The following is a 115,343-nucleotide window of genomic DNA, read 5'->3' on the forward strand; positions in this document are numbered from 1 at the left end:
ATCTTTTAACTTGGTATTCTCCCAAACAATTATTCCAGGCAATTATGAGAAAATTCCTGATACCTTATATTTTAAAGATCGATTGTATAAATCAATAATACCAAATGAAAAGTACAAATACTGGAAATTTATAAAAAAAGATGCTTTAACAGAAAAATTAATTTATGAAAATAAAAAAAAGGAAAATATATCTAATAAAGAAAAACATTCAATTGAAGATGGCTTTTTTTGGGAGTGTTTACCCGACGGATGCTTTACATATATAATTGCATATAAAAGTAAACAGCCGGAGTATTTTATTAATGAAAAAGAATTAATAAAATTTATAGGATATGTTGATAATCTCTCGGAGGCATTACTTATTGCAAGAACTCATGATTTATGGTTTGATCGTAAAAATCTAATTGGTGGTTCTTTTAAAATAGAAAAAGATTTTATATACCTATATCTTGCAAAATCTGAAAGTTGTCCAGTGAATCGTACAGCGTTCTTTGTGAAAATTAATAGAAAAACAGGAGAGCTTGAAAAAGAAAATAAAGGTGTTTATTATAAAAGTGAGGATTGCTATACTTCATAATCAATTGTTTAAAATATATAGGGTGTTTTGTAGTGTTAGCCTTGGAAAATGAGCTTTAGGTTCCCCCCTTGTTTTTTTAAATTTATTATACCCTAATTGATAAATTATGAAAAAAATAATTTTACTACCATTTTGCTTTCTATTTATTTTTTGTTTTAACCAAATGAAGATCAATAAAGGGAAAGATATTGATATTATTTTTCCACAAAAATACATTTCAACTCAAGAAACCGAGACTATTATAAAAGAAATTATTAAAAACAATACAAATAACACTTATATTATTGACCCTTATGGCTTTTCTGGAGAGTCTTATACACTGGAAAATGGGAAGGTTTTAGTACCTTATATGTATTTTAAAGATGGTTATATATCTAGAAATGATAGACTTTGTAAAGAATTGTTAATTATTTTAAAACCATTTCAAACAATACATCATTCTATAGTTTTTGATAAAAACAATAAAGCTCTTTATAAATACTCAAAATCTAATAAATATGAAGAAGTTGTAAAATCACTCCATAATAGATATAATGTCACAAGTTTAGGATGTGATCAGTATGTAGAAAGCTTAGAAAAGAAAGGCTACAAGGTATTAGAAGATAGTATTGTTGCAAAAATACCTTTAGTTCCCTAATAAGTAATTTTAAACATAGTATAATAGCTTCTTTTTCAAAATATGCTATTTCAAAAAATTAGAAAATCAGAAAGGATTGGTATTCCGATGAATAAATAAAGTACTAGAATCGAAGAGTTGAGTTAAGAAATATAAATTAGCAAAAGAAAATTCAGTATATTTATTATAGGATAAAGTGGGTGAAGAATTCATTAAAAGAGAGAAAGAAAATATCCTATTTCTAAACTATTATACCATGAAACCCATTATACTTTCTTTTTTTATTCTGTCATCTATTACCTGCTTGGGTCAGGAGAAGCAAACTGAATATACCCATACATTTCATCTTGATCATATAAATAAAGGTGAGATAATTCTTGAAATCAAAAATCCTAACAAAACCCGTTTTAAGGTTCCTGAAAAGATTGATAACAATGCTTTGATAGTAACCGCATTTCAAAAAAGCGATGCTGAAACAGGAGTATATGAAGGTATTGATTTTCCCAAAAAACATTTTGATTGTTTTATAGAGCCGTGTTTCCCCTACAAGTTTTTACTAAAACCAGATAGAACAAAACAATATAAGTTCAATATATTAAGTCCTTCTTCTTTAGAAAAAAATAAATGGTATCGTTTTAAAGTTGCTTTAGAAACGAATGTCTGCAAAGGTTGTGATCATATAAGCAGTGGCTGGATTTACTTTAAAAGATCATTAAATTGATTCTGAAAGAAAATGTTTTAAACGATAGTTCTGAAATGATAATAAAAATATTGAACAACGAAGTATGAAACAAGTCGTATTACTGATAGTCTTTATAATGTGTTTGAGCTGCACTCGAAAAGAAGTGAACCTAAGCTTTTGTGATACAGTGTATCATACCAATCAAAATTCCTGTTTTATACTCGAAAATAATACCGATGTAAAATATATTTTTTATCCACCTTCATTTGTTCAAGATAGTGAATGGGGCTATTTGGGAGGAAGAGCATTGATAACTGATGAGGAAGGCAATGAACCACCTGTCAATACCGTTTATATTAATAAGGGCACACCAACAGGAAAAGCGATGGATCAGTTTATACTCAATAAGCACAAAGATTCTTTACTATGGAAAAAATTATTGGCTCAGGGTGTTCGTGTTGATTACTGGGGAGCAAAGCAACATAAGGTAATGACAAAAACAAAATTTGTTTTGAATCCTGGTGAGGAAAAGGAAATATCAAAGAAAATTTCCATTTTTCAAAAGGACTTGGAGTCTTCAGGTTCTTATTATAGTTTTGATAAAAAGGAGAAGTATAGTATTCAGATTGAGTTAGACTTTGATAGTTCTGAGGTAAAAAAGTACTTGCCAGCAGAACAATTAGACTCTTTGAAAAAAAACAATATTAAAATATTTCATGGTGTTTTAAAAACAAAGAAAATCCCATTCGTATTAGACTGAGAATGAAAATCGTTTATTTCAATCTATCCGGATTCTGCTTCAAAAAACTATCCCAACCAGAATATGACTTTGTATCTGTAATCGTTCCGGAGTTAAAGTGATGACATACTGCTACAGCAAGACCATCGGAGGCATCTAAATATTTTGTTGGGAATTCCTTTAGATTAAGTAGGTTTTGAAGCATTCCTGCTACCTGTTCTTTGCTGGCATTACCATTTCCTGTAATCGCCATTTTGATCTTCTTAGGAGAATACTCTGTAATAGGAATATTTCTGTAAAGGCTAGCCGCCATAGCTACACCTTGTGCACGTCCCAGCTTCAGCATACTCTGTACATTTTTTCCAAAGAAAGGAGCTTCCAATGCTACTTCATCAGGATGATATTCATCAATAAGCGCTAAAGTCTTTTCAAAAATATATTTTAGTTTGGTCTCGTGATTGGGATACTTTTTCAGAATAAGTTCGTGAATAGAAACCATCTCCATTTTACCTTTTTTAATGGAAATAAGACCAAATCCCATAATAGCGGTTCCGGGATCAATACCTAAAATTATCTTCTCTGCAATCATTGGGTCAAAGATAGGACTTTATAAAATAATAATGGAGGTAGAGACGGAGAGATGATAGACAAATAGATAGTAGAAGAGAACTTCTGCATGTAAGATTGCAAAGAATAGAAATGTGTTTTTTACAGCGTGTCTGTGATATGTTTTTCTGCAATCGGAACCCAATTTCCATCATGGCGTAACAATAGAATTTTATTAACTAGAAAATTAGTTTTGTATTCTTTGTGTTCATATTGTTCCCAGGCTTTAAGGTAATTTTCCCAGGTCAGATCTCTGTAACCTACCGTCATATGAGGAGTAAATGAATATTTTGCAAAGTTAAACTGCTGTTTTACCCTGTAGTGAAGATCTGTTAGATGAACATTGTCTTCAGGATGCACAAAGATCACCGGATTTTTGGGATTGGCAAAACTTCCAAAGCCATTCAGCTCGACTTCAAATGGTGAAAGCTGTGTATTAATTTTTTGAAATGCAATATGAATGTCTTCTTCCCATTCCAGTTCTCTGGAGAAGGGTGGAAAAAGAGTGATATGAGCTTCATTTTTCAACGCCTTGGAATTACCATATGAAATAGCAAGATCTTTTTTAAAAACCTTTATCTCTTCAATGATTTCTTCAGGTGGATAAATTGCTATGAAGTACATCTTTTTCATACAGCAAATTAAAAAAAATAGAATAAATTTCAATACATAAGAAAATTATGCATAGATTTGCGATGTATTTAAACGACACCATGAAAAAAAACAGTCTTTATAAAGGAACCTTACAGAACATTATTTTGAAGCTGCTTTCAAAAGAAGTTAAAATGTATGGCTATCAAATTACCCAAAGAGCTAAAGACCTTACTCAGGGAGAACTTGAAATGACAGAGGGTGCACTTTATCCATTATTGCATAAACTGGAGGGTGATGGCATGATTACTTCTGAAATACAGAAAATAAACGGAAGAGACCGTAAATATTATCTGCTTACTGAAAAAGGGAAGAAACAGCAGGTAGAGCAGGAGAGTGAAATGAAAAGCTATCTGGTCAATCTTCAATCTATTTTTAGCATATAATGAATACCATGTAGGAAGACAAAATTACAGATCATCTTTTGTGCCCCTAATGCTGATTATCAATAGACATATCTACTCAAAAAAAATAAAAACTAATACCCTTTTTATATGATTACACTTACACAAGAAGAAGAAATACAGCAGTACCTTTTATCAAAGCATTTGAATCAAAAATTATTTCTAGAAATTAAAGACCATTTTATTCAACAGATTTCCACTCTTATGGAAGAGCAGAAATCAAATTTTGAAGAAGCTTTTCAGGATACAAAACAAAGCTGGAAGCAAGAATTAGACGTTGTAAAAGCAGATCTATTCTCCTTTCGAAAAATTACAAAAATTGAAAAAGAAATACTTCAGAGAAAATTCAGGAATATTATGTTGTATGCCGCTATTTTCACATTGCTTTTATCTCAATTTATACTTACGGTATCAAATGTTTTTATGTATTCTGAAATGATATTGATAGGAACTATGGTCTCACTCTTAATTTATAATGTTAGTTTTCAAAAGATGAGGTTATATCATTACCTGCAACTCAGTTTCCATCCTTTGATCTTAAAGAATGCTCTTGCTGGTCTTGTACTTTTCACTTCCGCATATCTTTTGTATGATCATCTGGCAGTGCAGGGAAGCGGAATGATGAAGCTTTTCTTTTTATATGCTATGGCCGTTAAAATTCAGATCCTATATTACAAAGCACGAAAGATTAATGTCCTGATCTAAGTTGATTAAGGGTGTTTTCAAGATGATCTGTAATCTTTTTAACTTCAATATGTGGTTTGAAGACAAACCCCTTTCCTTTTTCTTCATCAGCAATATTAGAAAGAATAATGACGGATGTTTTGGTCTCGGGATAATAAATATTCAGAGAGGGAGAACCTTTTACATAACCACTGTGAAAATAAGAATTGGGCTTGCCAATGTTCAACATGATTCCATAGGCATAGCCCATTTTTCCAAAGATAGCATGTCGTCTTTCTGCACTTTTTGCCATGAAAAGCTTAAGCGTTTCAGGTTTTAGAATTTTTCCGTTATAAAGTGAGTTGTTCCATGTATGAAGATCCTCAATAGTAGAAAGAATTCCTCCTGCAGGAGTACCAATTTCTTTTCCGCCTAATCTTTTGGGCATATTCGGAACTTCAGAAGATGTACCTGCATTTCCAAGATAAGCGGATGCAAAGTTGCTTCCTTTAAAAATATCTCCAATGGAAGACTGAGTCATCCCCGCTTTTTTGAAAAGTTCCATCGCATTATCATCATATGATTTTCCGGATACTTTTTCCACAATTTTTCCCAAGGCATTAAACCCATCATTCGAATAGAAGAAATCTGTTCCACTTTTAAACATCAGTTTTCCACCCATCAGATTCAGACCTGATGAATGATTCAGAAGCTGATGAATAGTAATATTTTCGTATTCCTTGATCTGGAACTCTTTTAAATATTGAGATACTTTATCCGTAACATTTAATTTTCCTTGCTCCATCTGAAGTAAAATCATAACGGCTGTGAATTGTTTACTTACAGATCCGATGGCAAAAATGGTATTGCTGTTGATTTTTGTTTTTTTCTTAAAATCCGAATATCCGTTTTCCTTTCTGTAAAGAGGAAGAGAATCTTTAAATACGGCTATACTTCCATTGAAACGATATTTTTTGAATACAGAATCAATCTGTTGTTCCAGAAGTGTTTTCTGAAAAGCTGTTATAGTAGAGTCAACAATAGCTTTTTTATCAACGGGTGGAGTAGGCGTTTCTGTTTTACATGATAATAAAAAACAAAAAGGAAGCAGGAACATTAAATTTTTGATCACGGGTGTTTATTTTTTAAGATTAAAATTGATATTCTTAAAGATGTTGAAATTTTTAAGAGCTGTATAGGAAGCAAAATGCGTGCTAAGAAGGGATATGTAGGGTATTTAATATGTATTTAATGGTTCTTTCACGACTATTCAATACATTTGAATAGATTATTTGTAATCTCAGTATTATGAAAGAACATTTGGAAAATGACTCAGTAGGGATTAGCCACCTATTGGATATTGTAAAAAAACAAGGTGCTGAATACCTGAATTCTCTTGCAGACAGACCTACATCAATAAATAATGCCCTTATACCGAAACCAATAGATCTTCCGGAACAGGGGTATGGGACAGAGGAAGTCATAAAGATATTCAACACCAGGTTTGAGCCTATCATGGTAGGATCGGCTGGCCCAAGATATCTTGGATTTGTAACGGGTGGTTCAACCCCAGCTTCTGTGGTTGGGGATTGGCTGACCACTATTTATGATCAAATACTCAATCAACAAAAGGACAAGGAGATATTTCTGCGAATGTGGAATTGGAGACTATTAAGTTCATTCTGGAACTTCTGGAACTTCCGAATCATTTTCTGGGTGGCTTTGTTACAGGAGCAACAATGTCTAATTTTACTTGTCTGGCGGTTGCCCGCCAATGGATAGGTAAAGAAAAAGGGAGAGATATTGCTAAAGAAGGAGTTTCTGATGCTATTAAAGTTTTGACAGCAACCCCTCATTCCTCCTCTATAAAGGCACTGTCTCTTTTGGGAATGGGAAGCAATAATATCATTAAAATTAAAACAGATGGAAGTGATCGCGAATCTATTTCCATCACAGATCTGGAAGAGCATATTATAAAGTTGAATCATGAACCATTTATATTAATTTCTAGTGGAGGAACTGTAAATACCGTTGATTTCGATGATTTCACGGAGATCCAAAAACTGAAAGAAAAATATAACTTTTGGTGGCACATTGATGCGGCGTTCGGAGGTTTTGCCGCATGTTCAGAACATTATAAACATTTGGTTAAAGGTTGGGAGTATGCAGATAGCATTACTGTTGATTGTCATAAATGGCTGAATGTCCCTTATGAAAGTGCTGTATTTTTTGTAAAAGAAGAATACAATATTTTGCAGGTAGAAACCTTTCAGAACTCCAATGCCCCTTATTTGGGAGATCCTTTGGAAAATTTCGGCTACCTCAATTTCCTGCCTGAGAATTCAAGACGATTAAAGGCACTTCCGGCATGGTTTTCTTTGATGGCCTATGGAAAAGAAGGGTATAAGTATATTGTAGAAAATAATGTTTCATTAGCTAGAAATTTTGGAAAATTGATTGAAAGTAGCAATGATTTTAAGCTCTTAGCACCGGTACGTCTTAATACCGTATGTTTTACCCTGAAAGATGATGGAAAACAAGATGAGGTAGCGAAATTCCTTGAAAGGCTTAATGATACTGGAAAAGTCTTTATGACCCCTACTTTTTATAATCAGCATAAAGGGATCAGAGCAGCTTTTGTGAATTGGAAGACCAATGAAACAGATGTTCAGCTGATCTTTGAAACCATGAACAGTATCATTACACAGCTAAAATAAATTTTTAATGCCACGAATACACGAATTTTTTAATTGTGTTTTCATTGCTAAGGTATCCTGCTGAGCTATTTAATGATTATTCTCCATTGGTAATAATCAAAGTATTCTAAGCATTTTTATTCGTGCATTCGTGGCAAAAATATTGCTGATTTATTTTGAAATCAGATCACAGAACCAGAAAACATATTCTTCATCCTTATCTTCCGGAGCAGATTTCGGTTTGGGATAAGTCTTTTTTACCGTTTCTCCAATTTCGAATTGAACCTGGCTTTTAAAAATAGGCCCATCAAAAGTAAATGTATGAAACTCCCCATTTTCTCCACATGGATCTACATTTTCAGGAAGATCATCTAGAAATTGCTGATCAATAATTCTTCCCGCAAAACTTTTATCCAGATAGGTACCATTTACACAAGTAACAATCGTTTTAAATCCTAATTTTAAAAACTCTTGAATAAGGTCGGAAGTGCTTTGTTTCCAAAGAGGAAAGACGGCCTGCATACCAATGCTATTCAATTGTTTTTCTCTGTATTGCCGAAGGTCTTCCAGAAAAATATCTCCGAAAATGGAATGAGTAATACCCTGAGCTTGTATTTCAGCCATGGTTGTGTTCATGATTTCCTGATATTCTTCCATTGATGGTTCTTTGGGAAGCTCCATTTTTTTCAGGGGAATACCAAGAAGAGAAGCCTGCTGTTCCAAAAGAGATACATGAACCCCGTGCATAGAAATTCTCTGAAATTCTTTGTTGATACTTGTTAATAGAGTTGTGATCTCATACTGATCTTCTTGTGTTATTTTGTAAAGAGCCAATGCAGAATCTTTTCCGCTGCTCCAGTTGAATAAGGCTTTAGGCTTCATTAGCTATTTTAAAAAATGTAATTTTATTCAAATTTACAATACTTATGATGAAAACAAGCATAAGATAAACCCAGAGCTATTTGTACCTTTTTCTTTTAAATGAATATCTATTTTTTATTCTCAATTTCTCTGACAGGAATAAAATTACCATTGAAATAATCGATTTTCTGTTCATAAGGAATAAGAGGATTAACTGTGAAGGAAACTCCAATACTGCTATAAGAGTATGAAGGGGCAATCATGACACCGGAAACATTTTGATTTTGCTTTATTTTCCCCACAAAATAATAGTCGTTGTCTCTTTTTTCAGCTTTTGTTAATAAATTTTCTATAGAAAGATAGACATAAAGTTCCCCTTTATAGATAATGGCATACATATCATCTTTTTTAATTTCTTTTTCTTCACCGTTTACCGTTTCATATACCCTGACGATTTTGGGAGCATTGCCATAAAATTTTACCCGACTAATTTCTTTGCTGGGTTGCTGATTCTTTAAGGATGCATAATCATTGTATACTCCGTCTTTCAATTCAGAAGATTGGAAAAAAGTGATAGATTCTTTTGCAACTTCCTCAAAGTTTTTAACTTGCTGATAGGTATAGTGATTTCCCGTCTCCGGCTTTTTAGAAATGTTTGCAGCAATAAAATCAACAAGAAATTCACTTCCTTTCTGTAACATTTCTCTAGTGACATTGGATTTTGCCTTATGATCTATAACATGATTGGCTTGGTCTATCAGTGAATACGTGTCGTCTTCATTTTTTGAAAATAAAAAAGCCTGGAAAAAACAATAACCGTGAACGGTAACTTCCATGAAATTTAATTGCCTAAGATATAAAACTAAAGTGCCGTTTTCTGCATTCTCTCCATTAAGACTATTTAAAACACTTTGAAATTGATCAGAAAGAGGAGTGGCTGCCAGCAGATTTGTAGGAGTATTTAAAAGTCCTGTTCGCACAGTTCCTAATGAAGTTGTGTCGATCCGGCGGTCGATGAGTTTAATCGTTTTGTAATAGCTCTTATCCAGCTTTTTTGTAGGAAGGTTAATCGCAAATTGTTCAGGAGACTTTTGAGCAGATAATAATACAGCGAAGCATGCTGCACAAAATACCAAAAGATTCTTTAAATAGTTTTTCATAATGATTGTTTTGTAGTGGCTAGAGGAGAAGCTTATTTCCGATAGGATACAATAGCTCCGTTTTCAAAGTAATAATCATCACCCAAAAGTTCTTCTGCATAGATCTCCGGTAGAAAGTAAGAATCTATCTTGTTTTCTTTTTGGTATTGTTCAAATTCTTTTTTCGTAATTTCTACACCATCCAGAAAATAAATAAAGTCTTTATTCTTAGAATTCGGAGGATAGCTCTTTACCAGATCCAGATTAATATTTATTGTTTCATCGTCCTTAATTTGCTGTTTATTGACGAAAAGAAAATATTTGTTGTCATTTGGTGTTCCGTTTTTAGAATCAGTTCCTTCAAAAACGAATATATTACTTCTCTTGACATGATCTGCCGGAATAGTAATATAGTTTTTAGAAGCTTGACTGGATCTGAATCTTTTGATAGGGGTAAGAATTGTAATAGACTGATATTGGATGAGGTTTTTCGGATCTCCCGAGGGCTTAATTTCCAGATTTTTGCTTACTACAGGCTCAGGATAATCATAGTCATCATTGTCTGGTCTGTGAGCAATCATAACCATTCCCTGAATCTCACGTGCTTCTAGAGTATCAAGCTTTTGTTTTTGTGCGTTGAGGTTTGAGGTAAATAAAATAGACAGAAAAATTCCACCAGCTATTTTTCTAAAAGGAAACTGGAAAAGGTTGTATTGGGGGAATGATTTTTCGTCAGAAGCATATAGTCGATCCGTCTGAATTCTTCCACAAACAGAAGGATTAGACTGTAATAAGGTTTTAATTTCATCATCTGTTTTATGGGCAAGATCATACACTTTTTTTGTACAATGATCGCAAAAGCTTCCACCGGGGATTTCCTTCATATTTTCCCGGGCAACAGAGCAAGGCTCCTTAATTTGAAACTCCTTTTTCATGAGGATTAGTTTTGTGAGATTAAAAATACGAAAAAACCTCAAAGAAAATTCCTTGAGGTTTTAATTTATGATTCTTATAATCAGTATGGTAATTACATATTTCTTCTGTACTTACCACCTACTTCAAATAAAGCATTGGTGATTTGTCCTAAAGAACAGAATTTAACGGCATCAATCATGACTTCAAATAAGTTTGCTGATTGATTGCAGCGTGCTGAAGTTTACTCAAAGCGTCCTCAGATTTTCCTTCATTAGCTTTCTGGAAGTTGTGAAGAGATTCAATCTGTGCTTGTTTTTCTTCTTCAGTAGAACGGATAACCTCTCCCGGAAGTACCGTTGGGGAACCATCTTTTCCTAGGAAAGTATTCACCCCAATGATTGGATATTCTCCGGTGTGCTTTAGCCATTCGTAATGCATAGATTCTTCTTGGATCTTAGAACGCTGATACATAGTTTCCATTGCTCCCAATACACCACCTCTTTCAGTGATTCTGTCAAATTCTGCATATACAGCTTCTTCCACAAGATCAGTAAGCTCTTCGATAATGAATGATCCCTGAAGTGGGTTTTCATTTTTAGCCAGTCCTAACTCTTTGTTGATAATAAGCTGGATGGCCATTGCTCTTCTTACAGATTGTTCCGTAGGAGTGGTGATCGCTTCATCATAAGCATTTGTGTGAAGTGAATTACAGTTATCATAGATCGCATAAAGCGCCTGTAGTGTAGTTCTGATATCGTTGAAATCAATTTCCTGCGCGTGAAGAGAACGTCCTGAAGTCTGGATATGGTATTTCAGCATCTGGCTTCTTTCGTCTGCTCCATATTTCAGTTTCATGGCTTTTGCCCAGATTCTTCTTGCCACACGTCCGATCACTGAATATTCAGGGTCGATACCGTTAGAGAAGAAGAAAGATAGGTTAGGAGCAAAATCATTGATATCCATTCCTCTTGATAAATAGTATTCTACATACGTGAAACCGTTTGCCAGAGTAAATGCAAGCTGAGAAACCGGATTAGCTCCTGCTTCAGCAATGTGATATCCCGAAATGGAAACAGAGTAGAAGTTTCTTACTTTTTCTTTGATGAAATACTCCTGTACGTCACCCATTAATCTCAAAGCAAATTCAGTAGAGAAAATACAGGTATTCTGAGCCTGATCCTCTTTTAAAATGTCAGCCTGAACAGTACCACGAACCGTAGCAATTGTTTTAGCTTTGATTTCAGCATACACATCAGCAGGAATAATTTCATCACCTGTTAATCCTAAAAGCTGTAATCCTAATCCATTGTTGGATGGAGGAAGCTCACCTTTATATTTTGGTCTTTCTAAGCCTTTGTCATCAAATTTTTCTTTAAGTTTGGCCTCAACTTTAGCTTCTAATCCATTTTCTTTAATGTATTTTTCAACATTCTGGTCGATGGCAGCATTCATAAAGAAAGCCAGCAGCATTGGAGCAGGGCCATTGATGGTCATGGAAACAGAAGTCAATGCATTGACCAAATCAAATCCTGAATATAGTTTTTTGGCATCGTCCAATGTAGCGATAGAAACTCCGGCGTTACCAATCTTACCATAAATATCTGGTGGTAATGCAGGATCCTGTCCATACAACGTTACGGAGTCAAAAGCTGTAGACAAACGTTTTGCAGGCATTTCTGCAGATACATAGTGGAATCTTCTGTTGGTTCTTTCCGGGCCACCTTCTCCTGCAAACATTCTTGTAGGATCTTCACCTGTTCTCTTGAACGGATAAATTCCGGCAGTATAAGGGAAGCTTCCCGGAAGGTTTTCCTGACCTTTCCACTGGATCAGATCACCCCAGTCATTGTATTTCGGTAAAGCAATTTTTGGAATTCTTAAGTGTGATAAAGACTCTGTAGAAGTTTCTACTTTAATCTCTTTTCCTCTTACGAAATAAGAATAGAATTCTGCCTGGAAAGCTTTCTTCGTATCATCCCAAGTTCTAAGGAAGTCGATATTTTCCTGTTGAAGCTCTTTTTCCGCTTTTTGATATTCGGTGTCTAAAACTTCATTGGAAATTAGGGCTTTTACCCCTTCAATATGATACAATTTTCTTGCTAGCTCAGCCTGTTTTTCAACATTGGCGTCATATTGTTTATTGTTTTCAACAATTTCAGAAAGGTAACGTACTCTTTTAGGAGGAATGATCGTTACTTCATCTGTAATTTCTTGCTCAACGAAAGTTTTAAGATCCAAATCAGCAAACTTTTCATTCACTTTTGAAACCAATCTGTTATAAAGTTCTGTAGTTCCATGGTCATTGAACTGAGATGCCTTTGTGGCATATACAGGCATGTTCTCTAATGGACTTTCCCACAACAAGTGGTTTCTCTGAAACTGTTTTCTTACTGCCTGAAGCGCATCAAGAGCCCCACGTTTGTCAGATTTGTTTAAAGCTACCAAATCTGCATAATCTAACATGTCGATTTTTTCCAGCTGAGTAGAAGCTCCATATTCAGGAGTCATTACATACATGGAAACATCTGCAAAGTCAGAAACTTCAGATCCCGACTGTCCAATTCCTGAAGTTTCAAGAATGATCACATCCGGATGAGCCAGCTTCAAACATTTAATGCAGAATGGATAAATGGAGAAACAGAAACATTGTTTTCTCTTGTAGCCATTGAACGCATATACACTCTTGGATCATTAATCGCGTTCATACGGATTCTGTCTCCAAGAAGAGCACCTCCGGTTTTCTTTTTAGAAGGGTCAATAGAAATAATGGCAATTTTTTTATCAGTGTTGGAACGTAGGAAACGTCTTACCAACTCATCCGTTAAAGATGATTTTCCGGCACCTCCGGTTCCTGTAATACCGATAATAGGAATATTTAAGTCTTTTGACTGCTCATCAATCGCTTGTACCAATTCAGGCTTTTCTTCTGAAAAGTTTTCAACTGCAGAGATGATTCTGGCAATGCTGGTTGAGTTCTCAAAGCTAATGGCATTCAAGTCTTCTGCTGTAACATCTTTCCGGTAGCGAAATCTGATCTGTGTACCAAATCATCAATCATTCCCTGAAGGCCAAGTTCACGGCCGTCATCCGGAGAATAAATTCTGTCTATTCCATAAGACATCAGATCTTTAATCTCTTCAGGAAGGATTACACCACCACCACCACCAAAAATTTTGATTTGTGGTGAATTTTTTTCTCTTAAAAGATCATAGATATATTTAAAATATTCATTGTGACCTCCTTGATATGAAGTTAATGCAATGGCATTGGCATCTTCCTGGATCGCTGTATTTACAACTTCCTCTGCAGATTTATCATGTCCTAAGTGAATCACTTCACATCCAGTTCCCTGAATGACACGACGCATAATATTGATCGCAGCATCATGTCCGTCAAATAATGAGGCAGCTGTTACGATTCTTACCTTGTTGGTTGGAGTATATTTTTGGGTTTCCATAAAAATTCTAGAAAGTTTCTAAGTTTTCAAATATAATAATAAAAAAACAACCCTGTGTTTGATTTTATGGACTTGATTATCATTTATTTGAGTAGGGTTATTTAATAAAATAACTCCAGTTTTAGGTTTGAGAATTTAAAAGTATTCAGGTTCGGTAGTTACAGAATTAAAAATGACTTCCGGGTTTTGTTTAGAAATTGATAGATTCTTACTTACTCAAATTAAAATCTCTACTTTTGCACCATATTTTACAGACATGCAAAAAGCGTTGATATATTTCGCATTGGGAACAGTAGTAAGCTTCCTTATCAATTATTTCTTTTTAAGCTCAGATAATATCGGCCTGGAACTTTATTATGCAGTTGCCTTTGGAGCTGCCTGGGGCATTGCTTATTATTTGGATACACCGGATTTTACATTACCTAAAAAACTAGGTTTGTCATTTGTAGTGATGGGTATTCTGGTTTTGATAGGAACTTTGATCTTTAAACTTGAACTGGCAATTCCATCCATTCTAAAGTTTTCCATGGTTTTTGTAGCCTATTATGTAATCGCAAGTTTTAGAGCAACGAAGTCATTAAGAAAATAAAGAAAAGAGGCTGTCCAATACGACAGCCTCTTTTTTATTTAATGGAGCATCAGAAAACTTACTAATGCCAATCCTGTAGCTAAGAATATGAATGCAAACAGATTGAGAAAGAATATAATTCCACCAATCATAATACTTACAATACCATGTGATTTGTAGACCCGACGATGGGCAATGAAGAAATAAATGAGTCCGTATGCCGAAATTACAAATATAATCAGTGATAGTAAAGAAGGGAAAAATGTATATTCTGATAATAAGGCTGCCGCTTTAATGAGCAGTGCTAATATCAAAATACTTACAAGTAAAAATGAAAAATAATGCAGCGTAAAAATACCATGGTCGAAATACCACCATTTCCTTTTGTTGTGGAATATCCATAAAAAGAATGCAAAAATTGGGAGATAAATGAAAAGGGCTTTTGGAAGATTATGGAAAGATGTTTCTACCAGATTTCTCAGAATATCTCCTTTTTTAACGCCTTCTTCTTTTAGACTGAAGAATTTACGGGCAAAAGGATCATTGATAAAACTAAAAATATTTTTTTTATTGGCTGTTCCTTTATCATATTCCTCCTGAGTCTTGTATCCCCGATAACTGGTTTCATCAGCTATTTTATTATCGGTATCCAATGTGCTTATAAGGCCTTCTTGGAAGCTGCCTTTCTTCAAAGAATCTTGTATGTAGGTCTGTGCTTGATTAAGCTGTTCTATTTTCGAAGAATCTTTTACTTTCGACTTTTCTGTTTCAATCCCTTCGACAATGTTTTGCACGACCTGGTTTTTGACTGGGGCAGTTTGAGCAACATCATGTCCCTTTTTTTCTGTATGTCCATAATCGAGTTTGAATGGAGGAAATAGGGCAAATAGGAAGAAGGTAATAAAGCTGACAAAAATATAAAGCTTTACAGGAGGAACAAATATTTGCCTCTTTCCTTCAAGATAAGTATTGGTCAGTTTACCAGGTTTAAATAACAGATTTTTTACAGTTCCCCAGAATTGACCATCATAATGAGTGAAGTCTTCAATGAAATGGGTGAAAAGAAAATAGAAAGGCTGTCGTCGTTCAGCATTTTCCTGCCCGCAATGAGGGCAGAATCTTTCTTCTACTTGATGCCCGCAGTTCAGGCAGGTTTTATCTTCTCGGATCTTTCCGTGGCTCATGGTACTTGTTTGTGTGACAAAGATAATTATTTCAGGAAATAAATAATGAGATCAATAAGCTTTTGGGGAAATCTTTAAAGAAAAAATAAAATTGGCTTAATGTTTAGATGTACAATAGTGTTTAATCATCTTGATGTTGTGTTTTTAATGAAAAATATTTAACAAACATTTGATGTATTCTTGCTTGGGTCGTACAAGGATATTCATATAAGTAATAAAGTTGATATAACTTTAAGGTTGAAAGAAAATAAGAAGATAGAATTTTAGAAGAAAAGTAATAAAGAAAGAGTTGAGGGAATAAACTCTTGCTTTATCATAATTTGTGTTTTTAGAACCTTCTAAACGTTTTTTTTCATCGCCACAACATTTTACAAGTTTTATGCCAAAAGTATAAATAGTGTTAAAATCTATTGCTATAAGGCTGGATTGCAGATATTATACAGATTAAATGAAATATGTTTTTGGGTTACAAAAATAATTTGTACCTTTGCACACCCTTTTAGGGGTAAATTATGTTTAATCTTTAACTAAAACGTGTGAATACATTAAGTTACAAAACTGTTTCAGCGAACAAAGCTACTGCTAATAAAGAATGGGTTGTGGTAGACGCTGAAGGACAGCCGTTAGGAAGACTAGCTTCTACGGTTGCAAAGATTTTGAGAGGTAAGCACAAAACGAATTTTACACCTCACGTAGATTGTGGTGATAACGTAATCGTTTTGAATGCTGGGAAAATTACGCTTTCCGGAAACAAGTGGGCTGATAAGACTTATATCTGGCATACAGGATATCCTGGTGGACAGAAGTCTATGACTGCGGCTGAACTTCAAAAGAAAGATTCTTTAAAGGTATTAGAGAAGTCTGTAAAAGGGATGTTACCTAAAAACAGATTAGGATCTGCTATCCTTAAGAACCTTTATTTGTATGAAGGAACTGAGCACAAACATGAAGCTCAACAGCCAAAAACAATTAATGTTAACGAATTTAAATAATTAATTATGTCTATAGTTCACAAAATCGGAAGAAGAAAGACTTCTGTAGCAAGAGTTTATGTAAAGCCAGGTTCTGGTGTTATTACAGTAAACGGTAAAGATGCTGCAACTTATTTCTCTACAGACGTGATGGTTTACAAATTAAACCAACCGTTTATCCTTTCTGAGACTGTTGGTCAGTATGACGTTACCGTAAATGTTTTCGGTGGTGGTAATACAGGTCAGGCAGAAGCTATCAGATTAGGTATTTCAAGAGCTTTATGCGAAATCAACGCTGAGTTCAGATTAGCATTAAAGCCAGCTGGTTTACTTACAAGAGACGCAAGAATGGTGGAAAGAAAGAAGCCAGGTCAGAAAAAAGCAAGAAAGAGATTCCAATTCTCAAAACGTTAATTTTTTTTCAGACATCAGATTGGAGATTTCAGATTTCAGACCTTTTTTTGTCTGGTATCTTATATCTAAAATCTATTAATCTAAATTTAAAATTGCCCGTTACGTTTAGCATCCAAACGCTTCTCCCATCTAAAGAAGTTGTTGATTGTTTAAAAGACGGAAAGTAAACTAACAAAAACAGAAAACATGGCAAAAGCAAATGTAAAAGACCTTTTAGAGGCTGGCGTACACTTCGGTCACATGACTAGAAAGTGGAATCCAAATATGGCTCCATACATTTTTATGGAGAAGAACGGTATTCACATTGTAGACTTACATAAAACAGCAGTTAAATTGGATGAAGCGTGCAGCGCTTTAGAAAAATTAACTTCTGCAGGTAAAAAAGTTCTTTTCGTAGCTACTAAGAAGCAAGCGAAAGAAGTGGTTGCAAAACACGCTTCTGAACTTAATATGCCTTATATTACAGAAAGATGGCCTGGAGGTATGTTAACGAACTTCGTTACAATCAGAAAGGCGGTAAAGAAGATGAACTCTATCGACAAAATGAAAAAAGACGGTACGTTCGAAACTTTATCTAAAAAAGAAAGATTACAAGTTGACAGACAAAGAGCTAACTTAGAGAAAAACTTAGGTTCTATCTCTGACATGGTTAGACTTCCTTCTGCAATCTTTGTAGTTGATATCTTAAGAGAACACATCGCGGTAACTGAAGCTAAGAAACTTGGTATTCCAGTTTTCGGTATCGTTGATACAAACTCTGACCCTAGAAAAGTTGACTTCGTTATCCCAGGAAACGATGATGCTTCTAAATCTATTGATATGATCTTGAGCATTGTTTCTGATTCTATCAAAGAAGGTCAGTCTCAAAGAAAAGCTGATAAAGAAAAATCTAAAGAAGAAGGAGAAAAAGTATCTGCTGATACAGATGCTGATTTCGATGCAGAATAATTAAAGATTTTCTTTAATATAGGAAAAACGCTGGATTTCGATCCAGCGTTTTTTGTTTTTATAGTTTTTCTTGATGATGTAGATTAAGGCTAAGATAAGGGATGGCAGCTTTATGATAATTCCCATATAAGCCCCATTATGACCTTAAATAGGATAAACTAATGAGAGGTGGAGCGAATCAAATGCTTTGAGAACACAGAAATCAATTGCTTGTGGAATATTGATAAATATCCATAAAAATAGACCCCACAAATTACTGTGGGGTCTATTTTTAGTTTCTAAGTGTTATCGAATAAGAGGTGGTTATAAATTTATTAGACTGGTATCGTGAGTTACAAACCATACCGGACAAGCTGTAGCTTTGATTCTTCGCAACCATTGTATAGCCAATCTTTCCTGCACCTATAGGAATCTTTTTAAAGAAATTATTACCGCTTATCGTTAATACCATATTACACGGAGAGCTATTATTAACAGAGATAGAAGTTTTGGGGTTACCAGGATCATCATTGTTAAGAAGATCACTAAGCACTTCAGCTGTTTCAGGTTTATGAGTTTTCATCAGTTCATTATATTCCCTTTCTGTATTAGCTGCACTACCACCACCAGTATTGGTAGGGTAGGGATTTCTAATTGGATAACCACCGTAGTTAACGCTACAACTGGTAAGGATCATTGAAATCCCGGTAAGAACTAATAGTTTTTTCATACCCGTTTATTTTTTTGCTTTTCTTTTTTTTAATGGTTTTTCAGGTAAAGCCTCTATTTTTGAGACTTGCTGATCTGGGTTATCTATGGTTACAAAGATACTTCTTTTTATATCCTTTTGAGAGAAGTACTTCATATCACAGACGTTGCTGTTCAGTGTATATAAGCCTTTATTTACAATAATAAAGTTTTCTCCATGAGCGGGAACTGCAAGGTTATAGTAGTCTTTCCCTTCTATTCGGAGAACAATATTACAGTCTGAATTATTCTTAAATAGAAGAATGGATTCTTTTTTGGTAATATCTTCATTAAGCATGGTATTCAGAAGTTGCTCTGTTTTCTCCTTATGTTCAGCAGATGTTTCAGCAATTAAACGTTTAAATTCTTCCGCTTCATTAGAATTGGGATCTTTCATTGCATTTTTAGGGATATCTGCGATAACAGGTCTTGCTTCCATAGGTTTAGCAGTACTTGCTCCTTTCGTCCACTCAGAGTTTTTTAGAGCAATGAGCTTAGGTTTCAGCACACTTCTTTTAGGATCGTCAGGGTGTGCGTTCTTTAGATATTCTTCAATTTCCTTGATATTTGTGCTTTTTAAGATGTCTTTACTAGCTTTTTGTGCATAAGTAAAGGCTGGGGTAAGGAAAGTGAAAAATAAAATCGTTAAAATTTTTTTTATCATCAATAGTGTTTCGTTTATTTCATCAGTTAATCCGGAATTTTATATAAGTTATTGTTTTTCCTTTTGCTGAGAATAGCCCTTCATAGTACGTTTGAATATCTCTTAAATGTTCCGTATTCGGGTCATATTCCGGTGCTCCGTAGATATCGTGGTGAGCGCTGATAATTTCATGTCCTGCTCCTTGTAAATATCCGAGTGTATAACCATGAAGGAATTCAGAATCAGTCTTCAAATGAACAATTCCGCCTGGTTTTAGGAATTTCTTATAACGGGCTAAAAAGTCCGGGTGTGTTAGTCTATGTTTTGTTCTTTTGTATTTAATCTGAGGATCTGGGAAAGTAATCCAGATTTCATCCACTTCATTTTCAGCAAAGAAATGATCCACGAGTTCAATCTGTGATCTTAAAAAGGCGACATTAGTCATCCCGTTTTCCACTGCTTCTTTAGCGCCAAACCAGAATCTTGCTCCTTTAATATCAATTCCGATGAAGTTCTTTTCAGGAAACGTTTTAGCCAGCCCTACAGAGTATTCTCCTTTTCCACAGCCCAGCTCCAGAACAATCGGATTATCATTTTTAAAGAAGTTTTCTCTCCATTTTCCCTTAAGTTCAAAGCCATTTAAAGCATCTTCTCTTGTAGGTTGAATTACATTTGGTAATATCTTGTTTTCTGCAAATCTTGCTAATTTGTTCTTGCCCATTGAGTCATTTATAAAATGAGTGCAAAAGTACTAAAATTTACACAGAATTAAGGTCTTTTAAAGTGAAAAGACCTATGCCGAAATGATTATATTACTTTGATTATTTTGATGTTGCGCTCCCTAAAGCAACCATGATGGGTCTTTGAATCGTTTTTTGTGAAGCATATTGTGCGCCACAGACTAAGCTTGTGAAAAGATACTGCCCTTTTTCTATCACAATTGAGTTATCACTATGAGCAGGAATAGCAAGTCTGTATTTTGTAGTACCTGTACTTTCCATCCTTACAATAATGTTGCAGTCAGATTGATTTTGAATAAGGACAATACACTCTCGGGTATTAGGATCGTTATCAAATAAGGAATTAAGAATTTTCACTGTTTTGTTTTGATGTTCAATAGGAGAGATGTTCATGAGCATATTGAATTCTTCTGCTTCTGCATTAGGAATGGCTGCATTACTGGCTGTATTGACAACAAAGGTATTCTGAGCATTACTGGGAGTATAGGTTTCAGTAGGTTTTTAGCGGCAAGCTCAGCTTTATATTTGGCTATTTGTTTCTGTTTAATAATGGCATTCATCTCATCAAATGTGATCTTTGTAGAAGGTCGTCTTCTTAATAAAGCCAGCATTTCCTGCATGTCTTTTACCTTTTGATCTTCAGGATGAGCATTTTTGATGTATTCCTTCATCATTTCCATTACCCGGGGTTTTAATACAGATCTTCGTGGATCATCGGGATGGGCATCTCTTAAGAAAGCGTTGATTTCATAGATGTTATTGCTTTTCAAAATTTGGCTGTAGTCTTTACCCTTTTTTTGGGCAGAGATGCTGAAAAACAAGACCGAAGCAAGAAGTAAAAGTATTTTTTTCATTAATATAGTATTAAGTTAAAAATTGGGTACTTTTTCTTAATTTGTGTTTGGGCCGATTAGCTTTTAATAGGATAACGTAATAGTATTGTTTTTATTCTAAACACATTATTGTGATATAAATTTAAATATATTTTCGAATATAAATGAAATGTATTCGGGAAAAAATGAATGATCGATAAAAGTATATTCCCTTGTTTTTTATAAGTTTTATCCCTTACTTTTTCCATCCAATAACTTTTAATCTTTCCAAAAACCAACAGGGCTACTCTTACACTAGGATTTTTATCCCTATTAAATGCTATTACATATTCCAAAAATATCAATCTTTGTGAAAAATATAGAGTAATCATCATTCTTAGTATTAAATTTTTAATCATCAATGTGTTTAATAGTCATATTTATCTTTAAAATTAATTTTTATTGATTATTTGATATTAGTTTATTGTGTTTTATGATATATTTGTAAAAAACGAAACACAATTTTGATGAAAAAGAATGACTATGCTTCTATTGCTTTATTTTTAGCAAAGACACCTTTTATTTATTATATGTCTTTTTTAAAGCTTTTTCTGAGCCCTCATCCATTTATTTTATTGATAAAAAAGCATCAGGTTCTATATTCCATATTTCATGGTAAGAGAAGTCATTGTTTTTCTAATGTATTCAAGCAATTACTATTGGAGAAGACCAGCATTTTTTTAGTCAAAGAAAATGACATTGCCATAACAAGCTTTCCCATTAAACTGCAACTCTGAGTTGCAGTTTTTTATTTAAAAAAATATAAAAATTATTCTCAAAAAAACATAAAAATATGTCAAAAACATTATTTTCTCGAAAAAAACAAGTTTTTCTTACACCGTTTCAGAAGATACTTCTCTTTCTGTTTGTCATTTTTATATTTGGAATAGTAGATGCTCAAAGAGATACAGAGCATTGGTTTGCCCCAATGTCTCAAAGAGGAGTGGAAAACAAAACACTACACGAAGGACTATACTTTTCTACTGATTCCGTAACTCCTTTCCCGGTAGAAATCTATAGTAATAATGTGCTGATTGGTACGGTGACAATCAGTAAAGGGAATCCACAGGTTTTCAGTACTCTTTCCCAATCTCCACCTTATATGGTTGCCCCATATACTTCTCCCGGACTTATATTTAAGCCGGTCGCCATGGGATTGTATACCAAAGGAGCGAAGCCTTATTTTGTCACCTTCAGGTTTTCGACATATTATCATGCCGAAATAGTAACATCTAAGGGAAAAGCTGGTATTGGCAGACTATTTTACGCGTCTCCTCCGCCTCTATCATTTCTTGACGGTGCCTATAATTTCACGGTGGGAATATTAGCAACAGAAGACAATACAAAGGTGACAGTCTCGGGATATTCCCCTAACGTAAAGTTCTCTAACAATATGGTAACCCCTTCTTCTCTCAACTTTACTCTTAATAAAGGCCAATCGTACATTATTGAAGGGAATGGGGCATACCCTGAAAATAGTAAAGGCTTTATCGGAGCTAAAATTGTCGCCAATAAGCCTATTTCTGTTACCAATGGGAATTTCACTGGAGAATTTTCTTTTGCTCCCAGTAATTTAGGAGGAGATATTATGATGGATCAGGTGGTTCCAATAGATAGATTAGGCAATGAATTCGTTTTAGTAAAAGGAAATGCTAGTATTGACCGGCGTATGGAGGATGCTTTTATTGTTGCTACAGAAAATAATACTCAGGTATTCATTAATAATGCTGCGACTCCTATAGTCACGCTTAATGAAGGAGAAAGCTACAGGGTTAATGAAATAAGCAATACCAACTATATCCATCAAGGAAATATACATTATAATATGTATATCAGAACTACCAAAAATGTGTATGTTTACCAATTATTGGCAGGAGGAGATAATGTTGTATCAGGAGGCTTCAATAGTATTCCGCCCCTCAATTGCTATTTACCGAAAAAAATAGATGAAATAGGGAGTATCAATATTCTTCCACCCAGATCTATGATCACTAATTTAAATATTGTAACGGAGACAGGTGCTGCTGTTGCAGTAAACGGAGTTACTCCCACTTCAGCGCAAGGGCCTTATCCGGTAAGCGGTACCAGCAACTGGGTTTCTTACACAGTTCCTGATGTAAGCGGAAATATTACCATTACTTCTACCAGAGCAGTCACCGCTGGTATTTTGGGGGGAAGTGGCCCCGCAGGATACGGTGGTTATTTTGCTGGATTTTCTTCAATTCCTGCTATTTCAAAAAGAGATGGAGACTGTATTCCCGGAATTGTACTGGAAGTTGAGGGTGAATATCAGAATTATCAATGGTACAGAGAGAATGTACTGATTCCTGGGGCGGTTAATTCCACATTCACTCCGACACAATCAGGAAGTTATACCGTAAGAGTCTCTTCGGGAACCTGTGCACCGATTATGACTACAGCGTATAAGGTCTACACCTGTCTTGTCAAAACAATGGTCAGCGAAGTTTTATGTGGCAGCAGCAAAGAGATTACTCCTGTCTTTACAAATTCCACACAGTCTGTTGTTCCTGGTTCTGTAGCCATTGTCACTCCTCCAACAAACGGTACTGCAGCAATCAATCCAACAACAGGAATAATAACCTATAATCCAAATTCAGGGTATCAAGGTAATGAGACTATCGTGTATCGTTTCTGTGGGGATAATCAGGATTTTACAGATTGTGAAGAAGTCACATTGAATCTGGCGGTGTCTCAAACACCCATAGTAAATAATGCTATCTTGAGATCATGTTTTATTGAAAAGAATCCCGCAACAGCCTTATTTAACCTTACAACAGCCAGCGTTTCAGATCCGGGATTCCAAAAAAAATATTATCCCTCCATGACCGATGCTCAGAACCAAACCAATGAAATCCTTAATCCTACGGTTTATATTGCCCCAAACGGAGTTGTATACGTAAGGGTAACCAATAAGGGATGTTATAATATTGCTGTCGTTACGCTTATTGTTCTTCCTCCTGTACAATCTAATATTCTTAAAGATAAGATCATTTGTGTTGAGGATAAGACTATTTTGGATGCAGGTCCTGGTTTTACAGGGTACGAATGGAGCACAGGAGCGACTACTCAATCCATTTCAAATGCAGGAGTAGGAATGTATTGGGTGAAATTAAAAACAGGAATATGCGTTACGAAACAAACCGTAAAAGTATATGCTTCAGAAAGTCCGGTCATAACCGATATTGAAATTTCAAACAGCACTGTAACAGTTATGGTAATCGGAGGCACTCCGCCCTATCGATATTCCCTTGACAATATCCTATGGCAGGACTCTAATGTATTTACGAATGTCACCAGAGGAAATGTTACGGTATATGTAAAGACAGTTATAATTGTTCTCCAATGGCACTAAAAATTACGGTTCCCAATCTGATCAACGTTATCACGCCCAATGGTGATGGTGTGAATGATAGTGTTGATTATTCTTTATTAGCAGGTAAAAATAACCTGAGCTTTAGTATTTTTGACCGATATGGCGCTAAAATGTTCCAGGGTGATCATACCAGAGGTTATCGATGGAATGGAACATTAGGAGGAAATCGAAATGTCCCGACCGGAACTTATTGGTATAAAATAGAATGGAATGAACCAGGTAATAAACAAACCGCTATAAAGTATACCGGATGGATTTTGGTGAAAAATAGGGAATAGCTATTGAAAACCAGTTTTTTTAGAGCCGTCTCATTCCTGAGTCGGCTTTTTTGTAAACGTTAAAAAAAATCAATTGTTTTTCATTACTTGTTCTTGTAAATAATAAAAAACCGTCCCATAAGAATGAGACGGTTTCTTTTATATAGATTTTATTTGCTATTTTCAGTTTGTTGAGGACTTATAACCTCTTGAAGATGAGAGTTTTTAAGCCTTTTCTGATAAATAGGGATATATTTTTCAATAGGAATTTTTACGGCTTCAAAGTTTCCTGCCGATACATAAGGCTGAATATTTTCTGAAGTGTAGACAAATTGTAAAAAGTTATCAATCAGGTTTTCAGGAATTTTAAATTTTGCAAAATAATCTTTTCCTAAATAATTTTTAACTTGAGTAATAGAACCATTCATCCTCTCGTAAGCTTGATAACGCTGCTTTTTCTTCCTTTCCCCGGAAAGCATATCATAAATGCTTTCAATACTAAAGGTAAGTCCACCATCTCTTAATCCGGCCACCGGTAGTTCTGGTGGTGTTCCGTCTCCCTTAGGCTCCGGAAGTCCAATTACTTTTTTAATGGCCAATGCTTTATCCTCTTTTCTGAGTGAGTTTACATCATATCTAAGATTACCTGTAGGTTTAAACCTGCTCAGTACAATTTCCTGGATTTCATAATAGGCTATTTTCAGCTCCACCAGGTTTTTCTGACCCAATAACTGTGGAGTCATTTTAATATCTTTCCTTTCCGTCACAATTGAGGTAAAACGAATAACGTCTCCGGAATTAGCGGGAACATTAAAATTACCATTATAGTCAGCAAGTACAGTCTTTTGAGTGTTTAGATTGGTAACATATACCTGATTGAGATAAAGGATGGAGTTATCCTTTAGAAATACTTCTCCGGAATATATTTGAGCATTGATTTTTGCCAGAAAGATCAATAGCAACAGAGTAATCAGTTTCTTCATATAATTGGCAAAATTACATAGAAATACAGCAATTTCTATGGGATTAGATAAAGAATGGTGGTTAAAATTATATTAAACTTTAGTATTGAATTGTTAATGAATGTTATAAACATATTTCGAATCTGAATCTAAACTTGGATTTATGATAAAAGGTTGAAAGAATATTGCTTTCTTTCAACCTTTTATGTGTATTTATCTGTGTCTTACCAATAGCCAGCTTGAATATTTTATGGAAACGGTAGAGCCATATTCTGTCCAGCTGATAAAATACCAATAGGTAGCTGTGGGAACATATCTGCCTCCAACCCGGCCATCCCAGGTATATCGATTTTCACGAGTTCCCCGAAAAAGCTCGGCTCCATATCGGTCGAAAATTCTGAATACCAGATTATCATTAGACATTAAAGCAGAATAATCGATGGCTTCATTAATTCCATCGCCATTGGGTGTAATGGTATTGATGAGATTAATAATGGCAAAATCCTTTTTAGCTTCACCACACATTTTAGAATCCTTTACCTTTACGGTATGTGCTCCTCTTGGTACGTCATAGAAAATATTTGACGTTTGCCAGATTACTCCATCCAGAGAATATTGATAAGGTGGTATACCGCCACTGGCTCCCACTTTTACTGTTGTTCCGTCAATTTCAATAGAAGTGATGATAGGAACCTGGTATTCTGTGACATTTACAGATTGTTTGTAAACGCAGCCATTAGAAGTTAGTTCTACCCAATAGCTTCCAGCCGGTACGTTGGTAATTGAAGGAGTTGCTGCTCCTGTACTCCATAGATATTTATCAAATCCAGGACCCGCATCCAGTGTTGTAGTCATTTTAGGGCAGATCATTTGATCTATAAGAAGAGCCGAGGCTTTAGGAATTTTAATAGTGATTTTAATGGAAGCAACTTCCGGACATACTCCATTTTTTTCAAAACGGATATAAAAGGTTTGTGGAGCTGTAATATTTACTGTAGCTGCTATTGGGCTCACATTGTTCTGTGCATCAGCTAAGCTTCCATGAAAAGTAAAAGTAACATTTGGATCTAAAGTGAACTGAGGAATAAACTGAGCGAGGTTTACTGTTTTAATTCCATCCAGGTCATCATCACACACACTTTCTGCCACTACCTGACTTGCCAATGGTATTTTGGCTCCAATACTAAACTTTAAAGGTTTAATGACAGAAGCACATCCGTCAGGAGAATCTACTCTTATATAAATCGTAGTGGTTGTAGTATAGCTCCAGTTATTAGGGAGTGTGTTGGCATTTCCTGTATTGGCATCCGCTAAATTGGAATAATATCTTACGGTAAAATAAGTAGGGTTATTAAGTACAAGAGCTGTTATATTAGAGAGGGTGATATTTACAGTTCCATCAAAATTATCATCACAGAAAGTACCATTATAATTATCTGGAACGATCGCTTTATTGTAAAGAGATAGTGTTATTTCAGCAATGCTTTTACAGCCGAGGGCATTTTTAACTACAACATAGATAATCGTACCATTTGCCGCTGAATAGTTGTTCGGGGTGGTAATCTGAGCTGCCGGGTTTTCCACTTGTGCATCTGCAAGAGTCGGATAATAGGTTTTCGTAACAGGATTATTTGTTGTGACACTGGCGGTTGTAAGATCAAATGTTCCTTTTCCATTTACATCACAAGAAAATAATATTGAATTGGTTACAGTGATCGCTTTAATATTGATCGTTACTGTTACTGTTTCACAATCAGGAAAGTCCGGATCATTTCCACAGAAGGTATAGGTGAATGTGTCATTTCCTGTTGAGCCTGGATTATTGACTGTATAAGTAATGACTCCTGTAGCAGGATTTACAACGGCTGTACCCAGGGCAGGTGGAGTCGTCACAGTTACAGTAGATGGTACCGGAGTTTGTGTTGAAGTACTGAAGGTCGGGGTGATGGCTTGTGAAGAACATACATCATAGGATTTCGCCGTCAGCTTCATGCAGTTTGTAACTTTGTATTGCTCTGTCACCAAAGGTGCGCAGCTTCCCATTGTTACTTGGCAGGTATAATATCCGGATTGAGAAGGGGTGATGGAAGAGCTGTTGGCACCTGAAATAGCAATACCGTTTCTATACCATTGATAAGAATCATAAATGATAGGATCTACAGTAAGTACAAGCCCTGGAATGCAGGTTCCTCCTGATTTTAAAATAACAGGCTGTGTAGGAAATCCGGCAAAAAAACCTCCATACCCTACAGCATTACTTCCTGCGGTAATTCCTGCTGTAATGGCCTTACTTGAAACTATGGTTATTGTCCCCGTGACATTAGGGATTCCATAGGTAACCCAATTGTTGGTACCTGACATATTGTAAGGGCCGGTAGAGGCTGGTGGAGTTCCCCCATTTACTGTAACTACAGCTCCTTTCTCCGTAATAAGATTCAGTTTTGTGGGAATATTGAGAATCCCCAATGGGTTTACATTAGAATGAACAAAATTTTCATCAATAAGCCCTAGTTCATTGATTTGTTTAGGAAGATAACAATTTAAGGCAGGAATAAAATTGAAGCCTCCGGTGGCAACCTCACTTGATGTACTCCCATCTCCAGCGAGCATTTGGTACACATAAGCATTTTTAGAGGTTTTGATATATAGATTGTAATGACCATTCCCTTGAAGGACATATTTTGTATCGGGAATCACAAAATATTTTCCTGTATTGAGCGTGGCAATTGGAGTTAATTCGTTATTGACATAAATTTCAGTATTGTCTTGGGTAGCAATGATCAATGCTCTTTCCATATTGGCTCCAATACTTCCATTACCTTTTACGAGAGCAAATTCACTTCCGAGTTTGTCTGCTGGTACAGCCTGATCCATTAAAATATCGGAACTGGTAGGGAAATTTCCTGCATATTGGCCATTGAAATTTCCGTTTGTAACATTGATAGGTTTGTTTGAAGTGATTTTAGCTCCAATAAATCCATCGAAATTTCCGGAATTACTTCCAATTCCGTCTATAATATAAGATTGTCCTTTGTTTAAAGTAATATTTATGATAGGGTTGGTAGTTCCTGTTGTTCCATTAGAGAACTGTACAAGCGGGCTGTAGTTGGTAATACTAATATTGGTATTGTCTTCAGTTGCCAGAATACTGGTCATAAAGTTCAGAATATCATTATTTACACTAATAGGAGCGTAAGCAGTAAAGAAACTTTTTCCGGTAGATGGAATTCCTTTTGAAGTAATAATTTCGGCATGGTTAAATACAGAAAACCTTAAGTTCGCGTAAAACGGAAATTCTGCCTTTAGATAAAGTCCTTTGGTAGTAGGAGTAAATAAGTCGGTCTGTTGGGTGGTGATAATAAAATCTCTTAAGATATCGAACTTCTGAGGATTATTTTTACTGATATTCACCGTTCCAATCAAAACATTATTGTTATAGATGCTCACAGGGAATGGTGTTGTTCTGCTGGTAGATAAATAGAGTTTCTGGTAGGGGGAAGGAGCTCCTGAGCGGTCTATCATTGGAGCAAACCAGTGTTCTCTGTCTAATTGGGCAAACGCAGAGGTGAATATATAAAATATAAATAAAAAAGATAGAATTTTCTTCATTCAGGAGTCGTATTTATCACAAATTTAATAATAAAAAGTATTAAAGTGTTGGAAATGAAATAAAAAAACCACGATTTTGAAATCGTGGTTTGAAAATTTTAGATCCGGATGGTTATTCTCTGTTTTTAACCATAATCCAGCCTGTATATTTTATTTCAGTTTTATCCTTATTAGGCTCATTCCATGTAACATGATACCAGTATGTACCTGTTACAAGTCTTTTGTCAAAATGTCTTCCATCCCACTTGTAATTGTTGAATCTATCTCCGGTAAATATCAGATTTCCATATCTGTCATATACTACAAATTTTAGATTATCCTTATAAGCCAGGTCACTGTAATCGATATAATCATTGATGTTATCTCCATTAGGTGTAATAGCATTCAATAAATTAGGAACTGTAACTTCAGCTGAAATAGGTGTACAGTTGTATGCATCTTTTACATAGAATCTATGTTGACCTCTGCTTAATCCTGTGAAGGAATTTGAATCTTGCCAGTTTGTAGTTCCATCAACAGCAAATTTGTAAGGTGCTTTACCTCCAGCTACAACGACTGTAGCAGTTGTATTGTTAATTTCAATTTGTTGGATAACAGGATCAGTTGCTTTTTTCACTCTTACCAGCTGAGTGATGAAACATCCATTTTTCTCAAGAATTACAGTATATTCTCCTACTCCTACACCTCTGATTCCAGAGGTAGTTGCTCCTGTGCTCCATTGGTAAGAATCATATCCAGATCCTGCATCAAGATCCGTTTTATCATCAATACAGATAAACTTGTCTACAAGAATTGGCGATTTTTTGATTGGAAGTGTAATCAGGTCAATTTTTGCATTAGCAGTACATCCTTGTTCTGTAGTCACTTTTACATACACAGATCCTCCAGTTGCAGGAAAGTTTTCAGGTGTTGTTATTTCATTGATTCCGGCAGTAAGATCTTTTAATGTACGGTAATATTTTTTTATTGACATTCCATAGTCGGTAACGTTAGCTTTTGTTAAATCAAAATATGCATATGGCGCTACGTCATACCAGCAAGCTTTAATAGAAGTATCCTTCACAATGAAAGGTACAACCTTAAGGTTTAGGGTTACTTCTTCACAGTCCATAAAGTCTGGGGAGTCACCACAGAATGTATAAACGATTTTATCTATTCCTTCGAAATTTGGCTTCGGTGTATAAGTTATTGTTCCATTTGCATTAATCACAGCCGTTCCATTGGTAGGAGCGGTAAGGATTTTTAAAGTACTTGACACCGGAGTCTGAGTTGAAGAGCTGAATGCCGGGGTAATAATCTTAGTAGCACAAGAAGGTTCTTCTTTAGTAGTCTGTATTAAACAGTTAACAACTTTATAAATAGGCGTAGTCAGCGATTGACATGCCCCCATTGTTACCTTTACCGTGTAATAACCAGGTTGTGTAGGTGCATAAGTAAAAGTATTTGCACCAGAAATGGCTACATCGTTAAGGAACCATTGATAGGTATCATAAGTATCTTCTACTTGTAAAACAATTCCAGGAACACAGATTCCTGATTTTTTAGCAATTACAGGAACTGATGAGAATCCTGCAAAATATCCACCATATCCGGCTGAACTATATCCACCATTAATCCCTGCTGTTACTGCTTTTGTAGAGGTAATGGTAAGGTTAGGAGGGAAATTTTCCAATGAATAAGTTACCCATAGAGAATTTCCTGTTAAAGGATATGGTCCTTCAGCAGGAGTAGGTGGTACTCCGTTGACAAGTACAGTTGCTCCTACTTCAGTTAATATGTTAAGTTTTAGATTAATACTCGTGGTCGCAATGCCTGGCATTTCATTAATTTTACCAATTTCCTCAATTCTTCTTGGTAAGAAACAGTTCAATGGTGGGATATAATTAAATCCATTGGTTGCTTCACTAGCACCCACTCCCACAAATTGGTAAAGGTATACATTCTTGGATGTGGAAATAAACATATTGGAATGAGCTCCGCCACCCTGGGCAGCATAGTTGTTTCATCAATTCTATACCAGCCTCCTTCATTCAGAGTAGTGATAGGAGTACCCGATCCGTTGATGTATACTTCAGTATTGTCTTCCGTAGCAATGATAAGACCTCCTTCCATATTTGCCGCTGGCTTTGTGGATTTGGTTTTTACCATCGCAAATGTATTTCCTAATCTATCTACAGGTACAGACTGGTCAAGAATAGGGTCAGAACCACTTGGCCCGGTAGAGAAGTTACCATTACAGCTACCATTGGTAAGAGTTACAGGTTTATTGGTAACAATCTTAGCACCAATGAATCCTTTAGCGTTGGCATCTGTATCATCTAGATTTCCGGCAAGAATAAAGGATTGTCCTTTATTAAGCACAAATGAATAGTTGTTTATGCTGGCAGCAAGACCATTGATGAATTTTAAGTCGGGAGTTGTCCAGCTTACAGTAACTGTAGTATTGTCTTCAGTAGCTAGAATCCCTGCTGTAAAATTATCTGTTCCATATTTATCTTTTGCCTTTCTTGTATTGGGGCTGGTAGCAACATAAAATTTGGTACCAATACCCGCCTTTCCTTTACTGGTAATAATTTCACCATGGGAAAACTCTGCAAGTCTTAAGCTGCAATAGAAAGGTCTTTCAGCTTTTAAATAAAGTCCTTTTGTACCTACAACAAAAGCATCAGTAGTACCGCTTGCAGAGATAAGGCTTGGGTCTACATCAAATGTTTTAGGGTCTCCTTTAGAGATAGTAACAGTGCCAAGCAAGGTATTGGCACTGAATATTTGTACGGGAAAAGGGGTAGTAGAATCAGTGGATAGATACACCTTATTTTCGTAGTCACCTGTGGTTACATAATAGGGTGCAATCCAGTGTTCAGTATCCCTTTGCGCAAAGAGGGTATTAATTGTAAAAAAAATTAATACCAAACTGAGTAGAAATCTTTTCATGTGTATGGAATTAGGATTTCTACAAAATTAAAATAAAAAATCAAATACTTTTAATAAAATGTAAATAAAAGTTAAAAATTATTCCCGATTTTTAATTAAAAGCCATCCTGAGTGTGAAACTTGTAATTGAGTATCTGGTTCGATCCATTTAATTACATACCAATAAGTTCCAGTAGGAAGATTTCTGCCATTGGATTTTCCGTCCCAGATATAATTTTTATCAGAAGATTTATAGACTGAGTTTCCATATCGATCCGAAACTTCAATTGATACATTCTGTTTTATTCTTAATTCAGAATAGTTCAGGATATCATTAATTCCATCACCGTTAGGAGTGATTGTATTGATAAGATTAATAACCAGAAATTCTTTGGTTACATGTCTACATCCGTCAGAGGCTAGTACATATACAGTATGAGTACCTCTTGATAAACCTGTAAAGACATTAGAGGATTGGTAATCAATACCATTTAATGAATATCTATAAGGAGGGGTTCCACCTGTTACATAAACAGTAGCTGTAGTACCAGAAACATCTATTTTTGAAATAATAGGAGCCTGTGCTGTAGCAACCTTTACATGCTGGCGGTATACACATCCGTTAAATCCAAGGTCTACATAATAGTTTCCAACAGAAGCCGTAATAGTTTGGGTTGTTGCTCCATTACTCCATAGATAAGATGTAAATCCGGTTCCTGCATCCAAAAGAATCTTGTCATTCGAACAAACGATCTGATCATGAAGAGTGTTAGATTTTTTAGGTGTTTTTAAAGTAAGAGTTAAAATTCCTGTATTGGCACATGCTGTAGTGCTTTGGAACCTTACATGATAAACTCCTCCAGAAGAAGTCAAGATCTGCGTTGCTGAGATAGGGTTGTTTCCTGTCTGAGCATCAGTAGCAGAAGTATGGAATGATAAGATAACATTGGGATCAACAGTGAATAAACCTTTGTAATCATTTAGATTTACATTTTCTGAACCATTCAAATCATTATCACAGACATCAGCGTTAGCATTATTTGTAATCAAAGAAACCTTATTTCCTACTGTAAAGTTGATTTGCCCAAGAACTGCAGGGCAACCTCCTACATTACCTGTCGCTCTTACATACACTATTGTATTCGCAGAATAAGACCAGTTTGAAGGAAGCGTATTACTATTTCCGTTGATGGCGTCAGCCTGATTAAGATAATATGTTACGGTAAAAAGAGCTGAATTAGCAACAATCTGTGGAGTAACATTGTTAAAGTCTATATGTACATTTCCGTCCGATTCATTACTGCAACTATTAGCATTAAAATTAGTAGTGTTGATAACAGGAGTAGGGAATGTGTTTAAAGTAATAGTTCCTATTTTGGAACAGCCGTAAGATGTTACGTTTGCGTATACAACTCCTGCTGGACCTGTATAGTTTGCCGGATTGGCAATAGGGCCTGTTAGATTGGCATTGGTAAAGTAAGTTACTGTTGCTCCTGGGGTTGAAGTTACATTGGCTACCTTCAAGTTGTAAGTACCATCTCCATTGGCTGCCGGACAGGAAGACATAACATCATTCGTTACTACAAGGATGTGGGTATTTACTACAATTGTAAAATATTCAAATGCAGCCGGATTTCCATTTCCCTGAATATAATAGGTGAAAGTATCTATAGTGTCTGCAGTCATACCCGGATTAGGTGTATACGTGATTTGCCCTGTAGTAGGATGAATGGCAACAGTTCCTTTCGTTGGTTGTACAATAATATTTGTATGAGCAGGGTCTATAGTTTGTGCAGAGCTTGTAAATGCAGGAGTAATGACTTGAGTATTACATGAACCAATATCATAAGTTGTTGTTGTAATAGGCGGACATACTGTATAATCGTATTCTGCAGTAAGTCTGGTCTCACAATTGTTTAGTGATTTTACAGGTATAGATTCCAGAACCTGTTGGATTAGGATTGAGCGTGAAGGTTGTGGCTCCTGGGATTTCGACCCCATTATGATACCATTTATAATCATCATAGCCCGATTCTACCTGTAAAAGAACTCCATTGTAACAATCTCCGGTTTTTGTAATTACCGGAACGGAAGAGAATCCTGCAAAATACCCTCCGTATCCTACAGCTCCGTTTCCTGCAGCAATACCTGCTGTAACAGGTTTGTTTGAATTAACTGTAATATTTCCCGATACTCCCAGTATAGAATAGGTTTCCCAATCTGGATTTCCGGCTACTGGGTAAGGTCCGTTTCCTGCAGCAATAGAATTTCCACCTACGGTTACAGTGGCTCCTTTTTGTGTAATGATGTTCAATCTGGTAGTGAAAGTATCATTTCCGATTTTATTGATAAAACCGATCTCTTCTATTTTTGTGGGCATGAAGCAGCTTACAGGAGGTATAAAGTTCATTCCTCCAGACGCAAATTCATTTCCGCTTGTAGCGCCTGATAATAATTGATATACATATACATTCTTGGTGGCAGAAATATTCATATTATAATGGCCATTTCCCTGATGTATATATTTATTACTGGGTACAAGATAGTATTTTCCTGCATTAAGTACGACAGGAGTTCCGGTTCCATTAAAGGTTATCTGGGTATTATTTTCTGTGGCAACAATGACTGCACTTTCCATCTGTGATGTAAGTCCTCCGTTACCTTTTACCATTACAAAATTCTTTCCTAGTCTATCTACCGGAACCGATTGATCCATCAACACGTCATTATTGGTTACATTGACGTATGCTCCATTGAAATTTCCGTTCGTGACCGTAATAGGATTGGAGGCAGTAATCTTAGCTCCGATTAATCCCGTTTTATTGATCGTCTTTTGAGAACTTACAACATCCAGAATATAAGATTGCCCTTTATTAAGAGTGAATTTTTTTGTTAGAGAAGTAGTCCCATTTGAAAAAAGAAGTGTAGGATCATATCCTGAGATTTCTACAGTTGTATTGTTGGCTGTTGCTGTAACTCCAATTGTAGAATTCATATAAGTTGCAGAACCTGCAATAGGAGCCATACCTGCATAGAAAGTAGTTCCTAAACCTGCAGCTCCTTTGGAAGTAAGGATCTCTGCTTGGTTCTTAAGTGAAAATCTGTAATTAGCGAAAAATTTCTTCGTTCCTTTTACATTAAGCCCCATTGAATTTGGGGTAAATAATTGTGACTGAGTAGTTGCAATTAGAAAGTTGTTAGGGATTGATACCTCTATAGGGTTGTTTTTACTTACCTGTACTGTCGTATAGAGTGTATTGTTATTAAAAACCTGTACAGGAAATGGGGTTGCTTCATCTGTAGACAGGTAGAGAAAGCCCTGAAGCTGGTTAACATCAGCTTTTGCTGCCATAGGAGCAAACCAATGTTCGGTATCCAATTGGGCATTAGCTAATAAGTAAAAAAATGTGCAAAAAGCGAGTAGATATTTTTTCATGCGTTACTATAAGGGCCGCAAATTTAAGTATTAATAATCACAATTTTATATTAAAGAAAGCTTGGAATTCCCGTTTATTACATAATTGTTGAATATTTAAAATTTACGTCATTTTGTGTTCATATTGATTGATATTTAGGCATAAAAAAATCCCGATGAAAAAAATCATCGGGATTATATATTTTTAAAAGCCGGATTATAAGCTTACTCTAATAAATCCTGTTACTTTTAGATCTGCATTTACAGATTTTACAAAATCAGCAACTGAGATACTAGAATCTTTAATGAAGTCCTGGTGTACCAAAGTGTTGTCTTTGTAGAATCTCTGCATTTTACCTTTCAAGATATTGTCGATGATGTTTGCAGGCTTACCTTCTTCAGTAAGTTTGTGTCTTTCAATCTCTAATTCTTTGTCGATAGTTTCCTGAGAAACTTTAGTTTCGTCAAGAGCGATTGGGTTCATCGCAGCAGCTTGCATAGAAACAGATTTAGCAACTTCGTCAGCTCCGTCTACTTTTGCAGAAAGAGAAGTGATTGCAGCAATTTTGTTTCCAGCGTGGATGTAAGCGCCTAGGAATGGCCCTTCAATTCTTTCGAATGTACCGATTTCGATTTTTTCACCGATAACACCTGTCTGCTCAATTAATTTATCAGCAACAGTCATTCCGTGGAAATCTGTAGCTAATAATTCTTCTTTAGTAGCAGCAAAGATTGCCATTTCAGCTAATTCGTAAGCTAGCTCGATGAAAGCTTCGTTTTTACCAACGAAGTCAGTCTCACAGTTTAACGAGATAATAGCACCTAAAGTGTTATCTTCGTTTACTCTTGCGATTACAGCACCTTCAGTAGATTCTCTGTCAGCTCTGTTAGCAGCAACTTTTTGTCCTTTTTTCCTAAGGATATCTACCGCTTTTTCGAAGTCTCCTTCAGCTTCAACTAGAGCTTTTTTGCAGTCCATCATACCTGCACCTGTTTGGTTTCTTAATTTAGCTACGTCTGCAGCAACTGGTGTATAAGACATAATATCTATTATTTTTTATTTAAGATTAGTATTAATTTTTAGCTTAATTTTAGAGCAGTGCAAAGATAATGATTTTAATGATAAACTAAAAAATGACTTTTCACGTTATTAATATATTTAATACTATTTTAAAGATTTGATTAATGAAAAAAATCTTCTTTCTCCTGTTTATATGCGTTTTCTCCCTTGGTTTTTCTCAAAAAAAGAAAAAAACAAAATCTAAGGCCGTTGTAGAAAAAGAAACGGTGATTATTTATACAGAGCAGGAAGCTGAAACTTCTAAGGAAACAAGAGTGATTGCTGGTTTCATTAAGCAAAATCCAGGACATGCAAGAACCGATTATTTTAAAAAAAGGCTGATGGATATTATCATGGCAGATAATTCACCTGAAGCAAAACCTACGATCAGACCGATCAGTAAAGAGAAAATTGAAAATATTGTTAAAAATAATGAGCTGAACAGTGGAAAAGTAATAGCAGCCAACAAACCGTCCACTACAAATAATACAAAGAATACCGATAAAGTAAATAATGCCATCACTGCTCTGAAAGAAGAAAGGCTGGCCACTTATGCTTCTGCAGGTTCTGCCGGTACTGTAAAAAGCGCAGGTTCTTCAGCTAAATCCGAACCTAGTGAAGCCAATAAGAAAACAGCAGCCATGCTTACCCATCTTTTTAATAATGATATCAACAAAAATGAAGCATATATAAATATTAAAAACAGATCAAGCTGCAATCTGATTGTGAAAATAAATGGTAAAAAATATTATAATTTAAGTGTACCTGCGAAAGGGGAAAACTTTATTCTGATTGATAAAGGAGAATATATATTGACCACAATGGTGTGTGATGCGAAATATTCTTCTCTGAAGAAAATTACTCAGGATGTTGAGATTGCTCTCAATATTGCTGATTGATAAAGAAGAAAACTAAAGTAAAAAAGGTTAAGAAATTTTCTTAACCTTTTTATTTTTTTATCCTTTAAACTGACCCATCGCAATGAATTTATCTTGTCTTTGGGTTTCAAGCTCCTGTCCTGTAAATTTGGAGAAAGCTTTGATATTTTGTAAAATAGAATTTTTCAAGTTCAAATAAGTGGTCTCTTGATCATAATGAGCGCCTCCAAGGGGTTCTTCAATAATTCCATCTATGAACTTTTCTCTTAAAGCATCTTTTGGAGTAAGATTTAATGCATTGGCAGCATCTTCTTTGTGATCCCAGTTTCTCCATAAGATAGAAGAGCAGCTTTCTGGTGCAATTACCGTATACCATGTATTTTCCAACATATATACTTTATTACCTACACCTATTCCTAATGCTCCACCGCTGGCTCCTTCTCCGATGATGTAAGTGAAGATTGGCGTTTTCAGCTGAACCATTTCAAAAATATTTCTTGCAATAGCTTCACCTTGTCCTCTTTCTTCAGCTTCCAATCCTGGGTAAGCTCCCGGTGTATCTACTAAAGTTACTACAGGGATATTGAACTTTTCAGCAAGCTTCATTAATCGTAAAGCTTTTCTATATCCTTCAGGATTTGGCATTCCAAATCTTCTGTGTTGTCTTTCCTTAGTTGTTCTTCCTTTTTGAGTCCCTATGATCATTACTCTCTGACCATCCAGGGTAATCAATCCTCCAATCATTGCCGGATCATCAGCGAAATTTCTGTCTCCATGAAGTTCTAAGAAACTGCCTTTGTCTGCCATTCCGTGGATATAGTCCAATGTATAAGGACGATCCGGGTGACGGGACAGTTGTACTCTTTGCCAAGGTGTAAGACTGCTGTAGATTTCTTTTTTCTTTCTAAAATCTTGTCCTCAATTTGGCTGCATGCTAATTTTACATCAACACCACTTTCTTCTCCTACTAAAGAACACGTCTGGTATTGATCCATCAATTCTTTGATAGGAAGTTCGAAACTTAAATATTCCATTTCTTGAAGTAAATTAAATCTTTCAAATGTATGAAAAATTATGGTAATTCTATTTAAAATTATTTATAGCATTGCTTATTCTAGAGGTACTTTCCTCTTTTCCAATGATTTCCAGAATGTCCGGAACGTCTGGGCCTTTCAATTCTCCTACTAAGGCTAAACGAAGTGGCATCATGACTTTACCCATCCCCAAACCTTTATTTTCCGCGAAATCATGCATTGCCTGCTTTAATGTTTCTGCCGTAAAGTCTGTAGATTCAAATGTGGTAGCTAATTCTCCTAAAATAGCAGATGTTTCGTCATTCCATGCTTTTTTTGATGCTTTTTCGTCGTAAGAGATAGGTGCTTCAAAGAAGAATTTTCCGTTTTCATAAATATCTTTCGGGAAAGTAGCTCTTTCTTTCATCAGAGGAATTACTTTTAATAGCTTTTCATCAGAAGCACTGGATAGATCAAGGTCTGAATTTTTAAGCATCTCAAGAAGTTCTTTATCCGATTTCATCTGAATATACTGATGGTTAAACCATTCCGATTTCTCTTTACTGAATCTTGCTCCTGCCTTGTGTACTTTATGAAGGTCAAATTCTTTAGCCATTTCCTCCAAAGGAAGAACTTCTTTATCATCTGCCGGAGACCATCCTAATAATGCTACCATATTGATGAATGCATCTGGAAGGTATCCGTTTCTTTGTATCCTTTAGAAACAGCACCTGTTGCAGGATCTTTGAAATCAAGTGGAAATACCGGGAATCCGAATTTATCACCATCTCTTTTGCTTAATTTTCCTGAAAGTCCTTTCTTTAAAAATTGCTTTACAGCAGCCGTTAATGGATTATCTTTATCATTTTCGCCCAGCATAGATTTGAATCTAGGGCTTTTTACTTCCGCAAAGAAGGATTTGATCATAGGAGCAGACTCTTCGAAAGAGAACTGGCTATTTTTTGCCACAAATTCATCTGTAAAAGATTTTGTGATCCCGTCGATATTATCTTTATTGATTAATGCCGAAACATCAGGCTTTAGAATCAAAGAAAGGTGTGCAAATTGTGGCGCTTCCCAACCCATTGCTTCATATAATAAAGTATGCAATCCTAAAGATGGCAGCCATTCTTCTCCACGGATAACATGAGAGATCTCCATTTCGTGGTCATCGATGATGTTGGCGAAGTGATACGTTGGCATTCCGTCATTTTTTACCAAAACTTTATCATCTAACGTATTGGTATTAACCGCAGATTTTCCACGGATGATATCTTCAAGATTCAATACTCTGTCTACAGGCATTTTGAATCTTACCACATAAGGCGTTTTCTCATCCAATAATTTCTGAACTTCTTCCTCAGAAAGAGCAAGACTGTTTTTTAAACGGTTTCTCGTTTTATTATCATAAGAGAAAACCTCTCCGTTTGCTTCGAATTCTGCACGTACTGCATCTAATTCTTCCGGAGTATCAAATGCCATATAAGCATAATCTGTTTTCAAGATCTGCTCAGTATATCTGTCATAGATATCTCTTCTTTCAGATTGTCTGTAAGGGGCAAATTTTCCTCCTTTCTTAGGACTTTCATCAGGGATGATTCCACACCATTCTAAAGCTTCTTCAATGTATTCTTCAGCTCCTTCTACATATCTTGCGGTATCTGTATCTTCAATTCTTAATACAAATTCTCCCCCTTGATTTTTAGCAAAAAGATAATCATATAATGCGGTTCTTACGCCTCCCAAATGTAAAGGTCCGGTAGGACTTGGAGCAAAACGTACTCTTACTTTCTCCATTTCAATTAAAATTTTTGCAAATTTACTTAAAATTATACGGTTGTGATACAATTATAACGGATAGTTGTTCTTGAATCTTAAATTTTTCCATTGTATTGATGGAAGAGATGTATAAGCAATGAACATTTCAGAAAAACCTATCGTGGATGGTAAAAAAATACATTAAATCCCCACATGAAATGAAAGAGATTTAATGTACTGTAAGGTATGTAAATATTTTTCTAGAAAAGAGATCTTATCGCACGCTCAAGCTTATATATTGTTTTATACGTAAGAGTCTTCTTTATTGTTTTAAATGTTTGTCTGGTTTGAAATACATTTTGAATCTCAGCCAGAGAAAGATCAGAATCTAGAATTTTGGAATAAAGATCACGATGTTTATTGAAAATATAGCCTTCCATTTGATTCTGTCTGGCTTTACTTTCTTGCAGAGATTTTAACATAGAGTTTTCTCTTTGCCTGTAAAAAAACTGCACAGAGTCTAATTGTACAACATCATCACCTTTCTTTAAAAGTTGAATCCAGAATTCCCAATCTTCATATCCAAATTTCATATGAGTATCATAACCTGAGGTTTTCAGATAATCTTCTTTCTTGAAAATTCCGGAACAGAAAATATGATTAGCAAATAATAAGGCTTCATAATCGTACTTTCTAAGATCCCAAGGTTCATTTTTAGCATCAAAAAACTCAGCTTTACAGTATACTAAGGTAAGCTTTGGATTTTTTTCAAACTCTTTTTTAGCAAGTTCTATATATTGAGTTCCTATTTTATCATCACCATCCAAAGGAAGAATGTATTTTCCTTTTGCCGCTTTTATTCCATTATTTCTGCTGGCAGCAAGTCCTTGGTTTTCCTGATTAAGTTTGATGAAACGAGAATCTTTATTACAATAATTATCGATGATCGCTTCTGAATTATCCGTTGAACCATCATTTACGATGATGCATTCCCAGGCATCTGAGGTCTGAGCTATAACAGAATCTAAAGTTTCAGCAAGATATTTCTCCTGATTGTAGCAGGGAACAATAATAGATACGATTTCATTCATAATTTTCCTGTTTTTCCGATTAATCCATGAATAATTCCTTTGAAGATATTCTTGGAAAATGACATGTTTTCTTTAAAGCTTCCTTTGGAAGAGAAGAATTTTTTGCGGGCAACAATCATACGTTCCCGGATGACAAAAAATAAACTCCCGGAATATTTTTTAGTGAGCCAGATTCTATTTCTGGTCATATAGTATTCATATACTTTTCCTCTGGAACTGTCAGATTGATACGCAACAAGTTCTGTATCAACCGCAATCTTCCATCGGTTACTCTTTTTGATCCTGTAGCACCATTCCGATTCTTCATAATACATGAATAAACCAGCTTCCATATATCCCATATCATCCAGAACTTCCTTTTTAAACATCATAGCACTTCCATTAATATATGCCATGTCGTAAGTCATTCCTTGGGGCTCTGCATCTTTTACATTTTTTAGGAAATTGATATGATTTCCTTCAAATCCTTTTTTAGGATATAACAGGCCACCATCAGAAAAGATTAAATCAGGATTGCTATGATACAGTAATCTTGGCCCTAATACTCCCAGTGAAGGGTCTGATTTTAACTTTAAATAAAGCTGTTCAATCGTATAGGCATCTATATGGATATCCGGATTAAGAATGAAAAAATATTTTTTCCCCCATTCGATAGCCTGCTTAATGGCCCAGTTATTGGCATATGCATATCCAAGGTTATTTCCCATCTGATGAAAGAAAAATTGATGGGTATTACAATAGGCTTCTAACTCTTTTCCATCGTTGGAGTTATTATCAAGAATAATAAAAGAATCATTGCTGATTTCTCCTTTATTGGTAAGTGTTGAGAGCTGTCTGATGATCTCTTTAGAAGAGTTATAATTTAATATTATTATAATTAATTCTTTTATATCTCTCATTAAATAGTCATATTTGTAGCCGCAAAAATAATAAATATAATGAAAAAGAAAGTGCTTTATTTTATGCCTGATAATCCGATGTCTGGAAAGGCCGGAAATACAACCAGGCTTAATTATATGCTTTCTTATTTCAATGAAAACAAGGATCTGGATGTTACTTTTGTCTCGTTAAGGGATTGGGGGATGTGGAGAAAAGAAGAAGAGATCCTGTTTCATAAAAAATTTCCGAATATTCAGTTGCATCTTTTGGATAAAAAATACAAAAAGAGTTTTTTGAAATATCTTTTTCTGTATAAAATACCTTATCTATTTAAAAGAAATTCTATCGATACAACGAGCTATATTCTTAGGAGAGAATTTTCAGATATTATTAAGAACTCAGCTTTTGAGGTGGTACTAATAAGTTATGCTACTTGGGGAAGATTGATCAATGAAGTTCCTTCCGGTGTCTATAAAATTATAGATACCCATGATTTTATTACCGCACAAAGCCGTCATAAGCGTACCATTGGAAAATTATTTCAGGATGAGATTTCCATTTTAAAGCAATATGATAATATATGGACTTATTCAGTAGAGGAAGAATATATATTTGATCAGTTTACCGATAAAAAGGTTACTTTGATGCCCGTTTCATTCCCTGAAAATATTGATGGACAGAAATCTGAGCTTAAATATGATATTATTTACGTGGCCAGTGATAATCCACACAATATAAAAGGAATTCAGTGGTTTTTAAAAGAAGTGTTACCTTTGCTGAAGAATGTTAAAATTCATATCATCGGTAAAATTGGTAAGGCAATTGCAGAAGATTATCCAAATGTCATTAAATATGGGATGGTAGATGATTTACAAGAGTTCTACAATCATGCAAAAATTGCCATTTGTCCGATGTTGAGCGGAACTGGTGTGAAAATTAAAGTACTGGAAGCCTTATCTTATGGGTTGCCGGTAGTAACGAACAGAAGAGGAGTAGATGGGCTCATTAATAAAAAAAATAACGGATGCTTAGTAAGCCAGGATCCTGTAGAATTTTCAAAAGCAATTCATCAGTTAATGAGTGATGATGTCTTTTATGAAAAGATAAAAACGCAGGGTATTTGTTATTTTAAAGAAAACCACAACTCAAAAATAGAAAAAGAAATTCTTGATTCTATTTTTTTATAAAATTTATGAAGAAAAAAATCTTAATTGATCTCGAACGTCTAAGATACCCCAATTCAGGAATAGCTAATGTATTTAGAAACCTCGCAAAAGGATTACAAGAGGGGAATTCTAAGTTTGAAATGTTTTTTTTCGGTAAAAAAGAACAGCTTGAAAAAATCGAGCCTACACCGAATTGTGTTTACTGGAACAAAACACATCGTTTTTTTGAGCGTTTCAGTGGAGAATTTGACCTTATCCATGTGAGCCACCAGCTATCCTCTTATTTTCATAGAAATTATAAAGATACGGTAAAGATTGTTACTCTTCATGACCTGAATTTTTTATACGAAAATCTTACCGACTTCAAAAAAAGAAAGATGTTGGGGAAAGTGAGAAGTAATGTGAAAAATGCTGATTACATTGTCTGTATTTCAGAATACGCAAAACAGGATTTTATTCAGAATAAGAAACTTTTTACTTTTACTAAGCTTAAAGATGTCGTTGTCATTCACAATGGTATTCATCTTCCAGAGCATAGAGAATATCAGCTAGGAAAATACAATTATTTAAAAGACAAAAAATATATTTTAAATATCGGAGTACTTTTCAATAAAAAAAATCAGCTGACTTTGGTTGAAATGCTTCCTTATATTGAAGAAGATCTAGTACTTATCGCCTCAGATGAAAAGTCATCTTATGCGGATGAAGTAAGAAAAAGAATCAAAGAATTACATCTGGAACAAAGAGTTCATTTTCTTAAAAACCTTTCAGAGGAAGAAAAATATGCCGTGATTCAGCATTCGGAAGCGATGTGTCATCCTTCTATTGCTGAAGGTTTTGGAATTCCGCCTATTGAAGCCATGGCTTTTGGTAAGCCTGTTTTCCTTTCGAAATACACGAGCCTTCCGGAAATTGGTGGTGATGCCGCTTTTTATTTTGACAGTTTTGAACCGAAATCAATGGCTAAGCTATTTCATGATAAAATAAATCTTTATCGCAGCCATGAAAAAGAAATGAGTCAGGAAATAAAAAATTGGACAGAGCAATATAGTTATACCGCAATGTCCAATAATTATCTTAAGTTTTATGAATCTGTTCTGAAGAAAAATTAAGCTTTATATTCCAGAATAGTTTTCTCAATAATTTTTACACAATCCATTAATTGCTCTTCAGTAATTACCAATGGTGGTGCTAATCTGATGATGTTCCCATGTGTTGGTTTTGCCAGTAATCCGTTTTCTTTTAATTGTAAACAAAGATTCCATGCTGTAGAGCTTTCCGGAGTATCATTAATTAGAATTGCATTCAGAAGTCCTTTTCCTCTTACCTTTGTAATAAGACCTGTTTTTTCTATCAGCTTATTGATCTCGGCTCTGAAAAGCTGTCCAAGTTCTTCTGCTCTTTCCGATAATTTTTCATCAGCTACTACATCTAATGCGGCTACAGCTACTGCACAGGCAATCGGGTTTCCACCAAATGTAGAACCGTGTTGACCTGGTTTAATAACATTCATGATCTCATCATTAGCCAAAACTGCGGATACTGGATACATACCTCCTGAAAGTGCTTTTCCAAGGATTAGAATATCCGGCTGTACATTTTCGTGATGACAAGCGATCAGTTTTCCTGTTCTTGCAATCCCTGTCTGTACTTCATCGGCAATGAAAAGAACATTGTGTTTCTTACACAATTCGGATGCATTTTTAAGGAAGTTTTCATCCGGAACATACACACCAGCTTCACCCTGAATAGGCTCTACAAGGAAGGCAGCAATGTTTCCTGCTTCTCTGGTAAGTATTTCTTCCAATGCGGTAAGATCATTGTAAGGAATTTTGATAAATCCTGGAGTAAAAGGGCCATAGTTTTGGTTAGCATCCGGATCATTAGAGAAAGAAACGATGGTAGTGGTTCTTCCGTGAAAGTTATTTTCACAAACGATAATTTTTGCAGCATTTTCCGCAATACCTTTTACTTCATAGCTCCATTTTCTGGCAAGCTTTACCGCTGTTTCTACAGCTTCAGCTCCAGAATTCATAGGTAATACTTTATCAAATCCGAAAAGAGTAGTGATCTTCTGCTCATATTCTCCCAACTTAGAGTTGTAGAATGCTCTTGACGTTAAAGCTAATTTTTTTGCCTGCTCTACTAGTGCTTCTACAATTTTAGGGTGTGAATGCCCTTGGTTGACAGCAGAATATGCTGAAAGAAAATCATAATACCTTTTTCCCTCTACGTCCCAAACGAAAACACCTTCTCCGCGATCCAGAACTACTGGTAGAGGGTGATAGTTATGCGCTCCATGTTTGTCTTCAAGGTCAATAAAGTACTGTGAGTTTTTTGTTGTTTCTGCTGTTGACATATTGTTGGTTTTTGACAAATTTACATAATATTAATGAGATCATTCAACAAAAATAGACTCCAGTATATGGCTGTAATTGAAGTGTATTTTAGGGGCAAAACAGCTTGTATTGGAAAATATTTTCTTAGCGGATAAACTGTTGTAGGTATTCTATCTTTAATCATGGTAAACTTATTATTATGCGCTTTATTCAACTAAATGAGGTAATTGTTTTTTCTTTGCTAAAAGGATTTTTTGAAAGTATTATTCTTAAAATAATCTAAATCATATGATCATTTTGAATGCTATTCCCATTGGCCATGATAAAAATAAAAAGGATAAAAGATATAGTGTTGAAAACAGATAAATGATTTAAAAATCAATACGTTATATATAATAAGCGAAAAACTCTCTGAAAACCGAATAGAAGTCTCTTATTTCAAAATAGACAGGACTTGAACTTTCAATATTTTTGAAACCATGTTCTTTGAACAATTTTTTAATTCGGGTCTGATGATAAAACTGTGATACGGAAATTATCCTGTTATATTTTAGACTATCAGTGATTTTAATGGTGTTGATAACTGTCTTTTCTGTGTTATCCCCAAAGTTATCCCCAATGATCTTTTCTGTTGGAACATTGTTTTTAACCAGATAGTGTTTCATTTCTGTGCCTTCCCAATAGCCTTCTTTACCCAAACCACCACTTACCAAGATCTCTTTGATTTGTTTTTTCTGATAGAGTTCAATGCTTTTATCTAATCTTGCTTTTAATCGTGGAGAAAGTGTTCCGTCCTCGTTTACTTTATTCCCGAAGACCACTGCAAGATCTGCTTTCTGTTTGGAATTTGTAAATCCATCATAAGTAATATACAAAGAATGAATAATAAACCAGGAAAGCCCTGCAATGAGAATATATTTGATGATAATTTTCAACATATTATTTATTTTAAAATCAGAGAGGTACTTTTGTATTTATCCGGCCCAAAATCTATTTTTACTATATTAATTCATAGCTATTATTCAACGATTACATTATAAGTTGTGTCTAGTACGAAATATCAAACACTTTTTCCATTTGCTTTTCGTTGATGGAATTAGGCGTTGCTTTTAATAAAGTATTTCGAAGCCAAATTACCAACCTGTTTTCATAATGAGACACTTTACCAATGGTTGAACTCGTGTTAACGATATAATGCGCTTTTTTCATACGCAGCTTTTCGTATTGTATGAAAACTTCATCCACATTCATTCCTTCACCAAAAAGCTTTCCGAGAATGTAGGCATCTTCAATGGCCTGGCAAGCACCTTGCCCCATATTAGGAGTGGTTGCATGCGCGGCATCACCAATCAAACAAACGCGATCTTTTTGCCATTGAAAAATCGGTTCCAAATCGATAATGTCGCTAACAAATATTTTTTCTTTAGGAGTCTCGGAAATCATTTTGGGGACTTCTGGATTAAACTCGGCAAAAAGTTCTGTAAGAGTATTCGGATTTTTAACCAAGTTCTCGTTCACCACAGCGTACCAATATACTTTTTGGTCATTAATTCTCACGAAACCGAAGCGTTTGCCTTTTCCCCAAGCTTCATAGGCTTGATGATCGTATTTTGCTGTCCAATCGAATTCGTCAACACCACGCCAGCATTTTTGTTGGGAAGATCTTGTTTTTCCCATGTTTAAAATCTGATGCCGAACTACCGATTTAATTCCATCTGCACCAATGACAACGTCTGCATTAGTGATAGTTCCATCTTCAAAAGTGAGTTTGTAGCCATTTTCCTGTTCGATTTTGGATAAGCGCTTAGAAAGTTCAATATTTTCAAAACCAATTTCCTCAGCCAGAATCATCTGCAAATCGCCACGATGAATGGCAATGTTATATACTCCATATTTATGTTCGAATTTGCTCAGTTGTACATTCGATAAGGTTTTGAGCTGGGGATCAGTAATGTTAATCGTTGAAATTTTGTGACCTGCTTTTTCGATTTTGTGGCGAATGCCAAGTTTGTCAAAAACCTGCATTGCATTATTGGCCATGATAATTCCAGCACCGACAGGTTTTATCTCGGGTGCACTTTCGTAAATGGTAATGTCCAGATTATTTTTTTGCAGGGCCAAAGCTGTTGTCAAGCCACCAATTCCACCACCGATAATTGCTATTTTCATTGTGATTACATTTATATAATGAGGCAAAATTAAAAGTCAGAAAAGCCAAAAACGTTCACTTAAGGTAATTTCTTGAATTAGTAAATTCTTTTCCGGATTCTGCTCAGTGATTGTGGCGTAATTCCTAAATAAGACGAAATATATTTCTGTGGAATTTTGTTCAGAATCTCGGGTGATTTTTTCAAGAGATTGAGATAACGTTCTTCAGGGGTATAAAAAAACAATTCATCTAGCCTTTGCTTCGCATCCAAAAACGCTAAATCAGATATATGTTTTGCTAATCCAAGCCAAAAGATATCTTTCTGAATTAATGTCTCAACATCTTTTTTATCAAAATATAAAACTTCTGTTTTTAAAAGAGTTTGTATCACTGCCGAAGACTTTTTTCCAGTGATGTAGCTTGCATAATCGCCAATAACATCATCATTCACTTGTAAAAGATAGCTGATATCTTCGCCTTTTTCATTGATGTAATAAATCCGGACGGCGCCGTTCAAAATGAACCCCAAACGGTCAAAACCCCCATTTTTAGGTTCTATCATTTTGCTTTTATCATAATTCACGATGTAACAAATTTCTAAAAATTCCTCCACACGCTCCACTGAAATTTGAAGTGTTTTTGCTAATTTCTCTTTTATTGCTTGTGTCATCGCTTCTATTTTAGTTGATATACGACAAACTTTATCTTTTGTAACTGCAAAAATAACTTTTCCTGCTGTTATTAAGAGGAGACATAGTATAAAACTAAATAAGGCGCCTAAAAAGGCGCCTTATTTTTATATGAATGATAATTATTTTAATGATTATCATATTTTCTGTCCATTACAAAATCCTCCATGAATTTTGTAGTATAGTTTCCTGCAAGATAATCTTCATTATCCATCAGTTGTCTGTGGAAAGGAATGGTTGTTTTTACTCCTTCAATATAGAATTCCTCTAGAGCACGTCTCATTTTTGCAATAGCTTCCTCACGGGTTTGAGCCGTAGTGATGATTTTCGCAATCATTGAATCGTAGTTAGAAGGGATTGTATATCCGGAATAAACGTGAGTATCTACTCTGATTCCGTGTCCACCAGGGATGTTTAATCCTGTGATTTTTCCTGGAGATGGTCTGAAGTCTGCGTAAGGATCTTCAGCGTTGATTCTACACTCGATAGAATGTAATTTAGGATAATAGTTCACCCCTGAAATAGGAGTTCCTGCAGCCAAAAGAATTTGTTCTCTGATCAGGTCATAATCAATTACCTGTTCAGTAATAGGGTGCTCTACCTGGATTCTTGTATTCATTTCCATGAAATAGAAATTTCTGTGCTTGTCTACAAGGAATTCGATAGTTCCTACCCCTTCATATCCAATGAATTCAGCAGCTTTACAGCAGCATCACCCATTTTCTCACGAAGTTCGTCTGTCATGAATGGAGAAGGTGTTTCTTCAGTTAATTTCTGATTTCTTCTCTGTACAGAACAATCTCTTTCAGAAAGGTGACAAGCTTTACCAAATTGGTCACCAGCTACCTGAATTTCGATGTGTCTAGGCTCTTCAATCAGTTTTTCCATATACATTCCTCCGTTTCCAAAGGCAGCTACAGCTTCCTGAATGGCAGATTCCCAGTGTTCTTTAAGATCTTCAGCTTTCCAAACCGCTCTCATCCCTTTACCACCACCACCTGCAGTTGCTTTGATCATGACAGGGTAACCTGTTTCTTCAGCAACTTTTACAGCATGTTCGTATGATTCGATCAATCCGTCAGAACCAGGCACACAAGGTACCCCAGCCGCTTTCATGGTAGCCTTAGCATTAGCTTTGTCTCCCATTTTTTCGATCTGCTCAGGAGATGCTCCAATGAACTTGATTCCGTTCTTCTGGCAAATTCTTGAGAAGTTTGCATTTTCAGATAAGAATCCGTAACCTGGGTGAATTGCGTCTGCATTTGTAATTTCTGCAGCAGCAATAATGTTAGGGATTTTAAGATATGAGTCTTTGCTCATCGCAGGACCGATACAAACCGCTTCATCAGCAAATCTTACGTGAAGACTATCTTTATCGGCAGTAGAGTATACTGCTACGGTTTTGATTCCCATTTCTTTACAAGTACGTAAAATACGCATTGCAATTTCGCCACGATTGGCTATTAATATTTTTTTGAACATCTTCTTCAATTTGAAAATTAGATAATTTGAAAATTAGATAATGTTATTTTAATGTAGAATTTAATCTAACACCTAATGTCTAACATCTAACTTCTAAATTAAGATGGATCTACTAAGAATAATGGTTGGTCGTATTCTACAGGAGTAGCATCGTCAACTAAGATTTTAACGATTTTCCCGCTGATTTCAGATTCAATCTGGTTGAATAACTTCATTGCTTCAATTACGCAAACTACTTTACCCACAGAAACTTCATCACCTACATTTGCGAATACGTCTTTATCTGGAGATGGTTTTCTGTAGAATGTTCCAATCATTGGAGATTTAATCGTTACATATTTGCTATCATCAGATGCAGCCTCAGCTTTTTCTGCAGGTGCAGCAGCAGGAGTTGCAACAGGTGCCGGAGCAGCTACTGCTTGTGGAGCAGTGTGGTATACTGCAGGTTGTGCGTAAACAGCTTCGCTTCCAGCTAATGGAGTTTTAATAGTGATTTCGAAATCCTTAGTCTTGTATTTTACTTCTGAAACTTCAGCTTTAGATACAAATTTAATAAGATTCTGTATGTCTTTAATGTCCATAAATTTGATATTTGATTTTGGGGTCAAAGATACCAAAAAAACGCAAAAAACAACAAAAAACCGCCAAATTTTATCAAAATTGGGCGGTTTTTGTATTAAAATGAGGCTTTTTCAGCGAAAAGCGACTCTTAGTTTTCTTCAGTAGTAGCTACTTCTTTTTCCAATACTACTTTACCTCTGTAGTAAAGTTTTCCTTCATGCCAGTGAGCTCTGTGGTATAGGTGAAGCTCTCCTGTTGTTGCATCTTTAGCTAATTGAGGAACTACAGCTTTGTAGTGAGTTCTTCTCTTATCTCTTCTTGTGGACGACTGTCTTCTCTTTGGATGTGCCATTTTCTAATAACTTTTTTAATTGATGAGCGATGAGATTCATCATCTCATCATATTTAAATTATTCTATTTAATTATTGTCTCTTAATTTTCTTAAAGCATCCCATCTCGGGTCACTTTCATGTTCTTCCTCTTCAGTTTCTTCAATATCTTTCGGACTGAACTGGTCAAGAATTTTGATGTCTTCATCACTTACATTCGGTGAAATCTTTTTCATCGGGATAGAAAGCATAACGTTTTCGTAGATCAAATGAGCTACGTTGAAAGCATGCTCTGCGGTAGGAATTGTAATGACATCTTCATTGCTGTCATCATATTCTTCCCCGAAATTCACCAGAATTTTGATTTCATTCTCAATAGGATAGTCAAAATCTTCATTTGTGATATCACAAACCAACTCAACTAAACCATTTATTTTAATCTCAAACTCCAGAAATGTAGTGTGTTTGTCTAAAAAGACATGTACTCCTATTCTTGGATTTGTAAATTCCTGCTCAGTGTCAAATAATTGAAAGAACGTTTTATCTATCTCAAACTTGAACTCGTGTTTTCCGTTTTTAAGTCCGGAAAAGCTTACGTCATAGTTTCTTAACTTGTCCATAAAATGAGTGTGCAAAAATATGCATTTTTTTTATAATAACAAATAAAATCTAAAACAAATTAATTTAAAATCTGTTTTAACGGATTATGCTTCAGTTTCCTCAGGTAAATCTTCGTCAATTCCAGTGTCTACAACCATTTTTCTCGGCTGGAGACGGTTGTTCATCAGTTCGTTGTATTCACTTCTGTTATTGAAAACCTTAATTGCTGTGAAAATAGATTCCATAAAGCTCTGTTCATCGGCAATATTTTTCCCCGCAATATCATAGGCAACTCCATGATCCGGAGAAGTTCTGATAAATGGAAGTCCTGCCGTGTAGTTTACTCCTTCTTCATAAGCCAGTGTTTTGAACGGAGCCAATCCTTGATCATGATACATGGCTAGCACGGCATCAAAGTTTTTGTACTTGTTCGGTTGGAAGAAACTATCTGCCGGGAATGGTCCAAATGCTAGAATCCCATTATCTGAAAGTTCTTGAATGGCAGGGCTGATGATTTCAATTTCTTCATTTCCGATTACTCCTCCGTCTCCGGCATGTGGATTCAATCCTAATACTGCAATTCTGGGCTTTGAATACAAAAGTCTTCAATAAGTGTTTGATTCAATACCCTGATTTGTTTTTTGATCTTTTCCTTGGAAATGTTCTCCGCTACTTTAGCAATAGGAATGTGGTGAGTAGAAACGGCTACTTTAAGGTCTTCAGTTACCAGGAACATCAATCCTTTTTTACTGAATTTTTCTTCAAAATATCCAGTGTGTCCTGCATGTTTAAAGCCCATTTTTACCATTTCATCTTTGTTGATAGGAGCTGTTACTAAAACATCAATATCTCCTCTCATTAAAGCTTCAGTGGCTGCTTCCAGAGAATCAATAGCCATTTTAGTAGATTCCTCAGTAGGAACACCTAGCTCAACATTCACATTTTCCTTGGTCAGATTCACCATATTCAACTTGCCGGCTTGTGCCTGAGAAGCTTCATTAACGTAGTTGAAATTCAGATTCAGCTTGAAAATGTTTTTCTGATAAGTGAATAATTTTCCCGAACCAAAAATTACAGGTGTGAAAAAATCTGTAATGGTTTTGTCTTTCAGAGACTTCATAATGATCTCCGGACCGATGCCGTTGAAATCACCGATTGAAATTCCTACTCGTACTATATGGTTTTTTGGGCTCATTTTGATTATCTTTGAAGATTATAATTTACAAATTTAGCAAAAAATAATATGTTCACAGGAATTATTGAAGCAGTTGGTGTTATTGAAAGGATTGAAGAGAAAGGAAGCAACATAGATTTCACCCTGACATGCCCTTTTACAAACGAACTTAAAATTGATCAAAGTCTTGCACACAACGGATGTTGTTTGACCGTGGTTGAGATTAAAGACAATCAATATGTAGTAACAGCAATCAACGAGACACTGGAAAAAACCAACCTTGGAAAATGGGAAGTGGGAAGTGTTGTGAATCTTGAACGTTGTATGAAAATGGACGGAAGGCTGGATGGTCACATTGTTCAGGGACATGTTGATAAAACAGGAGAGGTAGTAGGAATCGAAAATAAAGACGGAAGCTATTTTATTACAATGAAATATGAAGCCGACGGGAATTTTGTAACTGTACCTCAGGGCTCTATTACTGTAAACGGGATCAGTTTAACCGTAGCAAAAAGCGAGGATGCTCAATTCTCGGTAGCTATTATTCCTTACACTTGGGAATTTACCAATATGAACCACTTAAAAATTGGGGATAAAGTAAATCTGGAATTTGACATCATTGGTAAGTATATTGCTAGGTTAATTAAAAAGTAGGATGTCGTTAAATAAATATAAAGGATATAGTTTAAGGAACCGTGTGTTTTTCGGTTTCTTATTGGTATGCTTTTTAAGTGTTGTAGCAACATCACTGGTTCCTTATTTTGTGTTGAGGAATAATTCCCTGCAGCAGAGTAATATCGATATGCAGGAGAAAACCAATGCTGTAATGAGGTATCTGGATTATGCTGTAAGCCGTACATTGGTAGAAACGAAAGATCTACCGAAGGTTTTAGGTAATAAGATCTTTGAGATTGCAGATATTAACCAGCATGATATTGTTATTTATGATCTAAGAGGAACTATGTGCTTTCCAATAAAGATGAAAGTCTGATTGATCAGAAAACGCTTTCGATGGAAATTATCAACAAGATTCTGTCTACAGATGCCAGGGTTGATATGACCAGATATGATGCAGCCAAAGATGCTAAGCTTACCTCTTCATATCTTTTGTTGAAAAATAATGAATTGGAACCTATAGGTATCGTTTATATTCCTTTATACCATAATGAATCTGCTTACCTGGAGGTACTGCATCAGTATATAAAATATATTCTTTTAGTTGATATATTTCTTATTCTGTTTAGTATCTGGATTAGCTGGGTAACATCCAATAGCCTGGCAAAAACCATTACGAAATTCTCTGATATGATTACGCGTATTACATTATTTGAAAATGAAATGCGTCCTATCAGATATTATAAAAATGATGAATTGAATGCTTTAGCAAGAGCTTACAACAGAATGATTCTGCAAATTCAGGATCAAAAAGAAAGGCTAAGGTTTAAAGCATCAGAGGAAGCATGGAGGGAAATGGCAAAACAGGTTGCCCATGAGGTGAAAAATCCATTGACCCCAATGAAGCTGACTATTCAGAATTTTGAAAGAAAATTTGATCCGGATGATCCGAATATCAAAGAAAGAGTAAAGCAGATGAGCAAAACAATGGTGGATCAGATTGATCTGATTGCTACTGTGGCTTCTGCATTCTCAGAATTTGCCAAGCTTCCTGAAAAGAATAATAAAGTCATCAATCTGAATACGGAAGTGGAAGATATTCTCCGTGTATTTAATGATGATAGTATTTTCATGCATGCTAACAAGAGTAATATTATGATCAATATGGATAGAATTTATCTTTCCAGAATCATTACAAATCTTGTGACCAATGCTAAGCAGGCAGAAAGTGATGAAAGAAAATTGATTATCAATGTAGATGTAGAACAACATCAACGAAGGGTAATTGTTTCTGTTCAGGATAATGGGGTCGGAATTCCTGAAAATATGTATGAAAGGATTTTTGAACCTAACTTTACTTCCAAAACCAGTGGAATGGGACTTGGATTATCTATGGTGAGAAAAATGATCGAAGATTATAAAGGAGAGATCTCAGTGAAATCAGAAGTAGGGAAGGGATCTACATTCATTATTACATTACCTACCAACTTATAGTGAAATCTTTTAAGTTTAAACAATTTGAGATCCAACAATCCAAAGATGTCTTCCGTGTAGGGACAGATGGCGTTTTGCTTGGAGTCTTAGCGAGTGTTGAATCAGCTTTCCATGTTTTGGAAGTTGGTACAGGAACAGGATTAATTTCATTAATGCTGGCTCAGAGGAATTTGCGGGCAGGTTTCTTGGGATTGGATATTAATGAAGATGCTGCTATGTTGACCAAACTTAATTTTGAAAATGCTCCTTTTCATGCAAGGCTCAAAAATATCCGTCAGGATTTTAAAGTTTTTGAAACAAAAGAAAAATTTGATCTGATTGTTTCAAATCCCCCTTACTTTGAAGAATCCGGATCGGATAAAGATAAAATTGCACGTCAAATGGTAGAGCTGAATTTCAGACAGCTTATTGCTCAATCTGTGAAGTTTTTATCTGGAAATGGTCGTCTTTCAGTGATTATTCCAGCGGAAGCAGGAGAACCTTTTATTTTAATGGCTAAGGAAAATAATCTTTTTCTGGTCAGGAAAATTAATGTCAAAGGCATTGAAAATTCTCCAACAAAAAGATTGGTCTTAGAGTTTTCTCCAACAAAAATAGACTTTCTGGAATCTGAGTTTATTATAGAAAAAAGTCCGAGAAAATACTCGGACCAATATCTTGAACTCACTAAAGAGTTTCATGTTTTTAAAGAGGGTGGGAATTAGAAGAGAAAAGTTATTCTGTATTTTCTAACCCTTTTTATTCTTATTCAAATAGTTCTGCCGTATCTAATACTGATACTTTTCCATCTTCGCATCTGATAGCTTCACCAGGGAAGTTTTGAATCATATGGTAATCGTGTGTGGCCATTACTACAGCAGCACCGTTTTCAAGGGCAACTTGCTTTAATAAGGTCATGATTTCGTTGGAAGTTTCAGGGTCAAGATTTCCTGTTGGTTCATCCGCTAAGATAAGATCCGGGTGGTTAAGCAAGGCTCTGGCGATCGCGATACGTTGTTGTTCACCTCCAGAAAGCTCATGTGGCATTTTGTGCTTTTTGCTCTTCATGTTCACACTGCCTAATACTTCATTGATTCGGTCTTCTATTTTTGTTTTATCATTCCATCCTGTGGCTTCCAAAACGAATTTAAGGTTCTTTTCAACAGTTCTGTCGGAAAGTAACTGGAAATCCTGAAATACAATTCCTAATTTTCTTCTTAGATTAGGAATGTCAGATGGTTTTAGTTTAGCAATATCAAATCCTACCACAGATCCGTGTCCTGAAGCTAATGGAATGTGTCCATAAAGTGTTTTCAGAAGGGAGCTTTTTCCGGAACCTGTTTTTCCAATAAGGTAGCAGAATCTACCTTTTTTAATGTTAAGATTTACATCAGAAAGAACAGTGAAGTTTTTTTGAGCAATTTTAGCGTGCTGTAAACTTATAATATTGTCTCCGGAGATATTTGTATGTGGCATAATTTAATTTTAAAGGCTATTTCTAACAAAAAATTTTCAATCTTTAAAAATAGAAAAAAGATGTCTATTGGGCTCTAATTTTAATAAATTTTAACAACAAAAAATGCCTGAAAAGAAACTCTTCAAGCATGTTTTGTATATGATAATAAAAAGATTATCTCTTAGCGCGTGCAGCACTTACAGTTAAACTCTTTCTGCCTTTAGCTCTTCTAGCAGCCAAAACTCTTCTTCCATTTGGCGTAGACATTCTTTCTCTGAAACCGTGTTTGTTTCTCTTTTTTCTTTCTGATGGCTGGAATGTTCTTTTACTCATTACTATATGTTTAAATCGTAATTAATCTATTAATTTTCAGGTTGCAAAGATATATAAATTTTTATAAGTTACAAACTTTAATTATCTTTTTTTAAAATTATCTATAGTGTTTTTTACTCCAAGATTTACAAACCCTTATAGAAACCTGAATTTCTCCGTGCAAAAATAATATTTAAATGATTTATATAAAAGCTCTATCTTTGAAAACTTAAATTTTAACGAAAATAAACACAAGATGTTTACACCAGCAGAACTTTTAGAAATTAATACATTACTAACACCTGAAAATAAAATAGTTATTCTTACCCACTATAATCCGGATGGTGATGCTATTGGTTCCAGCCTGGGATTGAAACATTATTTAAAGGCAAAAGGAATCTATGCGGAAGTAATTGTGCCAAACGATTTCCCGAAATTTCTGAAATGGATGCCTGAATCTAAAAAAGTAATTATTGCAGAATATAAAAGAAAGCTGGCGGCTGATATGATTGCGGCTGCAGATGTTATTTTCTGTCTGGATTTTAACTCTCCTTCAAGAATCGGGCTATTGGGCGATTGGCTGGTAAAGGCTCAGGGAAAGAAAATTCTTATTGACCACCACCAACAGCCGGAGCCTTTCGATTTTGTATATTCAGATACCGTTATTCCTGCCACTTCACAGATGATTTATCATTTCATTGAAGCAATGGGAGATGAAAAACTGGTTAATCAGGATATGGCAGAATGTATGTATACAGGTATTATGACTGATACAGGAGGTTTCCGTTTTCGTTCAACAAGTGCTACTACTCACAGGATCATTGCCAACTTAATTGAAAAAGGAGCAGATCCGGCAATGATTACTTCTAATACCTGGGATACCAATACCGTTTCCCGTCTTCATTTGCTTGCTCTAGTTTTAGGAAGGATAGAAGTGGTGAATGAAGGGAGAGTCGCTATCCTTAGCCTTACAAGAAACGAACTTAAAGAATTTGGTTTCCAGAAAGGGGATACCGAAGGTTTTGTAAACTATGGTTTAAGTATCGCAGGAGTGAAGATGTCTGCATTCTTTATGGAAGATCTGTATGAAGATTTTATTAAAATTTCATTCAGAAGTAAAGATGATATGGATGTAAACCAGTTCTCCAGAAAATATTTTAACGGCGGCGGGCATATTAATGCGGCAGGAGGAAAATCTGATGATTCTTTACCTGGAACTATTGAGATATTCAAAACGAGATTAATTGAAGAGAATTTGTAGTTTAAAAGGGAGAATTCTTACAATTTGGAGTGTCCTTTTTCTTCAAGCTCCATGCAGGTGTATTCGTATACCTGCTGAAACATTTCATCCATATATTTCTTGTTGAAAAGACTGTATTTTGTCATTTTAGGAGGATCTAAAAATATATTACAGTACTTCACCTTGGAATACACTGATTTTGCAATGGCTAAGTGGAGAATTCGGTCAAATTCTTTCATCAGGCTCATCTTATTGAGTTCGTCATAGCTTATTGAGTTGACATGAGAGGCGATGAGAAAGTCACATTTATCCATGATGGGCTCAATGGGGAGATTATCAAGAACACCGCCATCTACATAGATTTTCTCTCCGATTCTTACGGGAGGCAGGATGAACGGAACGCTTGAAGAAGCAAGAAGCGGAGTGAAAAGTTCTCCTTCAGAAAAGAAATCAACAATCCCATGAGTCATTTCTGTGGTAGCCACATACACTGGGATCTTTAATATATTAAAATTATCTTCAGGGAAATAATCTTTAAATAGTTTTAAAATAAAATTGGAACTAAAGATGCCGTTTTTTGATAATTTCAAGGCAGATCGTGAAAAAAAAGAAGTCTGTCGTACAATATCCATCATTTCATCCGGTGTTTTTCCAAATGAATAAAAAGCAGCAATAATAGATCCTGCACTGGTTCCTGATATAATGTGTGGTTTAAGGTTATACTCTTCCAGCGCTTTCAAAACGGCAATATGGGCAATTCCACGCATTCCTCCGCCTGAAAGTGTAAGTCCGATAACCGGAGGTTTCGGGAGTGTCTTTTTTTTGAACGAGAATAAGCCCATTTCGAAAATTATACCTTACTAATATACAGGAATTTTATCAATGTTTAAGGCTCGTCACATTCGGAATCGATCTTGATAAATAAAGCATTGAATTCATCATTTATTTTTTCATCATGAGAAACTCTCTGTATTTTATCATTCACACAATTACCCCAGCCAAAAGTCATCAGGTCAATGATGGCATAGTCTTTATTGTCTGATGAATTAAGTTGCTCATTGTACTCATCCATTACACGTTGCGGATTCCCATTTCTTTTACTCATTTCTTCTCTGAGTTTTTTCCATTCTGCAAACATTTGATCATCAGTTGAATTCAAAGCTTTAGAAAAGTTTTGGCATTTATCATTTTTGAGTAAAACGGAGGGGTTAGAATAAGCGACAATTTGAATTTTCCATTTTTCATAGGTCTGAACAAGCTCTTCATAGGTTTTCTTTTTGATGTCCTGCCAGTAAGGCGTGTTTACAACCTTCAGGTTCTGGATCTGAGCTTTTCTTTTAGCAAAATCTTTATCCAGCTTTGCGAGAACTTTATCTTGATTATTTCTTACTTCTGTAAGATCTTTAAGGTTGTGTACAAATGGTGTATTTAATAAAGAGCCACTTAGTTCAAACCAAAGTTTATAAGTGCCTTCAATTTCTTCTCTGGAGTATTTATTACTATCAAAATACCCCTTGTTATTGCATAGTTCCGTTACAAACTGAACATTTCCTGTTGAGGAGGCTTGGCTGTTAAAGTATCCGTTTTAGGTGTTGATACTTGTGCGGTATCGACCGGAACAGTATTGCTATTGGACTGCTTGTCTTTTTTACAGCTTAGAAATGAAAGCAGAAGGGTAGAAATGATGGCAATTCTCATATTTTTACAATACTAATTTTTTAGGAAGGTTATGTAAAAGTTCGGTATTAATAATTTCTGCACAGATACCAGGTTTTTCCCAATGACCGTTGTGACCGCAATCTAATACATAGGATTTGATATTCGTTCTGTCCGGAAGATTTTTAATGGTAATATCTGTTTTTACAGCATTGTCATGTTTGCCGGCCAATACAAGGATTTTGGCTTCCAGATTTTGCATGATATGTTTTTTATCGGTTCTTTCCACCATGCCTTTTACGCAGGCAAGAGCTCCCATATTATTCGTGGAAAGTGCAGTTTCCAGCGCAGTTTCAATTTTCCCTTCCAAAATATCTCTTTCATTAGGATTGAACAGGTTTGGGATTCCGGCTCTGACATAATGAGGAAAGGCATCTTTAATAATTCTGTAGCTTTTGATGCGCTGTTGTTGTTTTTCTTCATCATCAGCAAAATAGGTGGAAAAGAATAGTGTTAAGCTCTTCAGGTAGTCTGGATGTTTTTCAGCAAAAGCCAACGATACATATCCACCCATGGAATGTCCCAGTACATGGGCTTTTTTAATATTTTGGTTATCCAATACCTTTTTGACTTCATCGGCCATCAATTCCATAGTGTGGATCTCTCCCAGAATTTCAGATTGTCCATGACCTGGAAGGTCAATTTTTAACAATGAGAAATCTTTGGAAAGATGAGGCTCCATATCATTCCAAATGGATAGATTTTCCATAAAGCCGTGAAGGAGTACTAACGTTTCTTTTCCATTTCCTTTTCTTTCAAAGTTGAGCATGATTCCAAAAATTATAGAGTTAAAATAGTACAGCATTGAGTTTGCTGTAATCTTGTTGTTCTTTCAAATGTAAACAAAAAAGAGCATTTTAAAAATGCTCTTCCTTTTTTATTGAGTTAATTGTTGGTAAATTTTTGTTTCCCAAGGTTTAATATCAGCTACTCCATAACGTTCTTTTTTAGCGATAGCCAGATTATCCAGGATGTCTACAAAGTTTTTGTAGTTGGCATCATCGGTAGGTTTGATAATTACTGTGAAAATTCCTGGATTAGGAGCGTTTTTGTAGGCTTCAGAAATGATTTTTGAAACTTTTACTCCACTGAAATCAGTTTCCTGAAGGTTGGTGATATTTAAATCAGCTGCATTGCTTTGGTGATAAAATACTCTGTTATCTTTCCCAAGAATAAATGTGACCTGGTTTTTTTGATCCACTACGGGGGTGGTGGTTGGTGGAGTTCCTTTTGCAGGAAGCCCAAGATCCATCACGTTGGGTTTCGTAAAGTTTGTGGTAAACATGAAAAACATCAATAGTAAAAAGTTGAGATCTACCATTGGGGTCATGTCAATTTTAATTAATTTCTTTTTTTGCTTTCCGCCTTGTTGCTCTTGTGCGATTACTTCAGCCATAATTAATATTTTAAAATGTTAAACGGTATTTGGTGAAAACTTTGAAAATCCGATCGTGATTTTGATGAATTGATGCAAAGTTCATACCTAATATTCAAAATATGTAATAATTTAAAAGATTTATTAAATAGGCAGGCTTAAATAGTGTTAAAGTTATTTGGATTGACTATTTATTTTCTAATAATGATTTTTTCAGAGAAGATAAGCTCATCCTTAATTTTTACTTGTATAACGTAAGCTGCTTGTGGAAAAGCTGCAGTATTTATTCTTATTTTTTCTTCCTGATATTTTTGTGAGAAAATTTTTCTACCAGCCATATCTGTTATTGTAATTTCAGTAGGGACATCTGTTGGCAGACGTTCTACATAGATGAAATCCCTTGCTGGATTAGGGTATAAGATGGGGGTAAGTTTGATTTTTATCACATTTGAGGCCTCTCGTTGTTCAGGAGCTAATTTTACAATCCAGTAATCTCTATCTCCATGGTTTTTAGTAATATCCCCATTGTTTGATGAAGTATGGCCTGAAATAATAAACCCGCCATCAGAAGTTTTTTGAATGTTAGAGGCCATATCATCGCCTGTTCCTCCTAAGGATTTTTGCCATTGAATCGTTCCCGTATTGTTTATTTTTACAATCCAATAATCAAATTTACCATGATTCATGATAACTTGCCCATCTGATGAACTGGATGTACCTAGAATAGTGTATCCACCATCATTGGTTTCTTGAATGTCTATTGCCCCTTCGTTAAGACTGCCGCCATATCTTTTCTGCCACTGCATTTCTCCCATATTACTGTATTTTACAATCCAGTAATTGGGTATTTGAGGATAAGTCAATATGGTGTCTGTTATAGACTGAGTAGATCCTCCTGCAGTAATATATCCGCCATCAGAAGTCTGCCTGATAGATTGAACATGATCATCTCCAACCCCGCCCATAGTTTTTGCCATTGGATGTTTCCATTCGAATTCAACTTTACAATCCAAGAATCTCTTTTCCCGTAAGATTCAGTAATATCTCCATCCACAGCATCTTCAGTACTTCCGGCGACAATATATCCACCATCGGAAGTTTGTTGTATAGAGTGTGGAATATCACTTTTACTCCCACCTAGAGATTTTTGCCATTGTATATTTCCATTAGAATCTGTTTTAATAATCCAGAAATCGTTATTTCCATGATTTGTAGTGAGATCACCATCATTAGAGTTGGATAATGCTGCGATGATATATCCGTCATCTGAAGTTTGCTTGATATCCATTGCCCCTTCACCTTTGCTTCCACCCATCGATTTTTGCCATTGTATATCACCCATTTCATTCAATTTTACAATCCAGCAGTCACTAATTCCATGGTTTAAAGTTACATCGCCATCCTTTGAATAAGTATAGCCGGCAATAATATATCCATTATCAGAGGTTTGTTGAATGGAATTGGCTACATCTCCACTGCTTCCACCCAATGATTTTTTCCAGCTGATATCTCCATTAGAGTTTAGTTTAACCACCCAATAATCAATTAACCCATGGTTTAAAGCGACATCCCCATCAGAGGACCAGGTTTGCCCTGCGACAATGTATCCACCATCAGACGTTTGTTGAATAGATCGGGCAACATCTTCCTGGCTTCCACCTAATGTTTTTTGCCATTGAATAGAAGGAGCTGTCTGAGCAGTTAGGATGAACGGAATGAAGAATGAAAGAATAAAGTAGAATTTTCTCATAAATATTTGGTTTTGGTATTAGTTATTCAAATATAATTAATTTTATGTATTTGATAATTTATTGTTAAATATTTTAATTTGATAATAGAAAAACTCACACTTTTCAGTGTGAGTTTAAAATTTTATATAAAATAATTTATTTGTTTTTTTTGAAGAAGTTGACTCCGCATTCCAGGAACTTCTTGAAGTCTTCCTTCGGCATATATCCGGAAACAGGCGTGTTGATCACTTTTCCGTCTGGAGTAATTAAAACATAGTGTGGTTGAGAGTTGTTGTTGAAGTTAACCTGTTGGAATAAGCTCCATCTATCCCCAATCGTTTCACTTTTTTGATTTGTCCGTCCCCAAGATCAATCTTTGTTTTTTGATCTTCAGGAAGCTCTTCTTTATCATCTACATATAAAGAAGCTAAGACAACATCATTTTGAAGGATCGGTAAAATATCCGGTTCGCTCCATACAAATTCTTCCATTTTTCTACAGTTTTCACAACCGTAACCTGTGAAGTCAATTAAGATAGGTTTGTTTTCTTTTTTTGCTACTTCTATTGCTTTAAAGAAATCGTGTTCAGGATGCATTCCTAAAATACCTTCTTTTTCATCATGGAAATAACTTACGTTCAATGGAGGCAGAATACCACTTAATAATTGAAGTTTTGGTCTGTCAGAAGGAATTAATCCTTGAATCAGATAGATCACGAAACCGATACCTAATGCACCTAATATTTTTCTGGTGATTGAAATTTTAGGCTTTTTATCATCATGTGGGAACTTGATCAACCCGAATAAATATAGAGCTAACCCTAAAGCAACAATGATCCATATAGCGATGAAAAGTTCTCTTTTTAAGAAGAAAGTCTTAGATACAAGATCTGCTTTTGATAAGAATTTTAATGCCAAAGCCAATTCTACAAACCCTAAAACAACTTTTACGGTATTCATCCAGCCTCCTGATTTTGGAAGGCTTTGTAATGCCTGTGGGAATAATGCCAATAGTCCGAAAATGATAGCCCATGCTAAACCAAATCCAGCCAGTGCAAACGTTAACAACATCGGAACATTTGAAGAACCTGTTACAGCACTTCCTAATAAACTTCCCAAAATTGGGCCTGTACAAGAGAAAGAAACGATTACCAGTGTCAATGCCATAAAGAAGATACCGATGATTCCTCCTGCTTCCTCAGCTTTAGAAGACTTATTGGCAATAGAACTAGGTAATGTAATATCGTAATACCCGAAGAAACTTCCGGCAAAGAAAATGAATATGATAAAGAAGGCAATATTCAGCCAAACACTTGTAGAGATCTCATTGAAAATATTTCCTGCAATTCCATCAATAATATGGAAAGGAATACTCAATAAAACGAAAATAAGCAGGATGAAAAATCCATAGATCAAAGCATCTCTTTTCCCCTTTGCTTTATCCTTACTTCCTTTCGTAAAGAAAGATACCGTTAAAGGAATCATAGGGAAAACACATGGCGTCAATAATGCAATTAGACCTCCAATGAAACCTAAGAATAAATAAGTCCAGTAGTTTTCATCTACCTTAGTAGAAGCTGTCCCGCAATCAGTTAATGGATTTTTAAAGTCTATTGTTTCAATTTTCAGCTTCTTAGGATCCAGAGTTGACATTTCTGTAACAGTCATCTTTGTCTTTGTAAGGTCTTCAGTGACTGTTTCCACTGCTTTTACAGAATCTTTTGAAGGTTCTTTAGTTTCTTCTGCAGCTTCTTCTGTAGCTCCTTTTGGAGTAATCTTTTGATTGAATTCTAACGTATTGGGTGCTAGACAAACCCTGTCATCACAAGTCTGGTAAGTAATTTCGGAAATAACATCAGCCGGTTTTGTAGGATCCTTTAGTTTGAATTTTTGTTTAAATCCAGCCGTATTGGAATAAAAAACAATAGTTCCTCCAAAAGCTTCAGAGAATTCTTCATGTTTTTTACCTACTTCGGTAAACTTTCCGATAAGTTCAATATTCTTCCCTGAAACTTTATACTCTGTAGGAATTCCTGTATCTTCAGGAAGATCTTTTGAATAGATATGCCAGCCACTTTCCATGGTCGCATTCAAAACCGCTTCATACTGGTTGTTGCCAAGATCGTTAACGGTGAATTTAAATTTTACAGGATTTTTTATCTGCGCATTAATCCCTGTTGCTAAAAACAGCAGAATTAATAAAAACCAATTTCTAAATTTCATTGTTCATTTCATTAAAAATTTTAAGACTTCATTGAGCCTTCTCATTCTTTATATATCTTCTATCCTGTCTGAAAGGAATGGTCCCAAGTATGAAATCATTGCTGCCAGCCATTATCCAGATTTTTTGCCTCGCTAAAATAGATAATTTTTCGTCCCTAAAAAACTTAGAAACTTTCTTTTTAGTCCAGATGGGTAAAATATTGAGCCTTCAACTGGAATTGTAACAAAAGCATCGCTTCTTCTCTTATTTCTAAACCATTATTGATTTTGTTAATAAAGAACACTGTTTCAGGATGTAATGCTTGCAAAGAATTAATTTAAGTTTATTAAAATATCCTCTATAGAAGCTCTTTTTTTATAGTCTGGGTCAAAATGTCTCCATGTGATTTCTTTAGCCTCATTAAGTATAAATGTTGCAGAAACAGGAAGCCTTCCCGAATTATCTGATCTGCTTTTAGTGAAGTCATCTTTCAGCTTTGAGCTATAGAAATTTAGGGTTTTACTATCAGGGGTATAAAGAACGTCAAAGGCTTCTGCAATTTTATAACCTTCATCATATAAAACAGTATACCCGGTTTTTGTTTTGTTCATTGTTTTTTCTATGAACTCCGGTTTTTCAGGGGATATAATAACGAGTTGAGCGTTTTTCGATTTTAAGTCAGGTGCGATATTTTGTAATGTTTCGATGTATTTATTACAAAATGGACACCACTGCCCTCTGATAAAAACAACAACCATTTTTTTGTTTTCTTTCGCTGAAGAAAATGTATTACCCAAGTGATCTTTAGCATTGAAATTATCAATCTTATCTCCAATCATTTTTCCTTTTACCTGATCAAGAGTTTTACTGGATGGAGACATTTTTTTTCTTAAAACAGATGCTCCGACTTCTAAAAACTGTTCTGGATTATAATATCCAAAATCATATTGAACCAGTTTACCCTTTGGATCCAGGAATAAAAAAGAAGGATAGTTTACAATTTTAAACTCTTTTACCAATTCTACACCTTCTTTCTCAGCGTCTATAGCAATATTTACAAAATTTTTGTTGAACATTTCTCCAATTCGGGGATCGGTGAAGGTATTCTTTGCCATGAGCTTACAAGGTCCACACCAGGTAGTATACAAATCAATGAAAATAAGCTTATTTTCTTTAGCTGCGATTTTTTTCGCTGCCTCTAAATCAATTTTTTGAAAATTGATACCAGTGTTTTGTGCATTAAATAAAACTCCTGCTAATATGAGGAGACTCAATACTATTTTTTTGAACATAATGTTTCTTTTTTTATATGTTCCATTTAAAATGAAAAATCACCCGTTATTTTGATTATTTTATGTAATGTATTGATTTTTAGGCTAAAAAAATGCTATTGTTTTTTATTTTTTTGATTTGTTCAACACATTTATATTTTTGGTTCTGAGCATTATGCTTGGTGGAATATTTGTATTTGTTCTGGATTTCTTCAATACTCTTATTTTCAATAAAAATATCATGAATCAGATTCTGACAATGCAGAGAGATAGAGTTAACATAACCAACCAGTTTTTCCCAATAATACTTTTCATTTTCGATAGCAGAATTTATTTCCTGATAATTTTCTGTGAAATAGTTTTCAGGAGATTCTATATAAAAATTTCTATTTCTCAATCTTTTTAACCACAAATTTTTAGAAATTCCAATGAGATAATTTCCCAGGCAGGTTTGGACTTTGAAATTGTCAGCATGCAATTTTTCATAGAGGATCAGCAATGCATCTTGGAAGATATCTTCTGCGTCTTCCACATTGCCTTTGTTTTTAAGGATAAATTTTTTTGTATACCCGAAATACTGTTGGTATAAAACACCAAAAGCTATATTGCTGTCTTTTTTAAAGTCATCTACAGCTAACGAGTTAGTTGTTCTTCTGTCCATACTACAGTTATCTTTTTTTGAGTATTTCTATCTGTCTGATATCTGCCGTCCTGTCTCAGAGGAATTATTCCCAGAATATGGTTTCTTGAATCACACAATAACCAACTTTTTTCTCTTCTCAGAACAGATAGTTTCTCGTCTCTAAAAAATTTAGAAACTTTCTTTTTACCCGAAAAACCTATTGGATAAAACTCATCTCCATCCTGTTGTTTTCTCAAATAGAGTGGAAAGTGAAGCTTTTCAGCATCAAAATCCCATTCAAATCTTTTATTGAATTCATTAACGTTTTCAATATGATTTACGAGATTGATGATGGTTTGGTTTTCGGAAAAATCAAAATGATTGATCAGTATTATTTCTTCTTCGATTTCCGATACATTATTTTTTTCCATAAAAATCAGTTCATCACGATTGATGATCAACTGATATTCTTTTGAAAAGAAAGAACGGTTATTTTCGGCTTTAAAAATTTTGGGAATTTCTTCCTCTTGGTTGAACCCGTATTTTTTTAAAATTTCAAATTTCACGAAATCGCTTTCCTGATCCAGCTTTTCCTTTGATAAGATTTTATGGTCTGGGTTAAATATCGTTAGACGATTTTCTATTTCCTGAATTTGTTTCTGGACAAAATCTTTGGTTTGGTTTAGGTATAAAGAACTTTTTTTAAAATTTTCCAAAAAGTGATTATTGGTTTCCTGTAATTTGGGAACAATTTCATTTCTGATCTTGTTTCTTAGGTAGTCACTCTTTTTATTGGAAAGATCTTCCCGAAACTCAATATTATTTTCTTCAGCAAATTGGTAGATTTCCTGTTTTGAAAAGGATAACAGCGGACGAAGGATATGATTATCATTGGCAGGAATACCGCTTAGCCCATTAATTCCGGCAGCTTTGGAAAGATTAATGATAAAAGTCTCCAGCTGATCATTAAGGTGATGGGCAGTAACAAGAAATTCCAGTTCCTCTTTTTCCTGAATTTCCTTAAAAAAGGCATATCGGAGTTCTCTGGCCCAAAGCTGAATAGAATTTTCAGGTTTTTTATCCTTTTCCGAAACTTCATACAAGTGAAACTTAATATGATTTTTCTCACAAAAATCCTGCACTACTTTTTGATCCTGATTTGAATCTTCTCCACGAAGTTTATAATTAATATGAGCGATCTGAAATGAACATTCGGGATTCTGTTTTTCATCTCTTAAATCCTTAAACAAAGAGGCTAGAACCATAGAGTCTGCACCTCCGCTCACCGCTAAAAGATAGTGGTGATTTTCAGGCTGCTGAATAAGATTTTCTAATTGTTTTCTGAAGCTTAATTTTTTCAACATAGATGTTGAGAATTTCTTTTATGCAAAGATAATCCATATAATTCAATTGAATTTCCCTAACTTTGAGTAGTCTAAAAATGATTACTTATGAAGATTTTAAAAATTTTAGCGGTTTCTGCAATGGCGTTGGGGATGACATCTTGTGTGAGCAAGAAGCAGTATGATGCCTTAAGCACAAACTATAAGCAATGTATTGAAAATATCGGAGAGAGACAGAGAGAAATTCAGGATTTGAAATCTCAAAACTCTGCATTATCAGGTGAAAATAATTTATTAAAAAGCCAGCATGATGCTTTAAAATCGTCATTGGATGCATGTCTTTCCAATACAGGAAAAAGTTCTGCTAATATTGACAAGCTTGTAGGAGAAATTAATGCTTCCAACTCATATATTAAGCAGTTAATTTCAAACAATGCTAAAAACGATAGTTTAAATCTTGCTTTATCTAACAAGCTGAAGAGATCTTTAGATAACATATCAGATGAAGACGTACAGGTGAAAGTATTGAAAGGAGTAGTAATGATCTCTCTTTCTGATAAAATGTTATACAAAACAGGAGATTACAATATTTTACCGGCGGCTCAGGAAGTGCTAGGTAAGGTAGCGAAAGTAATCAATGATTATGATAAATATTCAGTATTAATTGAAGGTAATACAGATAATGCTCCATTAAATTCTGCAAACTTGCCAAGAGATAACTGGGATCTTTCCGCATTAAGAGGTACTTCTGTCGCTAAGGTTCTTCAGACTCAGTTTGGTGTAGATCCTGCAAGAATTACAGCAGGCGGTCGTTCTGAATATAACCCGAAAGCAACCAATATGAGTGTTTCTGGAAGATCTGAAAACAGAAGAACAGAAATTATCATTATGCCTAAGCTGGATGAGTTTATGAAGCTTATGGATATTGCCCCGAAAAAATAACTACTAAACAATAGAGTAAAAAAAGATCCTGATTTTTCAGGATCTTTTTTTTATCCAATAAATTGTACTCTTTTGGATGTAACGTTTAAAGTAATAGTCCTACTTATTTAAAATAAATTTGATACAGCCTTTGGGAATCAATGAGATGCATTGATGTTGAGGATGCCTATTACCACCGCTTATCAGCAATTCACCAATGAAAATAATAATCACATGAAAAGAATTATTCTATCGGTAAGCTTATTAGGTTTCTTTTTGCCCGGAACAGCTTTTGCACAAACGGAGACTTCGGGAAGAGAAAAAATATATAAAGCAACCCACACAAAAAGTACAGAACTGAAGCACACCAAGCTGAAGGTGAATTTTGATTACCAAAAGGAACAGATGAATGGAGAAGAATGGCTCACAGCATCACCTTATTTTTATCCTTCAGACTCATTGGTACTGGATGCTAAAGGAATGCTGATTCATGAAGTGGCAATGGATAGGAATGGCAATAAAATTCCGTTGCAATATCGTTATAGTGACAATATTCTGAAAATCAATCTTGATAAAACATATGACCGAAGCCAGGACTATACAGTTTATATCAAATATACTTCCCGGCCGAATGTAGTAGAAAAGCAAGGAAGCCCAGCGAAGGGATTGTATTTTATTAATTCTGATGGAAAAGATCCGGATAAACCTACTCAAATCTGGACAGATGGAGAATCTGAATTTTCATCAGTTTGGTTTCCTACCATAGATAAGCCCAATCAAAAGACTACCGAGGAAATTTATATGACCGTTCCAGATAAATACATAACTCTTTCTAATGGTATTTTAAAAGAATCCCAGAAAGAATCCGGGAATATGAGAACGGATCATTGGGTAATGGATAAAAGACATTCGGTTTATCTTTTCTTTATGGGCGTAGGAGAATATAGTGTGGTAAAGGATAAATGGAGAAATATTCCGATAGATTATTACGTGGAAAAGGAATATGAACCTTATGCAAGGCAGATCTATGGAAATACGCCTGAAATGATGGACTTTTTCTCCAAGAAGTTAAATTATGACTATCCCTGGCCAAAATATTCACAAATTTCCGGAAGAGATTATCCAAGCGTAGCTATGGAAAATACAACTGCTACTCTTCATAATATGGGAGTAATGCAGAAACCAGGGCAACTAATAGATGAAAATAAATGGGAAGAATATATTGCGCATGAGCTGTTTCATCATTGGTTTGGAGATCTGATAACGGCTGAGAGCTGGAGTAATCTTACGCTAAATGAATCATTTGCTAACTATTCTCAATATCTCTGGAACGAATACAAATACGGGAAAGATCAGGCAGATTATCATTTGTTGTCTAATGCCAATAAGTATTTCAACAGCCCTTCAGATTTAAGAAAGATCTTGTAAGGTTTAGTTATGATTCTCCTGAAGATGTTTTTGATGTGGTTTCCTACGAGAAAGGAGGTGGAATTCTTCATATGCTGAGAAACTATTTGGGTGATGATGCTTTTTTTGCAGGGGCAAGTGATTTTCTAAAAACTTACGAATATAAAAATGCAGAGGCTCAGCAATTAAGATTGTCATTTGAAAAAATATCCGGAAAAGACCTGAATTGGTTTTTTAACCAATGGTATTACGGAAGCGGAAATCCCAAATTAGATTATTCATATACTTTTGAACCTGTTAAAAAACAAGTGGAAGTAGTAATTAATCAATTGCAAGAAAAACCTTTCGAATTTCCTTTGGCAATAGATGTATATGATAAAGGAAAGCCAATGCGGTATAATGTGTGGGTGAATGCTCAGACAAAAAATACTTTTAGTTTTAGTGCTTCCCAGAAACCGGATTTGATCAATATCAATGCAGATGGAATATTACTTTCCGAAATTATAGATAAAAAAACTACAGAACAGAATCTGATGCAGTATACCAATTCCAAAGAGTTTTTAAGTCGATATAAAGCATTGGCTAGGGTTAAAGAAGATTTGAATAATCCTACATCGGTGAAACTATTATCTGCTGCTTTAAAAGATCCTTTCTTCAGGCTAAGAATAAGGGCATTGGAAATAGCAGATCTTAATAATGAACTCCAAAATAAAAACCTGGCAGCTGATGTAGAGAAATTAGCGGGTAATGATCCAAAAACATTGGTACAAGCGGCGGCTATTTCTGCTCTGGCAAAGACAAAAAATAAAAAATATCTGCCATTGTTTGAAAAAGGAATAAATGCAGTATCCAATGCCGTAAAAGGAAACTCACTACTTGCGATCATTGCTACAGATCCTTCAAAAATTAAGACACTGAGTAATAAGGTAGATCTCTCGGAGGCTTCCAGAAGCATGATTATCAAAATGCTTCCTATTGTTGTAGAAAATAAAATAGATTCCCAAATGAAATATATTGTTTCTATTGTCGCTTTTTATCCACTGGTAAAACCTCGTGATCCGGAATTAGGAAAATATGCAGAAGAAGGCTTTAACAGGATTATGGAATCAGATAATTTTGCTGCTACAAATGGAGTTGTTAGGATATTAAATCAGGCAAAGCCTGAAATGACAAAAAGTGCCGAAACTAAAAAAGCGATTTATACAATGCTGGAAACCGGACTGAATAAAAAGAATGAGCTTTTGAGAAATACGACGCAAAACAAAGAAAGTGTCAGCAAGCAGATTGATCTGTTGAAAGAGATAATGGAGGAGTATAAATAATATTTGTAGATGAGTTCCTCCAAAAATAAATCCCGAATTTCTTCGGGATTTGTTTTTTTAATCAAATTAATTCTTCTTTTTTCAGAAGGGAAATAATTCGTTTCAAAAAAGAATTGGATATTTCAGTCTTGTTTTTGTTTGCAGAAGGCTTTGTACTGCTTTTCAGAAGTACGTGTTTTTGATTCTCATGGTTAGTTTGTGGTTGATCTTCTGCAATCATGTAGTTTTCTAGTGTTTTTACCCTTTGTTCTCTTTGCAAACTTATAACTAATACCAGATAAAAAACATCCGTATTTTCACGGTAATTTGTATGGGATTTTTCCCGAGTATTAGATTATCAAATTCTATAAAATGTTTTATTTTTAATATAATTATCTGATTAATAAAAGAATGTGTATATTTAAGTCTCTATAATGAGAGATAAATAAAACAGAGGTATCCGAAAATCTTAAAGAGTAGGAAATTAATACTAAACAAAATAATATGAAAAATTCAAAAAAACTTTCAAGAGGAGAAATGAAAACTGTAAAAGGTGCTATTAATGGGTGTAATCCACAGATATTTTGTAGTAGCCCACAGACAAAATGTTGCCCAGGTTGGGTTTGTGCTGGTATAAGACAATATTGTATAGCTGTATAATAATTTTACATAAAATTTAGATACGCCTAAGAAAAAAGAGAAGAATTAATTCTTCTCTTTTTTGTATCTTATCCTGAACAGAGGCAGTTTATTTAAAAAGAAGTTTAAAATCCTTAAATTTGTTTAAATTAAAATGGTATGAGTTTTTTTGAAGAAAAGAATCCTGAAATGGATAGATATTTGGAAGCACACGCTTCCTCAGAATCCGAAATTCTAAAAAAGCTGAGAAGAGAAACTTATCAGAAAACGACGCAGCCTCATATGATTTCGGGGTATCAACAAGGACGGTTACTGACGATCATATCTCAAATGATACAGCCTAAAAATGTTCTTGAAATCGGAACATTTACAGGATATGCTACCTTGTGCCTTGCATCAGGATTGGCAAAAGATGGTAAAATTACCACATTGGATGTGAATGAAGATCTAGCTTATTTACCGAAAAAATATTTCGAATCTAGCGAATATGCTGCGCAGATTAATTTTAAACTTCAGGATGCTAAAGAATTTTTAAAAGAAACCGATGAGGTTTTTGATTTGATTTTTGTAGATGCTGATAAAGAAAATTACGCAGAATATTTTAAGCTGCTAAAACCTCATACAAAGTCTGGTTCGGTAGTGATGTTTGACAATGTTCTATGGTATGGAAAAGTGTTGGAGGAAAATCCAAAATTGAAATCTACACAATCTATTCAGGAATTAAATGATTTAGCAGCAAAAGACGAAGATTTTGAAAATCTTATTTTACCTTTGCGGGATGGAGTCAACTTCCTTCGCAGGAAGTAATTAAATGAAAGAGTAAGAGATTTAGAAATTAAGCGATAATCTGATTTCTAAATCTCTTAATTTTCCTAATTTCTAAATGAATAAAATGAATAAAGGAATTTGTATCGTAACAGTAGCACCTGTTCGGGCAGAAGGTTCAGACAGGGCAGAAATTGTTACGGAAATATTGTTTGGAGAAAGTGTAGATATTTTAGAAGTTAATAAAAACTGGACTAAAATAAAAATGCACTATGATGGCTATGAAGGATGGATGGACACCAAGCAGCTAAAACTTGTAACAGATGAAGAGCTGGCCAATAGAAAAGTGACTGTAGTGACGGAAGATTTTTCTTCTGTATTGATGAATGATGGCAAAACTTTACTATCTATAGGATCTGAAGTGGAATTTCCTGTGGTAGCTTCAAGAAGAAGTCATGATGTGAGGGAAAGTGTTGCTCTTACAGCCAAAGAATTCCTTAATGTACCTTATCTATGGGGCGGTAAAGCTTTTTTGCAGTAGACTGTTCTGGTTTTACCCAATTGGTTTATAAAGTTCATGGAATTAAGATTCCAAGAGATGCTTCACAACAGGCAGAAGTAGGTGAAGATCTTACTTTTGTAGAAGAAACAAAACCGGGAGACTTAGCCTTTTTTGAAAATGCTGATGGAAAGATTATTCATGTAGGAATTATGCTGGAGAATCAGAAGATTATTCATGCCTCAGGAAAAGTGCGAATTGATACATTAGATTCTACAGGAATTTTTAATAAAGAAATGAATAAGCATACTCATAAACTTAGAGTGCTTAAAAGTATTATTTAAAATATGAAAACTTCCAGTATTTTGCTAATTGTCAATACCATTTTGCTTATTGTCATCTGGGTTTTTACAGGAGTGAAATATGCTGGGCTGCCTGAAATCATTCCTACTCATTTTAACTTTCAGGGTAAAGTCAATAGAGAATCCGGAAAATTAATGATCTGGTTGTTGCCATGTATTGCAGCTTTTGTTCATTTTATTTTTATCTGGGCTTCTAAAAATCCAGACTCTCCCTTCGTAAATGTTCCCAAAAGCTTTCGAAATAAAAAGACTTTGAAACTGTATCTCTTTTCATTGGAAATTCCCGTGATGGTTTTGTTTTTGGATATTATTATTGAAAGTATTCGGGTTGCAGAAGGAAAGCAAACGGAACTTAGTAATGCAATTTTCTTTATTTTAGGAGTGATGTTTGTGATACTTGGAGTAGGACTTATAAAATCAATTCAGGAGGGTATAACAAAATCTAATGACTAGATCAATCAACATTGAAATTATTCTATAACATATTTATTAATCTTCTCATTTTCGGAATGAAAGTTTTCTCGTTATTTAATGATAAAACTAAAAAAGGCGTTGATGGAAGGAAGCATTCTTTAGATAAAGTAAAATCTGCTTTTTCAAAAAAAGATAAGGTTATCTGGATGCATGCTGCCAGCTTAGGCGAGTATGAACAAGGATTGCCTGTGTTGGAAAAGCTTAAAGATCAATATCCGGATTGTAAAATTCTGCTCACTTTCTTTTCTCCGTCAGGATATGAGAATGTGATTAAAAAGAAACATATTGCAGATGTGATCTGCTATTTGCCATTTGATAAAAAAAGTACTGTAGCCGAATTCATATCACAATTTGATGTTCAACTATTCTTTACGGTGAAGTACGATTATTGGTATAATCTGCTTGCAGCGCTTAAAGAAAAAAATGCAAAGATCTATGTGATCTCTGCTCTGTTCTATGAAAGACAATCGTTTTTCACCTCTTATGGGAAGTGGTTTGTAAAGCAACTTAAGCAAGATGTAGACTGGTTCTTTCATCAGACCCCGTTTTCCATGGCTTTAGCTAAAAGTGTTGGATTGGTGAAATCCTCTGTAACAGGAGATACAAGATTCGACAGAGTAAAGCAGCTTAGGAGTCGTGATAATCATGTGGCCCATATTAACGATTTTATTGGAAATCATAAAGCCGTTGTTTTTGGAAGCTCATGGCAGGCCGAAGAGAAAATCGCAGAAATGATTTCCCGTAAAAATAATACCCTCAAAATAATCATTGCTCCTCATGATTTAAAGAGAGTAGAACACCTGAAAAATATATTTCCTGATGCTTTGCTGTATAGTCAGATCAAAGGCTCTCAAACTTTAGATTCTACCGTTCAAATTTTAATCATAGACAGTATTGGTCTGTTGTCAAAACTTTATTCCTATGCTGATATCGCAGTTGTTGGAGGAGGTTTCCATGATGCCGGACTTCATAATATTCTGGAGGCAGCCACATTTGGTGTTCCTGTTGTTTTTGGAAATCATTACAAAAAGAATCCGGAAGCAGACGATCTTATTTCCGAAAATGGAGGAAAGTCTTTTGCTGACGAATATGCAGCCGCAGAATTTGTTCTGTTTTTAGCCAATGAGGAAAACGAAGAAGAACTTGCCGGAATGTCTGAAAATGCCCGTAAATTCGTTGATGAAAAGCCTGATTCTACAGCAATGATCCTACAGAAGATTCTATCTTAAGAATCCCTGACTTTTTATCTCCTTCATAATTTGATCAATATTCTCAGGAATACTGTCGCACTCAAACCAATTGAAATCAAGCCCGTTATTGATGCATAGTTTTTGAAGATAATGATTCTCAGATATTTTTTGCTCCAGGCTTCTTAGAAGTTCATCAAATTCCATCCAGTAATCTTCATCCAGTTTTTTAATCAATATCAAGGATTTGAATATCTTATTGATGATATAAATGTAGAGTTTGTAAACATTATCAAACCTTTGTTTGCTGAGATCATTATTATAATCCAGAATCTTGTCAATCATTAACAGGTTCAGGGAAACATCCCCAAATTTATCCGTTGTTATCTTAACGTGTTCGGTGACTTCCGCACTTATTTTTCGGATAATGGTCAAAAAGTATTTAGTATTGCCAATATATTTGGAGGCTAATACGATCTTTTCTTCCACAATCTCTTCCATTGCATTCCTCTTATCATCGGTTGTTTCAGGATCAATAAGCTCGAAATACAGTTTTTTAGATAATAATTTATCCTTTCTCAGGAGTCTGAAAATAAGTTTATCCTTTTCTGTGCTGGAAAAAGCACTCAACGCTGCTTTAAACTCTTTTGAATACTCCATTAATTAAATATTTTTGAATATTTCATGAACCCATTTAATGCCCAATTTACGGTGTAGTACAATGATTTTACAGTAGAAAATCCCATAAAATCCTTATAGACCAGATATTGATCTTTAATGATGTTCTTTTTATTTCTGGAAACGCTGTTTTCGCGCATTCTGTACTTGGCCATTGTTTTATTGATAGGCATTCCCTCAGGAACCACTTTTAGTAGGTTTAACCACATCACATGATCTTCTCGTTTACTTTTTACCGGGAATAGAAACTTTCCGACCCTTTTGGTGTCATACATGGTAGAAACCGGCGCCAGTCGACATGTTTTCAATAGATTGGAAAAAGTAACTATTTTATCTGCAAGAAAATCTTTTAAGATGGGTTGTAGCTGCTCATTACACCTTGAATAATTGCAGTATACAAGCTCTGCATTGTGCTCCTTCATATAATCTGTCATAGTTTCAAGGTATTCCGGATACCAGAAATCATCAGAATCCAGGAAAGCAATATACCTTCCTTCAGCTCTTTCAAGACTGTTGTTTCTTGCATTGCCTGCCCCTCCATTTTTTTCCAAAACCTGAAGCTTAATTCTTGGATCATTGTATTTTCGGATGATTTCCACCGTATTATCTTTAGAAAGATCATCAGTAATCAGCCATTCCCAATTTTCGTAGGTTTGACTAAGGACAGACTGTATCGTTTCTTCTATAAATTCAGCAGAATTGTAACAGGGAGTGATGATGGAGACAAGGTCTTTCATTCGTGTTTCAAATATTATGTAAAATTATAAAAATCTTTTTTCATAAAAATGCCATGAGGCTACTCCTACTCCGATTACGACGAACATACACACAATACTCATAAGGTATGGGTTGTAGTTCGCAAAAAGTCCAAGGGTTGCAAATACCCTGATAATAGGGAAGTGGAAGATATAAATTCCGTAAGTGAAATCCCCGTATTTTCCAAAATTATTCAGGAATTTGAAGGAGTAAGCAATATACAAAACAATAATGCTGATCATTATCGGAGAGAAAAGTTTTATTTTAAAAATAAGATCAATCCAGACTGTAATGATAGCAATGATAAAGAGTATATTTTTATGTTTAATGAATTTTTCAAAATGGAAATACAATAGCATGCCTCCAATAAAGTAACATAATGAACCCGGAAGCTGTCTTGAAAGAGCGGCTTTTCCAGTCATTTCAAAATAATTAAGATAAACCAAGGAAAGAAAATACAAAACAATCAGGCTGATGGTGCGGTATTTATTGTTCTTTCCAAACAATAAAAACATCAATGGAACTGCTATATAAAAACACATTTCAATCTTTAGCGTCCATAAAGCCCCGTTTACGGCTTGGTTTCCAAATACACCCGGAAGCCATGGAGCTTTGAAATTCATGAATAATGAATTCCAGAAAAGGTATTTATAAACCTGAGTATTGCTGAAATATTCAGAAAATGGTAAAGTGCTTACAAGGCTTAGAAGAGTGGCACAAAGAAATACAACAAGCAGGTAAGCAGGAACAATCCTGTTAAATCTTTTTTTAGCGTAGCTTTTTAGGCTCGAAGACCTTTCATAGCTTCTTGCAATTAAGAAACCACTCACAACGAAAAACGAGAAAACGGCAACTTCAACAGGGCTGTGTGTTAAAAATAAGAGCTTATCAGAAGCACTTAACGCACCCAAGTGTCCAACAAAGACAATAAAAGCGAGGAGAACACGAATGAAGTCAAAATTGTTTTTCGTTATAGATTGCATTTTTTTTCTTTACTACAAAAATAACTTTTTTAATAAAACAGAGCCCTTTTCAGAGGTTCAATATTTGTTAAATAAAGGCAATATGGCCTCTTGTTGTTTTAAAATATGTATAAATAAAAGCTGATAAAATAATTTTTCACAAAAAATAGTGAAATAAATCAAAAAAATTATAATTTTAGCGCTTGAAAAAAATAATCTATGAAGAAATTAGCACTACTATTTTTTGGTTTATCATTATTGATAACTACTGGATGTAATAACAGTAACGATATTGTTATAGATGAACCTGTTATAGGATTCTGGCAACCGTTAAAAGAGGTGGTTACTACCGTTGAGGTAGGCGAGCAGCCAATTTCAGATGTGATTACTTATACCGACTGTCAGAAACAATCAAGATGGTGGTTCAACACTGAGATCGCTGGAAAAAGAATGGATGTAGAGGATCCCACTACAGGGACAGCCTGTAATATTTTACCTGATAAGAATTTCACTTACAGCTATGATAAAAGTGCTAAAACTCTACAAATGAAATATCAGGGAGTGGTAGAACCCGTAAATACAAAGGTTGTAACAATCGATGCTACTACGCTTAATTTATCTATAAGAGTAGAAACTGAAGATCCTACAATATTTAAAACAAGAACGATCACTTTTAAAAGAGTAAGTCCTAAACCTTAATTGTGTACTTCAAGATATAATAAAGGTCTCATCTTCGGGTGAGACCTTTCTATTTAAGTGAGAATGACAATTCATCATAAATTAAATTTCTATTTCCTTTAAAATCATTATTTTTGTGAATCTTGTTTAAAAGAAAAACAATCCAATATTTAAAGTCTAACATATAACATCTATATAAAGTGTTTTACGATCATCAGCAGATAGAAAAAAAGTGGCAGAAATACTGGGAGGAAAATCAAACCTATAAAACCTCCAGTAATACCGATAAACCTAAATTTTATGTACTCGATATGTTTCCGTACCCATCCGGAGCAGGACTTCACGTAGGACATCCGCTGGGATATATTGCGTCAGATATCTATGCGAGATACAAAGACATCAAGGGTTTAACGTTCTCCACCCGGTTGGATATGACAGTTTTGGGCTTCCTGCTGAGCAATATGCAATTCAGACAGGGCAGCACCCTGCTATTACTACAGAACAAAATATCAACAGATACGAAGAGCAATTAAGAAAAATCGGATTCTCATTCGACTGGAGCAGAGAAGTAAGAACTTCTGATGCTTCTTATTATAAATGGACACAGTGGATCTTTATTCAGCTGTATCACTCTTGGTATAATAAAGATACAGATAAGGCAGAAGCTATTGATACCCTAATCAAACATTTTGAAGAAAAGGGAACACAAGGATTAAATGCCAATCAGAACGATGAATTGAACTTTACTGCAGAAGAATGGGCTAGTGCTTCTGATCTTGATAAAGAGGACATCCTGTTAAACTATCGTCTTGCTTACAGAGCAGAGACTACGGTAAACTGGTGCCCGGCTTTAGGAACAGTATTAGCCAATGATGAGGTAAAAGACGGAAAATCTGAAAGAGGAGGTTTCCCTGTATTCCAAAAGAAAATGATGCAGTGGAGCATGAGAATCTCTGCATACTCTGAAAGATTATTACAAGGTCTTACTGCATTAGACTGGCCACAGCCATTGAAAGACTCTCAGGAATATTGGATCGGAAAATCTCAGGGAGCACAGGTTAAGTTCCAGGTAGAAGGTCATGATGAATTCGTTGAAGTATTTACCACAAGACCCGATACTATTTTTGGAGCAACCTTTATGGTATTGGCTCCGGAAAATCCATTAGTGGATACTATTACTACAGAAGCTCAAAAAGTGGAAGTAGATACTTATATTGAAGAAACTTCCAAGAAAACCGAAAGAGACAGAATGTCTGACGTGAAAAACGTGAGTGGAGCTTTCACAGGAAGTTATGCAATCAATCCGTTCAGCGGAGAAAAAATGCCAATCTATATTTCAGATTATGTATTAATGGGATATGGAACAGGAGCTGTAATGGCTGTTCCTGCACATGATGAGCGTGATCACAGATTTGCAAAGAAATTTAATTTAGAAATTAAAAAAGTAGTTGAAACAGAAGAAGATGTTCAGGAAAACTCTTTTGATTCTAAAGACTCTGTTTGTGTAAACTCTGATTTCTTAAACGGATTACATTATAATGACGCCAAGTCAAAAATAATTACTGAAATTGAAACGAAAGGAATCGGTCATGGAACTACAAATTACAGACAGCGTGATGCGATTTTCTCAAGACAGCGCTATTGGGGAGAACCAGTTCCTATATATTATAAGGATGGAATGCCATATACGTTACCAGTTTCGGCTTTACCATTAGAACTTCCTGAAGTTGAAAAATACTTACCCACAGAAGATGGAGATCCACCATTAGGAAATGCTAAAACATTTGCATGGGATGAGGTGAGCCAGAAAGTGGTTGATACAGATTTAATTGATGACCAAGCGATATTCCCGTTAGAATTATCTACTATGCCAGGTTGGGCTGGAAGCTCATGGTATTTCCTTAGATATATGGATCCACAAAATGATGGAGAATTCAGTGCAAAGAATCTTTCAGACTATTGGGGGCAAGTAGATCTATATATAGGAGGTAGCGAGCACGCAACCGGCCACTTATTATATTCTCGTTTCTGGAACATGTTCCTAAAAGACAGAGGATATATTAATCATGATGAACCATTCCAGAAATTAATCAATCAGGGAATGATCCTTGGGATGAGTGCATTCGTATATAGAATTGATGGTACCAACAAATATGTATCTAAAAACTTAGCGAGTGAATACCAGACTCAGGAGATTCACGTGGACGTATCCTTATTAAAAGGAACCTCTGATGAATTGGATACTGAAGCTTTCAAAGCATGGAGACCTGATTATGCCAATGCAGAATTTATTTTAGAAGATGGAAAATACATCACAGGCCGTGAAGTAGAAAAAATGTCTAAGTCTAAATACAATGTGGTAAATCCTGATGATATTTGTGAAGAATACGGAGCAGATGGATTAAGATTGTATGAAATGTTCTTAGGCCCATTAGAGCAATCCAAGCCTTGGAATACACAAGGTCTAAGCGGAGTGTATGGTTTCCTTAAAAAATTCTGGAACCTTTATTTCAATGGAGATGCATTTGAAGTTTCTGACGAAGAACCTACAAAAGCAGAATATAAAGTTTTACATACCTTAATAAAGAAGGTCGTTTATGATATTGAAAATTTCTCTTTCAATACCTCAGTATCATCATTTATGATTGCTGTGAACGAACTTCAGAAAATAAAATGTAACAAGCGCAATATTTTAGAACCGTTAGCCGTTATCATCTCTCCATATGCACCTCACATCTGTGAAGAATTGTGGAGTTTATTAGGACATGGTACATCTATCGAATTCGAGGCGTTTCCTACATTAAATGAGGATTATCTAATAGAAGACGAAATTGAGTATCCGGTAAGCGTAAATGGTAAAATGAAGTTCAAAATTTCTCTTTCAGCGCAATTATCTGCGAAGGAAGTAGAAGATTTGGTGATTTCAAATGAGAAAATGCAACAGATTTTGGAGGGCAAAACCCCTAAAAAAATCATTGTAGTCCCTCACCGTATTGTGAATATCGTAATTTAAAAAAAAATTAACATTGGGAAATTAAAAAAAATGGAGTCCTTATTTTTTAGATTTTTTAACTCAAATGTTAAATTTGAGGAAAATAAATAAAATAATTGCGAATAATTATAATATCAAAATCGTATTAAATTTTCTTTATTAAAAAATATCAAAATGTTTAATTAAGACTCTTGCATTTTAATTAATTTTGCCTTTAATTTACACCCTGTAAAATTTTAAAACAATATAATTTAGTTAAATATGGAAATGAATGTTTCAAAAAATGATGAGCAAGTAGTTGCTAGAAAAGCGGGAGGTTTAAATCCAGCTGTTATTATTCCTATTTTATTAGTAATAGGGATTTGTATTTGGTTATTCGTTTTAGGTAACCCAGGTAATTTTAAAGCTGATCCAAGATTAGCAGGTGCATCAGTAGCGTTTTCTGATGTAGAAGGTAAGGAGATGCATCCAGAAGGGTTTTTAGGGATGATCTACATGGGAGGTATTATTGTACCATTACTTGTAACATTCATGATTACTGTTATTGTTTTCTCATTTGAAAGATACTTTGTATTAAGCAAAGCTTCAGGTTCAGGTAGCGTAGATAACTTTGTAGTAAAAGTAAGAAGCTTACTAAACGGAAACAAAATTGACGAAGCTTTAGAAGAGTGTGACAGACAACAAGGTTCTGTAGGGAACGTTGTAAAAGAAGGTCTTACTACTTATAAGGCACTTGCTCACGATACTACTTTAAATAAAGAGCAGAAAATGGTAGCGCTTAACAAAGCTATCGAAGAAGCTACAACTCTTGAGATGCCAATGCTTGAGAAAAATATGATGATCCTTTCTACTTTAGGTACTGTTGCAACGTTAGTAGCACTACTAGGAACGGTAATCGGGATGATTAGAGCATTCTTCGCACTAGGTGCTGGAGGAGGTACTCCAGATGCAGCAGCTCTATCAATCGGTATTTCTGAAGCCTTGATCAACACGGCATTAGGTATTGGTACTTCTGCAGTAGCGATTATTCTTTATAACTTCTTTACTTCTAAAATTGACGGATTAACTTATAAGATCGACGAGATCGCTATGAGCATCCAACAGTCTTTTGCTGAATTCCACTAAGATGGAACTGTGTTTTGCACAATAAAAGAAGTTTAAAAAATAATTATATAAAAAATAATGGCGAGAATTAAACCAAAAAGACATGGAGTAGTTACGGACATGACCGCGATGTGCGACGTTACGTTCCTATTACTTACATTCTTTATTATGACCACGCAGTTTAAAAAACCTGATGTGGAGCAGATCAAACCGCCATCTTCAATTTCGGAAAAATTACTTCCTGATGCTAGTTTAATGACTATCAATGCTACACCGGACGGAAAATTTTATTTCCAGCCAGTAGAAAATGCATCAGAAAGACTTGCACTTTTAGATAAAATGGGTCAAAAGTATGGCGTTACTTTTGATAATAATCAAAAAGCAGCTTTCCAGAAAGTTCAGGCTATTGGAGTTCCAATGAACCAATTAAAAGGGTATTTGGATTTGCCTGAAGATGAGCAGAAAAATTACAAGAGTCCTACAGGGATTCCTATGGATAGTACAAATAAGCAATTAATTGATTGGGTAAAAGAAAGTTTAAGCGTTAACCCTGACTACAAGTTGGCCATTAAAGGTGACGTTACAACAAAGTACCCTAAAGTTAAAGCCTATTTGAGGGTTTAAGAGATATCGATTTTCTTAAATTTTGGTTGATTACATCACAAGAAGGTAAACCTAATGAATAATTAATAAGAAATGGCAGAAGTACAAGTACAGGATAAGAGTGCCAAGGGTGGCAAGGTTCGATCCAAGAAAAACAACCCCAGAGTCGATATGACTCCGATGGTTGACCTTAATTTCTTACTATTGATGTTCTTTATGTTTACGTCAACGTTTAGTAAACCTAATGTGATGGATTTGGGTCTTCCGGCTAAACCGAAAGATGATAAACAAAAACCACCTCCAACAGAAATTAAACTTTCAAATTCAATTTCTATATTACTAGGAAAAGACAATAAAGTATTTTGGCACCAGCAGGATCAAACTTCCTTGAATGACCAAACTCTTATGGAAACTAGTTTTGATAGAGAAGGAATTAGAAAAGTAATTGAGCAGGCAAAATCTAGAGCTGCAGATCAAAGTAAATTTACGGTGATCATTAAGCCAACTGACGATGCTGTATATAAGAACTTTGTTGATATTCTTGATGAAATGGCAATTACCAAAAGTGAACAGTACGGTGTTACTGATATCAAGCCTTGGGAAAAAGCTGTTTATGAGAAGAAAGTAGGTGGTGCTGCTGCACCGGCTGCTACAAAGTAATTTAACCATAAAATTGTTATTTTATCTATGGCAGATGAAAATGTATACAATCAGAATCTTACTTTAGACGAGATTGTATTTGAAAATAGAAACAAGGAATATGGTGCCTATGATCTTAGACATCAGTATCCTAGACTTCTGACAAAATCTTTTATTGTCGGAACATCTATATTCCTTTTGGTAGCTTTGTCTCCGTTCATCTATCTTACAATTAAAAATCTTACAGCTCCGCCTAAGACAGAAGTTAAGGCAGATCTTTTGAATATTGAGGAAGATGATCCGATCATTGAGCAGCCTAAAGAAGAAGAACCACCTCCACCACCTCCACCTCCAAAAGAGGAACCAAAAATTGAGGTAATCCAGAACGTGGTTCCTGAGCCTGTAAAAGCTCCGAAAATTGAAACTCCACCTCCACCAATTTCTAAGCAGTTGGAAACTACAACTGGTTTGAATAATCAGGAGGGAGTAAAAGCTCCGGCTTATACACCACCACCACCACCACCATCTACAGGAACAAAAACTGCAACTGTAGAAGTGAAAGCGAACAACCCTAACGAAATCTACAAAGATGTAGACCAGTCTGCAGAATATCCTGGAGGTATGGGTGCATTAAGAAAATTCTTAGGAGAAAACTTCGATACTTCATTAATGGAAGGAGGTGAAGGTACCCTTAAAGCTAAGCTTAAGTTCGTTGTAGAAAGAGACGGAACTGTTTCTGCAGTTACTATTGAAGAGAAATCTCCAAATAGCGACTTCAACAATGAAGCAATTCGTGTAGTTAAGAAACTTAAAAAATGGACTCCTGCGAAGAGAAACGGGGAGAGCGTTAGATCTTACTATAGCGTACCATTTACTATGAACTTTGAATAATTAGACTTATTTATTCAAAATATAAATAAAAAGAGAGGCTTATGCTTCTCTTTTTATTTTTTTTGTATTTTTGTTACATGATGTTCAAGTGGTTATCCCTTATAGCGGGATTGTTTTATATTGTATTAGGAATTGTAGTAATGGTCTACAGATTCTTCTTTACTATTTTAGACCCTATTGTTGCGTATGCGCTAGGTGGGGTATTCGCTCTTTATGGGATATTTAGGATCTATAGAGCTGTTTCAGAAATCAAAAAAAACAGAAATGAAGAATAGTTTTTTTAAAACTGCAGCAGTTGTTGCTTTAAGTTTGATGATCGCTGGCTGCAAAAAAAAAGACGATAATACTCCTTCTTATAATAAAGGTAATCTAACAATTTTTACGGACGGTTCTTTTCAAAGTGTTACAGAAGCATTGGCTGATGGGTATATGATCAGCTATCCTGAAACAAAGATTAAAGTCGAAACAAAAAAAGAAGACTTAGGTTTTATTGACTTATTAAATGATAAGGCAAAGATTATTGTCATGTCTCGAAACCTTAATGCAGAAGAGATCAAAACTTACGAAGAAAGAACCCAATTAAAATTTACTCCTGCAAGATTTGCAGCAGATGCAGTAGTTTTTGTGGTTCCAAAAGATTCTCCGAAAGAAAGTATCTCTATGGATGAGATCAGTAACGGACTGCTTTCAGACAAAAAAGATTTTATTTTTGATGGAACGAACTCCAGTAATCTGAATTTTGTAGCTGAAAAATTAAAAAAACAGCCGAAAGACCTTAAATTTTCCATTATTCCGGGAAATCAGAAGGTCATTGAGGAATTAGGAAAATATCCGGATAAAATAGGCGTTATAGGACTTAATACTTTCAGCCGACCTTATGACAAAACTTCTGAGAAGTTGAGAGATATGGTGAAAGTTCTTCCGGTAGTTAATAACGGAAAAACATACAATGCCGATTCTGAAGGGCTTCGTTCTATGGACTATCCATTTACCAGAGTTCTTTATTTCCTAGCTAACGAAGGTGGATTCAATATTGCAAGTGGATTCATAAGATTTTCATGTACTCATTTGGGTCAGAAAATTGTTCAAAAAGAAGGCCTACAGCCTTATAACCTCTATAAAAGAGAGGTGCAGATGCATTAAAAAATATAATTTCACAATTTACTGCCAACAAATAAAGTATTTTGGTCTGAAAATTGTGTAGAATATAACTCAATTGAATAGAAAATATAAAATGAAAGATATAATGAATATGAATGTAAAGAAGATTGCTTTTGGAGCAGCCGTGGTATTTTTTACCGGTTTTGCCACTGCACAGACATTGCAGGATGGTATTAACAGTATTGACAGTGATAAGTTTGCTCAGGCAAAAACAAACTTCACTGATATGATCGCTAAAGAGCCTACTGCTGAAAACTACTTCTATTTAGGAAATACTTTCTTAAAGCAAGGAGAGCCAGATTATGCAAAAGCTACTGAAAACTTTAACAAAGGATTAGCTGCTGATGGTAAAAGCTTTCTTAACAAGATCGGTTTAGCTACCGTGAAGTTAGGTAAAGGTGACAAAAGCGCTGTTGCTGAAATTCAGAAAATAGTAACTGATTCTAAAGAAAAAGATGCTGACGTATTATTTAGAGCAGCTGAAGCTTTAACTTTATTTGAAAAAAACAGTTCTCCGGATCTTGCGATTCAATTCCTTACTAAAGCCATTGAAAAAGCTGAGAAAAAAGGAGTTCCTGCCCATTACTATTATACATTAGGAGATGCTTACAGATTAAAAAGATCTCCAGGTGAAGCAATGTCTGCTTATGACAAAGCATTGCCATTAGCTAAAAATAAAGCTTCCGTTTATACAAGAATGGCAACTTTATGGATGGCTGCACAAATCTGGCAGAAAGCAAAAGAAAGTGTTGATAAAGCTATTGCTGTAGACCCTACCTATGCACCTGCATACAAAGCAATGGCTGGATATGATATCAGATACCAGCAAAATGCAAAGGCTACACAAGACCTTATCAACTATACAAAATACGCTGATGAAGATCCATATACTCAATTAGAAATTTCAAAATTATACTTCACTAACGAAGATTACGCAAACTCTAAGATGGTATTGGATAAGATCTTTGATAAAATCGAAGATCCAATTAAGTTCAAATTAAGAGCTTATCAATCTTATGCAGACAAAAACTATGTTGATGCTAAGCAAAACATGGATACTTTCGTATCTCAAGCAGAGAAAACAAGAGTATTGCCTGCTGACCAAGGCCTACAAGGACTTATCGCTGCAGGACTAGCAAAAGATGAAAAAGATGCTGCTAAGAAATCTGCTTTAACAACAGAATCTCAACAGAAAATCGCTATTGCTAAAGCAGCAAAAGATGAGACTATGAAATGGGATTTGGAATTAGCAAACATCGCTGGCGGTGGAGGTGCTTCTCAGGCAGAAGCTGATAAAGGGCCTACTAACCCTGCCATTGAAGCATTAAAAAAACAGGTAGCTGCTAACAGCCAGGATTCTGATGCTTTATTTAAATTGGCAACAGCTTACCAAGATGCTAAAAACTGGAACGGAGCAATCCTTACATGGCAGAAAATGTCTGCTCTTCTTCCGGATTGGGCACCCGCTTATTACAGCCAAGGATATTCTTACCAACAGGCTGGTAACAACGACGCGGCTAAATTAGCTTACGAAAAATTCATCAGCACTGTAAAGCCTGCTGATCAGGAAGCAAACAAGCAAACTTTAGCGTACGCTTACTTTGCTGTAGCTTACATGAGCAAAGATTCTGATGCTGCAAAAGCTAAAGAATATGTAGCGAAGTCATTACAGCTAGATCCTACTTATCAGGATGCTGTAAAACTAAATGCTGAGATCAACAAATAATTTAAATTTTAAATTATAGATATTAAAACTTCCCATTCGTAATGTTTGGGAAGTTTTTATTTTAAACTTATCTTTGACTTATATGAAAACTGATATACTTGCTTTTGGAGCACACCCTGATGATGTAGAGTTGGGATGTGGCGGAACTATTGCTAAAATGGTTGCTGAAGGAAAAAAATGTGTTGTAGTAGATCTTACCCGAGGAGAACTCGGAACAAGAGGTACGGATGAAACCAGAAAAGCAGAAGCTGCCGATGCGGCAAAGATCCTTGGACTTTCTGCAAGAGAGAATCTGGGAATGAAAGATGGCTTTTTGGTAAATTCAGAAGAATATCAAATGAGGATTGTAAAAATGATCCGCAAATACAGGCCGGAAATCGTCTTAGCCAATGCGATTGATGATAGACATCCAGACCATGCAAAAGGAGCGAAATTAGTATCAGACGCGTGCTTTTTGTCTGGATTGAGAAAAATTGAAACGGTTGAGGAAGGGGAAGCTCAGGAAGTATGGAGACCGAAGCATGTTTTCCATTATATTCAGTGGAAAGATATCAAACCGGAGTTCGTTATTGATATTTCCGAATTTCTTGATAAAAAGATTGCGTCATGCATGGCTTATAAAACCCAATTTTATGACCCAACTTCTAAAGAGCCGGAGACTCCAATTACCACAAAAGACTTTTTTGAGAGTTTGACATACCGGGCACAGGATTTAGGCCGATTATCGGGAGTAACTTACGCTGAGGGCTTTACGTCAGAAAGATTAATTTCTTTGAAAAATTTTGACGGAATTGTTTGGTAGTTGAGGAAATTGTCCTATATTTGCACTCAGAAAACGGTGATTGTAGCTCAGTTGGTTAGAGCGTCGGATTGTGGTTCCGAAGGTCGGGGGTTCGAGACCCCTCATTCACCCAAAGAAAGTACACTTTTTGAAAGTGTACTTTTTTATTTTGTACCAATTTCAAGTGTGAAATAATATTATTTTTTATACTTTTTCCAGAAGCTTTTTCCAGCTATTTACTCATACTCCTCATGCCAACGCTTAAAAATGGCATTGTTAACCGTCTTGTCGAGGCTAATAATAAGTAATAAACAATAACAATTATAAATATCTTATTTATTGTCTGCACCTATAATTCACTTGTGAAGCAAACTTACTATTCACTATTCATTTCTGTTTTCTTGATATTCGTCATAAAATCTCATTTTGAAACATTAGAGGTTTTAAATTTTACTATATTTAAGCACACTAAGTTCAAATATGGATATAAAAGTCACTGTAAAGCAGTTGGGCAGGAAACATCCTGTTCTTTCGGAACAAAAAATTGAAATCGCTTACGAGGATTCAATAATCTCTTTAGAAAATGTATTAAAGCTCATTGTTCAACAACAGGTAGAAGAGTTTAATGCTCAGTCATTCGAGTTCGAAGATGAAGATTCTGCTAAAATTCCCACAGATAATTACTTAAATATTCTTACCGATACCGGTAAGGTAGGCTTTGGAAGTATTTATAATCTTAAAAAAGCGGATGTACAAAAAGCTCAGGAAAATGCTGTTCAGGCTTTTGAAGATGGGATGTTTGCTGTATTCTATAATGACGAACAATTCGAAAATCTAGATCAAACAATAGACTTGAGTTTACAACATACATTTACTTTCATCAGACTCACCTTCCTTGCAGGCAGTTATTGGTAACCAAATTATATAAACAAATAAAATACATGGAAATCACAAAAAAATTAGAATCGAAAAAGCTAATTAATAATTACTATGAAAAACTACGGAAAGACCTTATAGAAATGTCAGAAAAGGGAATTTCTACACAGGTATTTCCTGAAAAACCCTTACTGAAGAAAGAGGTTGCTGAACTGGCAGTATTCCTGATGGGAAAAACCAATTACTATCAGGCCATGACATTAGGCTCAAAAGAAGCAGAAAAGTTTAAAGAACTTATAAAGCCCAATATTTGGGAAGATCCGGACTATTATCAATTGTTGGTTTACTATTTCGGTGAAAATGCTGAACTGGTAAAATATGCATGGAGCAGGATGCCTTATAAAATGTATCAGAAAAGCTATTACCGCCGTTCATTCAGGGCTCCCCATAATGAAAAACACATCCAACTTAATCAAGCGAACCTGATTCGAGAGTTGTTGCGTTTTACCGCTAAAAATTCATATGACAATGAATATTACGACCTCTCATTGCAAGAGCAAATTATTTATGATAATAGTGTCTTTAATAATTCCCATCAGTATTATATCTGGTCAGCTGCGATTGATACAGGAGATACAGACATTTATCAACTTATTGAAGATATTGTTTTCAATAAACATAACGAAGGTAAAGTATCTCTGAATATTATTAAAACTTTACTTAATAGTGAGCAAAAACACTGTTGGGAACTTGTAGAAAAGCTTTTACTTGCGGCTCAGCGACAAGAAGGATTAAGACAAACTATTCTGGAGGCATTAGACGAAACGAGTATTGGGGCTTTGGAATATATGATCAATGTAATTATTGAACAAAAACTGACCCGTTTTTCTTCCGTAGTACGCGGAGTAGATACCTGGACAGGATTAGGTTGGGAAGCTGAGAAAGAATCTGTAGTAAAAGCAATACTATCATTAGCTTCTACTTACTTCAGTAATCCTGAACAAATTCCCAGTGCAATCAAAAGTCCAAATAATAATGAAGTTTATATGGCTCTTTGGGTGCAGGGAGTTTGGGATGTAGATAAGACTATTCCTTACCTGCATGAATTGTTTGATAAGGGAAGTGTGGATAAAAAATGTCTGGCGATCAAATTTGCAGCTGAAACAGATGACCCATATATTCAAATGCCTTTGTATTATAAAGCGGTATTAGAAGGTAATGTGGAAGTGCTGGCTTTTGTGGGTACTCATATGTCAGCATTATTAAGTGCTAATACCAGTACTAAATTCTTCATCAATAACCCTGATTACCCGAACTTTTTTGAAAAACTTCATGAGCTTACTCAAAAAATAGAAGTTAAAGAAAAGAAATTTGAAGGAAAAGTATTTTCATGGCTGAATGCTACCTTCAAAAAAAGTGATTTGTATGCTTCCATGTTCTATCTGGTAGGAGAAGATCGTAAGAAACTGGATCTGGTTATTTCTTATTTTGATCAATTTGACCTTTCATTGCGTGAATTATTGGCTCGGGATATATTACGTGAGTTTTACTGTTATTCCCTGTCGTATGCGGTAGGAAAAAAGAAATTGAAAGTAACGGCTTTTCAAAAGGAATTTGCATTTAAAATTTTAAAAGATAGAGGTGAAGCTTTGATTGCATCAGCAATTAACGTATTACTTCAAGATCCTTTAAGTAAAGAAGAAATCATGGTTTTCTTTGATCTCTTTAAAAGAAAAGGGGGAGTGCTTCGTAAAAAGCTTATAGAACTTGTTATTGAACAGAAAGACGATGTTGTAACTCCGTTAGTTGAAGAATTAATGGATAAAGGAGACCTGGAACAGCGTGCAGCCTCGTTGGATATAATGCTTCAGCTTCAAAAAGAAAAAAGAGCAGCTGCTCAGATTACGAATTGGACAAAACAATACACTGAGAGATCAAAAATAACAGAAAGAGAACAAGGCTTATTGGATCAAATCAACCCATCCGGAGATCAGACTATTCTTTCTGAAGACAATGGATATGGTTTTTATGATCCTAATGTTGTGTCAAAATTTGCATTACCAAAGGTAGAATCTAATTCGGTATATGCTCAGGCTACTAAAAAGGATAAATATGGGTTTACAAAACCTATGGATGCTATAAAAGCGGAAATAAAGAAGCTTAATGACTTATTCCTGCACCATAAAGATCACGAATATGAATCTGATGAATGGGATGGGTCGGTAACAACTTTGTTGCTGGGAAATACTTTTCGTCAGATAAAAAGAGATACAGATGGTTTCACAGCTACCCAATTGGCAGAAAACTATCCTTTGCATGAAGTTTGGGAGCAATGGTATCTGGATTCAGGTTTACAGCCGAGAGATTTGTTTTTATTAACATTAGCTGAAAGTTGTGATAGAAAAGTTTTCAGAGAATTTATGGAGAACTATGTATTCTACTATAAAGATGTTTTAATAAATCCATTGAAAGGAAGATATGCGTGGGAAAATCCGATTTTGACCATATTAAATTCATTAAAAGATAAATTTGTATTTGAAGAACGTATAGATTTTGCGATAGATGCAGCCAGTACACTCTTCGCTAATCTTCCTGAGAGTATTATCAACTATAAAGGAAAAGATAATAATGATTACTATTACCAGGATCAAGGAAATGGTTGGCAAAAACTCGATTTTTTCATGCCTTTCTTATGGGCTATTCCAAAAACAGGACTTACGGACGAACAGCATATCAAACAATGGAATTTATACCGTTGGATGCAGTATAATGGATTGAACGAAAATATTAAAAAATCGGTTCCTAATTTTTATTTCTTCTGCAAAGCTTATGAATTAAAACTTATCACAAAAGAAGAGCTATACGAAGGAATTTTAACGGCTGATTCAGCGATTAGAGAGCTTACAACAGTTAAAGTTAATTATTATAACAACGAAAAATATCTTGAGGTATTTCCTTTCCTGAAACCTATGATGACGGAAATACAGAATAAGTTCCTAGATATAGAACTCATCCGCGGAGATTCGAATACAGCAGTTTCTCATTTTGTACAACAATTTCAGACCATATATGGAGCGAATCGTTTTGTTCAGATTCTGAAAGGCCTTGGAAAATTAGGATTATATGCTAATTACATCTATAGCTATGGTAATGAAAGTATGACCAAGCAGAAGTTATTCTCCAAATTGATTTCAGAATGTTATCCTTTAGAAAGTGATACACAAAAGCTGTTCAATGAAATGATGAAGAATGAGAAGATTTCAGAGCTTCGTTTGATTCAGGCAGCAGTGTATGCGCCGCAATGGCAGTCTCTTGTTAGCAGTTATTTAGGCTGGAAAGGTCTGGATTCTGCAATTTGGTGGATGCATGCCCATACCAAAACCGGAGCTTATGAGGCTCAGAATGCAAAACTGGAAAGTGAAGTAGCCAAATATTCATCGGTGGATATCCAGGATTTTAAAGATGGAGCGGTGGATAAAGATTGGTTTACAAAAGCCTATAAAGAACTTGGTAAAGTCCGTTGGGAAATGTTGTATGAGTCTGCGAAATATATATCAGACGGAAACGGGCACAGAAGAGCAAGATTATATTCCGATACCTTATCCGGAAGTCTAAAGATCAAAGAAGTTACAGCTAAAGTAAAAGATAAACGTGATCAGGATTATCTTCGGGTTTATGGATTGGTTCCATTAAGCAAAACAAATCCGGAGAAAGATGTATTGAGTCGATATGAGTATATTCAACAGTTTAAGAAAGAAAGCAAAGAGTTTGGCTCTATGAAACAATCGAGTGAAGCATTAGCCATTCGTGTCGCTTTGGAAAATTTAGCCAGAAATGCGGGATATCCTGATCCGGTAAGGCTTACCTGGGCGATGGAAACCAAGCAGATTCAAGGTCTGTTATCAAAAGATACTCAGGTAACCATTGATGGGGTGACAGTAGGTTTAATCATAGAAGATAATGGGAAAGCAGAGCTTGTTGTCTTCAGGGATGATAAACAATTGAAATCTATTCCTCCAAAAATTAAAAAAGATAAAGCGATTGTAGAATTGGGCAATAACCGCAAGATTATGCGTGAACAATGGACGCGCTCCAGAAAAGGATTGGAGGAAGCTATGATAAGAGGGGACGAATTCTTTTTAAAAGAAATTAAAACCCTTTTTGAACATCCGGTTATTGTTAAGCACTTAGAGAAATTGGTATTTATTTCCAATGATCATACAATAGGATTCTATCATGATGGAAACCTTGTGAATGCTCATGGAGAAATTCAGGAATTGAGCGAAGAAAGTACTTTACGCATTGCCCATTGTGTAGATCTTCATGAACATTCTGTATGGAGCGATTATCAGCATTATTGCTTTAAAGAAAAGCTTATACAGCCATTTAAACAGATTTTCAGAGAACTCTATGTTCCTACACCTGACGAGTTGAAGGAAAAATCTATTTCACGCCGCTATGCCGGACATCAGATTCAACCAAAACAGACATTGGCATTGCTTAAAACAAGAGGCTGGAAGGTAGATTATGAGGAAGGATTGCAAAAAGTATATCATAAAGAAGGTTTCCAGGTGAAGCTATATGCAATGGCAGACTGGTTCTCGCCTGCTGATATAGAAAGTCCAACGCTGGAAACCATAGAATTTCATTCTTTAAAGGATTATAAGAACATTCATTTGAAGACATTAATCCAAGACTATTCTCGGAAGTGATGCGGGATATAGATTTGGTTGTTTCGGTTGCTCATGTAGGAAATGTAGATCCTGAAGCTAGTCATTCGTCTATTGAGATGAGAGCAGTGCTCATGAAAGAAACAGCACGCTTATTTAAATTAGATAACGTAAAAATTGAAGGCTCACATGTATTGATTAAAGGGCAGATGGCAGAATACAGTGTACATTTAGGAAGTGCGGTTGTACATCAGACTCCAGGTAGATATTTATCCATTCTTCCGGTACATTCTCAGCACAGAGGTAGACTATTCTTGCCTTTGCGGATGATGATCCGAAATCAGCAGAAGTACTATCTAAAGTATTATTACTAGCGAAGGATAATGAAATTCAGGATCCAACCATATTGTCGCAGATACAGCGAGAATACGTATAAAAAAATAAAAGGTATGCTTTTCAAAAGTGTACCTTTTGTTTTGCTATAAGACAAGCCCATGTCAGGGCATAAAAAAAGCATCTTTTTCAGATGCTTGTGTTTTTAGATATTCTTTTTTAAACTTCGTCGTCAGAATCTATAGTGTAAGATCTGCTTTTGAAATCTTTGTCATGTTTTTCTGAAATTACATCCTCACCCTTTTCGTTAATGATGAAATCTGTGGACTCATTAAACATCTCCTGAAAACTCTTAAAATCTTCCTTGTAAAGGTAAATTTTATGCTTCTCGAATGTAGCTTCCCCATTCTCTCCGAAATTCTTCTTACTCTCAGTGATTGTAAGATAATAATCTCCTGCTTTCGTCTCGCGCACATCAAAGAAATAAGTTCTTCTCCCTGCTTTTAACACCTTAGTGAAAATCTCATTTTCATGGCGTTCCTTGTATTCACTCATTGTTAGATATTTTTTAATCTTGTTAAGAACAAATATAAAAGAATTCTTTTAATCACAAAATTTTTTTTATGATTTATTTAACAATTAGGAACGAAACCGCTATGCGGTTACAGAATTGGCAATTTCAGTCAGGTTGATGATTTGGTCTGCTTTTTGAGCGCTAGACTCTCTGTGTGTGATAATTATGGAGGTCGCATTACTGATTTTTCGGTCAATGTTTTCAAGGATATTCTGCTCTGTTTCGGTGTCTAAAGCAGACAACGAATCATCAAAAATGATGATATTTGGATCCTTAATTAAGGCTCTGGCAATACAAATTCTTTGCTTTTGTCCCCCCGAAAGCATAACCCCGCGTTCACCAACAAGTGTTTTATATTGTTCCTTAAACTCAACAATATTTTTGTGAACATCTGCAATCTGAGCATACTCAATTACTTTTTCATGCGATGGATGATCAATGGCAAATCCTATATTATTTTCAATAGAATCCGAGAATAAATAACTCTCCTGAGGAATATATCCGATAAAGTTTCTATAATTCTCCAGATTGTGCTCTTTCAGGTTTTTGCCGTCAATCAGGATCTCTCCTTCCGTAGGATCTATCAGTCTGCATAAAAGGAGAGCAATGGTAGACTTTCCACTTCCGGTTTTTCCCATGATAGCTAAGGATTCTCCGGCTTTAACTTTAAAGCTTAAATGATCCAATGCTTTAATACCTGTATTAGGATAAACATAAGATACATTCCTGAATTCTATATCTCCTTGAATAGGATACGTCTCAACGTTGGTATTGACAATTTCAGACTTTTTATCCATAAATTCATTGATCCTTTGCATAGAAGCTTCAGCTCTCTGATTCACGGAAGTTACCCAGCCTACCATAGAAAAAGGGAAAATCAAGGTATTGATATACATAAAGAAGTCTGCAATTTTACCAATGCTTAATTCTCCTGCAATATATTTTGTTCCTCCGATCCAGATAATGGCAACATTCAGTAAACCGATAACAAATAGGATGATGGTAAAGAAATATGCTTCTGTTTTGGCAAGATCCAACGCCTTATTCTGGTAATCGGTTACTTTAATTCCGTAGTTTTTCTTAATGTATTTTTCTCTTGCGAAAAATTTCACCACCCGAATTCCTGAAAAACTATCCTGTACAAAAGTTGAAATTGCAGATTGGCTTTTCTGCATGATCTTCGACTTTTTATTAATGATGGAACTTACCTTATAGATTGCAAAAGATAGAATCGGAAGCGGCAATAAAGTCCATAAAGTCATGGAAGCATCCGTTTTTACCATATAAATAGCTGTAATCAGAACAAGAACAATAAGGTTAGCCACATACATTACACCTGGCCCAAGGTACATTCTTACAGCCACGACATCTTCACTTAATCTGTTCATTAAGTCTCCGATGGTAGTTTGCTTATAATCCGTTAAAGATAAATCCTGGTAATGTCTGTAAATTTTATTCTTCAGTTCATATTCAATTCTTCTGGAGGCAACAATAATCGTTTGTCGCATCATGAAGGTGAAAATTCCTGTTAAAAGGGAACACCCTACAATGATTCCCACATAGATCAGTACTTGTTGATTGAAACCAAGATTTCCACTTTTGGTAAGTTCATCTACAGATTTTCCTACGAACTGAACTTTATATATATTGAAGAAATTACTGGCAATGATGAATAGTACCCCCCAAAACAAAAGTATTTTGTGTTTCCAAAAATAGGGGTTTAAGGTTTTTAGCGCTTTCATATAGTTTTACAAAATTACAAAAATGTCATCATTCTACGAATTTCATCAATTTTAAATTTTGTATCTTTGCACTCATTAAAAAGCTCTTTGAATGTTAGGAAGACGACAAATTCGTGAAAAAGTAGTACAGGCGGTGTATTCATACTATCAAAACCCTGTAAAATTTGATGTTTTAGAGAAAAACATGTTCGCTGGAATAGAGAAAATCTATTATCTCTATATCTATCAGCTTAATTTTTTAGTAGGTCTAAAAGAATTAGCTGAGCATCAAATTGAAATCGGAAAGAATAAATACCTTAAAACCGATGCTGATATTAATCCTAACCAAAAATTCATCAACAACCAGGTATTGCATAAGCTGGAAGAAAATCCAGAAAGATTATTCTTCACGGGTCAGCACAAGCAGTTGAAGTGGGATATGCATGATGATTTATTGGTAAAGACTTTCCAAAGAATTACTGCAGGAAAACGTTATCAGGATTTCATGAAAGAAGAAGGATTTTCTTTTGAAGATGATCAGAAGTTTATCGGAAAATTATTTTTAAGATATATTGCTGAAAATGATGATTTCCACGATTATCTTGGAGATAAAGAACTTTCATGGTATGACGATATCCATATTGCCAATTCCATGGTTCAGAAAACGATCGGATTCCTAAGAGAAGATGAAGAAAGCAGAACTTTGATCAAAATGATTAAAGATGAAGATGACAAGACTTTTGCCGCTAAATTGTTAAAAGATACCCTGAACAACTGGGAAAACAATGAGAAAAAGCTGGAAGAAAGACTGGAAAACTGGGATATTGAAAGAGTATCACTGATGGACAAAGTGATTTTGTCAACGGCTATTTCAGAGCTTGATAACTTCGCCTTAACACCTTCAAGAGTTATTATTAATGAATATATCGAGATCGCAAAAGTATTTGCAACAGATCGTTCCAATATCTTCATTAATGGTATTTTAGATAAATATTGTAAAGATCAAAATAGAATATAAAATGAAAAAGACGTTATCAATTATCGCCTTGTCAATTATAGGCTTTGGATTAGTTTCTTGTAAAAAAGAAAACAAAGAAACTCAAAGCCCTGAAGCTGTAGCTACTGATTCTACAGCTGTAGGAACACCAGCAACTACTGATTCTGCTGCTGCTACACCTGTAACAGGAGAAGCTCCTGCTGCCTCTGCTTCTAAAGAGCCATCTACTTCTATCGCTTTATCTGAAAGCAACTTCGATTTTGGAAAAATCAAAAAAGGAGACAAAGTAGAGCACGTTTATGAAGTAACTAATACAGGAAAAAATCCATTAGTGATTTCTGAAGTAAAGCCTGGATGCGGATGTACAGCTCCTGATTTTACAAAAGAGCCTATCATGCCAGGTAAAAAAGGAAAAATTACATTGCATTTTGACTCTTCAAACTTTGATGGAAACGTTCAGAAATATGCAGATGTTTATGCAAACGTAGAAAAGGCTCCAATCAAATTAACGTTCACTGCGAACATTCAACCATAATTTTTACAATATGTTGACATTATTTTTACAAGCACAGCCACAAGGTTCTTCATCGATGATGCTGATCATGATGGGTGCAATGTTTGTAGGGTTTTATTTCCTGATGATCAGACCTCAGATGAAGAAACAAAAGCAAGAAAAAAGCTTTCAGGAAGAACTTAAGGTAGGAACTAGAGTAGTACTTACATCTGGTCTTCACGGAAGAATTGCCCAAGTTCAGGATGATGGTTTTATTATCGAAACACTATCCGGAAAACTAAAGTTTGAAAAAGCTGCAATTTCCAGAGAAATGACACAAACGCGTTTCGGGGATAAAGCAAAAACTGCTGAGAAATCAACAGATAAAAAAGAAATAGAAACTGAAGAAAAGAAATAATTTTATTCAGTCTGAAAATATCTAGCTGCGGCGGGTGAACGAAGTTCACCCGCCGCAATTTTTTTATATAATGAATCTTGCGTTCATTTGTGAAAGCATTAGTGAAATTAGTGTTTAATAAAAAATTATCTTTGCCTCATGAATCAAAACACACACAAAACTGTTCTTATTTTAGGTGCCAATTCAGATGTTGCAAAGCAATGTATTATCCAATACCTTGAAAAAGGTTTTTTTGTAATAGCTGCCTCCAGAAACACAAAATCACTGGAAGATTTTATCACTTCAAACAATTTGGATCAGAGCAAGGTTAGTGTTTTGTATTTTGATGCTGCAGATTTTAATTCTCATCAACAGTTTTATCATGAACTTCCTGTAAAACCTCATATCGCAGTATATTCTGCAGGATTTCTTGTAGATAATCAAGAGGCTTTGAGAGATTTTAAAGGGACTAAACAAATGATGGAGGTTAATTATATGGGCGGAGTTTCTATTCTCAACATTATTGCAATGGATGAAAGCAATAAAAATCTGGAAAGAATCATTGGATTATCTTCTTTATCTGGAGTAAGAGGAAGAAAGAGTAATTTTGTGTATGGAAGTACAAAGGCTGCATTTACCCAATATCTGGCAGGATTAAGACAAGAGTTAGCTTCCAGGAAGATAACAGTGAATGCTTTGGTAATAGGTTATATCAGAACGAAGATCAATAAAGGCTTAGAGCTTAATGAATCTTTGATTATGGAACCGGATTACGTGGCGAAATTCATTGTTAATGCAGGAAGTTCCTTTACCATTGTTCCTAATTTTAAATGGAAAATTATTTACCATATTCTGAGACTTTTACCAGAAAGTCTGGCTGCAAAATTGCCATAATTCTTTAATTTTTACTGTTCAAAATTATTTTAAGGAAGATTTTTTCCCAGAAAAGAGACTTCGGTATTTTTTTTGTAATGATAGCCCCGAATGATTCTTCCTGGTAAGAATCAAATTCTAAAATGATCATTGAATAAGCAGAAATAATCTGTTCTGCTGTCAATCTATTATCAAACATTTAACCGTTGATTTTAACTTCCAAAGAGTTAAGGTTAGATTTTTGTGGAAAAATTAGACTTTCCACTCAGATTCATTTTAAAATTTTGTAACACAGAGTAAAAATTTATAACGACAAATAAAAATAAGTAGTATAAAAATGGACGATTTACAATTGAATAACATTCAGAAACACTGGGATACTTTAATATCTTCAGCCATTTCATGGGCACCGAGAATCTTTACAGCAATTATTTCTGCATTACTGATTTATCTGATCGGATCATGGATGATAAGAATGATTAAGAAACTTGTAGCAAAAGGTTTCAGAAAACGTAATATGGAAGCTTCTTTACAACACTTCCTTCTTAATATTATCAATTGGGGGCTTAATATTCTTCTCTTCATTGTGGTTGTTACCCAGCTAGGAGTACAAACCTCAGCTTTTGTAGCGATGATTGGTGCCGCAGGTTTAGCCATAGGTCTGGCTTTGCAAGGATCATTGACAAACTTTGCAGGAGGAATTCTTATTCTATTACTAAAACCATTTAAAATAGGAGATTTTATTTCTACCAGTTCAGGGGTTTCCGGAACAGTGCAAGCTATTGATATTTTTCACACAAAACTGATTACGCCACAAAATCAATTGATCATTATTCCCAATGGAGTTGTTTCCAATAACAGTATTACAAACTTTACTCAACTAGGAACCAGAAGGACAGCGTTGGATATTGGAGTGGCTTATGATGCAGACCTTAAAAAGACTAAAGAGATTTTAATGGGAGCCATTATAAAGAATCAATACGCGCTTTCAGATCCCGCTCCTCAAGTAGTTGTAACGACACTAGGAGATAGTGCTATCAATTTATCTATAAGGGTGAGTGCTTCGACTGAAAATTTTTGGAAAATGAATGAAGAACTTATTATTGATTGTAAAGAAGTCTTAGACCAGGCCGGAATCGGAATTCCTTTTCCACAAAGAGATATACACGTTTACAACAAATAATTCTCTGTCATGATTTAGAAACTATAAAAAACTCCTGCATTACATACAATGCAGGAGTTTTTAGTATAAGATAATATTCTTTATTTTTCTTTCTTTGAATATTGTTCGAGAAAATCCATGAAGGTTTTGTAATCATTTTCTTTAAAGTCGGTTTCAGTAAAGACAAAATGAAGGCTGTTATTAAGAATGCTTACAATAAGATATTGGTTTATCAACTTATAGCTGGTTTTGCTCCAGATACTTCTTATTGTACTCAATGAATTTTCCATAGTAATATCATCCTGATTAAGAATTACAAAACTGGCTTTTTCATCTTTTCGTTTAAGATCATTGATCTGCTCTTCAATTAATTCATGAAATTTCTTTTTACGGGTAAAATACTGATAAAGAAGTAAAAAAATATATCCAAGAAAAATAAACCCTGCATACCTAAAGATCGTAGAAGCTGGATTATTGTTAATAAACTTTGATTGAGAAAAAAAGCCAAGAAATAGAAATATTATAGCATATATAATCGCTTTTTTTAGTTCAGTAAATCCTTTTCTCCAGGTGTAACGAAAGAAAAATTTCTGATGTTCCCGTTCCACATTCTCATTAAAGGAGATTTCTAGTTTAATAGATTCATTCATGGATAGTTTTTGCTCGTAAAAATATAGAAATTAATCAATATCCTGCAGCAATTCTAAAGCTTTCATCATATCAATTCCTTTTCCCAGAACAGGCTTAAATAAATCGCCTTTGTTTTTGATTCTTTCCAAAGCATTTTCAATAGTATAATCGGTGGGTAGTAATCCGGGTTTCAGTTCATTCCAGTCTAAAGGCATAGAAACAGCTGCTCCTTGCTTAGGCCGCAGGCTGTAAGTGCTTGCCAGTGTCTGTCCTGTTCTATTTTGCAAATAATCAAGATAAATTTTATTAGAGTCTCTTTTTTGAAGGCTTCTTTCCAATGTTGTGATTTTTGGAAGCCTTTCATGAACCTGTTTCATGAGAATATGAGCAAAATCTTTTACCTGGTCAAAATCATATTTCCCACCCATTGGAATGTAAATATGGATTCCCGTACTGCCGGAAGCCTTACAATACCCTTTAGTTTTGATTGATTGTAAAATTTCATTGACTTGAAGAGCTGTTTCAATAACCTCATCAAAACTGTTTTTCTTTGACGGATCAAGATCCAAAACCAAATAATCAGGATGTTCAAGATCAGGGAGTGAACTATTCCAGGGGTTGAAATCAATACATCCGAGGTTATTCAGATAAGCAAGCGTTGCCTTGTCATTGCAGTAGATATAATCAATATATTTATCATTCGATTCAGAATAAACCTGAGTTGTTTTTATCCAGTCGGGAATATGATCACCAGCATCTTTCTGATAAAAGCCCTGTGCTTCAATACCATTAGGAAAACGATTGAGAGATAAAGGGCGGTTTTTTAAATAGGGTAAAATATAGTCAGCTACTGACTGATAATAATCTATCACATCCCCTTTGGTAATACTATCTTTTGGAAAATAAATTTTATCAAGATTAGTAAGCTTTACAACATGTTTGTTTAGGATAATTTCCTTATCCTTTTCTGTGTTTTCTGCTTTTTTTGATGGTGTTTTAGCTTTCATTGTTTTAGCTTTTTGAGTTTGAATCTTCAAATGAGTGGTATCATTTACTTCTTCTGGATCTTTATCCTCACGAAGACTAACAAAAACAGGATGTCGAAATATTCCGTCTTTGGTAATTTCAGAGTATTTAATTTCACAGACCAATTCAGGTTTTACCCAGGTTACAGGCATGTTTGTTTCGGGAATAGCTTCAAAAGGAGAAGATTTTACAATCAGTTTTTGAAGCTTTTGATAGAGTTCCTTGAGTGAAGTGTGACTAAATCCGGTACCTGTGTGCCCGCAATATCTAAGATCATTGTTTATGTATTTACCCAGAATCAAAGCACCGAAATTTTCCCGTGAACCTCTGGGTTCTGTAAAACCACAAATAATGGCTTCTTCCGTATTGGTGAATTTGATTTTAAGCCAGTCGGGTGTTCTGTAATTTTCTAAGTATTGACTGTCTGCTCTTTTGGCGATCATTCCCTCCAGCTTCATTTTTTTCATCTCTTCAAAGAATGCAATGCCTTTTTCAGGGATATGGTCACAATATTTTAAGGTATCAGTCTCAACCAATGCCTCTTTTAAAAGTTCTTTCCGTTGTATAAGAGGAAGTTCTTCGGTAGAATGGCCATTGAGCCATAGAAGATCAAAAACCTGATAAACAAGAGCGAGATTTGGGGTATCTCCGATTTGTTGTAAAAGCTGAAAATTGGGCTTTCCATGATCATCATAGGCTACAATTTCACCATCTAGAATCATTTGATGCTGTTGTTGTTCAAAATCCTGGGTTACTTTACTAAATTTTGATAAAAATGAAATCCCATTTCTGGAGTAAAAAAGCGGGGAAGTATGGCTAAGATCAGCAATTGCCCTGTAACCGTCCCATTTTATTTCAAAAAGCCAATCTTTATCATCAAATGCTTTATCAAATGGTTTGGCTAGCATAGGTTTAATAAAACACTTGAGTTTTTTTTCGTGAGTTAAAGAATTAAAATTTCTGAATCTTTTTTCTGAAGTTATAATTTCTTTTTTTTGTTTGTTTTTAGGCTTTTTTTTTCCTCGAGGAATTTAGTGACTAAGGATTTTGGTGAGGTATTATCTTCAGCATGATAAGGGCTTTCTGCAAACTCGTCTTTATGTTTGATGAGTAACCATGCATTGTCTTCAGTATTTTTCATTTTAACCAAAGCAAATTCCCCTTTTAGTTTTTTACCGTGAAGAATAAATTTTAAAGAGCCTGCATGTAATTCTTTTAACAATTCTTTCTCATCAGAAATCTTAGGATTTTCTTCCAAAGGCTCATAAGTTCCGCTGTCCCAGACTTCCACTTGTCCGGCACCATAATTTCCTTCAGGAATATTCCCTTCAAAATCCTTATAATCATAAGGGTGATCTTCTACCATCATTGCTAAACGCTTATCCAGAGGATCTAATGAAGGCCCTTTTGGAACAGCCCAGCTTTTTAAAACGCCTTCCATTTCCAGTCGGAAATCGTAGTGAAGTCGTGTAGCAGCATGCCTTTGAACAACGAAGATCAGTTTATTCTTACTTTTTTTCGTTGTTCCTTTAGGTTCACTGGTTTCATTGAACTTACGTTTATGTTGATAATCTTTGAGAGCCATTATGATGCGGATTTGGATTTTGAGGTGTTCAGACTGGCTTTTAACTGAGCCATAAGGTCAATCACTTTACCTTCTTTTACAACAGCAGCCTTTTTGGTTTTAATATTTTTACCTTTTGCTTTCTGCTTGATGATTTTCAGAAGTTCATCAGAGTAGGTATCTTTATACATTGTGGGATCAAAATCCTGAGAAAGCTGTTTAATAAGGCTCACTGCCATTTTCAGCTCTGCAGGTTTGGGTGCTTTATGAGCAGGGATTTTTAAATCTGTATAATTTCTTATTTCCTGATCAAATCTCAGACGGTTTAGAACCAATATGTCATCATTGTAAGGGCGTATCATTCCGATCGCTTCACTTTCACGAAGAACAAAAGTTCCGACTCCTACCATTCCTGTTTCTTTGAGGGCTTTTAACAGAAGTCTATAAGCGCTTTCACCGTTCTTCTGGGGTTCCAGATAATAAGGCGTTTCAAAATAGATACTGTCTACTTCTTTCTCTTTTACAAATTGATCAATGGAAAGTATTTTTGTCTTTTCAGGACTTGCCGCTTCATAATCCTGTTCATCAAGAACAATATATTTATCATCCATGAGATAGCCTTTGACAATGTTTTCCCATTTTACTTCTTTCCCTGTATTTTCATTGACTCTTTTAAACCGGATATTGGAAAAATCAGATTTGTCGAGCATATCAAGGTCCAGTTTGCTGGTCTCCGTTGCTGAGTAAATTTTAACAGGGATATTTACTAAACCGAAGCCAATAGCGCCATTCCAGATTGCTTTCATTGTCTTACGTTTTTAAAAATCAAGCAATTAGCATGCCGATGGAAAGGTGTGTGGTATCTGTTTGAAGCTTTTTACCAAATGACAATTGTTTTTACATTCTACTTTTATACCTTTATATTTCCGCAATCTGTGGATAAATATAATATGGAAGAACTTTTTAATTACATCAAGAAATTTGGATTATTGAATGCACAGGATGAGCTTCTGATTACAGAAGGAATTCAGAAAACCTCTGTAAAGAAAGGTGAGATTTTCGTAGAGGCAGGAAAAGTAAGCCAAAAAATTGCTTTTGTAAAGGAAGGAGTCTTTCGGTCTTTGTATTATAATAAAGAAGGAGATGATTTTACCCGCTATTTTATTTATGAAGGTAGATTTATTGGAGATTTTCAAGGGTTTACCGATCAGTTGCCTGCTCATGAATATATAGAAGCAATTACGGATGCTGTTTTACTTGTTATTGACCTTAACCATTTTAAAATATTAGAAGAAAAGATCGCGATATGGCCAGTGCTATTTGCCAGAATTCATGGATTCGTTGCGGAGAACAAACTTAAAGTGGCAAGTATTATGCTGAATCAGGATGCAAAATCCAGATATATTCATTTTCTCAATCATTATCCGGGGCTTGCCAACAGGGTTCCACAATCTATGTTGGCCTCTTATCTTGGAGTGACCCCTTCATCATTGAGCAGAATCAGGAGAACCATCAATGAGTAATGAGTAATGCGGCCTTCTCATAATAAATATGAGTCTAAAGATTAAAATAGAATGTCAATAGATTTTATTATTAATATATTAAACGTACGAATTGCAAACATTCAATAGGAACGGGCTAAAGCCCGTTCTGTCATTTAAAGATCTTCCACTGGCTTTAGCCAAAACCTATTATAAAAACCCTAAAAATAGAAACGGTTCCAGACTCCGGCTTCAATTCACAGGTATATAATATATCATATATTCTTGCAAAACACGTTTTTGCCAAATGGCAATGGCCTCTCTTTCAAACTGTCATAGCTTTGTCCTATAAAAAAATAATGATATGGATATTGTATTAGGACTTCAATGGGGAGATGAGGGAAAAGGAAAGTTTATTGATCTTATCAGCGAAAATTATGATATTACAGCCCGTTTCAACGGAGGCTCGAATGCTGGACATAGCATTGAAAGAAACGGAAAGAGAATTACGCTTAAAATGATTCCTTCAGGTATTTTTATGCAGGATGTACAGAACGTTATTGGGACAGGAACTGTTCTGGATCCTATAAGTTTTAAAAATGAAATTCTTAATCTAAAGAAGTTTGACGAAACTCTTCAGCCGGAGAAAAATCTGATTATTTCTAAAAAAGCTCATTTAGTATTACCTACCTACAAGTTGATGGATATTTTCATGGAAGAAAGTCCGGCTTATACCACTATTGGGACAACAAAAAATGGAATTGCTCAGGCGTATTCCAACAAAATTTTAAGACAAAACGTAAGAATAGGAGATATGTATACTCCGGATTTTAAGGAGAGAGTAGAACGTATTTTAGAAAGAGATTACAGCTTTTTGGCAGGGGAGGATATGGTTTTGCCATCTTTGGAAGCAATTAGCAAAGAGTTCTTTGAAGCGGTGGAGTTTTTAAAACAATTCAAATGTATAGAAACAGAATTATTCCTGAACAAAGCTTTAGCTGAGGGAAAGACAATATTAGGTGAAGGGTCTCAGGCAACATTATTGGATATTGACCATGGTACTTATCCTTATGTAACTTCTTCTTCCACTATTGCATCAGGAGCTTGCAGTGGATTGGGTATTTCTCCTAAGAAATCGGTGAGATCTATGGTATTGCCAAAGCGTACTGTACAAGAGTAGGGAACGGCATATTTCCCACGGAGCTTTTTGATGAAATGGGTGAAGAAATCAGAATAAAAGGCAATGAGTTTGGTTCCAACACAGGACGCCCAAGAAGAACAGGTTGGCTGGATCTTGCTGCCTTACGATATGCGGTAATGATTAACGGAGTTACCCAATTGGTACTGACTAAAGCAGATGTTCTAAGTGGTTTGAAATCAGTGGCCGTTTGTACTCATTACGAAATGGAAGATGGAACTGTTGAAACTACCGCAGCTACGCTTCCTGAAATGCTAAGCCGGTATTCAAGTGGTTAGCCGGATGGAATGCTAATTTTTCAGTGATTAAGGATCCTTCTGCACTTCCACAGGAATTGATGAACTTCCTTTCCTTTTTAGAGCAAGAAATAGGAGTCCCGGTAACGTACCTTTCTACAGGGCCGGGAAGAGAAGAAATTTTAAAGATGAAATAAGTTGATACAAAACAAAAGCGGGATTATTTCCTGCTTTTGTTTTGTATTTCCCAGTTCTGTAAGAATTCAAGATCAATATAATAATTGTTGGGAATGTATTTATCAAAATAGATTTTGGTGGATGAATGCTTGTCAATAATTTCTTTTAAAGTTATTTTGTCAATATTGGTATAAGCGGTAAGGAGTATGGAAGTATTATCATTGATATATTCAACAGTCATTTTTGTTTTTACAAATTCAATATCAATTTTGTTATAAAAGATATTCACATAATCATTTTGATCTTTACCCACTCCAAAAACAAAACTTTCTACTACAGCCTTACTGAGATCTATTGTGGCGGAGATCTTATATCTTTTAATGTCATCAACGATGAGGTTTCTATTGAAATCCTTTAAAGAAAAGCCTTCTTCCTCTTCGTTGCTGCCTTTTGTAAAAATATAAAAATAGACAAGAGCCAAAATAGAAAGCCCACCCATGAAGTATTCAACTTTAAAAGATTCTGTTCTATGTGTTCCTTTTATTTTTCCGCCCATCCCGTGCATGAACATGAATAGCCCAACTAAGCCGGCAATAGTAATAGGGATTTCCCAAATTTTGAGTTTTCGCTTTTTGCTCATTAATGTAAGGTGAATTTATTTGAACAGGTTAATAAGGTTTTCTTATACTGTCATTTTTAAATCTGATCAAATGGTTTTCATTAAAGAAATTATAACCCAGATCAAGCGTTTTGAATGTTTTATCTTCTAATTGGATCTTAAATATTTTACCATCAGTATTGATGCTGCGTTCGTATAAATAGAAGTTTTTATAATCTTCACTGGTGGGAATAGGAAGTCGATATTTTCCGGTAAAAGGAAGGTTTCCTGAATATGGACTGATTGTTTTAGCTTTTAATAATTCACTTGATAAATAGAATTTTTCAGATGCTTTTAGGGAAATTCTTTTTGTTTCGGATCTAAAATTATAAATAGAAAGAGGATCAATACTGAGAGTCTGTAATGGTATATTCTGATAAAGATAGCTGATATTTCTGATCAGTCTTCGTAATTCAAAAGGGGACTGTTCCCCGTAATCATATACTGTTTTTAATATTTTTCCTTTTGAAATAAAAGTAATGGTTGAAGAAGCCTGATCTGTTATGTATGCTGAATAATTTGGTTTTAAAGAATAGAAATCAATGTATTTTATTTCATCAAAAATCTCTTTTGTAATTTGGGAGGAAACTTTCGAGCTGAAAAATCCATTTTTAAGATTATAGGAATCTCCATAGAACAAAAAATTTCCCTGTGTATCTATCACTGTTGAATTGATAGGGCAATTGCCAAAGCAAGCTGATTTTGAAACGATAATTTTATCAATTTGCGGATTCAGGTTCTCATAGGCCTTGCTTTTAAAAGGAATTAAGGTTGTTAATTTTTTTTTCTTAGTCTCTAAAATAATCTTATTCTTACCTAGTTCCACAATTTTTTGAGACTCAAATTTTTTCTTGATGGGATTAAAAACAAGGAGAGAATCACCTTTTATTTTAAATCGTGTGTTTTCTCCATAGTATCGAACGGAATCCTGATCAAAATTGAACATTCCGTTTTTGTAGGTGTAAGTGCCATCACCTTTAAAAATAATAATCTGGGGATCTCGTTGAAAAGGGGATGGTGGTTCGTCATCTTGCTTTTCCTCAATAACCCATTCACCTGTTAATTCCTTTTTCTCAAAGGAATGGCAGGAAGAAATCAGCAAAATCAATAAAATAAATGGAATTAGTTTTTTCATAATAAAAAAGCGGGGCAAATACCCCGCTTTAAATTTATGCTTTTAAATCTAATTTTAACTCTAACTCATCGAGCTGTGCATCCGCAATGGAAGCCGGCGCATCAATCATCACATCACGCCCTGAATTGTTCTTAGGGAATGCGATATAATCTCTGATTACTTCATTACCATCCAGAATAGCTACCAAACGGTCAAATCCGAATGCTAAACCTCCATGTGGTGGTGCTCCATACTTAAACGCGTTCATTAAGAATCCAAACTGAGCTTCTGCTTCTTCTTTTGAGAATCCTAACAGGTCAAACATTTTAGATTGAAGATCTCTGTCGAAAATTCTGATAGATCCACCTCCGATTTCGTTTCCGTTAAGTACCATATCGTAAGCGTTGGCTCTTGCTTTTCCTGGATCTGTTTCCAATAAGTGAATATCTTCTGGTTTTGGAGATGTGAAAGGGTGGTGCATTGCATGGTATCTTTCAGTATCTTCATCCCATTCTAATAAAGGGAAGTCTACAACCCAAAGTGGTGCAAATACGTTTCCTTTTCTTAATCCCAAACGGTTACCAAGCTCCATTCTTAATGCAGAAAGCTGAGCTCTTACCTTGTTTTCATTTCCGGAAAGAATTAACATTAAGTCACCTTCTTTAGCTCCGAATTTTTCAATGATCTTCGCTAAATCTTCTTCGTTGTAGAATTTATTTACTGATGAGGTTTTTACTCCGTCATTCTGGAATTTAGCCCAAACCATGCCAGAAGCTCCGATCTGTGGACGTTTTACCCAATCCACAAGCTCATCAATCTGCTTTCTTGTATAATCTGCACATCCTTCTACATTGATTCCGACAACCAATTCAGCTTCATCAAATATTTTAAAGTCTTTTCCTTTTACAAGTTCGTTAAGCTCTACGAATTCCATCCCGAAACGGATATCCGGTTTATCATTTCCGTATTTTCTCATTGCATCAGCAAATGTCATTCTTGGGAAATCACCGAATTCCTGACCTGTAATATCTTTAATAAGAGTTTTAGTCATTCCTTCGAACACATTCATGACATCTTCCTGCTCTACAAAAGCCATTTCACAGTCGATCTGTGTAAATTCCGGCTGTCTGTCTGCTCTTAAATCCTCATCACGGAAACATTTTACGATCTGGAAATATTTATCCATTCCACCTACCATCAAAAGCTGTTTGAAAGTCTGTGGCGACTGTGGTAATGCATAAAACTGTCCCGGGTTCATTCTGCTTGGTACAACGAAGTCTCTGGCTCCTTCCGGAGTAGACTTGATCAGAACTGGAGTTTCCACTTCAATGAAACCTTCATCAGACAAATAATTTCTTACTTTCTGAGCCATTTTGTGGCGGAAGATCAATTTATCTTTTACCGGATTTCTTCTGATATCCAGGTAACGATATTTCATTCTTAATTCTTCTCCACCATCAGTTTCATCCTCAATGGTGAAAGGTGGAAGTTGAGAATCATTTAAGATCGTTAGTTTTTCAACTAAAATTTCAATTTCTCCTGTAGGAATATTAGGATTTTTACTTACTCTCTCAATTACTTTTCCGGTAGCCTGAATCACAAATTCACGGCCTAACTTTTTAGCCTCTTCCATCAGTTGTGCAGAAGAACGCTCCTGGTCAAGTACCAGCTGGGTAATTCCGTAACGATCTCGAAGATCTACCCAAATCATAAATCCTTTATCACGGATAGTCTGTACCCATCCAGATAGTGTAACTTCTTCATTCAGATTTTTCAGAGATAGCTCTCCGTTGGTGTGTGATCGAAACATAATTATTTGTTTAAAGTTCAATGTTTAGAAACGGTCTCAAAAGTTGTTAAAATTGATTTTTGCCATTCTGATCTTGCTGAATAATCTCTAAAAATCAAATACTTAAGATTCTTTACTGTATTTCATTTCGTTCAGAATGAGACTTTTGATATTGCCGCTTTTTTTTCGTTGGCAAAGATAAGATTTTTGCAGGTTTTATAAATAAAAAAACTTCGGATTAATTTTTATTGCCAATTGCTAAGACTTTCTAACAAACAGATTTGTATTTTTGAAGCGATCTAAATTAGAACAAGAGAAATGACTAAATATATTGACTTTTTTAAAAAAGCCTTTAGTGGAGAAGAAACGGATTTTACCAAGGTAAATATCAGAAGTGCGGTGCTCCTTCTTGCCATTCCGATGATGTTGGAAATGGCAATGGAATCTGTGTTTGCACTGGTTGATCTCTATTTTGTGGGGCATCTTAAAGAGAGTGGTTACGCAATTCAGACGGTTGGCCTTACAGAATCTGTCCTTTCTGTAATGTATTCCATTGCCATTGGAATGAGTATGGCGGCAACAGCGATGGTAGCCAGAAGAATCGGGGAAAAGAATCCGGAACAGGCTTCCCGTAGTGCAGCGCAGGTGTTGTTGGTTTCATTTGCGATAACACTTGTTCTAAGTATTTTAGGGGTTGTATATGCCGAAGAAATTCTGATCTTAATGGGATCAAAACCGGAAGCTGCGGCTTATGGAAAGGATTTTACAAGAATTATGATGGGAAGCAGTACTATCATTATGCTTTTATTCCTGATCAACGGAATCTTTAGAGGAGCAGGGAACGCGATGATTGCGATGAAAAGTTTATGGATTGCCAATATCGCCAATATTATTCTTTGCCCTATCCTGATTAAAGGCCTAGGCCCAATTCCAGCCATGGGTCTTACAGGAGCAGCATTGGCTACTACCATTGGACGAAGTATTGGAGTAATTTATCAACTGTATCATCTTTGGTGGCAGATACACAGATACGAATTAAACTTTCTTACTTTAAACCGAATTCAGAATTAATTAAATCTATCATAAAAATTGCTACTCCTGGGATCTTTCAGTTTGTGATCGCTTCATGCAGCTGGATCTTTCTTGCCGAACTGGTAGCCACTACAGGCGGTGAAAATGCCTCTGCGGGATATCAGACCGCTTTGAGATTAATGATGTTCTTTATGCTTCCTGCTTGGGGACTTAGTAATGCAGCATCTACGCTGGTAGGCCAGAATATGGGAGCTAATGAAATGTTGAGAGCCGAACAATCTGTCATGAAAACAGTAAAATATAATGTGATTTTCATGGTAATTGTAAGCTTAATATTTGTTTTTTTTGGTAATTTCTTAGTAAGTTTCTTTACCCAGGACGCAGAAATTAAGAATTTTGCTAAAAATGCGCTCCATATCATGAGTATCGGCTTTATTTTCTATGGAGTGGGAATGGTGATGATCAATGCTTTCAATGGAGCAGGAGATACCTGGACGCCCACTTGGGTGAATCTTTTTGGATTCTGGCTGTTTCAGATTCCTTTAGCTTATTTTCTTTCCAGGCATTTGGAGATGGGGCCAAAAGGGGTATTTATTTCTATTCCGGCTGCAGAAACTTTGATTACTATAGTTGCTTTTATCCTGTTTAGAAAAGGGAAATGGAAGACGGTTAAGGTATAATGATGGTAAGCAGGATGTTTATGAAAGTTAAGATGCAGATTACCAATTTTTTATAATAGATTTATGAGAGGAGAATATCCAATTAAGGACTGGGAGAACTTCCATATTCCAGCCTCCATCTTCCTTTCTTATAAAACTTTAACTGCTTAGATAATTGGATATTAATCAAGTATTTCCTAAATTCGTAATAACAACAAACACTTTATTACTATGGGAAAAGGAGACAAAAAATCAAGAAGAGGTAAGATCAATTCCGGAAATTATGGAAAAAGAAGACCTAGGAAAGCTTCAAAATCTTTTGTAGCATCCGAAGAAAAATCTAAGAAGTAATAACAATAAAAAAGACCGGAGAAATTTTTTCCGGTCTTTTTCTATGACAAATTAAATTAATTATTTTCCAAAAATATTTCCAAGGATACTTCCTAATCCGCCGCCTTGCTGCTGCTGGTTGTTTCCACCACCACCAAGTACGCTTCCTAGAATGTCGTTCAGTGGGTTTCCTCCTGACTGGGATTGTCCACCTCCTAACACACTTCCAAGAATATCATTTAAAGGACTGGATTGTTGTGTTTGCGCCTGATTGGAAGCATTTCCTAAGATTCCTCCTAAAAGATCTCCTAAACCTCCTGCACCTACGTTGCTTTGTTGCTTTTGCTGACCAATGTATCCCATTACAACTGGCGCCAACATTGCAAGAATAGGGCCTATCTTATCAATTGAAATTCCTGTATTTTGTGATAATTGATTTTCTACGGTACTCTTTTGTCCCCCAAAGATATGATCAAGGATAGATCCACCTTCAGCCTGTCTTGATTCAATCTGTGAAGGATCGTTTAAAATGCTTCCGTTGTGATCTTTATCTAAGGCAGAATTGAGTGCCTCAGCTTCTTTAGTATCCTGAGATTTATTTCTAAGATAAGAAATGATAAGAGGTGTAGCTACTGCTAATAAAGCAATTACCTGGTTCTATTGATTCCGAATTTATTTTCGGCTTGTTCAGCAACCTGGTTGCTTGTGTTCCCTGTAAGTAGGTCGATTAAGCTCATTTTTTGTGTTTGTTAAAGTATTAATTGACTCAAAGTTATCAAAAAATATGCCTCACAAAATATTTAGGATTCATAATTATTGTTAAAGTTTTCTGATCTCTTCTTCCGTATATCCCTTGCTCTTTAATACTCTTATATATTCTTTGGCACTTACCGTCATCCAGCTAATAGGTTCCGGTGCTGTTTTATGATCAACCGTGAATTCCAAAATTCCTACATTGTCATTCATCCATGGAACTAAGTAATAGTTCATCCCGCCTTTATACTTTTTGAAAGCATCAGCCTCTCTGCCTTTTTCTGTAAGTAATACCGCATGATAGGCAAAAACATAGCCTAAAGGAATCAGCAGACATACCCAAGAAAACTTTTTAAATGAAACATATTTTACCGAAGAAAGTCCATATCCAATAGACAATGCAAAAATAATGTTGAATGGAAGGAAAAATACATAATTATCAGAAACAAGATAGAATGTAGAGAATCCATACACCAATAACGCGGCAATAAAAAAGACATAAAACATTTTTTGGTTAGCTTTATAGAGTAACCCCATTCCCACTATTCCGAAAAATATAAAAATATTGAAGTTGTAAATAAGATATACAAAAGACTGGAAAAAATCTTTTACCAATTGCATGGGGGTCTGTTTCAGAGAATCTTCTACCCATGTTCCCTGATCGGAAGAATAAAAAGATTTAAATGGTAAACCTTGAGACATATTCAGAATAAACAATGATGAAAATAACACTGCAAAAAGAATAAACGAAGGATATACATATTTTTTTTCCTGTCTGAAATAGAATAAGAAAAGCAGTAGAGCAGGGATTAATAAAATATTCTGGATATGTACCCAGAGAGCGATTCCCAAAAATAAACTGCTCAGTATAATGTGAATATTTTTCTTCTCAATAAAAACCTTAACCATGGAAAGAAAGAAGAGACTTACCCATAGAGAATTATAAGTATACACTTCTACAATTTCAGCATTTCTCCAGAAAGAAAAGCTGAAGCCGAATACAAATGCTGCGGTAATAGCCGTCCATTGTATTTTCGTAATGGTTTTTACAATCAGATATACAATAGCAACTGTTATCGCACCGGAACTAACAACAAGAAGCCGACTGGCCTCAATCGCATGAAGACCGGTTAGGTTTTTAATAAAGATTCCCGTATTGGTATATAAAAAGTGGGAGGTTGCTGTAGCCGTGGTTTCAAACTCACCTTTTTCTACAGAAAGAACAAACCCTACACAATCGGCAAAGGGAATTTTGGTAAAACTCCCGATATAATAAATGACTAAAAAAATAAAAAATAAAGCTATTGCGGATAGAGATTGCTTCATTCTTAGTTTTTTACAATGGGTACATTAGAACATGCTTCTCCAAACATGAGAGACTTCACAAGAGGTTTTAGTTGTTCTACCAGTTCTATATAGGCATTTTCAGGAATTTCTTTATCCGAACAGCCCTTTACAAGAACTCTTTTCCCTCTCATATCTTCAAAATCATAGGTTTGAATAGCATTATGCATCAGAATAACTTCCAAATCCTCACGGTTTCCAAACACGATCTTTTTGGCTACATCAGTCAATTTAGCCGTAAGTACAAAATAAGCCCAAAGTGGGATAATAGTATCTACAGAATTGTAAATATAAATGTATGAATTTCTGTATTCTTCAACATCGATGGCTTCCACTTTTTCACGGAAATCTTTTTCCTTCAGAATCATCTCCTGGAAAAGGAAATCTTTAAGGTCAATACCTTTCCTTTCTCCCTTTGGAAGCAAAGTTGTAAGGTCAAAATTTACAAGGCCGCTTTCAGCAACTTTATTTCGGATTTCAAATTCTTCTGACATTTTTATCATTATCTTTGAACAAATTTACGAATTAAGATCAATATACATTTTAATTTGTTCTCTATCCTTACCATAGAAGCTGCCCATGAT

Annotated in this window: 99 protein-coding genes, 1 tRNA gene and 14 pseudogenes (1 of these 114 only partly in view); 52 read left to right on the plus strand and 62 right to left on the minus strand. The window is 35.1% G+C overall.

From position 1 onward, the window contains the following. From QWZ06_RS01585 to QWZ06_RS01600, 4 genes are all read left to right on the plus strand, one after another. Positions 1 to 577, plus strand: partial view of a hypothetical protein gene (locus QWZ06_RS01585; RefSeq protein ID WP_290295414.1) — the 3' portion only. The gene continues 56 nt to the left of window position 1, outside the view; only the last 577 of its 633 coding nucleotides appear in the window; the start codon falls outside the window, past its left edge; it ends in the stop codon at positions 575 to 577. 106 nt (positions 578 to 683) lie between these two features. Continuing rightward, positions 684 to 1,214 (plus strand): hypothetical protein, encoded by a 531-nt coding sequence (locus QWZ06_RS01590; protein WP_290295415.1) that lies wholly within the window; start codon positions 684 to 686, stop codon positions 1,212 to 1,214. 283 nt (positions 1,215 to 1,497) lie between these two features. Then, positions 1,498 to 1,914 (plus strand): hypothetical protein, encoded by a 417-nt coding sequence (locus QWZ06_RS01595; RefSeq protein ID WP_290295416.1) that lies wholly within the window; start codon positions 1,498 to 1,500, stop codon positions 1,912 to 1,914. Positions 1,915 to 1,978: 64 nt separating this feature from the next. Continuing rightward, complete coding sequence (locus tag QWZ06_RS01600) at positions 1,979 to 2,635, plus strand: hypothetical protein (protein WP_290295417.1); 657 nt, start codon at positions 1,979 to 1,981, stop codon at positions 2,633 to 2,635. A gap of 13 nt (positions 2,636 to 2,648) precedes the next feature. Here QWZ06_RS01600 and ruvC read toward each other — a convergent pair whose 3' ends face one another. Then, positions 2,649 to 3,203, minus strand: coding sequence for a crossover junction endodeoxyribonuclease RuvC (gene ruvC, locus QWZ06_RS01605; RefSeq protein WP_290295418.1), 555 nt, complete (start codon positions 3,201 to 3,203; stop codon positions 2,649 to 2,651). Between the two features lie 119 nt (positions 3,204 to 3,322). Further along, complete coding sequence (locus tag QWZ06_RS01610; RefSeq protein WP_290295419.1) at positions 3,323 to 3,853, minus strand: 2'-5' RNA ligase family protein; 531 nt, start codon at positions 3,851 to 3,853, stop codon at positions 3,323 to 3,325. Between the two features lie 80 nt (positions 3,854 to 3,933). On the opposite strand from QWZ06_RS01610, the gene QWZ06_RS01615 reads away from it, so the two are divergent. Then, a complete protein-coding gene (locus QWZ06_RS01615) occupies positions 3,934 to 4,257 on the plus strand; it encodes a PadR family transcriptional regulator (RefSeq protein WP_290295420.1) in 324 nt (107 codons plus the stop codon). A 108-nt stretch (positions 4,258 to 4,365) separates the two neighbouring features. After that, positions 4,366 to 4,980, plus strand: a complete 615-nt coding sequence (locus QWZ06_RS01620) for a hypothetical protein (protein ID WP_290295421.1) — start codon at positions 4,366 to 4,368, stop codon at positions 4,978 to 4,980. On the opposite strand, the gene QWZ06_RS01625 is transcribed toward QWZ06_RS01620, so the two are convergent. Beyond that, positions 4,964 to 6,070, minus strand: a complete 1,107-nt coding sequence (locus QWZ06_RS01625) for a serine hydrolase domain-containing protein (protein ID WP_290295422.1) — start codon at positions 6,068 to 6,070, stop codon at positions 4,964 to 4,966. The two genes, QWZ06_RS01620 and QWZ06_RS01625, sit on opposite strands and share 17 nt — an antisense overlap. A gap of 176 nt (positions 6,071 to 6,246) precedes the next feature. On the opposite strand from QWZ06_RS01625, the gene QWZ06_RS27685 reads away from it, so the two are divergent. Together QWZ06_RS27685 and QWZ06_RS01630 are read left to right on the plus strand one after the other, a co-directional pair. Then, a complete protein-coding gene (locus QWZ06_RS27685; RefSeq protein ID WP_353959926.1) occupies positions 6,247 to 6,720 on the plus strand; it encodes a hypothetical protein in 474 nt (157 codons plus the stop codon). Then, positions 6,630 to 7,655 carry a pyridoxal phosphate-dependent decarboxylase family protein gene (locus QWZ06_RS01630; protein WP_353959999.1) on the plus strand — a complete coding sequence of 342 codons (1,026 nt, stop codon included), beginning with the start codon at positions 6,630 to 6,632 and terminating at the stop codon, positions 7,653 to 7,655. Before QWZ06_RS27685 ends, QWZ06_RS01630 begins: the two co-directional genes overlap by 91 nt. A gap of 150 nt (positions 7,656 to 7,805) precedes the next feature. On the opposite strand, the gene QWZ06_RS01635 is transcribed toward QWZ06_RS01630, so the two are convergent. From QWZ06_RS01635 to QWZ06_RS01650, 4 genes and pseudogenes are all read right to left on the minus strand, one after another. Then, complete coding sequence (locus QWZ06_RS01635) at positions 7,806 to 8,516, minus strand: Dph6-related ATP pyrophosphatase (protein ID WP_290295423.1); 711 nt, start codon at positions 8,514 to 8,516, stop codon at positions 7,806 to 7,808. 107 nt (positions 8,517 to 8,623) lie between these two features. Next, positions 8,624 to 9,655: a hypothetical protein gene (locus QWZ06_RS01640; RefSeq protein ID WP_290295424.1), complete on the minus strand. Its 1,032-nt coding sequence runs from the start codon at positions 9,653 to 9,655 to the stop codon at positions 8,624 to 8,626. 32 nt (positions 9,656 to 9,687) lie between these two features. Further along, entirely contained in the window at positions 9,688 to 10,569 is an 882-nt protein-coding gene (locus QWZ06_RS01645; RefSeq protein WP_290295425.1) for a hypothetical protein, read from the minus strand. 92 nt (positions 10,570 to 10,661) lie between these two features. Further along, positions 10,662 to 14,006, minus strand: a pseudogene (locus QWZ06_RS01650) (methylmalonyl-CoA mutase family protein). 256 nt (positions 14,007 to 14,262) lie between these two features. Here QWZ06_RS01650 and QWZ06_RS01655 point away from each other — a divergent pair. Next, positions 14,263 to 14,595 carry a hypothetical protein gene (locus QWZ06_RS01655; RefSeq protein ID WP_115970543.1) on the plus strand — a complete coding sequence of 111 codons (333 nt, stop codon included), beginning with the start codon at positions 14,263 to 14,265 and terminating at the stop codon, positions 14,593 to 14,595. A gap of 38 nt (positions 14,596 to 14,633) precedes the next feature. Here the strand turns inward: QWZ06_RS01655 and QWZ06_RS01660 are convergent, their stop codons facing one another. Then, positions 14,634 to 15,758, minus strand: coding sequence for a DUF3667 domain-containing protein (locus tag QWZ06_RS01660; protein ID WP_290295426.1), 1,125 nt, complete (start codon positions 15,756 to 15,758; stop codon positions 14,634 to 14,636). Positions 15,759 to 16,294: 536 nt separating this feature from the next. Here QWZ06_RS01660 and rplM point away from each other — a divergent pair. The 3 genes from rplM to rpsB all read left to right on the plus strand — a co-directional run bounded on the left by rplM (position 16,295) and on the right by rpsB (position 18,091). Further along, on the plus strand, positions 16,295 to 16,750 hold the full coding sequence (gene rplM / locus QWZ06_RS01665; protein ID WP_047385928.1) for a 50S ribosomal protein L13: 456 nt from the start codon (positions 16,295 to 16,297) through the stop codon (positions 16,748 to 16,750). A gap of 6 nt (positions 16,751 to 16,756) precedes the next feature. Then, positions 16,757 to 17,143, plus strand: a complete 387-nt coding sequence (gene rpsI, locus QWZ06_RS01670) for a 30S ribosomal protein S9 (RefSeq protein WP_034706090.1) — start codon at positions 16,757 to 16,759, stop codon at positions 17,141 to 17,143. A 186-nt stretch (positions 17,144 to 17,329) separates the two neighbouring features. Next, positions 17,330 to 18,091: a 30S ribosomal protein S2 gene (rpsB, locus tag QWZ06_RS01675; RefSeq protein ID WP_045501217.1), complete on the plus strand. Its 762-nt coding sequence runs from the start codon at positions 17,330 to 17,332 to the stop codon at positions 18,089 to 18,091. A gap of 271 nt (positions 18,092 to 18,362) precedes the next feature. Here rpsB and QWZ06_RS01680 read toward each other — a convergent pair whose 3' ends face one another. The 5 genes from QWZ06_RS01680 to QWZ06_RS01700 all read right to left on the minus strand — a co-directional run bounded on the left by QWZ06_RS01680 (position 18,363) and on the right by QWZ06_RS01700 (position 21,054). Then, positions 18,363 to 18,800 (minus strand): DUF6759 domain-containing protein, encoded by a 438-nt coding sequence (locus QWZ06_RS01680; RefSeq protein WP_290295427.1) that lies wholly within the window; start codon positions 18,798 to 18,800, stop codon positions 18,363 to 18,365. A 6-nt stretch (positions 18,801 to 18,806) separates the two neighbouring features. Continuing rightward, a complete protein-coding gene (locus QWZ06_RS01685; RefSeq protein WP_290295428.1) occupies positions 18,807 to 19,481 on the minus strand; it encodes a DUF6759 domain-containing protein in 675 nt (224 codons plus the stop codon). A 22-nt stretch (positions 19,482 to 19,503) separates the two neighbouring features. Continuing rightward, on the minus strand, positions 19,504 to 20,181 hold the full coding sequence (gene trmB, locus QWZ06_RS01690) for a tRNA (guanosine(46)-N7)-methyltransferase TrmB (protein WP_290295429.1): 678 nt from the start codon (positions 20,179 to 20,181) through the stop codon (positions 19,504 to 19,506). Between the two features lie 100 nt (positions 20,182 to 20,281). Then, entirely contained in the window at positions 20,282 to 20,599 is a 318-nt protein-coding gene (locus QWZ06_RS01695) for a DUF6759 domain-containing protein (protein WP_290295430.1), read from the minus strand. Beyond that, the gene (locus QWZ06_RS01700) at positions 20,590 to 21,054 is read right to left on the minus strand and encodes a hypothetical protein (protein ID WP_290295431.1); all 465 of its coding nucleotides are present in this window, start codon (positions 21,052 to 21,054) and stop codon (positions 20,590 to 20,592) included. The genes QWZ06_RS01695 and QWZ06_RS01700 overlap by 10 nt, the downstream gene beginning before the upstream one ends. Before the next feature lie 811 nt (positions 21,055 to 21,865). Between QWZ06_RS01700 and QWZ06_RS01705 the strand changes: the two genes are divergently transcribed. Both QWZ06_RS01705 and QWZ06_RS27690 read left to right on the plus strand, forming a co-directional pair. Beyond that, positions 21,866 to 24,445, plus strand: a complete 2,580-nt coding sequence (locus QWZ06_RS01705; protein WP_353959927.1) for an IgGFc-binding protein — start codon at positions 21,866 to 21,868, stop codon at positions 24,443 to 24,445. Beyond that, positions 24,436 to 24,744 (plus strand): T9SS type B sorting domain-containing protein, encoded by a 309-nt coding sequence (locus tag QWZ06_RS27690; RefSeq protein ID WP_353959928.1) that lies wholly within the window; start codon positions 24,436 to 24,438, stop codon positions 24,742 to 24,744. The genes QWZ06_RS01705 and QWZ06_RS27690 overlap by 10 nt, the downstream gene beginning before the upstream one ends. Before the next feature lie 149 nt (positions 24,745 to 24,893). On the opposite strand, the gene QWZ06_RS01710 is transcribed toward QWZ06_RS27690, so the two are convergent. The 7 genes from QWZ06_RS01710 to tsf form a co-directional block, all read right to left on the minus strand. Continuing rightward, the gene (locus QWZ06_RS01710) at positions 24,894 to 25,706 is read right to left on the minus strand and encodes a hypothetical protein (protein ID WP_290295432.1); all 813 of its coding nucleotides are present in this window, start codon (positions 25,704 to 25,706) and stop codon (positions 24,894 to 24,896) included. Between the two features lie 192 nt (positions 25,707 to 25,898). Then, the gene (locus QWZ06_RS01715; RefSeq protein WP_290295433.1) at positions 25,899 to 29,294 is read right to left on the minus strand and encodes an FIDD domain-containing protein; all 3,396 of its coding nucleotides are present in this window, start codon (positions 29,292 to 29,294) and stop codon (positions 25,899 to 25,901) included. A 112-nt stretch (positions 29,295 to 29,406) separates the two neighbouring features. Next, the gene (locus QWZ06_RS01720; protein ID WP_290295434.1) at positions 29,407 to 31,257 is read right to left on the minus strand and encodes a T9SS type B sorting domain-containing protein; all 1,851 of its coding nucleotides are present in this window, start codon (positions 31,255 to 31,257) and stop codon (positions 29,407 to 29,409) included. After that, positions 31,161 to 32,228, minus strand: coding sequence for an IgGFc-binding protein (locus tag QWZ06_RS01725; protein ID WP_290295435.1), 1,068 nt, complete (start codon positions 32,226 to 32,228; stop codon positions 31,161 to 31,163). The genes QWZ06_RS01720 and QWZ06_RS01725 overlap by 97 nt, the downstream gene beginning before the upstream one ends. A 78-nt stretch (positions 32,229 to 32,306) precedes the next feature. Beyond that, complete coding sequence (locus QWZ06_RS01730) at positions 32,307 to 34,208, minus strand: FIDD domain-containing protein (protein ID WP_290295436.1); 1,902 nt, start codon at positions 34,206 to 34,208, stop codon at positions 32,307 to 32,309. Then, positions 34,114 to 35,586, minus strand: a complete 1,473-nt coding sequence (locus QWZ06_RS01735; protein ID WP_290295437.1) for a hypothetical protein — start codon at positions 35,584 to 35,586, stop codon at positions 34,114 to 34,116. Before QWZ06_RS01735 ends, QWZ06_RS01730 begins: the two co-directional genes overlap by 95 nt. Positions 35,587 to 35,839: 253 nt before the next feature. Continuing rightward, positions 35,840 to 36,664, minus strand: a complete 825-nt coding sequence (tsf, locus tag QWZ06_RS01740) for a translation elongation factor Ts (protein ID WP_290295438.1) — start codon at positions 36,662 to 36,664, stop codon at positions 35,840 to 35,842. A 143-nt stretch (positions 36,665 to 36,807) separates the two neighbouring features. On the opposite strand from tsf, the gene QWZ06_RS01745 reads away from it, so the two are divergent. Then, entirely contained in the window at positions 36,808 to 37,581 is a 774-nt protein-coding gene (locus QWZ06_RS01745; protein WP_290295439.1) for a DUF6759 domain-containing protein, read from the plus strand. 57 nt (positions 37,582 to 37,638) lie between these two features. Here QWZ06_RS01745 and QWZ06_RS01750 read toward each other — a convergent pair. The 4 genes and pseudogenes from QWZ06_RS01750 to QWZ06_RS01765 form a co-directional block, all read right to left on the minus strand. Further along, positions 37,639 to 38,594: pseudogene (locus tag QWZ06_RS01750) on the minus strand (acetyl-CoA carboxylase carboxyltransferase subunit alpha). A 49-nt stretch (positions 38,595 to 38,643) separates the two neighbouring features. Next, positions 38,644 to 40,370, minus strand: a pseudogene (gene gltX / locus QWZ06_RS01755) (glutamate--tRNA ligase). Positions 40,371 to 40,591: 221 nt separating this feature from the next. Then, positions 40,592 to 41,422, minus strand: coding sequence for a glycosyltransferase family 2 protein (locus QWZ06_RS01760; protein ID WP_290295440.1), 831 nt, complete (start codon positions 41,420 to 41,422; stop codon positions 40,592 to 40,594). Continuing rightward, the gene (locus QWZ06_RS01765; RefSeq protein WP_290295441.1) at positions 41,419 to 42,321 is read right to left on the minus strand and encodes a glycosyltransferase; all 903 of its coding nucleotides are present in this window, start codon (positions 42,319 to 42,321) and stop codon (positions 41,419 to 41,421) included. The genes QWZ06_RS01760 and QWZ06_RS01765 overlap by 4 nt, the downstream gene beginning before the upstream one ends. 39 nt (positions 42,322 to 42,360) lie before the next feature. On the opposite strand from QWZ06_RS01765, the gene QWZ06_RS01770 reads away from it, so the two are divergent. Then, complete coding sequence (locus QWZ06_RS01770) at positions 42,361 to 43,488, plus strand: glycosyltransferase (RefSeq protein WP_290295442.1); 1,128 nt, start codon at positions 42,361 to 42,363, stop codon at positions 43,486 to 43,488. A 5-nt stretch (positions 43,489 to 43,493) separates the two neighbouring features. Then, on the plus strand, positions 43,494 to 44,579 hold the full coding sequence (locus QWZ06_RS01775) for a glycosyltransferase family 4 protein (RefSeq protein WP_290295443.1): 1,086 nt from the start codon (positions 43,494 to 43,496) through the stop codon (positions 44,577 to 44,579). Here QWZ06_RS01775 and rocD read toward each other — a convergent pair. The 10 genes and pseudogenes from rocD to pdxA form a co-directional block, all read right to left on the minus strand. After that, positions 44,576 to 45,826 (minus strand): ornithine--oxo-acid transaminase, encoded by a 1,251-nt coding sequence (gene rocD, locus QWZ06_RS01780; protein WP_290295444.1) that lies wholly within the window; start codon positions 45,824 to 45,826, stop codon positions 44,576 to 44,578. The two genes, QWZ06_RS01775 and rocD, sit on opposite strands and share 4 nt — an antisense overlap. A 366-nt stretch (positions 45,827 to 46,192) precedes the next feature. Next, positions 46,193 to 46,744 (minus strand): YdcF family protein, encoded by a 552-nt coding sequence (locus tag QWZ06_RS01785; protein ID WP_290295445.1) that lies wholly within the window; start codon positions 46,742 to 46,744, stop codon positions 46,193 to 46,195. A gap of 109 nt (positions 46,745 to 46,853) precedes the next feature. Further along, the gene (locus tag QWZ06_RS01790; protein ID WP_290295446.1) at positions 46,854 to 47,975 is read right to left on the minus strand and encodes an FAD-dependent monooxygenase; all 1,122 of its coding nucleotides are present in this window, start codon (positions 47,973 to 47,975) and stop codon (positions 46,854 to 46,856) included. A 77-nt stretch (positions 47,976 to 48,052) separates the two neighbouring features. Then, a complete protein-coding gene (locus tag QWZ06_RS01795) occupies positions 48,053 to 48,625 on the minus strand; it encodes a Crp/Fnr family transcriptional regulator (RefSeq protein WP_290295447.1) in 573 nt (190 codons plus the stop codon). A gap of 146 nt (positions 48,626 to 48,771) precedes the next feature. After that, positions 48,772 to 49,158: a biotin carboxylase domain-containing protein gene (locus tag QWZ06_RS27695; RefSeq protein WP_353960000.1), complete on the minus strand. Its 387-nt coding sequence runs from the start codon at positions 49,156 to 49,158 to the stop codon at positions 48,772 to 48,774. A 66-nt stretch (positions 49,159 to 49,224) separates the two neighbouring features. Beyond that, positions 49,225 to 50,126: pseudogene (locus QWZ06_RS01800) on the minus strand (acetyl-CoA carboxylase biotin carboxylase subunit); the annotation flags it as partial. A gap of 98 nt (positions 50,127 to 50,224) precedes the next feature. Then, positions 50,225 to 50,707 carry an acetyl-CoA carboxylase biotin carboxyl carrier protein gene (accB, locus tag QWZ06_RS01805; RefSeq protein ID WP_290295448.1) on the minus strand — a complete coding sequence of 161 codons (483 nt, stop codon included), beginning with the start codon at positions 50,705 to 50,707 and terminating at the stop codon, positions 50,225 to 50,227. 128 nt (positions 50,708 to 50,835) lie between these two features. Next, positions 50,836 to 51,039 (minus strand): 50S ribosomal protein L32, encoded by a 204-nt coding sequence (gene rpmF, locus QWZ06_RS01810; protein ID WP_007843326.1) that lies wholly within the window; start codon positions 51,037 to 51,039, stop codon positions 50,836 to 50,838. A 67-nt stretch (positions 51,040 to 51,106) separates the two neighbouring features. Continuing rightward, complete coding sequence (locus tag QWZ06_RS01815; RefSeq protein WP_290295449.1) at positions 51,107 to 51,637, minus strand: YceD family protein; 531 nt, start codon at positions 51,635 to 51,637, stop codon at positions 51,107 to 51,109. Between the two features lie 84 nt (positions 51,638 to 51,721). Beyond that, positions 51,722 to 52,812, minus strand: a pseudogene (gene pdxA / locus QWZ06_RS01820) (4-hydroxythreonine-4-phosphate dehydrogenase PdxA). A gap of 48 nt (positions 52,813 to 52,860) precedes the next feature. Here pdxA and QWZ06_RS01825 point away from each other — a divergent pair. The 3 genes and pseudogenes from QWZ06_RS01825 to QWZ06_RS01835 all read left to right on the plus strand — a co-directional run bounded on the left by QWZ06_RS01825 (position 52,861) and on the right by QWZ06_RS01835 (position 55,604). Further along, positions 52,861 to 53,445, plus strand: coding sequence for a riboflavin synthase (locus QWZ06_RS01825; protein WP_290295450.1), 585 nt, complete (start codon positions 52,861 to 52,863; stop codon positions 53,443 to 53,445). Between the two features lies 1 nt (position 53,446). Next, positions 53,447 to 54,900, plus strand: a pseudogene (locus QWZ06_RS01830) (ATP-binding protein). Then, a complete protein-coding gene (locus QWZ06_RS01835) occupies positions 54,900 to 55,604 on the plus strand; it encodes a tRNA1(Val) (adenine(37)-N6)-methyltransferase (RefSeq protein WP_290295451.1) in 705 nt (234 codons plus the stop codon). Before QWZ06_RS01830 ends, QWZ06_RS01835 begins: the two are co-directional and overlap by 1 nt. Positions 55,605 to 55,644: 40 nt before the next feature. Here QWZ06_RS01835 and QWZ06_RS01840 read toward each other — a convergent pair whose 3' ends face one another. Together QWZ06_RS01840 and rpmH are read right to left on the minus strand one after the other, a co-directional pair. Then, positions 55,645 to 56,355 (minus strand): cell division ATP-binding protein FtsE, encoded by a 711-nt coding sequence (locus tag QWZ06_RS01840; RefSeq protein ID WP_290295452.1) that lies wholly within the window; start codon positions 56,353 to 56,355, stop codon positions 55,645 to 55,647. 154 nt (positions 56,356 to 56,509) lie between these two features. Beyond that, positions 56,510 to 56,668 (minus strand): 50S ribosomal protein L34, encoded by a 159-nt coding sequence (gene rpmH, locus QWZ06_RS01845; RefSeq protein WP_034701860.1) that lies wholly within the window; start codon positions 56,666 to 56,668, stop codon positions 56,510 to 56,512. Between the two features lie 235 nt (positions 56,669 to 56,903). Between rpmH and QWZ06_RS01850 the strand changes: the two genes are divergently transcribed. Further along, positions 56,904 to 57,908 (plus strand): DHH family phosphoesterase, encoded by a 1,005-nt coding sequence (locus QWZ06_RS01850; protein ID WP_290295453.1) that lies wholly within the window; start codon positions 56,904 to 56,906, stop codon positions 57,906 to 57,908. A 17-nt stretch (positions 57,909 to 57,925) separates the two neighbouring features. Here QWZ06_RS01850 and QWZ06_RS01855 read toward each other — a convergent pair whose 3' ends face one another. The 11 genes from QWZ06_RS01855 to tilS form a co-directional block, all read right to left on the minus strand. Continuing rightward, a complete protein-coding gene (locus QWZ06_RS01855) occupies positions 57,926 to 58,729 on the minus strand; it encodes a patatin-like phospholipase family protein (RefSeq protein WP_290295454.1) in 804 nt (267 codons plus the stop codon). A 44-nt stretch (positions 58,730 to 58,773) separates the two neighbouring features. Then, complete coding sequence (locus QWZ06_RS01860; RefSeq protein ID WP_290295455.1) at positions 58,774 to 59,046, minus strand: hypothetical protein; 273 nt, start codon at positions 59,044 to 59,046, stop codon at positions 58,774 to 58,776. A gap of 374 nt (positions 59,047 to 59,420) precedes the next feature. Beyond that, positions 59,421 to 59,585, minus strand: coding sequence for a hypothetical protein (locus tag QWZ06_RS01865; RefSeq protein WP_290295456.1), 165 nt, complete (start codon positions 59,583 to 59,585; stop codon positions 59,421 to 59,423). 4 nt (positions 59,586 to 59,589) lie between these two features. After that, positions 59,590 to 60,372, minus strand: coding sequence for an alpha/beta fold hydrolase (locus tag QWZ06_RS01870; protein WP_290295457.1), 783 nt, complete (start codon positions 60,370 to 60,372; stop codon positions 59,590 to 59,592). Between the two features lie 108 nt (positions 60,373 to 60,480). Continuing rightward, on the minus strand, positions 60,481 to 60,999 hold the full coding sequence (locus QWZ06_RS01875) for an ExbD/TolR family protein (RefSeq protein ID WP_290295458.1): 519 nt from the start codon (positions 60,997 to 60,999) through the stop codon (positions 60,481 to 60,483). 170 nt (positions 61,000 to 61,169) lie between these two features. After that, positions 61,170 to 61,955, minus strand: coding sequence for a T9SS type A sorting domain-containing protein (locus QWZ06_RS01880; protein ID WP_290295459.1), 786 nt, complete (start codon positions 61,953 to 61,955; stop codon positions 61,170 to 61,172). Then, entirely contained in the window at positions 61,853 to 62,728 is an 876-nt protein-coding gene (locus tag QWZ06_RS01885) for a hypothetical protein (protein WP_290295460.1), read from the minus strand. The genes QWZ06_RS01880 and QWZ06_RS01885 overlap by 103 nt, the downstream gene beginning before the upstream one ends. Before the next feature lie 246 nt (positions 62,729 to 62,974). Beyond that, the gene (locus QWZ06_RS01890) at positions 62,975 to 64,930 is read right to left on the minus strand and encodes a protein-disulfide reductase DsbD family protein (protein ID WP_435384110.1); all 1,956 of its coding nucleotides are present in this window, start codon (positions 64,928 to 64,930) and stop codon (positions 62,975 to 62,977) included. Positions 64,931 to 65,242: 312 nt separating this feature from the next. After that, positions 65,243 to 66,202, minus strand: coding sequence for a redoxin domain-containing protein (locus tag QWZ06_RS01895; RefSeq protein ID WP_290295461.1), 960 nt, complete (start codon positions 66,200 to 66,202; stop codon positions 65,243 to 65,245). Between the two features lie 79 nt (positions 66,203 to 66,281). Then, positions 66,282 to 66,842 (minus strand): RNA polymerase sigma factor, encoded by a 561-nt coding sequence (locus QWZ06_RS01900; RefSeq protein ID WP_290295462.1) that lies wholly within the window; start codon positions 66,840 to 66,842, stop codon positions 66,282 to 66,284. Beyond that, entirely contained in the window at positions 66,815 to 68,167 is a 1,353-nt protein-coding gene (tilS, locus tag QWZ06_RS01905; protein WP_290295463.1) for a tRNA lysidine(34) synthetase TilS, read from the minus strand. The genes QWZ06_RS01900 and tilS overlap by 28 nt, the downstream gene beginning before the upstream one ends. A gap of 87 nt (positions 68,168 to 68,254) precedes the next feature. Here tilS and QWZ06_RS01910 point away from each other — a divergent pair, with 87 nt between their 5' ends. The 7 genes and pseudogenes from QWZ06_RS01910 to QWZ06_RS01935 all read left to right on the plus strand — a co-directional run bounded on the left by QWZ06_RS01910 (position 68,255) and on the right by QWZ06_RS01935 (position 75,743). After that, positions 68,255 to 69,088, plus strand: coding sequence for an OmpA family protein (locus QWZ06_RS01910; protein WP_290295464.1), 834 nt, complete (start codon positions 68,255 to 68,257; stop codon positions 69,086 to 69,088). 213 nt (positions 69,089 to 69,301) lie between these two features. Further along, a pseudogene (locus QWZ06_RS01915) lies at positions 69,302 to 71,796 on the plus strand (M1 family metallopeptidase). Positions 71,797 to 72,279: 483 nt separating this feature from the next. Continuing rightward, positions 72,280 to 72,435, plus strand: a complete 156-nt coding sequence (locus QWZ06_RS28100) for a CCPGW family putative bacteriocin (RefSeq protein WP_435384111.1) — start codon at positions 72,280 to 72,282, stop codon at positions 72,433 to 72,435. A 138-nt stretch (positions 72,436 to 72,573) separates the two neighbouring features. Beyond that, positions 72,574 to 73,221: an O-methyltransferase gene (locus QWZ06_RS01920; RefSeq protein ID WP_290295465.1), complete on the plus strand. Its 648-nt coding sequence runs from the start codon at positions 72,574 to 72,576 to the stop codon at positions 73,219 to 73,221. 85 nt (positions 73,222 to 73,306) lie between these two features. Continuing rightward, positions 73,307 to 74,022 (plus strand): annotated as a pseudogene (locus QWZ06_RS01925) (C40 family peptidase). Positions 74,023 to 74,025: 3 nt separating this feature from the next. Next, the gene (locus QWZ06_RS01930; protein WP_290295466.1) at positions 74,026 to 74,493 is read left to right on the plus strand and encodes a DUF1648 domain-containing protein; all 468 of its coding nucleotides are present in this window, start codon (positions 74,026 to 74,028) and stop codon (positions 74,491 to 74,493) included. Positions 74,494 to 74,504: 11 nt separating this feature from the next. Then, positions 74,505 to 75,743, plus strand: a complete 1,239-nt coding sequence (locus tag QWZ06_RS01935) for a 3-deoxy-D-manno-octulosonic acid transferase (protein WP_290295467.1) — start codon at positions 74,505 to 74,507, stop codon at positions 75,741 to 75,743. Here QWZ06_RS01935 and QWZ06_RS01940 read toward each other — a convergent pair. The 3 genes from QWZ06_RS01940 to QWZ06_RS01950 are packed head-to-tail and all read right to left on the minus strand — an operon-like array spanning position 75,735 to position 78,118. After that, positions 75,735 to 76,361, minus strand: coding sequence for a deoxyuridine 5'-triphosphate nucleotidohydrolase (locus QWZ06_RS01940; RefSeq protein WP_290295468.1), 627 nt, complete (start codon positions 76,359 to 76,361; stop codon positions 75,735 to 75,737). The two genes, QWZ06_RS01935 and QWZ06_RS01940, sit on opposite strands and share 9 nt — an antisense overlap. After that, on the minus strand, positions 76,361 to 77,116 hold the full coding sequence (locus QWZ06_RS01945) for a glycosyltransferase family 2 protein (protein ID WP_290295469.1): 756 nt from the start codon (positions 77,114 to 77,116) through the stop codon (positions 76,361 to 76,363). The genes QWZ06_RS01940 and QWZ06_RS01945 overlap by 1 nt, the downstream gene beginning before the upstream one ends. 24 nt (positions 77,117 to 77,140) lie before the next feature. Next, positions 77,141 to 78,118 (minus strand): acyltransferase family protein, encoded by a 978-nt coding sequence (locus tag QWZ06_RS01950; protein ID WP_290295470.1) that lies wholly within the window; start codon positions 78,116 to 78,118, stop codon positions 77,141 to 77,143. Positions 78,119 to 78,316: 198 nt separating this feature from the next. Between QWZ06_RS01950 and QWZ06_RS01955 the strand changes: the two genes are divergently transcribed. The 14 genes and pseudogenes from QWZ06_RS01955 to QWZ06_RS02020 all read left to right on the plus strand — a co-directional run bounded on the left by QWZ06_RS01955 (position 78,317) and on the right by QWZ06_RS02020 (position 94,654). Then, complete coding sequence (locus QWZ06_RS01955; protein WP_290295471.1) at positions 78,317 to 78,796, plus strand: lipocalin-like domain-containing protein; 480 nt, start codon at positions 78,317 to 78,319, stop codon at positions 78,794 to 78,796. A gap of 179 nt (positions 78,797 to 78,975) precedes the next feature. Continuing rightward, a pseudogene (gene leuS / locus QWZ06_RS01960) lies at positions 78,976 to 81,788 on the plus strand (leucine--tRNA ligase). A 240-nt stretch (positions 81,789 to 82,028) separates the two neighbouring features. After that, positions 82,029 to 82,892: a MotA/TolQ/ExbB proton channel family protein gene (locus tag QWZ06_RS01965; protein WP_290295472.1), complete on the plus strand. Its 864-nt coding sequence runs from the start codon at positions 82,029 to 82,031 to the stop codon at positions 82,890 to 82,892. A gap of 57 nt (positions 82,893 to 82,949) precedes the next feature. Continuing rightward, a pseudogene (locus QWZ06_RS01970) lies at positions 82,950 to 83,557 on the plus strand (ExbD/TolR family protein). Between the two features lie 10 nt (positions 83,558 to 83,567). After that, positions 83,568 to 84,134: an ExbD/TolR family protein gene (locus tag QWZ06_RS01975; protein WP_123857935.1), complete on the plus strand. Its 567-nt coding sequence runs from the start codon at positions 83,568 to 83,570 to the stop codon at positions 84,132 to 84,134. Between the two features lie 27 nt (positions 84,135 to 84,161). Then, on the plus strand, positions 84,162 to 85,004 hold the full coding sequence (locus QWZ06_RS01980) for an energy transducer TonB (protein ID WP_290295473.1): 843 nt from the start codon (positions 84,162 to 84,164) through the stop codon (positions 85,002 to 85,004). Positions 85,005 to 85,081: 77 nt separating this feature from the next. Next, the gene (locus tag QWZ06_RS01985) at positions 85,082 to 85,279 is read left to right on the plus strand and encodes a C4-dicarboxylate ABC transporter (RefSeq protein WP_171817683.1); all 198 of its coding nucleotides are present in this window, start codon (positions 85,082 to 85,084) and stop codon (positions 85,277 to 85,279) included. Beyond that, positions 85,269 to 86,147, plus strand: coding sequence for a PstS family phosphate ABC transporter substrate-binding protein (locus tag QWZ06_RS01990; RefSeq protein ID WP_290295474.1), 879 nt, complete (start codon positions 85,269 to 85,271; stop codon positions 86,145 to 86,147). Before QWZ06_RS01985 ends, QWZ06_RS01990 begins: the two co-directional genes overlap by 11 nt. Before the next feature lie 91 nt (positions 86,148 to 86,238). Continuing rightward, positions 86,239 to 87,891, plus strand: a complete 1,653-nt coding sequence (locus QWZ06_RS01995; RefSeq protein ID WP_290295475.1) for a tetratricopeptide repeat protein — start codon at positions 86,239 to 86,241, stop codon at positions 87,889 to 87,891. Between the two features lie 82 nt (positions 87,892 to 87,973). After that, positions 87,974 to 88,693: a bacillithiol biosynthesis deacetylase BshB1 gene (gene bshB1, locus QWZ06_RS02000; RefSeq protein WP_290295476.1), complete on the plus strand. Its 720-nt coding sequence runs from the start codon at positions 87,974 to 87,976 to the stop codon at positions 88,691 to 88,693. Between the two features lie 35 nt (positions 88,694 to 88,728). Continuing rightward, a tRNA-His gene (locus tag QWZ06_RS02005) sits at positions 88,729 to 88,804 on the plus strand. 348 nt (positions 88,805 to 89,152) lie between these two features. Next, positions 89,153 to 89,587, plus strand: a complete 435-nt coding sequence (locus tag QWZ06_RS02010; protein WP_290295477.1) for a hypothetical protein — start codon at positions 89,153 to 89,155, stop codon at positions 89,585 to 89,587. A 26-nt stretch (positions 89,588 to 89,613) separates the two neighbouring features. Further along, on the plus strand, positions 89,614 to 94,260 hold the full coding sequence (locus QWZ06_RS02015; RefSeq protein ID WP_290295478.1) for a DUF4132 domain-containing protein: 4,647 nt from the start codon (positions 89,614 to 89,616) through the stop codon (positions 94,258 to 94,260). Positions 94,261 to 94,352: 92 nt separating this feature from the next. Further along, positions 94,353 to 94,654: pseudogene (locus QWZ06_RS02020) on the plus strand (DUF7737 domain-containing protein). A 116-nt stretch (positions 94,655 to 94,770) separates the two neighbouring features. Here the strand turns inward: QWZ06_RS02020 and QWZ06_RS02025 are convergent. Together QWZ06_RS02025 and QWZ06_RS02030 are read right to left on the minus strand one after the other, a co-directional pair. Further along, complete coding sequence (locus QWZ06_RS02025) at positions 94,771 to 95,106, minus strand: DUF3276 family protein (RefSeq protein ID WP_002976288.1); 336 nt, start codon at positions 95,104 to 95,106, stop codon at positions 94,771 to 94,773. Positions 95,107 to 95,205: 99 nt separating this feature from the next. After that, a complete protein-coding gene (locus QWZ06_RS02030; RefSeq protein ID WP_290295480.1) occupies positions 95,206 to 96,867 on the minus strand; it encodes an ABC transporter ATP-binding protein in 1,662 nt (553 codons plus the stop codon). A 91-nt stretch (positions 96,868 to 96,958) separates the two neighbouring features. Here QWZ06_RS02030 and QWZ06_RS02035 point away from each other — a divergent pair, with 91 nt between their 5' ends. The 5 genes from QWZ06_RS02035 to QWZ06_RS02055 all read left to right on the plus strand — a co-directional run bounded on the left by QWZ06_RS02035 (position 96,959) and on the right by QWZ06_RS02055 (position 100,789). After that, positions 96,959 to 97,864: a transcription antitermination protein NusB gene (locus QWZ06_RS02035; RefSeq protein ID WP_290295481.1), complete on the plus strand. Its 906-nt coding sequence runs from the start codon at positions 96,959 to 96,961 to the stop codon at positions 97,862 to 97,864. 1 nt (position 97,865) lies between these two features. After that, positions 97,866 to 98,378 carry a DUF1573 domain-containing protein gene (locus QWZ06_RS02040; protein WP_290295482.1) on the plus strand — a complete coding sequence of 171 codons (513 nt, stop codon included), beginning with the start codon at positions 97,866 to 97,868 and terminating at the stop codon, positions 98,376 to 98,378. 10 nt (positions 98,379 to 98,388) lie between these two features. Beyond that, the gene (gene yajC, locus QWZ06_RS02045) at positions 98,389 to 98,754 is read left to right on the plus strand and encodes a preprotein translocase subunit YajC (RefSeq protein ID WP_290295483.1); all 366 of its coding nucleotides are present in this window, start codon (positions 98,389 to 98,391) and stop codon (positions 98,752 to 98,754) included. 138 nt (positions 98,755 to 98,892) lie between these two features. Continuing rightward, entirely contained in the window at positions 98,893 to 99,627 is a 735-nt protein-coding gene (locus QWZ06_RS02050) for an SDR family NAD(P)-dependent oxidoreductase (protein ID WP_290295484.1), read from the plus strand. Between the two features lie 316 nt (positions 99,628 to 99,943). Then, positions 99,944 to 100,789 (plus strand): mechanosensitive ion channel family protein, encoded by an 846-nt coding sequence (locus QWZ06_RS02055; RefSeq protein WP_290295485.1) that lies wholly within the window; start codon positions 99,944 to 99,946, stop codon positions 100,787 to 100,789. 80 nt (positions 100,790 to 100,869) lie between these two features. Here the strand turns inward: QWZ06_RS02055 and QWZ06_RS02060 are convergent, their stop codons facing one another. From QWZ06_RS02060 to ku, 4 genes are all read right to left on the minus strand, one after another. Beyond that, a complete protein-coding gene (locus QWZ06_RS02060) occupies positions 100,870 to 101,418 on the minus strand; it encodes a hypothetical protein (RefSeq protein ID WP_290295486.1) in 549 nt (182 codons plus the stop codon). A gap of 30 nt (positions 101,419 to 101,448) precedes the next feature. Further along, complete coding sequence (ligD, locus tag QWZ06_RS02065) at positions 101,449 to 103,332, minus strand: DNA ligase D (RefSeq protein ID WP_290295487.1); 1,884 nt, start codon at positions 103,330 to 103,332, stop codon at positions 101,449 to 101,451. A gap of 71 nt (positions 103,333 to 103,403) precedes the next feature. Continuing rightward, positions 103,404 to 104,009 carry a DNA polymerase ligase N-terminal domain-containing protein gene (locus QWZ06_RS02070; RefSeq protein ID WP_290295488.1) on the minus strand — a complete coding sequence of 202 codons (606 nt, stop codon included), beginning with the start codon at positions 104,007 to 104,009 and terminating at the stop codon, positions 103,404 to 103,406. After that, positions 104,009 to 104,794, minus strand: coding sequence for a non-homologous end joining protein Ku (ku, locus tag QWZ06_RS02075; RefSeq protein WP_290295489.1), 786 nt, complete (start codon positions 104,792 to 104,794; stop codon positions 104,009 to 104,011). Before ku ends, QWZ06_RS02070 begins: the two co-directional genes overlap by 1 nt. 144 nt (positions 104,795 to 104,938) lie before the next feature. Between ku and QWZ06_RS02080 the strand changes: the two genes are divergently transcribed. The 3 genes and pseudogenes from QWZ06_RS02080 (at position 104,939) to QWZ06_RS02090 (ending at position 107,100) form a co-directional block, all read left to right on the plus strand. Next, complete coding sequence (locus tag QWZ06_RS02080) at positions 104,939 to 105,511, plus strand: Crp/Fnr family transcriptional regulator (RefSeq protein WP_290295490.1); 573 nt, start codon at positions 104,939 to 104,941, stop codon at positions 105,509 to 105,511. Between the two features lie 322 nt (positions 105,512 to 105,833). Next, a pseudogene (locus tag QWZ06_RS02085) lies at positions 105,834 to 106,945 on the plus strand (adenylosuccinate synthase). A 23-nt stretch (positions 106,946 to 106,968) separates the two neighbouring features. Beyond that, a complete protein-coding gene (locus QWZ06_RS02090; RefSeq protein WP_290295491.1) occupies positions 106,969 to 107,100 on the plus strand; it encodes an adenylosuccinate synthetase in 132 nt (43 codons plus the stop codon). Positions 107,101 to 107,123: 23 nt separating this feature from the next. On the opposite strand, the gene QWZ06_RS02095 is transcribed toward QWZ06_RS02090, so the two are convergent. The 3 genes from QWZ06_RS02095 to aspS are packed head-to-tail and all read right to left on the minus strand — an operon-like array spanning position 107,124 to position 110,662. Continuing rightward, a complete protein-coding gene (locus tag QWZ06_RS02095; RefSeq protein WP_290295492.1) occupies positions 107,124 to 107,720 on the minus strand; it encodes a hypothetical protein in 597 nt (198 codons plus the stop codon). Positions 107,721 to 107,748: 28 nt separating this feature from the next. After that, positions 107,749 to 108,873, minus strand: coding sequence for a DUF6438 domain-containing protein (locus QWZ06_RS02100; protein WP_290295493.1), 1,125 nt, complete (start codon positions 108,871 to 108,873; stop codon positions 107,749 to 107,751). 34 nt (positions 108,874 to 108,907) lie between these two features. Then, a complete protein-coding gene (aspS, locus tag QWZ06_RS02105) occupies positions 108,908 to 110,662 on the minus strand; it encodes an aspartate--tRNA ligase (protein WP_290295494.1) in 1,755 nt (584 codons plus the stop codon). 297 nt (positions 110,663 to 110,959) lie between these two features. On the opposite strand from aspS, the pseudogene QWZ06_RS02110 reads away from it, so the two are divergent. Both QWZ06_RS02110 and QWZ06_RS02115 read left to right on the plus strand, forming a co-directional pair. Then, positions 110,960 to 112,353 (plus strand): annotated as a pseudogene (locus tag QWZ06_RS02110) (MATE family efflux transporter). A 210-nt stretch (positions 112,354 to 112,563) separates the two neighbouring features. Then, complete coding sequence (locus QWZ06_RS02115; RefSeq protein WP_123857915.1) at positions 112,564 to 112,683, plus strand: 30S ribosomal protein THX; 120 nt, start codon at positions 112,564 to 112,566, stop codon at positions 112,681 to 112,683. 60 nt (positions 112,684 to 112,743) lie between these two features. On the opposite strand, the pseudogene QWZ06_RS27700 reads toward QWZ06_RS02115, so the two are convergent. The 3 genes and pseudogenes from QWZ06_RS27700 to QWZ06_RS02135 form a co-directional block, all read right to left on the minus strand. Then, positions 112,744 to 113,399: pseudogene (locus tag QWZ06_RS27700) on the minus strand (DUF937 domain-containing protein). Between the two features lie 82 nt (positions 113,400 to 113,481). After that, a complete protein-coding gene (locus QWZ06_RS02130; protein ID WP_290295496.1) occupies positions 113,482 to 114,741 on the minus strand; it encodes a protein O-mannosyl-transferase family in 1,260 nt (419 codons plus the stop codon). A gap of 2 nt (positions 114,742 to 114,743) precedes the next feature. Beyond that, positions 114,744 to 115,253 carry a DUF2480 family protein gene (locus QWZ06_RS02135; RefSeq protein WP_290295497.1) on the minus strand — a complete coding sequence of 170 codons (510 nt, stop codon included), beginning with the start codon at positions 115,251 to 115,253 and terminating at the stop codon, positions 114,744 to 114,746. Positions 115,254 to 115,343 lie beyond the last annotated feature (90 nt).

The organism is Chryseobacterium tructae (genome assembly GCF_030409875.1).
GTDB classification, from domain to species: Bacteria; Bacteroidota; Bacteroidia; order Flavobacteriales; family Weeksellaceae; genus Chryseobacterium; species Chryseobacterium tructae.

Bases quoted from the DNA above. Each gene is read 5' to 3' on its own strand.
- QWZ06_RS01590 (WP_290295415.1), top strand. From the start codon at position 684: ATGAAAAAAATAATTTTACTACCATTTTGCTTTCTATTTATTTTTTGT.
- QWZ06_RS01600 (WP_290295417.1), top strand. From the start codon at position 1,979: ATGAAACAAGTCGTATTACTGATAGTCTTTATAATGTGTTTGAGCTGC.
- ruvC (WP_290295418.1), bottom strand. From the start codon at position 3,203: ATGATTGCAGAGAAGATAATTTTAGGTATTGATCCCGGAACCGCTATT.
- QWZ06_RS01610 (WP_290295419.1), bottom strand. From the start codon at position 3,853: ATGAAAAAGATGTACTTCATAGCAATTTATCCACCTGAAGAAATCATT.
- QWZ06_RS01615 (WP_290295420.1), top strand. From the start codon at position 3,934: ATGAAAAAAAACAGTCTTTATAAAGGAACCTTACAGAACATTATTTTG.
- QWZ06_RS01620 (WP_290295421.1), top strand. From the start codon at position 4,366: ATGATTACACTTACACAAGAAGAAGAAATACAGCAGTACCTTTTATCA.
- QWZ06_RS27685 (WP_353959926.1), top strand. From the start codon at position 6,247: ATGAAAGAACATTTGGAAAATGACTCAGTAGGGATTAGCCACCTATTG.
- QWZ06_RS01635 (WP_290295423.1), bottom strand. From the start codon at position 8,516: ATGAAGCCTAAAGCCTTATTCAACTGGAGCAGCGGAAAAGATTCTGCA.
- QWZ06_RS01640 (WP_290295424.1), bottom strand. From the start codon at position 9,655: ATGAAAAACTATTTAAAGAATCTTTTGGTATTTTGTGCAGCATGCTTC.
- QWZ06_RS01645 (WP_290295425.1), bottom strand. From the start codon at position 10,569: ATGAAAAAGGAGTTTCAAATTAAGGAGCCTTGCTCTGTTGCCCGGGAA.
- QWZ06_RS01655 (WP_115970543.1), top strand. From the start codon at position 14,263: ATGCAAAAAGCGTTGATATATTTCGCATTGGGAACAGTAGTAAGCTTC.
- QWZ06_RS01660 (WP_290295426.1), bottom strand. From the start codon at position 15,758: ATGAGCCACGGAAAGATCCGAGAAGATAAAACCTGCCTGAACTGCGGG.
- rpsI (WP_034706090.1), top strand. From the start codon at position 16,757: ATGTCTATAGTTCACAAAATCGGAAGAAGAAAGACTTCTGTAGCAAGA.
- rpsB (WP_045501217.1), top strand. From the start codon at position 17,330: ATGGCAAAAGCAAATGTAAAAGACCTTTTAGAGGCTGGCGTACACTTC.
- QWZ06_RS01680 (WP_290295427.1), bottom strand. From the start codon at position 18,800: ATGAAAAAACTATTAGTTCTTACCGGGATTTCAATGATCCTTACCAGT.
- QWZ06_RS01685 (WP_290295428.1), bottom strand. From the start codon at position 19,481: ATGATAAAAAAAATTTTAACGATTTTATTTTTCACTTTCCTTACCCCA.
- trmB (WP_290295429.1), bottom strand. From the start codon at position 20,181: ATGGGCAAGAACAAATTAGCAAGATTTGCAGAAAACAAGATATTACCA.
- QWZ06_RS01695 (WP_290295430.1), bottom strand. From the start codon at position 20,599: ATGCTCATGAACATCTCTCCTATTGAACATCAAAACAAAACAGTGAAA.
- QWZ06_RS01700 (WP_290295431.1), bottom strand. From the start codon at position 21,054: ATGAAAAAAATACTTTTACTTCTTGCTTCGGTCTTGTTTTTCAGCATC.
- QWZ06_RS01705 (WP_353959927.1), top strand. From the start codon at position 21,866: ATGTCAAAAACATTATTTTCTCGAAAAAAACAAGTTTTTCTTACACCG.
- QWZ06_RS27690 (WP_353959928.1), top strand. From the start codon at position 24,436: ATGGCACTAAAAATTACGGTTCCCAATCTGATCAACGTTATCACGCCC.
- QWZ06_RS01710 (WP_290295432.1), bottom strand. From the start codon at position 25,706: ATGAAGAAACTGATTACTCTGTTGCTATTGATCTTTCTGGCAAAAATC.
- QWZ06_RS01715 (WP_290295433.1), bottom strand. From the start codon at position 29,294: ATGAAGAAAATTCTATCTTTTTTATTTATATTTTATATATTCACCTCT.
- QWZ06_RS01720 (WP_290295434.1), bottom strand. From the start codon at position 31,257: ATGTTTATTTCCACATCCAAGAATGTATACCTTTACCAATTTGTGGGA.
- QWZ06_RS01725 (WP_290295435.1), bottom strand. From the start codon at position 32,228: ATGAAAAGATTTCTACTCAGTTTGGTATTAATTTTTTTTACAATTAAT.
- QWZ06_RS01730 (WP_290295436.1), bottom strand. From the start codon at position 34,208: ATGGGGTCGAAATCCCAGGAGCCACAACCTTCACGCTCAATCCTAATC.
- tsf (WP_290295438.1), bottom strand. From the start codon at position 36,664: ATGTCTTATACACCAGTTGCTGCAGACGTAGCTAAATTAAGAAACCAA.
- QWZ06_RS01745 (WP_290295439.1), top strand. From the start codon at position 36,808: ATGAAAAAAATCTTCTTTCTCCTGTTTATATGCGTTTTCTCCCTTGGT.
- QWZ06_RS01760 (WP_290295440.1), bottom strand. From the start codon at position 41,422: ATGAATGAAATCGTATCTATTATTGTTCCCTGCTACAATCAGGAGAAA.
- QWZ06_RS01765 (WP_290295441.1), bottom strand. From the start codon at position 42,321: ATGAGAGATATAAAAGAATTAATTATAATAATATTAAATTATAACTCT.
- QWZ06_RS01770 (WP_290295442.1), top strand. From the start codon at position 42,361: ATGAAAAAGAAAGTGCTTTATTTTATGCCTGATAATCCGATGTCTGGA.
- QWZ06_RS01775 (WP_290295443.1), top strand. From the start codon at position 43,494: ATGAAGAAAAAAATCTTAATTGATCTCGAACGTCTAAGATACCCCAAT.
- rocD (WP_290295444.1), bottom strand. From the start codon at position 45,826: ATGTCAACAGCAGAAACAACAAAAAACTCACAGTACTTTATTGACCTT.
- QWZ06_RS01785 (WP_290295445.1), bottom strand. From the start codon at position 46,744: ATGTTGAAAATTATCATCAAATATATTCTCATTGCAGGGCTTTCCTGG.
- QWZ06_RS01790 (WP_290295446.1), bottom strand. From the start codon at position 47,975: ATGAAAATAGCAATTATCGGTGGTGGAATTGGTGGCTTGACAACAGCT.
- QWZ06_RS01795 (WP_290295447.1), bottom strand. From the start codon at position 48,625: ATGACACAAGCAATAAAAGAGAAATTAGCAAAAACACTTCAAATTTCA.
- accB (WP_290295448.1), bottom strand. From the start codon at position 50,707: ATGGACATTAAAGACATACAGAATCTTATTAAATTTGTATCTAAAGCT.
- rpmF (WP_007843326.1), bottom strand. From the start codon at position 51,039: ATGGCACATCCAAAGAGAAGACAGTCGTCCACAAGAAGAGATAAGAGA.
- QWZ06_RS01815 (WP_290295449.1), bottom strand. From the start codon at position 51,637: ATGGACAAGTTAAGAAACTATGACGTAAGCTTTTCCGGACTTAAAAAC.
- QWZ06_RS01825 (WP_290295450.1), top strand. From the start codon at position 52,861: ATGTTCACAGGAATTATTGAAGCAGTTGGTGTTATTGAAAGGATTGAA.
- QWZ06_RS01840 (WP_290295452.1), bottom strand. From the start codon at position 56,355: ATGCCACATACAAATATCTCCGGAGACAATATTATAAGTTTACAGCAC.
- rpmH (WP_034701860.1), bottom strand. From the start codon at position 56,668: ATGAGTAAAAGAACATTCCAGCCATCAGAAAGAAAAAAGAGAAACAAA.
- QWZ06_RS01850 (WP_290295453.1), top strand. From the start codon at position 56,904: ATGTTTACACCAGCAGAACTTTTAGAAATTAATACATTACTAACACCT.
- QWZ06_RS01855 (WP_290295454.1), bottom strand. From the start codon at position 58,729: ATGGGCTTATTCTCGTTCAAAAAAAAGACACTCCCGAAACCTCCGGTT.
- QWZ06_RS01865 (WP_290295456.1), bottom strand. From the start codon at position 59,585: ATGAGAATTGCCATCATTTCTACCCTTCTGCTTTCATTTCTAAGCTGT.
- QWZ06_RS01870 (WP_290295457.1), bottom strand. From the start codon at position 60,372: ATGCTCAACTTTGAAAGAAAAGGAAATGGAAAAGAAACGTTAGTACTC.
- QWZ06_RS01875 (WP_290295458.1), bottom strand. From the start codon at position 60,999: ATGGCTGAAGTAATCGCACAAGAGCAACAAGGCGGAAAGCAAAAAAAG.
- QWZ06_RS01880 (WP_290295459.1), bottom strand. From the start codon at position 61,955: ATGGCAAAAACTATGGGCGGGGTTGGAGATGATCATGTTCAATCTATC.
- QWZ06_RS01885 (WP_290295460.1), bottom strand. From the start codon at position 62,728: ATGAGAAAATTCTACTTTATTCTTTCATTCTTCATTCCGTTCATCCTA.
- QWZ06_RS01890 (WP_435384110.1), bottom strand. From the start codon at position 64,930: ATGAAATTTAGAAATTGGTTTTTATTAATTCTGCTGTTTTTAGCAACA.
- QWZ06_RS01895 (WP_290295461.1), bottom strand. From the start codon at position 66,202: ATGTTCAAAAAAATAGTATTGAGTCTCCTCATATTAGCAGGAGTTTTA.
- QWZ06_RS01900 (WP_290295462.1), bottom strand. From the start codon at position 66,842: ATGGACAGAAGAACAACTAACTCGTTAGCTGTAGATGACTTTAAAAAA.
- tilS (WP_290295463.1), bottom strand. From the start codon at position 68,167: ATGTTGAAAAAATTAAGCTTCAGAAAACAATTAGAAAATCTTATTCAG.
- QWZ06_RS01910 (WP_290295464.1), top strand. From the start codon at position 68,255: ATGAAGATTTTAAAAATTTTAGCGGTTTCTGCAATGGCGTTGGGGATG.
- QWZ06_RS28100 (WP_435384111.1), top strand. From the start codon at position 72,280: ATGAAAAATTCAAAAAAACTTTCAAGAGGAGAAATGAAAACTGTAAAA.
- QWZ06_RS01920 (WP_290295465.1), top strand. From the start codon at position 72,574: ATGAGTTTTTTTGAAGAAAAGAATCCTGAAATGGATAGATATTTGGAA.
- QWZ06_RS01930 (WP_290295466.1), top strand. From the start codon at position 74,026: ATGAAAACTTCCAGTATTTTGCTAATTGTCAATACCATTTTGCTTATT.
- QWZ06_RS01940 (WP_290295468.1), bottom strand. From the start codon at position 76,361: ATGGAGTATTCAAAAGAGTTTAAAGCAGCGTTGAGTGCTTTTTCCAGC.
- QWZ06_RS01945 (WP_290295469.1), bottom strand. From the start codon at position 77,116: ATGAAAGACCTTGTCTCCATCATCACTCCCTGTTACAATTCTGCTGAA.
- QWZ06_RS01950 (WP_290295470.1), bottom strand. From the start codon at position 78,118: ATGCAATCTATAACGAAAAACAATTTTGACTTCATTCGTGTTCTCCTC.
- QWZ06_RS01955 (WP_290295471.1), top strand. From the start codon at position 78,317: ATGAAGAAATTAGCACTACTATTTTTTGGTTTATCATTATTGATAACT.
- QWZ06_RS01965 (WP_290295472.1), top strand. From the start codon at position 82,029: ATGGAAATGAATGTTTCAAAAAATGATGAGCAAGTAGTTGCTAGAAAA.
- QWZ06_RS01975 (WP_123857935.1), top strand. From the start codon at position 83,568: ATGGCAGAAGTACAAGTACAGGATAAGAGTGCCAAGGGTGGCAAGGTT.
- QWZ06_RS01980 (WP_290295473.1), top strand. From the start codon at position 84,162: ATGGCAGATGAAAATGTATACAATCAGAATCTTACTTTAGACGAGATT.
- QWZ06_RS01985 (WP_171817683.1), top strand. From the start codon at position 85,082: ATGATGTTCAAGTGGTTATCCCTTATAGCGGGATTGTTTTATATTGTA.
- QWZ06_RS01990 (WP_290295474.1), top strand. From the start codon at position 85,269: ATGAAGAATAGTTTTTTTAAAACTGCAGCAGTTGTTGCTTTAAGTTTG.
- QWZ06_RS01995 (WP_290295475.1), top strand. From the start codon at position 86,239: ATGAAAGATATAATGAATATGAATGTAAAGAAGATTGCTTTTGGAGCA.
- bshB1 (WP_290295476.1), top strand. From the start codon at position 87,974: ATGAAAACTGATATACTTGCTTTTGGAGCACACCCTGATGATGTAGAG.
- QWZ06_RS02010 (WP_290295477.1), top strand. From the start codon at position 89,153: ATGGATATAAAAGTCACTGTAAAGCAGTTGGGCAGGAAACATCCTGTT.
- QWZ06_RS02015 (WP_290295478.1), top strand. From the start codon at position 89,614: ATGGAAATCACAAAAAAATTAGAATCGAAAAAGCTAATTAATAATTAC.
- QWZ06_RS02025 (WP_002976288.1), bottom strand. From the start codon at position 95,106: ATGAGTGAATACAAGGAACGCCATGAAAATGAGATTTTCACTAAGGTG.
- QWZ06_RS02030 (WP_290295480.1), bottom strand. From the start codon at position 96,867: ATGAAAGCGCTAAAAACCTTAAACCCCTATTTTTGGAAACACAAAATA.
- QWZ06_RS02035 (WP_290295481.1), top strand. From the start codon at position 96,959: ATGTTAGGAAGACGACAAATTCGTGAAAAAGTAGTACAGGCGGTGTAT.
- QWZ06_RS02040 (WP_290295482.1), top strand. From the start codon at position 97,866: ATGAAAAAGACGTTATCAATTATCGCCTTGTCAATTATAGGCTTTGGA.
- yajC (WP_290295483.1), top strand. From the start codon at position 98,389: ATGTTGACATTATTTTTACAAGCACAGCCACAAGGTTCTTCATCGATG.
- QWZ06_RS02050 (WP_290295484.1), top strand. From the start codon at position 98,893: ATGAATCAAAACACACACAAAACTGTTCTTATTTTAGGTGCCAATTCA.
- QWZ06_RS02055 (WP_290295485.1), top strand. From the start codon at position 99,944: ATGGACGATTTACAATTGAATAACATTCAGAAACACTGGGATACTTTA.
- QWZ06_RS02060 (WP_290295486.1), bottom strand. From the start codon at position 101,418: ATGAATGAATCTATTAAACTAGAAATCTCCTTTAATGAGAATGTGGAA.
- ligD (WP_290295487.1), bottom strand. From the start codon at position 103,332: ATGCTAGCCAAACCATTTGATAAAGCATTTGATGATAAAGATTGGCTT.
- QWZ06_RS02070 (WP_290295488.1), bottom strand. From the start codon at position 104,009: ATGGCTCTCAAAGATTATCAACATAAACGTAAGTTCAATGAAACCAGT.
- ku (WP_290295489.1), bottom strand. From the start codon at position 104,794: ATGAAAGCAATCTGGAATGGCGCTATTGGCTTCGGTTTAGTAAATATC.
- QWZ06_RS02080 (WP_290295490.1), top strand. From the start codon at position 104,939: ATGGAAGAACTTTTTAATTACATCAAGAAATTTGGATTATTGAATGCA.
- QWZ06_RS02095 (WP_290295492.1), bottom strand. From the start codon at position 107,720: ATGAGCAAAAAGCGAAAACTCAAAATTTGGGAAATCCCTATTACTATT.
- QWZ06_RS02100 (WP_290295493.1), bottom strand. From the start codon at position 108,873: ATGAAAAAACTAATTCCATTTATTTTATTGATTTTGCTGATTTCTTCC.
- aspS (WP_290295494.1), bottom strand. From the start codon at position 110,662: ATGTTTCGATCACACACCAACGGAGAGCTATCTCTGAAAAATCTGAAT.
- QWZ06_RS02115 (WP_123857915.1), top strand. From the start codon at position 112,564: ATGGGAAAAGGAGACAAAAAATCAAGAAGAGGTAAGATCAATTCCGGA.
- QWZ06_RS02130 (WP_290295496.1), bottom strand. From the start codon at position 114,741: ATGAAGCAATCTCTATCCGCAATAGCTTTATTTTTTATTTTTTTAGTC.
- QWZ06_RS02135 (WP_290295497.1), bottom strand. From the start codon at position 115,253: ATGTCAGAAGAATTTGAAATCCGAAATAAAGTTGCTGAAAGCGGCCTT.